Origin of the sequence: Aliihoeflea aestuarii (genome assembly GCF_024105665.1) — a bacterium.
GTDB classification, from domain to species: Bacteria; Pseudomonadota; Alphaproteobacteria; order Rhizobiales; family Rhizobiaceae; genus Aliihoeflea; species Aliihoeflea aestuarii.
Genome location: NZ_JAAAMK010000002.1, coordinates 388,585 through 502,435 on the forward strand (window position 1 = coordinate 388,585; position 113,851 = coordinate 502,435).

Annotated in this window: 110 protein-coding genes, 3 tRNA genes and 1 riboswitch (2 of these 114 running past the window's edge); of the genes, 36 read left to right on the top strand and 77 right to left on the bottom strand. The window is 62.5% G+C overall.

Translation table 11 applies throughout. From position 1 onward, the window contains the following. Positions 1–381 carry the 5' portion of a phosphonate C-P lyase system protein PhnG gene (gene phnG, locus GTW25_RS06275; protein ID WP_372493067.1) on the bottom strand. It extends 93 nt beyond the left edge of the window, so only the first 381 of its 474 coding nucleotides appear in the window; the start codon lies at positions 379–381; its stop codon lies off the left edge, out of view. A gap of 91 nt (positions 382–472) precedes the next feature. On the opposite strand from phnG, the gene phnF reads away from it, so the two are divergent. Further along, positions 473–1,210, top strand: coding sequence for a phosphonate metabolism transcriptional regulator PhnF (phnF, locus tag GTW25_RS06280; protein WP_252911100.1), 738 nt, complete (start codon positions 473–475; stop codon positions 1,208–1,210). Between the two features lie 19 nt (positions 1,211–1,229). Here the strand turns inward: phnF and GTW25_RS06285 are convergent, their stop codons facing one another. Next, positions 1,230–2,165 (bottom strand): sugar-binding transcriptional regulator, encoded by a 936-nt coding sequence (locus GTW25_RS06285; RefSeq protein ID WP_290127939.1) that lies wholly within the window; start codon positions 2,163–2,165, stop codon positions 1,230–1,232. Between the two features lie 142 nt (positions 2,166–2,307). Here GTW25_RS06285 and GTW25_RS06290 point away from each other — a divergent pair, with 142 nt between their 5' ends. From GTW25_RS06290 to GTW25_RS06335, 10 genes are all read left to right on the top strand, one after another. Beyond that, on the top strand, positions 2,308–3,033 hold the full coding sequence (locus tag GTW25_RS06290) for an HAD family hydrolase (protein WP_252911102.1): 726 nt from the start codon (positions 2,308–2,310) through the stop codon (positions 3,031–3,033). A 123-nt stretch (positions 3,034–3,156) separates the two neighbouring features. Further along, positions 3,157–4,791 carry an ABC transporter substrate-binding protein gene (locus GTW25_RS06295; RefSeq protein ID WP_252911431.1) on the top strand — a complete coding sequence of 545 codons (1,635 nt, stop codon included), beginning with the start codon at positions 3,157–3,159 and terminating at the stop codon, positions 4,789–4,791. Positions 4,792–4,867: 76 nt separating this feature from the next. Continuing rightward, positions 4,868–5,869 carry an ABC transporter ATP-binding protein gene (locus GTW25_RS06300; protein WP_252911103.1) on the top strand — a complete coding sequence of 334 codons (1,002 nt, stop codon included), beginning with the start codon at positions 4,868–4,870 and terminating at the stop codon, positions 5,867–5,869. Continuing rightward, positions 5,866–6,852: an ABC transporter ATP-binding protein gene (locus GTW25_RS06305; protein ID WP_252911104.1), complete on the top strand. Its 987-nt coding sequence runs from the start codon at positions 5,866–5,868 to the stop codon at positions 6,850–6,852. Before GTW25_RS06300 ends, GTW25_RS06305 begins: the two co-directional genes overlap by 4 nt. Positions 6,853–6,861: 9 nt before the next feature. Continuing rightward, a complete protein-coding gene (locus GTW25_RS06310) occupies positions 6,862–7,788 on the top strand; it encodes an ABC transporter permease (RefSeq protein ID WP_252911105.1) in 927 nt (308 codons plus the stop codon). A gap of 10 nt (positions 7,789–7,798) precedes the next feature. Further along, entirely contained in the window at positions 7,799–8,677 is an 879-nt protein-coding gene (locus GTW25_RS06315) for an ABC transporter permease (RefSeq protein ID WP_252911106.1), read from the top strand. A gap of 18 nt (positions 8,678–8,695) precedes the next feature. Further along, positions 8,696–9,445, top strand: coding sequence for a glycerophosphodiester phosphodiesterase family protein (locus GTW25_RS06320; protein ID WP_252911107.1), 750 nt, complete (start codon positions 8,696–8,698; stop codon positions 9,443–9,445). 23 nt (positions 9,446–9,468) lie between these two features. Further along, positions 9,469–10,377, top strand: a complete 909-nt coding sequence (locus GTW25_RS06325) for a TIM barrel protein (protein WP_252911108.1) — start codon at positions 9,469–9,471, stop codon at positions 10,375–10,377. A 168-nt stretch (positions 10,378–10,545) separates the two neighbouring features. After that, complete coding sequence (locus tag GTW25_RS06330; RefSeq protein WP_252911109.1) at positions 10,546–11,466, top strand: DMT family transporter; 921 nt, start codon at positions 10,546–10,548, stop codon at positions 11,464–11,466. A gap of 107 nt (positions 11,467–11,573) precedes the next feature. After that, the gene (locus GTW25_RS06335) at positions 11,574–12,338 is read left to right on the top strand and encodes a transporter substrate-binding domain-containing protein (protein ID WP_252911110.1); all 765 of its coding nucleotides are present in this window, start codon (positions 11,574–11,576) and stop codon (positions 12,336–12,338) included. A 124-nt stretch (positions 12,339–12,462) separates the two neighbouring features. Here the strand turns inward: GTW25_RS06335 and GTW25_RS06340 are convergent, their stop codons facing one another. After that, on the bottom strand, positions 12,463–12,711 hold the full coding sequence (locus GTW25_RS06340) for a ParB N-terminal domain-containing protein (RefSeq protein WP_252911111.1): 249 nt from the start codon (positions 12,709–12,711) through the stop codon (positions 12,463–12,465). Between the two features lie 106 nt (positions 12,712–12,817). On the opposite strand from GTW25_RS06340, the gene GTW25_RS06345 reads away from it, so the two are divergent. Beyond that, positions 12,818–13,702, top strand: a complete 885-nt coding sequence (locus GTW25_RS06345; protein WP_252911112.1) for an MBL fold metallo-hydrolase — start codon at positions 12,818–12,820, stop codon at positions 13,700–13,702. Positions 13,703–13,729: 27 nt separating this feature from the next. Here GTW25_RS06345 and cckA read toward each other — a convergent pair whose 3' ends face one another. After that, positions 13,730–16,306 carry a cell cycle histidine kinase CckA gene (cckA, locus tag GTW25_RS06350; RefSeq protein ID WP_252911113.1) on the bottom strand — a complete coding sequence of 859 codons (2,577 nt, stop codon included), beginning with the start codon at positions 16,304–16,306 and terminating at the stop codon, positions 13,730–13,732. Positions 16,307–16,494: 188 nt separating this feature from the next. Here cckA and GTW25_RS06355 point away from each other — a divergent pair, with 188 nt between their 5' ends. Continuing rightward, a complete protein-coding gene (locus GTW25_RS06355; RefSeq protein WP_252911114.1) occupies positions 16,495–17,247 on the top strand; it encodes a flagellar biosynthetic protein FliO in 753 nt (250 codons plus the stop codon). 3 nt (positions 17,248–17,250) lie between these two features. On the opposite strand, the gene dksA is transcribed toward GTW25_RS06355, so the two are convergent. Next, positions 17,251–17,667, bottom strand: coding sequence for an RNA polymerase-binding protein DksA (dksA, locus tag GTW25_RS06360; RefSeq protein ID WP_252911115.1), 417 nt, complete (start codon positions 17,665–17,667; stop codon positions 17,251–17,253). Between the two features lie 165 nt (positions 17,668–17,832). Between dksA and GTW25_RS06365 the strand changes: the two genes are divergently transcribed. The 4 genes from GTW25_RS06365 to GTW25_RS06380 all read left to right on the top strand — a co-directional run bounded on the left by GTW25_RS06365 (position 17,833) and on the right by GTW25_RS06380 (position 21,583). After that, on the top strand, positions 17,833–18,327 hold the full coding sequence (locus tag GTW25_RS06365) for a SixA phosphatase family protein (protein WP_252911116.1): 495 nt from the start codon (positions 17,833–17,835) through the stop codon (positions 18,325–18,327). 70 nt (positions 18,328–18,397) lie between these two features. Further along, positions 18,398–19,855 carry a YcjX family GTP-binding protein gene (locus GTW25_RS06370; protein ID WP_252911117.1) on the top strand — a complete coding sequence of 486 codons (1,458 nt, stop codon included), beginning with the start codon at positions 18,398–18,400 and terminating at the stop codon, positions 19,853–19,855. Further along, positions 19,852–20,916 carry a YcjF family protein gene (locus tag GTW25_RS06375; RefSeq protein WP_252911118.1) on the top strand — a complete coding sequence of 355 codons (1,065 nt, stop codon included), beginning with the start codon at positions 19,852–19,854 and terminating at the stop codon, positions 20,914–20,916. Before GTW25_RS06370 ends, GTW25_RS06375 begins: the two co-directional genes overlap by 4 nt. A 118-nt stretch (positions 20,917–21,034) precedes the next feature. Continuing rightward, on the top strand, positions 21,035–21,583 hold the full coding sequence (locus tag GTW25_RS06380; protein WP_252911119.1) for a hypothetical protein: 549 nt from the start codon (positions 21,035–21,037) through the stop codon (positions 21,581–21,583). Here GTW25_RS06380 and folK read toward each other — a convergent pair. The 3 genes from folK to folP are packed head-to-tail and all read right to left on the bottom strand — an operon-like array spanning position 21,580 to position 23,319. After that, positions 21,580–22,098, bottom strand: a complete 519-nt coding sequence (gene folK / locus GTW25_RS06385) for a 2-amino-4-hydroxy-6-hydroxymethyldihydropteridine diphosphokinase (RefSeq protein WP_252911120.1) — start codon at positions 22,096–22,098, stop codon at positions 21,580–21,582. The two genes, GTW25_RS06380 and folK, sit on opposite strands and share 4 nt — an antisense overlap. Beyond that, the gene (gene folB / locus GTW25_RS06390) at positions 22,082–22,441 is read right to left on the bottom strand and encodes a dihydroneopterin aldolase (protein ID WP_252911121.1); all 360 of its coding nucleotides are present in this window, start codon (positions 22,439–22,441) and stop codon (positions 22,082–22,084) included. The genes folK and folB overlap by 17 nt, the downstream gene beginning before the upstream one ends. 17 nt (positions 22,442–22,458) lie before the next feature. Then, entirely contained in the window at positions 22,459–23,319 is an 861-nt protein-coding gene (folP, locus tag GTW25_RS06395; RefSeq protein ID WP_252911122.1) for a dihydropteroate synthase, read from the bottom strand. 117 nt (positions 23,320–23,436) lie between these two features. On the opposite strand from folP, the gene GTW25_RS06400 reads away from it, so the two are divergent. Beyond that, a complete protein-coding gene (locus GTW25_RS06400; protein ID WP_252911123.1) occupies positions 23,437–24,051 on the top strand; it encodes a DUF922 domain-containing Zn-dependent protease in 615 nt (204 codons plus the stop codon). Here GTW25_RS06400 and GTW25_RS06405 read toward each other — a convergent pair. Further along, the gene (locus tag GTW25_RS06405) at positions 24,042–24,362 is read right to left on the bottom strand and encodes a 2Fe-2S iron-sulfur cluster-binding protein (protein WP_252911124.1); all 321 of its coding nucleotides are present in this window, start codon (positions 24,360–24,362) and stop codon (positions 24,042–24,044) included. The two genes, GTW25_RS06400 and GTW25_RS06405, sit on opposite strands and share 10 nt — an antisense overlap. A 72-nt stretch (positions 24,363–24,434) precedes the next feature. Further along, positions 24,435–24,773 (bottom strand): histidine kinase, encoded by a 339-nt coding sequence (locus GTW25_RS06410; RefSeq protein WP_252911125.1) that lies wholly within the window; start codon positions 24,771–24,773, stop codon positions 24,435–24,437. Positions 24,774–25,027: 254 nt separating this feature from the next. On the opposite strand from GTW25_RS06410, the gene GTW25_RS06415 reads away from it, so the two are divergent. Together GTW25_RS06415 and mazG are read left to right on the top strand one after the other, a co-directional pair. Then, on the top strand, positions 25,028–30,514 hold the full coding sequence (locus GTW25_RS06415; RefSeq protein WP_252911126.1) for a kinesin: 5,487 nt from the start codon (positions 25,028–25,030) through the stop codon (positions 30,512–30,514). A gap of 115 nt (positions 30,515–30,629) precedes the next feature. Continuing rightward, entirely contained in the window at positions 30,630–31,445 is an 816-nt protein-coding gene (gene mazG / locus GTW25_RS06420) for a nucleoside triphosphate pyrophosphohydrolase (protein ID WP_252911127.1), read from the top strand. A gap of 55 nt (positions 31,446–31,500) precedes the next feature. Here the strand turns inward: mazG and hflX are convergent, their stop codons facing one another. From hflX to dusB, 9 genes are all read right to left on the bottom strand, one after another. Beyond that, on the bottom strand, positions 31,501–32,820 hold the full coding sequence (gene hflX, locus GTW25_RS06425; protein ID WP_252911432.1) for a GTPase HflX: 1,320 nt from the start codon (positions 32,818–32,820) through the stop codon (positions 31,501–31,503). A 63-nt stretch (positions 32,821–32,883) separates the two neighbouring features. Then, on the bottom strand, positions 32,884–33,132 hold the full coding sequence (gene hfq, locus GTW25_RS06430) for an RNA chaperone Hfq (protein WP_024585735.1): 249 nt from the start codon (positions 33,130–33,132) through the stop codon (positions 32,884–32,886). 191 nt (positions 33,133–33,323) lie between these two features. Beyond that, positions 33,324–34,187, bottom strand: coding sequence for a D-amino-acid transaminase (locus tag GTW25_RS06435; protein ID WP_252911128.1), 864 nt, complete (start codon positions 34,185–34,187; stop codon positions 33,324–33,326). 8 nt (positions 34,188–34,195) lie between these two features. Further along, positions 34,196–35,572, bottom strand: a complete 1,377-nt coding sequence (gene trkA, locus GTW25_RS06440; RefSeq protein ID WP_252911129.1) for a Trk system potassium transporter TrkA — start codon at positions 35,570–35,572, stop codon at positions 34,196–34,198. Positions 35,573–35,600: 28 nt separating this feature from the next. After that, entirely contained in the window at positions 35,601–36,962 is a 1,362-nt protein-coding gene (gene ntrX, locus GTW25_RS06445; RefSeq protein ID WP_252911130.1) for a nitrogen assimilation response regulator NtrX, read from the bottom strand. Further along, positions 36,952–39,228 carry a sensor histidine kinase NtrY-like gene (locus GTW25_RS06450; RefSeq protein ID WP_252911131.1) on the bottom strand — a complete coding sequence of 759 codons (2,277 nt, stop codon included), beginning with the start codon at positions 39,226–39,228 and terminating at the stop codon, positions 36,952–36,954. Before GTW25_RS06450 ends, ntrX begins: the two co-directional genes overlap by 11 nt. A 93-nt stretch (positions 39,229–39,321) precedes the next feature. Further along, positions 39,322–40,779, bottom strand: a complete 1,458-nt coding sequence (gene ntrC / locus GTW25_RS06455; RefSeq protein ID WP_252911132.1) for a nitrogen regulation protein NR(I) — start codon at positions 40,777–40,779, stop codon at positions 39,322–39,324. Beyond that, positions 40,776–41,900, bottom strand: coding sequence for a two-component system sensor histidine kinase NtrB (locus tag GTW25_RS06460; protein ID WP_252911133.1), 1,125 nt, complete (start codon positions 41,898–41,900; stop codon positions 40,776–40,778). The genes ntrC and GTW25_RS06460 overlap by 4 nt, the downstream gene beginning before the upstream one ends. Continuing rightward, a complete protein-coding gene (gene dusB / locus GTW25_RS06465; protein ID WP_252911134.1) occupies positions 41,897–42,910 on the bottom strand; it encodes a tRNA dihydrouridine synthase DusB in 1,014 nt (337 codons plus the stop codon). The genes GTW25_RS06460 and dusB overlap by 4 nt, the downstream gene beginning before the upstream one ends. 133 nt (positions 42,911–43,043) lie before the next feature. Between dusB and GTW25_RS06470 the strand changes: the two genes are divergently transcribed. Continuing rightward, the gene (locus GTW25_RS06470) at positions 43,044–44,246 is read left to right on the top strand and encodes a bifunctional 2-C-methyl-D-erythritol 4-phosphate cytidylyltransferase/2-C-methyl-D-erythritol 2,4-cyclodiphosphate synthase (RefSeq protein ID WP_252911135.1); all 1,203 of its coding nucleotides are present in this window, start codon (positions 43,044–43,046) and stop codon (positions 44,244–44,246) included. A gap of 2 nt (positions 44,247–44,248) precedes the next feature. Then, a complete protein-coding gene (locus tag GTW25_RS06475) occupies positions 44,249–44,734 on the top strand; it encodes a CinA family protein (protein WP_252911434.1) in 486 nt (161 codons plus the stop codon). Here the strand turns inward: GTW25_RS06475 and GTW25_RS06480 are convergent. The 20 genes from GTW25_RS06480 to GTW25_RS06575 all read right to left on the bottom strand — a co-directional run bounded on the left by GTW25_RS06480 (position 44,726) and on the right by GTW25_RS06575 (position 62,649). After that, positions 44,726–45,184, bottom strand: a complete 459-nt coding sequence (locus GTW25_RS06480; RefSeq protein ID WP_252911136.1) for a type II toxin-antitoxin system RatA family toxin — start codon at positions 45,182–45,184, stop codon at positions 44,726–44,728. The two genes, GTW25_RS06475 and GTW25_RS06480, sit on opposite strands and share 9 nt — an antisense overlap. A gap of 10 nt (positions 45,185–45,194) precedes the next feature. Beyond that, complete coding sequence (locus GTW25_RS06485; protein WP_252911137.1) at positions 45,195–45,737, bottom strand: AAA family ATPase; 543 nt, start codon at positions 45,735–45,737, stop codon at positions 45,195–45,197. Positions 45,738–45,756: 19 nt separating this feature from the next. Further along, a complete protein-coding gene (gene lipA, locus GTW25_RS06490) occupies positions 45,757–46,719 on the bottom strand; it encodes a lipoyl synthase (RefSeq protein WP_252911138.1) in 963 nt (320 codons plus the stop codon). Positions 46,720–46,840: 121 nt separating this feature from the next. Next, positions 46,841–47,095, bottom strand: a complete 255-nt coding sequence (locus tag GTW25_RS06495; protein WP_252911139.1) for a GlsB/YeaQ/YmgE family stress response membrane protein — start codon at positions 47,093–47,095, stop codon at positions 46,841–46,843. A gap of 89 nt (positions 47,096–47,184) precedes the next feature. Next, entirely contained in the window at positions 47,185–48,633 is a 1,449-nt protein-coding gene (lpdA, locus tag GTW25_RS06500) for a dihydrolipoyl dehydrogenase (protein ID WP_252911140.1), read from the bottom strand. A gap of 9 nt (positions 48,634–48,642) precedes the next feature. Then, positions 48,643–49,284 carry an SGNH/GDSL hydrolase family protein gene (locus GTW25_RS06505; RefSeq protein ID WP_252911141.1) on the bottom strand — a complete coding sequence of 214 codons (642 nt, stop codon included), beginning with the start codon at positions 49,282–49,284 and terminating at the stop codon, positions 48,643–48,645. Then, complete coding sequence (locus GTW25_RS06510; protein ID WP_252911142.1) at positions 49,281–49,847, bottom strand: HdeD family acid-resistance protein; 567 nt, start codon at positions 49,845–49,847, stop codon at positions 49,281–49,283. Before GTW25_RS06510 ends, GTW25_RS06505 begins: the two co-directional genes overlap by 4 nt. A 64-nt stretch (positions 49,848–49,911) precedes the next feature. After that, positions 49,912–51,264 carry a pyruvate dehydrogenase complex dihydrolipoamide acetyltransferase gene (locus GTW25_RS06515; RefSeq protein ID WP_252911143.1) on the bottom strand — a complete coding sequence of 451 codons (1,353 nt, stop codon included), beginning with the start codon at positions 51,262–51,264 and terminating at the stop codon, positions 49,912–49,914. A gap of 13 nt (positions 51,265–51,277) precedes the next feature. Then, on the bottom strand, positions 51,278–52,702 hold the full coding sequence (locus GTW25_RS06520) for a pyruvate dehydrogenase complex E1 component subunit beta (protein WP_252911144.1): 1,425 nt from the start codon (positions 52,700–52,702) through the stop codon (positions 51,278–51,280). A gap of 12 nt (positions 52,703–52,714) precedes the next feature. Beyond that, positions 52,715–53,755: a pyruvate dehydrogenase (acetyl-transferring) E1 component subunit alpha gene (pdhA, locus tag GTW25_RS06525; protein ID WP_252911145.1), complete on the bottom strand. Its 1,041-nt coding sequence runs from the start codon at positions 53,753–53,755 to the stop codon at positions 52,715–52,717. A 175-nt stretch (positions 53,756–53,930) separates the two neighbouring features. Beyond that, complete coding sequence (locus tag GTW25_RS06530; protein ID WP_372493070.1) at positions 53,931–54,251, bottom strand: FtsB family cell division protein; 321 nt, start codon at positions 54,249–54,251, stop codon at positions 53,931–53,933. 53 nt (positions 54,252–54,304) lie between these two features. Beyond that, positions 54,305–55,591 (bottom strand): phosphopyruvate hydratase, encoded by a 1,287-nt coding sequence (gene eno, locus GTW25_RS06535; protein ID WP_252911146.1) that lies wholly within the window; start codon positions 55,589–55,591, stop codon positions 54,305–54,307. 123 nt (positions 55,592–55,714) lie between these two features. After that, a complete protein-coding gene (locus tag GTW25_RS06540) occupies positions 55,715–56,080 on the bottom strand; it encodes a PRC-barrel domain-containing protein (protein ID WP_252911147.1) in 366 nt (121 codons plus the stop codon). Positions 56,081–56,124: 44 nt separating this feature from the next. After that, positions 56,125–56,973, bottom strand: a complete 849-nt coding sequence (kdsA, locus tag GTW25_RS06545; RefSeq protein WP_252911148.1) for a 3-deoxy-8-phosphooctulonate synthase — start codon at positions 56,971–56,973, stop codon at positions 56,125–56,127. Further along, positions 56,970–57,809, bottom strand: a complete 840-nt coding sequence (locus GTW25_RS06550; protein WP_252911149.1) for a VOC family protein — start codon at positions 57,807–57,809, stop codon at positions 56,970–56,972. Before GTW25_RS06550 ends, kdsA begins: the two co-directional genes overlap by 4 nt. Continuing rightward, complete coding sequence (pyrG, locus tag GTW25_RS06555; RefSeq protein ID WP_252911150.1) at positions 57,806–59,434, bottom strand: CTP synthase; 1,629 nt, start codon at positions 59,432–59,434, stop codon at positions 57,806–57,808. The genes GTW25_RS06550 and pyrG overlap by 4 nt, the downstream gene beginning before the upstream one ends. Before the next feature lie 92 nt (positions 59,435–59,526). Then, positions 59,527–60,276, bottom strand: coding sequence for a L,D-transpeptidase (locus tag GTW25_RS06560; protein WP_308206230.1), 750 nt, complete (start codon positions 60,274–60,276; stop codon positions 59,527–59,529). A gap of 175 nt (positions 60,277–60,451) precedes the next feature. Next, on the bottom strand, positions 60,452–60,892 hold the full coding sequence (gene secG, locus GTW25_RS06565) for a preprotein translocase subunit SecG (protein WP_252911151.1): 441 nt from the start codon (positions 60,890–60,892) through the stop codon (positions 60,452–60,454). Between the two features lie 117 nt (positions 60,893–61,009). Continuing rightward, positions 61,010–61,810, bottom strand: a complete 801-nt coding sequence (gene murI / locus GTW25_RS06570) for a glutamate racemase (protein WP_252911152.1) — start codon at positions 61,808–61,810, stop codon at positions 61,010–61,012. Continuing rightward, entirely contained in the window at positions 61,807–62,649 is an 843-nt protein-coding gene (locus GTW25_RS06575) for an RNA methyltransferase (RefSeq protein ID WP_252911153.1), read from the bottom strand. The genes murI and GTW25_RS06575 overlap by 4 nt, the downstream gene beginning before the upstream one ends. A gap of 108 nt (positions 62,650–62,757) precedes the next feature. Further along, positions 62,758–62,921: riboswitch (FMN riboswitch) on the top strand. 101 nt (positions 62,922–63,022) lie between these two features. On the opposite strand from GTW25_RS06575, the gene GTW25_RS06580 reads away from it, so the two are divergent. After that, positions 63,023–63,898: a DMT family transporter gene (locus GTW25_RS06580; RefSeq protein WP_252911154.1), complete on the top strand. Its 876-nt coding sequence runs from the start codon at positions 63,023–63,025 to the stop codon at positions 63,896–63,898. On the opposite strand, the gene GTW25_RS06585 is transcribed toward GTW25_RS06580, so the two are convergent. Next, positions 63,895–64,794 (bottom strand): alpha/beta fold hydrolase, encoded by a 900-nt coding sequence (locus GTW25_RS06585; RefSeq protein ID WP_252911155.1) that lies wholly within the window; start codon positions 64,792–64,794, stop codon positions 63,895–63,897. The two genes, GTW25_RS06580 and GTW25_RS06585, sit on opposite strands and share 4 nt — an antisense overlap. A gap of 137 nt (positions 64,795–64,931) precedes the next feature. Between GTW25_RS06585 and GTW25_RS06590 the strand changes: the two genes are divergently transcribed. Together GTW25_RS06590 and GTW25_RS06595 are read left to right on the top strand one after the other, a co-directional pair. Beyond that, complete coding sequence (locus GTW25_RS06590; protein WP_252911156.1) at positions 64,932–66,146, top strand: NADP-dependent isocitrate dehydrogenase; 1,215 nt, start codon at positions 64,932–64,934, stop codon at positions 66,144–66,146. Positions 66,147–66,262: 116 nt separating this feature from the next. Further along, positions 66,263–66,628: a PRC-barrel domain-containing protein gene (locus tag GTW25_RS06595; protein ID WP_252911157.1), complete on the top strand. Its 366-nt coding sequence runs from the start codon at positions 66,263–66,265 to the stop codon at positions 66,626–66,628. Between the two features lie 69 nt (positions 66,629–66,697). Here GTW25_RS06595 and alaS read toward each other — a convergent pair whose 3' ends face one another. Together alaS and recA are read right to left on the bottom strand one after the other, a co-directional pair. Then, on the bottom strand, positions 66,698–69,358 hold the full coding sequence (gene alaS, locus GTW25_RS06600) for an alanine--tRNA ligase (RefSeq protein ID WP_252911158.1): 2,661 nt from the start codon (positions 69,356–69,358) through the stop codon (positions 66,698–66,700). A gap of 168 nt (positions 69,359–69,526) precedes the next feature. After that, the gene (gene recA, locus GTW25_RS06605) at positions 69,527–70,621 is read right to left on the bottom strand and encodes a recombinase RecA (protein WP_252911159.1); all 1,095 of its coding nucleotides are present in this window, start codon (positions 70,619–70,621) and stop codon (positions 69,527–69,529) included. 201 nt (positions 70,622–70,822) lie between these two features. Between recA and GTW25_RS06610 the strand changes: the two genes are divergently transcribed. Both GTW25_RS06610 and GTW25_RS06615 read left to right on the top strand, forming a co-directional pair. Beyond that, positions 70,823–71,770, top strand: coding sequence for a carbohydrate kinase family protein (locus tag GTW25_RS06610; protein ID WP_252911160.1), 948 nt, complete (start codon positions 70,823–70,825; stop codon positions 71,768–71,770). A gap of 4 nt (positions 71,771–71,774) precedes the next feature. Continuing rightward, positions 71,775–72,689: a pseudouridine-5'-phosphate glycosidase gene (locus tag GTW25_RS06615; RefSeq protein WP_252911437.1), complete on the top strand. Its 915-nt coding sequence runs from the start codon at positions 71,775–71,777 to the stop codon at positions 72,687–72,689. A 56-nt stretch (positions 72,690–72,745) separates the two neighbouring features. Here the strand turns inward: GTW25_RS06615 and GTW25_RS06620 are convergent, their stop codons facing one another. Further along, positions 72,746–73,396, bottom strand: a complete 651-nt coding sequence (locus tag GTW25_RS06620) for a YiaD family glycine zipper/OmpA-like lipoprotein (RefSeq protein ID WP_252911439.1) — start codon at positions 73,394–73,396, stop codon at positions 72,746–72,748. Between the two features lie 171 nt (positions 73,397–73,567). On the opposite strand from GTW25_RS06620, the gene GTW25_RS06625 reads away from it, so the two are divergent. Next, positions 73,568–73,903 carry a hypothetical protein gene (locus tag GTW25_RS06625; RefSeq protein WP_252911161.1) on the top strand — a complete coding sequence of 112 codons (336 nt, stop codon included), beginning with the start codon at positions 73,568–73,570 and terminating at the stop codon, positions 73,901–73,903. Here GTW25_RS06625 and GTW25_RS06630 read toward each other — a convergent pair. The 10 genes from GTW25_RS06630 to GTW25_RS06675 form a co-directional block, all read right to left on the bottom strand. Continuing rightward, positions 73,900–74,691, bottom strand: coding sequence for an ATP12 family chaperone protein (locus GTW25_RS06630; protein ID WP_252911162.1), 792 nt, complete (start codon positions 74,689–74,691; stop codon positions 73,900–73,902). The genes GTW25_RS06625 and GTW25_RS06630 overlap by 4 nt on opposite strands. Positions 74,692–74,708: 17 nt before the next feature. Next, on the bottom strand, positions 74,709–75,632 hold the full coding sequence (locus GTW25_RS06635) for a DMT family transporter (RefSeq protein WP_252911163.1): 924 nt from the start codon (positions 75,630–75,632) through the stop codon (positions 74,709–74,711). Further along, positions 75,629–76,609: an RluA family pseudouridine synthase gene (locus GTW25_RS06640; protein WP_252911164.1), complete on the bottom strand. Its 981-nt coding sequence runs from the start codon at positions 76,607–76,609 to the stop codon at positions 75,629–75,631. The genes GTW25_RS06635 and GTW25_RS06640 overlap by 4 nt, the downstream gene beginning before the upstream one ends. A gap of 38 nt (positions 76,610–76,647) precedes the next feature. Beyond that, entirely contained in the window at positions 76,648–77,025 is a 378-nt protein-coding gene (crcB, locus tag GTW25_RS06645; RefSeq protein ID WP_252911165.1) for a fluoride efflux transporter CrcB, read from the bottom strand. Positions 77,026–77,041: 16 nt separating this feature from the next. After that, positions 77,042–78,358, bottom strand: a complete 1,317-nt coding sequence (locus GTW25_RS06650) for a replication-associated recombination protein A (protein ID WP_252911166.1) — start codon at positions 78,356–78,358, stop codon at positions 77,042–77,044. Between the two features lie 12 nt (positions 78,359–78,370). Further along, the gene (locus tag GTW25_RS06655) at positions 78,371–79,843 is read right to left on the bottom strand and encodes a DegQ family serine endoprotease (RefSeq protein ID WP_252911167.1); all 1,473 of its coding nucleotides are present in this window, start codon (positions 79,841–79,843) and stop codon (positions 78,371–78,373) included. 130 nt (positions 79,844–79,973) lie between these two features. Next, the gene (gene tig, locus GTW25_RS06660; RefSeq protein ID WP_252911168.1) at positions 79,974–81,461 is read right to left on the bottom strand and encodes a trigger factor; all 1,488 of its coding nucleotides are present in this window, start codon (positions 81,459–81,461) and stop codon (positions 79,974–79,976) included. Between the two features lie 141 nt (positions 81,462–81,602). Beyond that, positions 81,603–81,687 (bottom strand) — tRNA-Leu (locus GTW25_RS06665). A 108-nt stretch (positions 81,688–81,795) separates the two neighbouring features. Beyond that, positions 81,796–82,353, bottom strand: coding sequence for a GDYXXLXY domain-containing protein (locus tag GTW25_RS06670; protein ID WP_252911169.1), 558 nt, complete (start codon positions 82,351–82,353; stop codon positions 81,796–81,798). Then, on the bottom strand, positions 82,350–83,450 hold the full coding sequence (locus GTW25_RS06675; protein WP_252911170.1) for a DUF2157 domain-containing protein: 1,101 nt from the start codon (positions 83,448–83,450) through the stop codon (positions 82,350–82,352). Before GTW25_RS06675 ends, GTW25_RS06670 begins: the two co-directional genes overlap by 4 nt. Before the next feature lie 220 nt (positions 83,451–83,670). Between GTW25_RS06675 and GTW25_RS06680 the strand changes: the two genes are divergently transcribed. Further along, complete coding sequence (locus GTW25_RS06680; protein ID WP_252911441.1) at positions 83,671–83,811, top strand: DUF1127 domain-containing protein; 141 nt, start codon at positions 83,671–83,673, stop codon at positions 83,809–83,811. A 214-nt stretch (positions 83,812–84,025) separates the two neighbouring features. Next, positions 84,026–85,450: a methylenetetrahydrofolate--tRNA-(uracil(54)-C(5))-methyltransferase (FADH(2)-oxidizing) TrmFO gene (gene trmFO / locus GTW25_RS06685; protein ID WP_252911171.1), complete on the top strand. Its 1,425-nt coding sequence runs from the start codon at positions 84,026–84,028 to the stop codon at positions 85,448–85,450. A 7-nt stretch (positions 85,451–85,457) separates the two neighbouring features. Here the strand turns inward: trmFO and GTW25_RS06690 are convergent, their stop codons facing one another. From GTW25_RS06690 to yajC, 4 genes are all read right to left on the bottom strand, one after another. Continuing rightward, positions 85,458–86,231: a phytoene/squalene synthase family protein gene (locus GTW25_RS06690; RefSeq protein ID WP_252911172.1), complete on the bottom strand. Its 774-nt coding sequence runs from the start codon at positions 86,229–86,231 to the stop codon at positions 85,458–85,460. Continuing rightward, positions 86,231–86,620 carry an Mth938-like domain-containing protein gene (locus GTW25_RS06695; protein WP_252911173.1) on the bottom strand — a complete coding sequence of 130 codons (390 nt, stop codon included), beginning with the start codon at positions 86,618–86,620 and terminating at the stop codon, positions 86,231–86,233. The genes GTW25_RS06690 and GTW25_RS06695 overlap by 1 nt, the downstream gene beginning before the upstream one ends. Continuing rightward, complete coding sequence (gene secDF / locus GTW25_RS06700; RefSeq protein WP_252911174.1) at positions 86,620–89,208, bottom strand: protein translocase subunit SecDF; 2,589 nt, start codon at positions 89,206–89,208, stop codon at positions 86,620–86,622. The genes GTW25_RS06695 and secDF overlap by 1 nt, the downstream gene beginning before the upstream one ends. Positions 89,209–89,454: 246 nt before the next feature. Continuing rightward, positions 89,455–89,796 (bottom strand): preprotein translocase subunit YajC, encoded by a 342-nt coding sequence (gene yajC / locus GTW25_RS06705; RefSeq protein ID WP_252911175.1) that lies wholly within the window; start codon positions 89,794–89,796, stop codon positions 89,455–89,457. Positions 89,797–90,030: 234 nt separating this feature from the next. On the opposite strand from yajC, the gene GTW25_RS06710 reads away from it, so the two are divergent. Then, positions 90,031–90,843 carry an ATP-binding protein gene (locus tag GTW25_RS06710; protein ID WP_372493085.1) on the top strand — a complete coding sequence of 271 codons (813 nt, stop codon included), beginning with the start codon at positions 90,031–90,033 and terminating at the stop codon, positions 90,841–90,843. A 134-nt stretch (positions 90,844–90,977) separates the two neighbouring features. Here GTW25_RS06710 and GTW25_RS06715 read toward each other — a convergent pair whose 3' ends face one another. From GTW25_RS06715 to GTW25_RS06780, 14 genes are all read right to left on the bottom strand, one after another. Continuing rightward, positions 90,978–92,210: a peptidoglycan DD-metalloendopeptidase family protein gene (locus GTW25_RS06715; protein ID WP_308206231.1), complete on the bottom strand. Its 1,233-nt coding sequence runs from the start codon at positions 92,208–92,210 to the stop codon at positions 90,978–90,980. A 156-nt stretch (positions 92,211–92,366) separates the two neighbouring features. Continuing rightward, positions 92,367–93,017 (bottom strand): protein-L-isoaspartate(D-aspartate) O-methyltransferase, encoded by a 651-nt coding sequence (locus tag GTW25_RS06720; RefSeq protein ID WP_252911177.1) that lies wholly within the window; start codon positions 93,015–93,017, stop codon positions 92,367–92,369. Further along, positions 93,017–93,775, bottom strand: coding sequence for a 5'/3'-nucleotidase SurE (gene surE / locus GTW25_RS06725; RefSeq protein WP_252911178.1), 759 nt, complete (start codon positions 93,773–93,775; stop codon positions 93,017–93,019). Before surE ends, GTW25_RS06720 begins: the two co-directional genes overlap by 1 nt. Before the next feature lie 11 nt (positions 93,776–93,786). After that, positions 93,787–95,091, bottom strand: coding sequence for a serine--tRNA ligase (serS, locus tag GTW25_RS06730; protein ID WP_252911179.1), 1,305 nt, complete (start codon positions 95,089–95,091; stop codon positions 93,787–93,789). 57 nt (positions 95,092–95,148) lie between these two features. Beyond that, positions 95,149–95,976, bottom strand: a complete 828-nt coding sequence (gene tatC, locus GTW25_RS06735) for a twin-arginine translocase subunit TatC (RefSeq protein ID WP_252911180.1) — start codon at positions 95,974–95,976, stop codon at positions 95,149–95,151. Continuing rightward, a complete protein-coding gene (gene tatB / locus GTW25_RS06740) occupies positions 95,973–96,578 on the bottom strand; it encodes a Sec-independent protein translocase protein TatB (protein WP_252911181.1) in 606 nt (201 codons plus the stop codon). The genes tatC and tatB overlap by 4 nt, the downstream gene beginning before the upstream one ends. Positions 96,579–96,708: 130 nt before the next feature. Beyond that, a complete protein-coding gene (locus tag GTW25_RS06745) occupies positions 96,709–96,936 on the bottom strand; it encodes a twin-arginine translocase TatA/TatE family subunit (protein ID WP_252911182.1) in 228 nt (75 codons plus the stop codon). Positions 96,937–96,971: 35 nt separating this feature from the next. After that, positions 96,972–98,069: an ABC transporter ATP-binding protein gene (locus tag GTW25_RS06750; RefSeq protein ID WP_252911444.1), complete on the bottom strand. Its 1,098-nt coding sequence runs from the start codon at positions 98,067–98,069 to the stop codon at positions 96,972–96,974. A gap of 47 nt (positions 98,070–98,116) precedes the next feature. After that, positions 98,117–98,833, bottom strand: coding sequence for an SMC-Scp complex subunit ScpB (scpB, locus tag GTW25_RS06755; RefSeq protein ID WP_252911183.1), 717 nt, complete (start codon positions 98,831–98,833; stop codon positions 98,117–98,119). Between the two features lies 1 nt (position 98,834). Further along, positions 98,835–99,608, bottom strand: a complete 774-nt coding sequence (locus tag GTW25_RS06760) for a segregation and condensation protein A (protein WP_372493086.1) — start codon at positions 99,606–99,608, stop codon at positions 98,835–98,837. Positions 99,609–99,652: 44 nt separating this feature from the next. Further along, a complete protein-coding gene (nagZ, locus tag GTW25_RS06765) occupies positions 99,653–100,666 on the bottom strand; it encodes a beta-N-acetylhexosaminidase (protein WP_252911184.1) in 1,014 nt (337 codons plus the stop codon). Between the two features lie 83 nt (positions 100,667–100,749). Then, a complete protein-coding gene (locus GTW25_RS06770; protein WP_252911185.1) occupies positions 100,750–103,956 on the bottom strand; it encodes an SPOR domain-containing protein in 3,207 nt (1,068 codons plus the stop codon). A 104-nt stretch (positions 103,957–104,060) separates the two neighbouring features. Beyond that, positions 104,061–105,815 (bottom strand): arginine--tRNA ligase, encoded by a 1,755-nt coding sequence (gene argS / locus GTW25_RS06775; protein WP_252911186.1) that lies wholly within the window; start codon positions 105,813–105,815, stop codon positions 104,061–104,063. A 64-nt stretch (positions 105,816–105,879) separates the two neighbouring features. Then, a complete protein-coding gene (locus tag GTW25_RS06780) occupies positions 105,880–107,079 on the bottom strand; it encodes a deoxyguanosinetriphosphate triphosphohydrolase (protein WP_372493073.1) in 1,200 nt (399 codons plus the stop codon). Between the two features lie 69 nt (positions 107,080–107,148). On the opposite strand from GTW25_RS06780, the gene GTW25_RS06785 reads away from it, so the two are divergent. After that, positions 107,149–107,499, top strand: a complete 351-nt coding sequence (locus tag GTW25_RS06785) for a HesB/IscA family protein (protein WP_252911187.1) — start codon at positions 107,149–107,151, stop codon at positions 107,497–107,499. Further along, positions 107,500–108,300 carry an exodeoxyribonuclease III gene (xth, locus tag GTW25_RS06790; RefSeq protein WP_252911188.1) on the top strand — a complete coding sequence of 267 codons (801 nt, stop codon included), beginning with the start codon at positions 107,500–107,502 and terminating at the stop codon, positions 108,298–108,300. A 52-nt stretch (positions 108,301–108,352) separates the two neighbouring features. Here the strand turns inward: xth and GTW25_RS06795 are convergent, their stop codons facing one another. Continuing rightward, positions 108,353–109,300, bottom strand: a complete 948-nt coding sequence (locus tag GTW25_RS06795; RefSeq protein WP_252911189.1) for a bile acid:sodium symporter family protein — start codon at positions 109,298–109,300, stop codon at positions 108,353–108,355. A gap of 155 nt (positions 109,301–109,455) precedes the next feature. Between GTW25_RS06795 and GTW25_RS06800 the strand changes: the two genes are divergently transcribed. Further along, positions 109,456–109,719: a hypothetical protein gene (locus GTW25_RS06800; RefSeq protein WP_252911190.1), complete on the top strand. Its 264-nt coding sequence runs from the start codon at positions 109,456–109,458 to the stop codon at positions 109,717–109,719. Positions 109,720–109,856: 137 nt separating this feature from the next. Here GTW25_RS06800 and GTW25_RS06805 read toward each other — a convergent pair whose 3' ends face one another. From GTW25_RS06805 to GTW25_RS06815, 3 genes are all read right to left on the bottom strand, one after another. Further along, positions 109,857–110,087 (bottom strand): hypothetical protein, encoded by a 231-nt coding sequence (locus GTW25_RS06805; RefSeq protein ID WP_252911191.1) that lies wholly within the window; start codon positions 110,085–110,087, stop codon positions 109,857–109,859. 98 nt (positions 110,088–110,185) lie between these two features. Then, positions 110,186–110,259: transfer RNA gene (locus tag GTW25_RS06810), tRNA-Gly, on the bottom strand. Positions 110,260–110,294: 35 nt separating this feature from the next. Further along, positions 110,295–110,379 (bottom strand) — tRNA-Tyr (locus tag GTW25_RS06815). Between the two features lie 197 nt (positions 110,380–110,576). Between GTW25_RS06815 and GTW25_RS06820 the strand changes: the two genes are divergently transcribed. Continuing rightward, complete coding sequence (locus tag GTW25_RS06820) at positions 110,577–111,443, top strand: TrmH family RNA methyltransferase (RefSeq protein WP_252911192.1); 867 nt, start codon at positions 110,577–110,579, stop codon at positions 111,441–111,443. 78 nt (positions 111,444–111,521) lie between these two features. Continuing rightward, positions 111,522–112,826: a nicotinate phosphoribosyltransferase gene (pncB, locus tag GTW25_RS06825; protein ID WP_252911193.1), complete on the top strand. Its 1,305-nt coding sequence runs from the start codon at positions 111,522–111,524 to the stop codon at positions 112,824–112,826. Positions 112,827–112,886: 60 nt separating this feature from the next. Here the strand turns inward: pncB and GTW25_RS06830 are convergent, their stop codons facing one another. Then, positions 112,887–113,720, bottom strand: coding sequence for a sulfite exporter TauE/SafE family protein (locus GTW25_RS06830; protein WP_252911194.1), 834 nt, complete (start codon positions 113,718–113,720; stop codon positions 112,887–112,889). A gap of 64 nt (positions 113,721–113,784) precedes the next feature. Then, positions 113,785–113,851: the 3' end of a tRNA dihydrouridine(20/20a) synthase DusA gene (gene dusA, locus GTW25_RS06835; RefSeq protein WP_290127921.1), read on the bottom strand. It continues 935 nt past the right edge of the window; 67 of the gene's 1,002 nt are visible here — the last part of the coding sequence; its start codon lies off the right edge, out of view; its stop codon occupies positions 113,785–113,787.

Genomic DNA, 113,851 nt, shown 5'->3' on the forward strand with positions numbered 1-113,851 from the left:
CAGCGGCCCCAAAATGACGGCCTCGACGGCCTCCGCTTCGCCGGGGCGCTGCAAAAGCGCATCGATGACGGCGCAGATGCGCGCCTTCTCGCCGTCGCGGCCGAGCGCATAGGCATGGCCAACCTCGCCGCTGGCAAGGCGTACGCTCGCGCGCGTTACCGTCGCTTCGCCGACATTGAACGGCGCACCGCCGCCGCCGATGCGGCCGCGCACAGTGACGAGTCCCGTTTCCGGGCGACGCAGCATCCGCGCATCGCCATCGAAATCCGCATTCGAGAACAGTCGTGCAATCTCCTGGGCTGGCGCCGAGGCCAGAACCTGCATCGCGTCGCGGCGGACCGCCGAGGCGCTCGCCGTGCTTTTCGTTTGAGGCATGATCATTCCTATTTGTCTATTCATCTAGACAATTAAACAACTTCATATTACATCTATCGCCTACAAATGACAGCCTGATGACACAAGGAACGAGCCGTTGAACACACGCGCAGCAAGTCTGGATCGCGGCGGAGGCATCGCTTTATGGCGGCAGATCGCCGACGAACTGCGTCGCGACATCGTGGAGGGCTTACTTGTCGAAGGCGCGAAACTGCCGCCCGAACTGGCGCTCGCCGAACGCTTTGCCGTCAATCGCCATACCGTGCGCGCGGCCATTGCGGCGCTGACCGCCGAAGGCGTTCTGCATGCCGAACAAGGTCGCGGCACCTTCATCAGGCGTGCGCCGCGCATATCCTATGCGCTGGGGCGGCGCACCCGGTTTTCGACCAATCTGGAAGGACAGGCGCGTCAAACGCGGCGCCGCCTGCTTGACCATGCGGTCGAGGCGGCCGATCGGCAAACCGCCGAGACGCTCGGGATCAAGCCGGGCGCGTCGATCGTGCGCCTCGAACTGATCGCGGAGGCCGACGGCATACCAATCTCGCGCAGCACGGCATGGTTCGACGCAGAGCGCTTCCCGGACATGGCCAGAACGTTTCGAAAGACCGGCTCCATCACGGCCGCCTTCGCCGCGCAAGGCGTGAGCGACTACACCCGTCGTTCGACGATGGTGTCCGCCCGACATGCCGACCCGAAGACCGTCGAAGAACTCGGCCTGTCACCCGGTGCGATCGTGCTTGCGACTGAGGCGATCGACGAGGATGTCGACGGGCGGGCAATCGAACTGGCGCGCACGCTCTTTGCCGCTGACCGCGTCGAACTGACTGTCGGATGACTGAACGCCGCGTCCGGCTTCACACATGCTCCTTGCCACTCAACAACCAACGCGCCGTATCGGCATCCGTAACGATCGCAGTCGCCAGCCCGGCCTTCAACACGGCGCGCAGGATCGCCCGTTTGTGCCGCCCGCCCGAAACGACGATGCGATGCGCGATCCCGCGATAGCGGGACAGATCGAGCGAGATCGCCTGCCGGTTCAAGGGATGGTCGACGGGCTGGCCATTCGCATCGAGATAATAGCCGAGCAGATCGCCGACCCCGCCTGCCGAAACGATCGTGCGCACATCCGTATCCGCGGGCAGGCCATACCGGACCTGCAACGAATGTCCGGTCACGTCGCCGACGCTGAGAAAGGAAAGGTCGACCCCGGCAGCCTCGTCCAGAAGCTCGCGGAAAACGGGTTGCCCGGCGATGAGATCGCGAGACGCGGCGCTGTCGGCATAGATCGGGGCCGCGAAGTAATGGCACTGCGCATCGAGCGCTTCGGCAAAACTGTGGACAATCTCGAACGTGTTGATTTCGGCCCCGCGCGTCAGTCCGCCCATCATGGAGCAGACCGTCATGCGCGGATCGGCCAATGGGGCGCGGCTCATATGGCGCACGGTTTCGCGCAAGGTGGAGCCCCAACCGAGACCGAGCGATGCAGGCCGCAGCGTCGCGATCATCCGGTCGAGAAGACCCGCCGCCACCCGGCCCATGACGCCGTACATCAGATCGGGATTTTCGGGCGTCGGCGCGATGGAGGCTTCGGCCAGGCCGTAACGCTCCCGAAGCTGCGATTCCAGTTCGACGTTTTCCGCTAACGACGAGGAAAAGCTGATCCGCACGATGCCGCTGTCGAGCGCATCGGCAAGAAGCTCGTTGACCCGCCTGCGCGTCAAACTCATCCGCTCGCCGATCTGCGCCTGCGTCAAGCCTTCGACATGGTAGAGCCATGCCGCCTTTACCATCACTTCATGTATCGGCACATCCCCTCCGCCCAAATGTCACACAGACGTAACATTTGTAACCTAACCCTTGCCGCGGGCCGGTTGCAAGCTGTCCCACAGATCGAAACGGAAGTCGACATTTTGACCGGGGACATTTCTGGCAATGGCCGTCAACCCACCTGAACTGATCATTTTCGACTGCGACGGCGTGCTGATCGACAGCGAGCCGGTAGCCAGCCGGGTTTTGTGGCAGGCATTGACGCGCGCCGGAATATCGATCTCGCTCAAGGACGTGCATCTTCGCTTCGTCGGTTATTCGCAAGCCGATGTGCGCCGTATCTGCATCGAGGAACTCGGCGCGAGCGACCCTGATCGGATTTTCGCCGAAGCGCGCGACGATCTGTATGCCGAGTTTTCCAGATCGCTCGCGCCTATGGCCGGTATGAGCGAATTGATCCATGATCTCGACACGCTCAAATGCGTTGCCTCGAACAGCGGCATGGAGCGGCTGGAACGCAGCCTTGGTTTTTTCGACCTTTGGACCGCCTTCGCGCCGAACATCTTCAGCGCGGACATGGTGGCACGCGCCAAGCCCGCACCGGACCTTTTCTATCTATGTGCGGCCAAGCTCGGCGTCGCGCCGGCGGGCTGCATGGTCATTGATGACAACCCCCACGGCATTGCGGGGGCGGTCGCAGCAGGAATGACAGCGATCGGTTTCGTCGATCCGACAGACATGCGGCCCGGCCGTGCCGAAGTGCTTATCGCCGCCGGCGCGCATGGCGTTGCAACGGGAGCGGACGAATTGGCCGCCCTCTTGAACAGAAATCCGGCAGGCGCGTCCGCGCGCCCGTCGGGCCGGTCCCGCGCGGAGCCGGCCATAGCGTAATCGTTTCCCGCAAAAGGCGGGCAACGGCAGAATTCGACAGACTAGAGCAGGACGCAACAAACCGCCCGCACGCGGAACCCTTTCGCGCGCGCCGGGCATCCTTTGGATCAGGAGCAGATGACCATGTTGAAACTCAACCGCCGCCACGCCCTCGGCCTGATGGGCGCAGCCACCGGCAGCCTTATCCTGCCACGCCTTTCCTTCGCACAAGGGTCGCGCCCTTCGGTGACGATCGCCGTTCAAAAGATCACCAACAACAACACGCTCGATATCTGGGCCGAACAGTCCAATGTCGGCGAACGGGTGTTTTTCCCAAATCTGTGGGAAGGGCTGATCCTGCGCGACTGGATGGGCAATCAGGGGCCGGTACCCGGTCTGGCCACCGAATGGCGCCGTCTTGACGACAAGACATTGGAATTGACTCTTCGCGAAGGCGTGAAGTTCCACAATGGCGACGAACTGACGGCCGAGGATGTCGCGTTCTCCTTTTCTGCCGAACGCGTTTTCGGCGACACGCAGCCAGCCGGCGGCGAAACCATTTTCGCTGAGCAGCACCAGCCGGCCACCGCCCGCGAACTTCCGGCCGCCGTGCCGGGTGTCGGTCGCCGCCTCTGGCCCGCGCTTGCCGGCGTCGAGATCGTCGACACGCACACGGTGCGCTTCCACAACGCTACGCCGGACGTCACGCTTGAAGGCCGCCTCTACGCATATGGCAGCCAGATCGCCAGCCGCCGCGCCTGGGACGAAGCGGAAAGCTATGCCGCGTGGACACGCAAGCCGGTCACGACCGGGCCGTACATGGTCGATGAATATCGCCCCGACGTTTCGCTGACGCTCGTCGCCTTCGACGAATACTGGGGCGGTCGTCCCCCACTCGAGCGCATCACTTTCGTGGAAGTTCCCGAAGTGGCCTCGCGCGTCAACGGCCTCTTGTCCGGCCAGTACGATTTTGCATGCGACCTGCCGCCGGACCAGATCGAGGCGGTCAACAATACGCCCGGCTTCGAGGTTCAGGGCTCGACGATCCAGAACCATCGAGTGTCCGTGTTCGACATGCACCATCCGGTGCTGGAAAACCCGCTCGTGCGCCGCGCGCTCACGCATTCGATCGACCGTCAGGCGATCGTGGAAGCGCTGTGGGGCGGACAGACCGTCATTCCGGCCGGCCTGCAATTCGAGTCCTTCAAGTCCGGCGACATGTTCATCGACGGCTGGACGGTTCCCGAGTTCGACCTCGAACTGGCCCGCGATCTGCTGAGGCAGGCCAATTACAATGGCGATCCGATCCCCTATCGCCTCCTCAACAATTACTACACCAACCAGACGCCGACGGGTCAGATTCTGGTGGAAATGTGGAAGCAGGCCGGCCTCAACGTCGAGATCCAGATGGTGGAGAACTGGGGGCAGGTCATGGATGCCGGCTCGCAGCGCGGCATCCGCGACTGGTCAGCCTCCGCCAACATCAACGATCCCGTCACGCCGATGGTCGCCCAGTTCGGGCCGAACGGCCAGGTGCAGCAGGCACGCGAATGGTCGAACGACGAGGTCAACAAACTCTCGGTCGTGCTTGAAACGAGCACAGACGGGGCCGAGCGAAAGAAGGCCTTCTCCCGGATGCTTGAAATCTGCGAGCGCGAGGACCCGGTCTATCAGGTTCTGCATCAGAACGCCGTATTCACCGGCATGAAGTCGTCGCTCAACTGGAAGGCGGCGCCTGCCTTCGCGATGGATTTCCGCTCGGACAACTGGAGTTCCTGAGCCCGTTCGGGCGGCGGCGATCTTCGCCGCCGCCACCCCTTTTTCACACTTGCATGAATCGGGAGAGGAAGGCGCTATGCGACCCAATCTCGTGGAACTGCGCGGCCTGACGGTCGCATTCGACGGCACACCGGTCCTGCACGGCATAGACCTCGACGTCGCGCCGGGCGAAGCCCTCGGCCTCGTTGGGGAATCCGGCTGCGGCAAGTCCGTCACCTGGCTCGCCGCGCTTGGACTGCTGCCCGGCAAGGCGACCGTGACGGGTTCGGTCAAGGTGGTAGGACGCGAGATGCTCGGCCGCCCTCGCCCGGTCCTCGAAGGCATTCGCGGCGGCCGTATCGCGATGATCTTTCAGGATCCGTCGAGTTCGCTCAATCCGGTCCTCAAGGTCGGTCGGCAAATCGTCGAGGCGCTCAGGCTGCATCGCGGGCTTGTCGGTCAAGCGGCCAAAGCCGAGGCTATACGTCTGCTCGACCTCGTCGGCATTCCCGATGCGAGCCGTCGCTTCGATATTTTTCCGCACGAATTTTCCGGCGGCCAGTCCCAGCGCGTAATGATAGCCATGGCACTTGCCGGCCAGCCCGACCTGCTCATTGCCGACGAGCCAACAACCGCGCTCGACGCCACCATTCAGGCGCAAATCCTCGACCTTCTGGCAGCATTACGCGCTGAAACGGGCATGGCGACGGTCTTCATCAGTCACGATCTGGGCGCGGTTTCGCAGGTCTGTGAGCGCGTCTGCGTCATGTATTCGGGACGCATCGTCGAAGCCGGCCCCATCGACACGCTTTTCGAAGCCCCGCGCCACCCCTATACGCGCGGCCTCTTCGACGCCATTCCGCGCCTCGATGGCCCCCGCGCGCGCCTGATCCCCATCCCCGGCACGGTGCCGAACCCGAAGGACATGCCGTCCGGCTGCGCATTTTCGCCGCGCTGCGCACGTTCGAGCGATGCCTGCAACGAAAGCGTGCCCGCGCTGGTCGCGCAGGCAGAGGGACGGTCGCTCGCCTGCCGCAACCCCGTTCCCGGACAGCCGGTGAAACCCACTCGCCAAAAACTCCTGGAGGCCGTGCTTTGACCCAGCCTCTCATCAAAGCCACGAATCTCGTCAGAACCTACGCGGTGCGCCGCGGCCTTTTCGGCAAGATAACGCCGGTCCGTGCGGTCGACGGCGTCTCGCTTTCGGTCATGCCGGGCGAAACGCTGGGGATTGTCGGCGAATCCGGCTCCGGCAAGTCCACCCTCGGCCGCATGCTGCTTGGTATCGACCCCGCGCAGGGCGGCAGCGTCTCCTTCGAAGGCTCAGCCATGCCGCGTCTCGGCACCGCCGAATGGCGGGCACTACGAGCGCGAATGCAACTCGTCTACCAAGATCCGCTCGCGGCACTGGACAAGCGTCTTCCTATATCCGTGCAGATCGGCGAACCGCTCGAAATCCACCGGCTTTTGCCGAAGAACGAACGCCGCGCGCGGGTCGAGGAACTGATGGCCGCAGTTGGCCTGCGACGCGATCAGGCGGAGCGTTTTCCGCATGAGCTGTCCGGTGGTCAACGGCAGCGCGCGGTCATCGCGCGGGCGCTGGCCTCGCGGCCGGACCTGCTCGTATGCGACGAACCGGTCGCCGCGCTCGACGTGTCGATCCAGGCGCAGGTCGTCAACATGCTGCGCGATTTGCAGGAAAGCCAGCGCATCGCCATGGTTTTCATCAGCCACGACCTCAAGGTCGTACGCAACGTCGCCGATCGCGTGGCCGTCATGTATCTCGGCCATATCGTCGAGGAAGCCTCGTCCGACGTCATATTCGCCAGTCCGCGCCACCCCTACACGAAGGCGTTGGCCTCGAGTGTGCCGGTGCCGGGCAAGAAGCTCGAAGGCCGCCTCATCTTGCAGGGCGAACCGCCCAACCCAGCCGACCGCCCGTCCGGTTGTCCTTTCCATCCACGCTGCCCGATCGCTGCCGACATTTGCCGGACCGCGCGACCCGCGCTGCAAACCGTTGCGCCTCAGCGCAACGTCGCCTGTCACATGGTCACGCCGCACACCGTGGCGATCGCCGCCTAGGAGGCCGAAATGATAGGATTTGCGCTTTCAAAGCTTCTGCGTGCAGTCGTCACGGTCTTCGCGGTCATGACCTTCGCCTTCGTCGTTCTTCGTTTGTCGGGCGATCCGGCGCAGGTCATGCTCGGCCCGGACGTGCCGACCAGCGCGGTCGATGCTTTCCGCAGCCAGTGGGGGCTCGACCAGCCCATATGGGTGCAATATCTCGCCTATATCCAGTCGATCCTGACCGGTGATTTCGGCGTGTCGATGCGCGATCGCGCACCGGCGATAGACCTCGTCATGGAGCGCATTCCCGCCACGCTGCAACTGACGATCCCGGCACTGTTCCTGAAGCTGGCACTCGGAATTCCCGCGGGCGTCTATGCGGCGCTGCATCACCAAAGCGCGACGGATCGCGGCGTCATCGTGCTTTCCATTCTCGGCTTCACGATACCCTCCTTCGTCCTCGGCCTGCTTCTCGTCCTGATCTTCTCCGTCACGTTCGGGCTGTTGCCGTCCGGCGGTTACGGCTCGTGGCAGCATTCCGTTTTGCCCGTCATCGCGATGAGCATCGGCGGTATCGGCATTCTGGCCCGCTTTTCCCGCAGCGCCATGATCGAGGTGATGGGCCAGCCTTACGTACGCACAGCCTCCGCCAAGGGCGTTAGATGGTCGGACGTCATCTGGCGCCATGCCCTGCCCAACGCAGCGGTGCCGATCGTGACCATCGTCGGCTTCATGGTCGGCTCGCTGATCGCCGGCGCCGTGATCGTCGAGACGATCTTCTCGTGGCCGGGCATCGGCCGGTTGCTCGTCGTCTCGGTGACCAATCGCGACCTACCCGTCGTCCAGTGCATCCTTTTGATGATCGCCGCGACGATGGTCGTCTCCAACCTGATCGTCGACCTGCTTTATGGCTGGCTCGACCCGCGCCTGCGTATGCAGGCAGCGCATTGAGGATCGCGTCATGACCGCACTCGACATCGCTCCCATCGGCGAACGCGGCTTTCTCGCACGCAGGGTCAACCGGCTGCGCCGCGCCGTTCCCTTCAGCGTCGGCTTCGGCATCTTCTGGCTTGCCGCGATGGTGTTCGTCGCCGCCTTCGCCGACTGGCTGCGTCCCTACGGCATTACGGCGATGGACCTGTCCAGCCGCCTGGTCGGCCCCGGCGATCCGCAACACCTGCTCGGCACGGACGAGCTTGGTCGCGACGTTCTCTCCCGGTTGATCCAGTCGATCCGCATTTCGCTCGTCATCGCCTTCGGCGCGACGATCCTGTCGGGCATGGTCGGCACCGCGCTCGGCTTCGCGGCGGCAAAGTTTCGCGGCGTCGTGGAGCATCTGGTGCTGGCACTGGCCGATTTTCAGGCGGCGCTGCCGTTCCTCATCATGGCACTCGCCGTACTCGCCTTCTTCGGCTCTTCCATGTGGCTGCTGATCTGCCTGATGGGCTTTTACGGGTGGGAGCGATATGCGCGCATCGCACGCGGCCTTGCCATCTCGGCCAGCGCGCAAGGCTACTCCTCAGCGGTGGTGCAACTCGGCGCAAAACCGAGCCGGGTCTATCTGAAGCACATTTTGCCGAACATCGCCTCCACGCTGATCGTGTCGATGACGCTGACCTTTCCCGAGATCATCCTGATGGAAAGCAGCCTGTCCTTTCTCGGCCTCGGCGTCCAGCCGCCCGAATCCAGCCTCGGCAACATGGTCGGTTTCGGACGCGAATATCTGACGACGGCGCCCTGGATCATGCTCGCGCCAGCCGTCGTCATCATGCTCACCACGCTGTCCATCTCCCTTGTCGGCGACTGGCTGCGCGACAAGCTCGATCCGACCATCCGCTGAAACACGGGGAGACTCCTCATGACCTTCATCACCAGCCATCGCGGCGCACGCGACCTCTGGCCGGAAAATTCGCTCGGCGGTTTCCGCAAGGTTCTTGCGCTCGATGTGGATGCGGTCGAATTCGACGTTCATCTGACGGATGCCGGCGAACTCCTCGTCATCCACGACGCCACGCTCGATCGGACGAGCGACGGGGCCGGCCCGGCCCGCGCCCTTACGCCCGAAAAGCGCGCAACGGTGCGGCTGAGGGACTGCGACGAGACGATCCCCACGCTCGCCGACGTGCTCGAAGCGCTCGCCCCGGCAGCGGACAAGCGCCTCCATGTGGAGATCAAGTCCGACCCGGACGGCCGAGCCTATGACGGCATCGTCGAGCGTGTCGTCGCCGAGATCGACCGGCACGACCTTCGCGCACGCTGCCACCTGACCTCGTTCGACGTCTCCGTGCTGGAGGAATGCCGGCGCGTCGCGGCCGACATTCCCCGTCTCGTTTCGCTCAATGCGGCATGGGCCAACCGGCAAGGCGGCATCGAGGCTTTCCTCACCCGCGTCGACGCTCTGGTCGACATCGTAGCTGTCCACCACGAACTGATGGGTTCGAAGTGGGATGAGATCGCCACCATCGTCCCGGCCGAAAATCTTTGCGTCTGGACGCTCAATGACGAGGCGCTGATCCGCAAATGGCTCGATCACGGCATCGGCCATCTGACCACCGACCGCCCCGACCTTGCTCTTTCCCTGCGCGCCCAGCGCCGTGCCGCCGCCTGATCTTTCAAAAAGGAGATACCGACATGACCAACATCATCGGCACCGGCTTCAACGCCGGTTCGATCGACGGCGAGTTCCACAGCCTCGAAACCGATCTTCGCAGCCTCGCTGAGATCGGCGTCGACACGGTCGAGCTTGGACTGACCAGTCTTGACCTCATCGCCGGCGGACGGATCATTCCCGAGCGCGCCGAACGTCTCGTCGCGCTCACGAGCCAGTTCGATTTTCGCTACACCGTGCACGGCCTCGTTTCGTCGAACTTCATGGATCCTGTGACGTGCCGCTATCAGCTCGATGCCGCCAAAGCTCTGGCCGAGCTTTGCGACCGCGTCGGCTCGCGTATCCTGGTGCAGCACAGCGGCTGCCTGCGTCCCGATCAACTCCAGGAGCGCGCCGACGCCGATGCCCGCGAACGCGATGCGCTGTTCGAGCTGGCCGAGTTCTGCAAGCCCTATGGCGTGAAGATCGCGCTTGAAAACATCTTCACCACGGAACCGGGTCAATACCGCCAAACGCCGAGCGAAGTCGCCGCCACCGTGAAGGCTTTGAACCACCCGAACCTCGTCGCGCTGATCGATTTCAGTCACGCCTATATCGAATCCACCTATCGCGGCCTCGATTTCCGAAACGAACTGCGCGAGATGGCTCCCGTCGCGGGCCATCTCCACGTCCATGATTCATTCGGACGTCCACAGGGCTTCTACCGCCCCTACCACCTTCAGGAAAACACCGCGCTTGGCATCGGCGATCTGCATATGCCGCTCGGGTGGGGCGATATCGATTGGACCGACATCTTCGCCGAGCTCGAGTTTCTGCCCGATACGGTCCTGATGATGGAAATCAACCGGCGCTATCGCAGCGAACAGCCTGAAAGCCTGCAACTGGCGAAAAAGCTTATCGCCGGCAATGGGATCGTGGCCAAGGTGGCCTGATAGGGCCATTGATCATCGAGACGGCACGTCGTGCCGTCTCCGCTGGCCCAAGCACCGCCGCTGGATAGAGGCTCGCTTTGCTGCTAGGCGTTTCGGCGATCGCGGTTCCCTCCCGAACAGCGCGCCAAATTCCCCGCCGACAAACGGCCTTCTATCCGGACAGCCCCATTGAGCCAGTCGTCGTCCCCCGCATCTGATCCGCGCGCCGGCATGCTCTACATGATCGCCACCTGCGCCGTCTTCGCGGTTCAGGACGGCGTGTCGCGCCATGTCGCCGAAAGCGTCAGCGTCTACATGGTCGTCATGCTGCGCTTCTGGTTCTTCGCGCTTCTGGCGATCATGTGGGCCGCGCGTTCGAGCGGCGGTCTGCGCGCGGCGACACGCACCGCCTTTCCCAAGCTCCAGGCATTGCGCGCGGTTCTGCTGATCAGCGAAATCTGCCTGATCATGTTTTCGTTCGTCAGCATCGGGCTGATCGCGACGCATGCGGTCTTCATCTGCTACCCGCTCATCGTCGCGGCGCTGTCGGTGCCGTTTTTGGGCGAGAAGGTCGGCTGGCGGCGCTGGTCGGCGATTATCGTCGGCTTCGTCGGCGTGCTGGTCATCATCAATCCCGGCGCATCGGTCCTGAGCGTATGGACCCTGGTTCCGCTCGCCTGTGCGACGCTCTTTGCAGCCTACAGCCTCCTGACGCGTTACGTCGCGCGCAAGGATGCCGCCAATGTCAGCTTTTTCTGGACGGGCGTCTTCGGCGCGATCCTCATCACGCCGCTCGGCCTGTGGCACTGGCAGACGGTCGCGCCCGGCGATGCCGGCTGGATCGCAGCGCTCTGCCTTCTGGCGATCACGGGCAACTGGATGCTGATCAAGGCGTACGAGGTCGCGGACGCATCCAGCGTTCAGCCCTTCACCTATTTCCAGTTTCCATTCGTATCGCTCGTCGGGCTTCTGATTTTCGGCGAGGCGCTGAACATCAATCTCGTCGTCGGTGCGGCGATCGTCATGGGCGCGGGCCTCTTCACCCTATGGCGCGAGCGGGTGAAACGCGTCGCGGTTGCGGAACCGGCCGTGCCCGCCGACCGACCTTAGATGCGTTTGGGAAAACACGGCGTCGATGGTACTTCGAATACCGTGACTGATCGGCATGGCGCGGTCATGGGCAATGCTCCGTGCCAAAAGAAAAGGGGAATTTCTGCATGAAGCGACTGATCTGCCTTACGCTTGGCCTTCTTTTGACGACGGGCGCATTCGCCCGTGATCTGGACGAAATCATCGAGTCGGGAACGCTGCGGGTCGGCACGACGGGCGACTACAAGCCCTTCTCGTTTCGCGACGGCGACGATTATGAAGGCTTCGACGTCGAAATGGCCGAACGCATCGCAATGGCGCTGGGTGTCGAACTCGAGCTGGTGGAGACGAGCTGGCCGACATTGATGGAAGACCTTGCCGCCGATCGCTACGACATCGGCATGAGCGGCATCAGCCGGACCGTCGCCCGGCAGCTTAATGCGCGGTTCTCACAGCCTTACCTGACATACGGCAAGACACCGCTCGTCCATGTCGACCAGTCGGATCGTTTCGGCTCTCTTGAGGATATCGATCAGGAAGGGGTGAAGATCGGCGTCAATCCCGGCGGGACCAACTACGCCTTCGTTCAGGACAACATCGAAAACGCCGAAATCATCGTCATCGAAAGCAATCTGGCAATCCCGGTCGCGGTCGCCGAAAAAGAAGTCGATGTGATGCTCACCGACAGCCCGGAAGCCATCTTCTATTCCGGCTCCGACGAACGGCTTGCAGCGCCACTCGCCGCCGAACCCTTCACGCGCAGCCAGCTTGCCTATCTCATGGCGCCGGACGCCGCGCGATTGCAGGACACCGTCGATTTCATTCTTCATGACATGGAACTGACCGGCGCTCTCGCAACGCTGCAGGAAACACACAGCCTGATAGCGCGCTGATCGTGAAGCGCGCGCGGGAGCTAGAGCATTTTGCAGTCAGACGGAATCGTCTGGCGTCGCATGAATGCGGCCAGGAATAATAAGCTGGAGCAGCGGGATTGCGTTCGTTAGAACGCCCGCTGCTCTAGTGCCTGCGCGCCTGCACGAGATAAGCCTCGATCGTCGTCTCACCGAGAAATTTCATCGCTTCCAGCCTGTGCAGCCCTTCGACCAGCACATAGCGCGCGCCGTCCTCTCGTACCTGAATCGGCGTTTGCAGTCCGTTCTCCAGAATGTCCTCCGCCAGAACGCGGGACGTGTCGGGATGCAGCGTCTTGCGGCGCGCGGTGGGCACGTAGACGGCATCGATCGGAACAGGTTTGGAGCGCAGCATGGATTTCTCCCTCGCATCATCCGGCAAGAAGACCTGCAAGCGCTTGCCATTGCAATGATGCGTGCGGACTATGTATCGAACGGCATGAAGAATGTGGGGGATTTCGATGGATTCGGCCAGGCCGCTCGTAAAGGGCATCTTCGACAAGCGCACCTTTTCCATCCAGTATGTCGTGTCCGATCCGGCGACCGGCAAATGCGCGATCATCGATCCCGTGCTCGATTTCGATGAAAAATCGGGCGCGACGGCCACGAAGAACGCCGACGCCATCCTCGCTTATGTCGAGAATGAACGGTTGACGGTCGAATGGATTCTCGACACGCATCCTCATGCCGACCACTTTTCCGCCGCGCCCTATCTCAAGGAAAAGACCGGTGCGCCGACCGCTATCGGCTCGCGGATCGTCGAGGTGCAGGAAATCTGGAAAGGCATCTACGGCTGGCCTGATTTTCCCGCCGACGGCTCCCAATGGGACCGCCTCTTCGCCGAGGGTGAAACCTTCTCGATCGGCTCGATCCCCGTGCAGGTGCTCTTTTCGCCCGGCCACACGCTGGCCTCCATCACCTATGTCGCCGGCGATGCGGCATTCGTCCACGACACGCTCTTCATGCCGGATTCAGGCACGGCGCGGTGTGATTTTCCCGGCGGCAGCGCGGCGCGGCTTTGGACGTCGATTGGCGACATTCTGGCACTGCCTGACGAGACCCGCATCTTCGTCGGCCACGACTATCAGCCGGGCGGGCGTGAACCGTTGTGGGAATCGACGGTCGCCGAACAGAAGGCGACGAACACGCATATCTCGAAATGCCGCACCGAGGCGGAATTCGTGGCCCTGCGCGAGGGTCGGGACAAGACCCTGCCCATGCCAAAGCTCATTCTTCACGCGCTGCAAATCAACATGAATGGCGGCCACCTGCCCGCCCCTGATGCGAACGGCGGGCGCCACCTAAAGTTTCCGCTCAACGCCCTCAAGCACGCCGTCTGGGAGTGAAAGACAGCTCTGCCCGGCACAGGCAGGCTATTTTTCGTCCAGCATGTCCTTCACGACCGTCGCAAGCTGCTTGAGCGAGAACGGCTTTGGCAGGAAACCGAACCTGGCCTCCGCGGGAAGATTTTTCGCGAACGCGTCTTCGGCATAGCCCGAAACGAAGACGAACTTGATGTCGGGCGCGATCTTCCGCAACTCGCCCAAGAGCGTCGGCCCGTCCATTTCCGGCATGACCACGTCGGAGACGACGATGTCGACCTGGCCATCGAGTTCGTTGAAGATTTCCAGCGCTTCCACGCCGGACGAAGCTTCATGGACCGTGTACCCACGCGATGCGAGCGCGCGCACGCCGCCCATGCGCACGGCGTCCTCGTCCTCGACCAGAAGGACCGTCGCCGTTCCGGACAGATCCTTGGCGGCCTCGCTTAGCTTTTGTGCGGGGGGGTGATCGACGGAAGCGGGCGCGCCTTCCGCATCGATCACCGCCATGTGACGCGGCAGGAAGATGCGGAACGTCGTCCCGGTCCCCTCCTGCGAATCGCAGAAGATGTAGCCGCCGGTCTGCTTGATGATGCCGTAAACCATCGATAGCCCGAGGCCGGTGCCCTTGCCGACTTCCTTGGTGGTGAAGAAAGGTTCGAAAATCTTCGAGATGACTTCATGCGGAATGCCCGTTCCTGAATCCTCGACCTCGATCATCACATAGTCGGCCGGCGCCAGTTCGCGGTAGCCGAAGGCCGCGCAGTCGCCGCTCGCGACATTGCGCGTGCGCACGGCCAACGCTCCACCTTCAGGCATCGCGTCGCGTGCATTGACCGCCAGATTGACGACCACCTGCTCGAACTGTCCGATATCGGCCTTGACGGCCCACAGATCACGCCCATGCTCGACCGAAAGCTGGATATCCGTGCCGACGAGGCGCACCAGAAGCATGCGCAAATCGGCAAGCACATCGGTCAGGTTGAGAACCTCCGGGCGCAGCGTCTGCTTGCGCGAGAAGGCGAGAAGCTGGCGCACCAGCGAGGCGGCGCGGTTGGCGTTCTGCTTGATGTTCATGATGTCGGCGAAGGACGGGTCCGACGGGCGATGGCTGGTCAGGAGCAGGTCCGAAGCCATGATGATGGCCGTCAGCACATTGTTGAAATCATGCGCGATGCCACCGGCAAGCTGCCCGACCGCCTGCATCTTCTGGCTCTGCGCCATCTGCGCTTCGAGCGCCTTCAGTTCGGTCGTCTCGACGGCGTAGACGATGGCGGCCTCCTCCGCTCCATCCTCGCCGCCGGCATCGGTCACCGCATTCACGTAAAAGCGCAAATGGCGCTCTTCGTTGTCGGGCAGAACGGTGTCGATCGGCGCGATATCCGCCTGCCCCGACTTGGCGGCATCGAGCGCCATGCGGAACGCCTCGCGATTCCGGTCATGGATAACGCGGTCGAGCGGCGCGTGGCCGTCGATCGCGTTACGGTCGATGACCGACGAGAACAGGGACAGGAACGGCGCGTTGGTGCGCAGGATCCGGCCGTCGCCGTCGATGCCGGCAATGGCCATGGGCGTCGAGTTGAAAAAGCGCGTGAACCTGATTTCGGAGGCGCGCAGATCGGCGGAACTGTCCGTTCCTTCGACGCGATTGAGAACGATCGTACGGCTGGGACCGGCGACCCCGTCTCGGCTCGTCGCCACGCGGTGCATGATACGCACGGGAATAGCCGCTCCCGACACGGCCATCAGATCGAGATCGACCACGGCGTCGCGAACGCCGCCGGGCTCGGCCTTCACGGCCGAGAGAAGCGCCATGCCGTCGCCTGCGATGATCTGAGACAGACGCAGCGAACCGGGAGAAAAACCAGCCAGATCCACCCCGAGCCAATCGGCGAGCGTGGCGTTCAGATAGGTCAGCCTTCCGCCCGCATCCGAGGCGAAAAAACCGGCCGGCGCGTGGTCCAGATGGTCGATCGCCTTTTGCAGATCGAGGAAGAAGCGCTCCTGTTCCGCACGTTCGTCGGAAATATCGACCAATGTCCACAACGCTGCCGGCTGACGCAAATCCGGCGAACGGAAGGTTCTTGCGGCGGCCCGATACCACCGTGCCCCCGCCTCGCCGCCTGCGCGCAGTGGACGCGGCAAACGGAACTCACCATCGGCGTCACGACCGTCGCGAACGGCGGTCGACAGCTTGTGGACAATCTGCGCCGCCTCGGCGCTGTCGGACAGCAGCGCCTCGATCGTGCGGATATCATCCGCCGACACTGCGCCGGTCATGTCCGCATAGGCCTGATTCGCATAAAGAATGCGCCCCTTGACGTCGGTGACGACGAAGCCCTGGGACGCGCTGTCCACGAGCGAACGGGCAAGACTGTCGGAAGAGGATCGTCCCGATATCTGGATGAAGCCGATCGCAAGGGCGAACAGGAAACCCACGCCGATCATGGCCAGCAGGCCCAGAAGGCCCAGCAAAGTGTTGTGGCTCAGGACATCGTTGAAGACGATTAACGCGATGGCACAGATGACGAACGCGATGATAAAGCCAATCAATCGCGAAAGCGTCGACAAGCGCGTATTCTGGTCGACGATCGGCGTCAGGTCGGGCTCGCCATTCTTTTGCGCCATGAAGGCGGCCTCCCAGCCGGGTTCATCAAGAGGGTTCGTTTCCGCATACATCATCGCCATACGCAGTCGCAAGAACGGGACATGCATGAAGAAAGCCTGACGTCAGCCTCGACGCAACCGGGTGGACGCCTTATGCGTTGCGGGGTTTAGCATTTGCTCATACAGGATTCGAAAAGGCGGAAACGAACATGCCGACATGGTTTGAGGATATCGCGGGACCGGGCTATGCCAACGCGGTCATGTGGACGCTGATCGCGCTCGTCGCCCTCGGCGTCGTGATGCTGATCGTCAGGATTTTCCGGAAGGTGTCGTCGGGAACCTACGGGTCGGCCGGAAATTACCGGGCCCGGCTTGCCGTCATGGACGCCGCCGAGGTGGATGCGCAGCGCCGCCTCGTGCTCGTACGACGCGACGAGGTCGAGCATCTGATCATGATCGGCGGCCCGACCGACATCGTCATCGAGCAGAACATCATCGGCCCCGGTCGCTCCGTTCCGTACCAGCCGGCGCAGCCCCACGAAGCACCGCGCCGCCGCCATGAAGCGACATCCGCTCCTGCACCGGAACGGGCAAAGGTGGAACCGGTCGCCGCGACCGTCGAACGGGAGCCTCGAGTCGTCGCCGCACGCCAGCCTGTTACGCCACCCGTGCCCGAACGCCGCGAGCCGCTGGATGAAGCGCCCGCGATGCACACTACGCAAACGCCTGCCGTTCAGGCCGTGGACGCGCCGGTCGTCAAGCCGGATACGCCACGCGTGGAGCCTGCCATCGCCCAGCGCGTCGCCGCGACCGAGCCGAATGTGGACGAAGTCATGGTATCGGAGTTCGAACGTGATTTTCGCAAGACCGACGAACCCGCACCGGCAACGCAGCGCCGTGAACCGTCGATCGAGGACGAGATGGATCGCCTCCTGAACGAAGCGCCGCAGGAGCGGCGCTGATCGTCATTCGTCGCGATAGACCTTTTCGCGGCGTTCGTGGCGTTCCTGCGCCTCGATGGAGAGCGTCGCGATCGGCCTGGCATCGAGGCGCTTGAGCGAGATCGGCTCGCCGGTCTCCTCGCAATAGCCGTAAGTCCCTTCGTCGATACGCTGCAGTGCCGCGTCGATCTTGGAGATCAGCTTGCGCTGCCGGTCACGCGCCCGCAATTCAATCGCGCGGTCGGTTTCGGAAGATGCGCGATCCGCGAGATCGGGATGATTGGCATTCTCGCGCTGCAGGATATCCAGCGTTTCGCGCGCTTCCCGCAGGATGTCGTTCTTCCAGGAAACAAGCTTTCCGCGAAAGTATGACTTTTGCCGTTCATTCATGAACGGCTCGTCTTCGGATGGCATATAGTCAGACTCGACAGCCTTGCTCATAAGACTCACCCCACATAAGCAACCGGGCGCCTGTATATTCGGGGCGCATGCACCACACAAGCGTTAAGAACCGGGCTTTCACGCATTTGTCACCTTGCGCGCACATGTGCGATCACCCAACGGTGCGGTGCATGCCAACTCATGCGAAGCGAACGAGGGACCCGAATGCCGCGACTTTACCTTCTGCGCCACGCGAAAGCCGGCTGGGCATGTCCCGGCCAGCGCGATTTCGACCGCCCGCTGGAAGGGATCGGCATCGACGATGCCACACGCCTCGGCAGCGAATTGCGCTCACGCAAATCGCTGCCCGGCAAGGTCGTCTCGTCATCGTCGGTGCGCACCCGGCAGACCGTGGAGGCCCTGACGCTGGGTAATCTTACAGTCGAGTATCTGGACGCACTTTACGAGGCTACGCCGGTTCAGACGCTGGAGATTATCCAGGCCCAGAAAACGGATTCCGATCTGATGATCGTCGGCCACAACCCGGTCATGGAAGATCTGGCGACGGCTCTGGTGAAAAATGCCGGCAGCCATCCTGAGCTTCAGGGCGGCTTCCCGACATGCGGCCTGGCCATAATCGCCTTTGAAGAACCGCTGGAGCGGATCGAGCCGGGCTCGGGAACGCTCGAACTCTTCCTGCGACCTTCTGATACGAAATAGCGCGCGTTTTGTTGCAGGAAGGCCATTAAAACCTATCTCCTTGGCAACCGACCGCTTGGGGACCCGGCATTTGGCATCACAGACCACATTGGGCGACGAAGCCCGGCTGGCGCTCGACACCTTCACCGGTCGTGCGAGCGGGCTCTTCTCGCCTTCGCTGCGCTTGGGCGTGACCGGGCTGTCCCGTGCCGGCAAGACGGTCTTCATCACCTCCCTCGTCCACAACATGCTGCATGGCGGCCGCCTGCCGATGTTCGATGCGATGAAATCGGGACGGATCGCGAAAAGCTATCTGGAGCACCAGCCCGACGATGCCGTGCCGCGCTTTCAGTATGAAGACCATGTCGCCGCGCTGGTGGGCGAGCGCGTCTGGCCCGACTCGACCCGGGCCATTTCGGAATTGCGCCTGACCATCGAGTATGAATCGGCATCCGGCTGGGGACGCATGTTTTCGCCGGGCCGCCTGTCGCTCGACATCGTCGACTATCCCGGCGAATGGCTGCTCGACCTTCCGCTTATGGGAAAGACCTACGAAGAATTCTCCCGCGACGCGGCGGCCCTTGCCGAACTGCCGGCGCGGGCCGACCTCGCGCGCGAATGGCGAGAGACGGCCACCGCAACCGATCCTGCCGCCGACGCCGACGAAATGACCGCCCGCCGGCTTGCCGAGGCGTTCACGGGCTATCTGAAGGCCGGCAAGGATGATAGCCGCGCGCTTTCCACCCTTCCGCCCGGCCGCTTCCTGATGCCGGGCGATCTCGACGGGTCGCCCGCCCTCACCTTCGCGCCCCTGCCCGGCCTTGCCGTCGATGCCCGGCCCCGCGCCGGATCGCTCCACGCAATGATGGCGCGACGCTACGAAGCATACAAATCGCATGTGGTCCGCCCCTTCTTCCGCGATCACGTCGCGCGCCTCGACCGCCAGATCGTGCTGATCGACGCCTTGCAGGCGCTGAATGCGGGTTCCGAGGCCGTTGCCGACCTCGAACGCGCGCTGACGGAAATCCTCTCCTGCTTCCGGCCGGGCGCGCGCAGCATATTCACCGACCTTTTCCTGCGCCGGATCGATAAGATCCTGATTGCGGCGACCAAAGCCGACCATCTGCATCACGAAAGCCATGACCGGCTGGAAGCGATCGTGCGGCGGCTGGCCGAACGGGCGATCACGCGGGCGAGCGCGACAGGCGCCGACATCGAAGTGCTCGCCATGGCGGCAGTGCGTGCCACGCGTGAGGGAACCGTGCGCGAAAACGGCGACACGCTGCCGGTCATCATCGGAACGCCGCTGGCCGGCGAAACGATCGGCCGCGACCGCTTCGACGGCGAGACGGAAACGGCGATCTTTCCCGGTGATTTGCCGCGCGATCCCAAGGTTGCGCTGGAGGAAGGCGGCCTGCGCGCGCCGATCCGCTTCGTGCGATTCCGTCCGCCGCGTCTGGAGAAAACGGCCGAAGGCATGACGCTTTCGCTCCCCCATATCCGGCTCGACCGTGCGTTCCAGTTCCTCATAGGAGACCGGCTGGCATGAGCCGCGAGCGCGAACCGCAATCCTTTTCCGTTCCCGGCCAAAGGTCGGCCGTCGAAGCCGAGCCGCCGCTGCGTGAACCGCGCGCATTGTCGGGCGGCGAACTTGGCCGTGTCGAGGAAGCCGAGATCGACGTCTTCGACGTGATCGATGCCGATGCGCCACCGCCGCTTGCGCCCCGTCGCCGACGTGGCCTGCGCCTCGGCCGCATCTTCGCCGGCGCATTCGGTCTGCTCGTCAGCCTCGCAGTCGGGTTATGGGCCGATCGCGTGATCGCTGATCTGTTCGCTCGCTCGGAGGCGCTGGGCTTCATCGGGCTGGCGCTCGCGGCCGTCGCCGTGCTCGCCCTGCTCGCCATCCTGACGCGGGAAACGCTTGCGCTGATGCGCCTTCAATCGGTCGAAAACCTGCGTATCGATGCGGATCGCGTATTGCGGGACGGCAGATTATCGGAGGCGCGATCCTTCGTGGGCAGGCTCAAGAGCTTTCTGGCGACGCGGCCAGAGACGGCTGCCGGCCGCGCCGCGCTCGACGCGCTCGCCGACGACGTGATGGACGCGGGCGATCTGGTCGGGCTCGCCGAAACGGAACTCGTCGCGCCGCTCGACGCCGAGGCGCGCCGCCTCATTCTCGACGCAGCCAAGCGCGTCAGCGTCGTGACGGCCGTCAGCCCCCGCGCGCTCGTCGATATCGCCTACATTCTGTTCGAATCAGGCCGGCTCATCCGCAGGCTGGCCGAACTTTACGGCGCACGCCCCGGCACGCTCGGTTATTTCAAGCTTCTCCGGAACGTGCTCGCTCACCTTGCCGTGACTGGCGTCATGGCTGTCGGCGACGAATTCGTCCATCAGGTCGTCGGACAAGGCCTGGCTGCCCGGCTTTCGGCAAAGCTCGGCGAAGGCGTCGTTAACGGCGTGATGACCGTGCGCGTCGGGCTGGCGGCGATGGAAGTCGTGCGTCCGCTGCGGTTTCGGATCGTCAAACGGCCGACCGTCGCCGATTTCATCGGCAGTCTTGCGACTTTTGCGACACGCCGCGAGCGAGAAAATCCCTCGCGTGCATAATGGGCTTGCGTCAGCCCGAAAGCTGACTCATTCTCCAAATCACTGCTTCGCCGGAAACATCCTTAACCATTTGCGGCCAGCCTTTCGACCAGCTCGCTCGCTCATAGGTGTCGATTCGATGACTGCCCTTCGCCTCGCCTCTTCCTTTCTCGCGGCCACGACCGCAACGGTGATCGGCCTTGCCGCGCCCGCTCTGGCGTCGGACAAGGATCGCAAGTTCTTCTCTTCGGTGGAAGGTTCGTGGTCCGGACCGGGTGAAATCGTCGCCGGCAAGTACAAGGGCACGAAGTTCGTCTGCAATTTCACAGGCGCGACGCCCAGCAGCAAGCTTGGCATGTCGCTCGACGGCGGTTGCCGGATGGGCCTCTTCACCCAGCGCATGCAGGCAAGCGTCGAGCATCAGGGACGCGCGGGCTATCGCGGCAGCTTCATGGACGGGTCGGACGGAACCGGCCTCGATGTCATCGCCGGCAAGGTCGCCAATGATCGCGTGACGTTCACGCTCAACCGCAACCAGTTGAACGGCGCCATGCTCGCCCGCATGGCTGACCCGGAAACGATGACGGTCACCGTATCCGTACTCGTCGACGACCAGATGGTGCCGGTCATCGGGATGAATCTGAAGCGCGTCGACAAGGGCTCGGTCGGCTCGATCGCCAACCGTTAATCGTCAAGCCACCAGTCGGGTCCGACAGTCAGCCGCTTGATGCCGCTTGCATCCAGCGCATGCAGCGTATCCGCCATTGGTCGCCCGTCGATCGTAAGGTCCGGCGCGATCTCCAGCAGCGGAACCAGCACGAAAGCGCGTTCGCTGATGCGTGGATGCGGAACCGAAAGCCCCTCCTCGTCGATATGGCTGTCCCCGAAGGTCAAAATGTCGAGATCAATGGCGCGCGGTCCCCAGCGCTCGTCGCGCACCCTTTTCAACCGACGCTCGGCATCGAGGCAGGCATCCAGAAATTGGCGCGGTGAAAGCGTCGTTTCGACTTCGGCGACCGCATTGAGAAAGTCGGGCTGGGCAGTCACGCCCCAGGGCGGTGTGCGGTAGAGCGACGAAACCTGCATAACCGCGAGATCGGGCCGGGCATCGAGAATGCGCAAGGCAGCCGCCATCGCAGCCTGCGGGTCGCCGAGATTGCCGCCAAGTCCCAGATAAGCCCTCGTCTTACTGCGGCCAGACAACGTTGACCTCAACGGAATCCAGAACGCCGGGAACCGGTGCGCCCGGTTTGCGCACGGTTATCGACGCCGTCCTGATCTGCGGAAAACGGGAGCAAAGCGCCTTGGCGACATCGACCGCGAGTTTTTCGATAAGGAACCGCCGCGTGCCCGTCACCACCTTCTCAATCTCCACGAAGGCCGCACCGTAATCGACTGTTCCTTCTATCGAATCGCTCTCCAAAGATCCCGTCGGCTCGACGGTCAGTTCTGCGTCGATATAGAAGCGCTGCCCAAGTGTTTCCTCTTCGACATAGACACCATGGCGGGCGAAGAACGCGCAGTTCTTCAGGCGGATCGTATACATGGTACGAAAATCTCCCGTCAGGTCTGGCGACCGAGGATTGCATCTGCAACCTTGAGCGCATCGGCATTGACCGCAACGTCATGAACACGAAAAATCGCCGCCCCTGCAAGCCGCAAAGCGACGCTGGTTGCCGCAGTACCGACGTCGCGGTCAAGTGGTTCGCGTCCCGTGATTTCGCCGAGAAACCGCTTGCGTGACGTACCGACGAGCAGCGGATACCCAAGCTCATGCAATCTGAAAAAATATGCGATCAAATCAATGTTTTCATCTGCATTTTTTGCAAAACCGAAACCCGGATCAAGCGTAATCCGATCGTCACTTATGCCCGTCTTTGCCGCGATCTTCAGCGAATGATTGAGGAAAGTGAACTGGTCTTCTATCGGATCGACGAGTTTTTCGCGTTCGCGGCCTGTATGCATGATGACAAGGCCGGCCCCGGTCGAAGCCGCCACCTCGGCAAGCGCGCCATCCTTGTGCAGTCCCCACACGTCATTGACGATGTGCGCGCCCGCCTCGACCGCAAGCCGCGCCGTTTCTGCGCGATAGGTATCGACCGACAGAAGCACACCCCCGCTTCGCGCCAGCGCTTCGATGACGGGCAGGACGCGATCCTGCTCTTGCGCGGCGCTGACGGGCGTCGCACCCGGCCGGGTCGATTCGCCGCCGATATCGACGATCGCCGCGCCCTCCGCTTCCATTCGCTCTGCCTGTCGCAGCGCATGTTCGACCGTGGCGAACTGGCCGCCATCGGAAAAGCTGTCCGGCGTGACGTTCAAGATGCCCATTATCACCGCGCGCGGCCCCAGCGTCAGCGTGCGTCCATGCGCCAGACGCCACACACGCTCGTCTTTTTGCAAAAGGGAAAAGGAACTCGACATTCACGGGCTATTGGACTGCCGACGACGCCAAATCAACGAATTTTCGTGAAAGGCAGCAATTGTTCAGCTTTAGGTGCAAGGTTGCGTGTCGTGGATGCAAGAGCGAGGAAACGGATCATGAAGAAGCCGATGATGACGGCCGTCGCGATTCTCTTTTCCGCGATGGTCACCGCGGATGCCGCCTCCGTGTCGCGATCCTACAGCTATTTCACGATCGGCGGTCGTACGCTCGGCGAGATCGAGACGGAGCTGCAAAAGCGCGGGCCTGAACTGGGCACCACCGGCAGCCGCCATCCGGGCGCCACGCGAATGGCGTTCACCACCCGCATCGGCTATCAGGAGGAAGGCGGCCTGTGCAGCGTCTCACAGGCGAGCGTCGACATCGCGGCCGAGGTGTTCCTGCCGCGCTGGCGCAACAGAGACGGCGCGGAGATGGATACGACACTGATGTGGGATACTCTGTCCGCCGATATAAGGCGGCACGAGGAAGGCCACATCGTCATCGCGCGCCGGTATGCCCTCGATATCGAACGGGCTCTTCTCGATATCCGCAATGCCGCCAGTTGCGAGGATGCCGCCAGCACGGCGGAAGGCATCAGCCGGCGAATGCTCGCCGAGCACGACGCCGAGCAGGCGCGCTACGACAATATCGAGAGCATCAATTTCGAAAGCCGCATGCTGCGCCTTCTGGACTACCGGCTACAGCAGATCGAGGCCGGCCGTCAGCCCTGACGCTCCGGCACCTGCACGATTAGCCCGTCGAGCTCATCCGACACGCGGATCTGGCAAGAAAGGCGCGATGTCGGGCGAACATCATAGGCGAAATCGAGCATGTCTTCCTCCATCGTCTCCGGAGCGCCCACCTGCGCAGACCATTCCTCGTCGACATAGACATGGCACGTAGCGCAGGCACATGCCCCGCCGCATTCGGCCTCGATCCCCGGAACGCCCGCCTTGATGGCATTTTCCATAACGGTCGAGCCATTGTCGGCCTCCACGTCGAAACGCGTGCCGTCGAAGGCAACGAAAGTGAGCTTGGTCATGGGAAAAATGCCTGTCGGAGAAGGTTTCGTACTGAGGATCGCCGCGATGACATAATGGCTGCGAAAATGCTGTCAACCCGACCGGCTCTGGCGGGCATCCACTTCGCGGCGAAGGGCGACGGCCAGCGCGCCAAGGCGCGTTGCGGCACCATCGGGCGTTGGCGATACTTCGAGATCGGCAGCGCATGCCGCGACCTCTTCGATGCCAAGCGACCGCGCCGTCCCCTTCAGCGCATGCCCGAGCGCGGCACGGCGCTCAGACGGACAGGTCGCCATCTCGAGGGACGCGGCGTCGAGTTGCGCAACGAACATGGCCAGGAGTTCGGCCGCAAGGCGATGGTCGCCCATCGTCTGCCGGTCAAGGATCTCTTCGTCGATCAATCGGGAATAGGTGCCGTTCACCTGTGCCATTCCGGGATCGTGCGTGCCGCCCATGGAGGCCGCGTTAACATGCCGCTTGGCATTTTCAAGGGCCGCTCAGCACTTCTTTCATATAGGTTGAGACGCATTAACCTTATGTTTAAAGTTTTACACATGAGCCGAATTGCGAGTTCCCATCCGGGTCTTGTGCCGATACGATACGAAATAGGCGAATTGGGCCTCAACTGGCGGGTGGTTTCAAGCCGAACACGGTGACCCGCTGCGATAGTATAGGGTAGAGCGGCATGGCGACCAAACCGGCGACCAACACGGAACTCGACACCGATATCGAAAAGGAGCTGGAAGACGCCCTCGATATCGAACTCGTCATGGACGAGGACGACGTGCAGGATGCAGACGAGCCGAGCCTCGATATCGCCGCCTCCATGGAGGACTTCGAAGCGCAGATTTCGCAGGCAGCCGAGGAACTCGCCTTCGAAAACCGCGATTCCGCGACCGTCGAATCCGTCGATATCGCCGCCGCCCCTCTGGCAGCGGCAGCCGTCGCACCCGCCCTCGCCAAACCGGCCGATGAAGGCCCGACACGCATTGCCGACCTGAAGCCGGTCGAGGCGCAGGCCCCTGCCCGGCCTTCCGCATTCGCCGCCGCCAATGACGATACCCAGAAGGACTACAAGAGCTTCGTCCAGAGCATATCGAAGCCCGTTCCGACCACCATTTATTGGGCGGTCGCGCTTTTGTCTGTTGCGTGGGCGGCCGGCGGCCTTCTCATGGGCCACCTCCTGTTTTCGCCGCAAATCTGGCAGATCGGCTCGCTCGCCGAACTGATCGCGGCGCCCTACGCGGTCGGGCTGATTCTCGCCGTCCTCGTGCCTGTCATCCTGTTCTGGGGCTTCGCGGTGATGATCCGCCGTGCGCAGGAAATGCGCTACGCGGCCCAGTCGATGACTGAGGTTGCCTTCCGCCTCGCAGAGCCGGAGCACATCGCCACCGACCGCGTGATGATGGTCGGCCAGGCCGTGCGCCGCGAGGTGCAGTCGATGGGCGAAGGCATCGAGCGGACACTCGCACGCGCCGTCGAACTGGAAACGCTGGTCCACACCGAGGTCAATGAACTCGAGCGCGCCTATTCCGAGAACGAGACGCGCATCCGTTCGCTGGTTGACGGCCTCGGCAGCGAGCGCGAGGCGGTCGTCAGCCACGCCGAGCGCGTGCGCGCCTCGATTGCCGGTGCGCATGAAACGCTAAAGGACGAATTGTCCGCCGCAAGCGACGTGATCCGCCAGAACATCGTCGACGTGTCCGGCCAGCTTTCCGGCACGATCGCCGACAGCGGCACATCGTTGATCGAGCGCATGAACGAGAACGGCGCGCTGTTGAGCGAAGCGCTGGACACGCGCATCGATACGATATCCGAGCGCATTTCCACCTCCGGCGATGGCGTCGCCAACCTGCTCGACACGCGCATCGCCTCGCTGACGGAAGCCACCGACACAGCCTCCCGCGCGCTCAACCAGATGCTGGACGACCGCACCAGCGGCATGATCTCGCTGCTCGGCAGCGCGTCGCGTTCGCTGTCCGACGAATTCGACACGCGCCTTCGCGATATCGAGCGCACGCTGGCCGAACGCGGTCAGTCGCTCCTGTCCGAATTCGAGACCCGCGCCCACGCGCTCGACAGCGGCACGCAAAAGCTCAACGCCGCCCTCGAGGCGCGCGCCAAGCAGATCAACGACACGCTCATCGACCGCACCAGGGAAATCGCGGCGACCTTCACGGAAGGCAAGAGCCAGCTCAACGTCCTTCTCGATGAGACCAAGGGCAAGATCGGCGCCGACTTCGCAGACCTCGTCATGTCGACATCGACGATGCTGGAAGCTCGCGCGAGCGACTTCGCCGGCAAGATCGGCGAAGGCCGTGGCCTGATCAGCGCTGCGCTCGACGAAGACCTCGAGCGTTTGGCCGAGACGCGCCAGGCTATGGACAATGCGATCACCAGCCATGTCGAGCGTATGGCCGAAGGCCGCTCGCTACTGACCGGAGCGCTCAACGACGACATCGCACTGATCGACAGCACGCGCCGTGGATTGGACGAAGCCGTTTCGCAGCATGTCCAGACCATCGCGGAGCGTCAGTCGGATCTGACCTCGGTTCTCGCGTCGGGCACGGCACGCGTCGAGGATGCCTTCGCCGGTCAGCTCGACCGCATGGCCGAGCGTCAGAACGAACTGTCGGCTGCGATGTCCGCCGACGCCGACAAGATCGACGAAGCCATTTTGCGCGGCATCGAAACGCTGGGCTCGCGTCGGGGCGAGTTGCAGGCGGCGATAAGCGCCGACCTGTCGCGCATCGACGACGCATTCGATCGTCAGATCGAGCGTCTGTCCGAGCGCCAGTCGGGCCTCGCCGCTGCCGTCGATGCCGATATGGAGCGTTTTTCCGGCGCATTCGACCGCCAGTTCGACGCGCTCACCACGCGTCAGGGTGAGCTTGGCGCGCGCATCGATACGGACGTGGCGCGGATCGACGAGGCGTTCGCCCGCCACGTCGACGCGCTGTCGGTTCGCCAGAACGAGATGGAGAATGCCGTGCACCGCGGCGCCGAGCGTTTTGCCGAACTCTTCGGCCAGCTTGCGGGCCAGATCGGCGACCGTCAGTCCGAACTGTCTACGGCTATCGCCGGCGATGCCCGCCAGATCGAGGAGATCTTTGCCGGTCACCTCGCGACGCTGGCAGCACGCCAGGATGAGCTATCCTCGGCGATTGGCGCCGATATGGGCCGCATCGACGAGACCTTTGCCCGCCAGATCGAGCTGTTTGCCGAAAAGCAGACCGACCTCGCCTCCGCGATCAACATTGACATGGACAAGGTCGAGGAAGCCTTCGCCCGCCACATCGAAGCGCTGGGCGAGCGCCGCGCATTGATCACCGATGCCGTCGGCGCCGATATCGGCCGCATTGGCGAGGCGTTCGACCGCCAGTCCGGCGTGATCGAAGAGCGTACCCATACAATGGAGCGCGCCCTCAAGGCAGGCGTGGAGAATGTCCGCGCCGCGCTCGAAGGCAGCGCCGTCGTGGTCGCCGGATCGCTGCGCGACAAGGTCCTCCAAGCGACCGCCGCGATGGGCGAGCAGGCCGGTCAGGCATTCGTCGATGTCGACAAACGCATCGCCGAACGCATGGAACAGACGGCGGCGGCCCTTGGCGCGAAGGCCGAGGAAATCGCCGGACAGCTCGAAAGCACGGATCGCCAGTTGGCCGAGCGGATCGAAGATCGCGCGACGCTGATGACGAACCGCGCGGAAGACGTGGCCTCCCGCTTCGAGAACGCCGGGCGTTCGCTCGCGGATGGCTTCGAGGAGCGTACGCAGTCGCTGTTCTCGCGTGCGGCGGAAATGGTCGAGCGCTTCGCGGAAGCTGACGAGACGCTTGCAAGCCGTGCCGAAGAACGTGCCGTCTCTCTTGCCGGCAAGTCCGGCGAGGTGGTCGCTGCCTTCGAGGCGGCCGAACGCAACCTGACCATTCGCGTTGAAGATGCGGCAGGCGCGTTGTCGACACGCGCCGGCGAATTCGCCCAGATCGTCGAGGAGGCCGACCGCAATCTCGCCGGCAAGGCGGACGAAATCCGCGTCAGCCTCCTGTCGCGCGCCGACGAAGTCGTCTCGCGCTTCGACGAGGCCGGCAATGCGCTGGTCGTACGCACCGAAGACGCCGCCAGCGCTCTTTCCAGCCGCGCCGACGAACTTCGCGGCGTGTTCGCCGATGCCGATCGCCAGATCGTATCGCGCCTTGACGAAACAGCGACCGTTCTCGCTGCACGGTCGAGCGATATCGCATCGGTTCTCGACGGTTCGAACGAAAGGCTGCAGGAGCGTGCGAACGAACTCGCCCGCACCTTCGACACAGCCGAACAGCGCATCATGGCGCGCACGCACCAGACTTCAGCCGAACTCGACGCCCGTGCGGCCGCGATTGCCGAAGCGCTCGGCGCGGCCGAAGGCAAGCTTGCCGACCGCACGACTTTGTTCGCCTCGCGCATCGAAAACCAGATCGTATCGGCCGAAGAACGCCTGACGAACGGCGCGGCGAATATCGGTGGCCGTCTTCAGGAGCAGGTCGCGCGCGTCGAAACCGAACTGGTGGAACGGGCGAACGCGATTGCCGAAACCTTTGCGGCCATGAACCGCCACCTCGACGAAAGCACCGAAGGCGCGTCCGACAAGCTCGACGAAAAGACGCGTCAGCTTAACGCCATGCTTTCGGCGCGCTCGTCGGAAATTTCGCGCATTCTGGACGAAACGGCACGACCCCTGGTCGATCGTTTCGCAGAGAGCGGCAGCGAATTGCAGCGCAATCTCGAGGATATCACGCAGGCCGCGACCGAGCGCCTGCAATCGGGCAACACGGCCCTGATGTCGGCACTCGAAGCACGGACCAGCGAGACCGTTTCGGCTGTCGAACGCGTCCAGATCGACCTTGCTCGCGGCGTCGACGGCCTCATCGGTCGCCTGTCCAGCTCCAACGCGAAGCTGGCCGAACTGGTGGAAACCGCGTCGGCCAATCTCGGCGGCGTCGACGAGAAACTCGCCGGCACCACCGAGCAGTTCGCCGAGACGACCGAAAAGGCCGCACGCTCCTTCGCCTCGTCGGCCCGCATCATCGAGGCCCATGCTGGCAAGCTGTCCGAACTGTCTTCGTCCACGCTGCACGAGGTTGCAGGCATCGCATCGCGTTTCGAGGATCACGGAAAGATGCTCGCCGGCGCGCGTGACCTTCTGAACTCCGCGCAGGAAACGCTGGCGACGACCCTCGACGATCGTCAGACGGCGCTCGAGACGCTCGCATCGGGCCTTTTGAAGAAGTCGGAAGAGATCGGGCGCGTCATGCGCTCGTTCGAAAACGTCGTCGGCAAAGCGTTGGAAGGTGCGGAAGGACGCACGAAGACCTCGACGGAGCAGATCCGCTCGGCGATCACCGAGGTGGTCGAAAGCGCGACCAAGCGCTTCGCCGACGCGACGGACGAAATCCGCAAGACTGCGGGCTCCATCCGCTCCGAACTTGACCAGACGCGCGCCGAACTGAAAAAGGGTGTGATGCAACTGCCGGACGAGACGAAGGAATCGACCAGCGCGATGCGCAAGGCCGTTTCCGAGCAGATCAAGGCCCTGAAGGAACTGTCGGACATCGTCGCCAAGTCCGGCCGCACCTTCGATGTGGCGCCGGCCCGTGCCGAGCGTCAGCCCCAGCCCGCGCGCCGCCCGGTGGCTCCCGTCGCATCCGCACCGCCGGCCCCGGCTCTGCGCGGTTCGCTTGCGGAGGTTGCGCCGCAGCCTGCCTCGGGAAGCTGGGTCGGCGCGCTCCTGCGGGGTGCTTCGAAGGAAGACGCGCCCGCTCAGGCCCCCTCGCAGCCGCAGCGTTCGCCGCTTCATCTGGTCGAATCGCTGAACTCGCTGTCGGTCGACATCGCCCGCGCGATCGACCACGACGCCTCGATCGAGTTGTGGGACCGTTACCGCAAGGGCGAGCGCAACGTCTTCACGCGCCGGCTCTACACGCTGAAGGGCCAGCAGACGTTCGACGACATTCGCCGCAAATACCAGAACGAAGGCGAATTCCGCAGCGCTGTCGACCGCTATTGCCAGGACTTCGAGAAGCTCCTTGCCGACGTCGCCAAGAACGACCGCGACAACATGATGTCGCAGACCTATCTGACCTCCGATACGGGCAAGGTCTACACGATGCTCGCTCATGCGAGCGGCCGCTTGAAGTAACAGGGTCAGCCGTCCGGATCGGGCCGCGATTGCGCAAGCGATCGCGGCCTTTTTCGTTGGCGAGCAAGCGCCGGGGCTTGTATCAAGAGCCTGAAATCGCAATGCAGGACATAAGATGCAGCCCTCCCGCGACATATCCCGCCTCCTGGAAATCATGGCAGCGCTTCGCGATCCGCAGACCGGCTGTCCGTGGGACGTCGAACAGGATTTCGCGTCCATCGCCCCCTACACGATCGAGGAAGCCTACGAGGTTTCCGACGCGATCGAGCGCGGCGACCTCACCGATCTGCGCGACGAGCTCGGCGACCTGCTGCTTCAGGTGGTCTTTCATGCGCGCATGGCGGAAGAACGAAAAGCGTTCGCTTTCGCCGACGTGGTCGAGGCGATCACGACGAAAATGATCCGCCGTCATCCGCATGTCTTCGGGCCTGAAGAGGCGCGCGGCGCCAAAATGGCGAAAGGCATGTGGGAGACGATCAAGGCCGAGGAACGCGCGGAAAAGAAGGCCGAGCGCGAAGCGCGCGGCATCATGACGGCAGAGCATGGCTATCTGGACGACGTGCCGGTCGGCCATGCCGCGCTGACGCGGGCGCTGAAATTGCAGGAGCGCGCCGCGCGCGTCGGCTTCGACTGGAAGGAGCCCGGCCCGATCCTCGACAAGATTTCCGAAGAGGTGGACGAATTGCGCGCCGCGCTCGACGCCGGCGAAACGGCCGCGATCAAGGATGAATTCGGTGACGTGCTCTTCGCGCTCGTCAATCTCGGCCGGCATCTGGGCATCGACGCCGAGGCGGCCTTGCGCGGGACGAACGACAAGTTCCGCCAGCGCTTCCACCACGTCGAAAAAGCCGTCACCGAGATCGGCTCGAGCCTCGAAGACGCGACGCTGGACCAGATGGAAACGCATTGGCAAGCGGCAAAGCGTCTTTGAGCATTTTGTCGCCAGCCGAAATCGGCTGGCGTCGCACGAATGCGGCCATAGAACGCTATTCGTCTGCTGACGGCCGGCGCTGGCCGATTTCGCTGATGATGGCGGCGGGTGCGCGGACGGTCAGCGCGACCGAGCCATCCTCCCGATCCTCGCGCGCGATGACGGAGCCGTTGCGGTAGACCCAGTCGATCCGTGTTCCTTCATGCGGGCCGAAGACGAACTCTTTCTCATCGAGCGCGCCAGAGATGCGTGCCTCGACCACGGCGAGCAGGTGATCGACACCCTCGCCCGAGATGGCCGAAATCAGCACCGGACCTTCATCGGCCTGCTCGCGCGGAAAATTGCCTCGTGCCTGCTCGTTCAGGAGGTCAATCTTATTCCACACTTCCAGAACGTGATGGCTGTCGCCCGCCTCGACGCCGAGGTCCGAAAGAATGCGCACGACATCAGCAGCCTGCGCCGCCGTATCGGGGTCGGAAATGTCGCGCACATGAAGGACGAGATCGGCTTCGACCACTTCCTCGAGCGTCGCGCGGAAGGCAGCGACGAGATGTGTCGGCAGGTCTGAAATGAACCCGACCGTATCGGACAGGATGACGACGGTGCCATGCGGCAACCGCACGCGCCGCAAGGTCGGGTCCAGGGTGGCGAAGAGCATGTCTTCGGCCAGAACCTCGGACCCTGTCAGCCGGTTGAAAAGCGTCGACTTGCCGGCATTGGTGTAGCCGACGATCGCGACGACCGGATACGGAACCTTGCGCCTTTTGGCGCGGTGAAGGTCGCGCGTGCGCCGTACCGTTTCAAGTTCGCGCTTCAGCCGCGTGATCTTTTCCTGAAGCATGCGCCGGTCGGCTTCGATCTGCGTTTCACCGGGGCCGCCGAGAAAACCCGCTCCGCCGCGCTGGCGCTCAAGGTGCGTCCAGGAGCGCACGAGACGGCCGCGCTGATAGTTGAGGTGGGCAAGATCGACCTGCAGCACGCCTTCCTTGGTGCGCGCGCGCCGCCCGAAGATTTCGAGGATGATGCCGGTACGGTCGAGAACCTTCGCGTTCCACGCCTTTTCCAGATTGCGCTGCTGAACGGGCGTCAGCGGATGATCGACGACGACGAGGTCCGCTTCGCTCGCCTTGATGCGTTCGCCGATTTCCTCGACCTTGCCGGTACCGATCAGCGTTGCCGGACGCGGGTCCGCGACGGTGACGATTTCGCGGTCGGCGATGTCGAGATCGATGGCAAGCGCGAGACCGACGGCCTCTTCGAGGCGGGCTTCGGGGCTGCGCTGGATCGCCGATGCGCCGGCATTGTCGTCCGCTGCGCGTTGCGCTTTCGTCAAGACGGGCACGATGACGACCGCGCGCGTGGGAACGGCGCGCAAATCCTCGTCCGCCGCAGTGCCGCTGCGGCGTGGTTTACGTCCTTCGGAGTCCGATGCGCTCAATCAGCCGTCCCGGCCGTTCTCTTCGCCTTCGAACATCTGCACGGGCTGGCTCGGCATGATGGTCGAAATCGCATGCTTGTAGACAAGCTGCGAATGACCGTCCCGGCGCAACAGCACGCAGAAATTGTCGAAGGACGTCACGACGCCGGTCAATTTGACGCCGTTGATCAGAAAAATCGTGAGAGGATTCTTGCTCTTGCGTACGGAGTTAAGAAACAGATCCTGAAGGTTTTGCGTACGTTCCGCCATTGTTTTATTTCTTTCGCAGATCCGCCGAGGCGTTTCGTTGTTATGGCCACACCGTTCGCCATCCAGGTTCGCCCACCCGGAAGCTGAAGTGCCGAAGCGCCAAGATAATGGGCTCTTTCCGAACGCACAACCGGCCTGAAAAGCCTGTCGAAACTGAAAAGAGAACGCCCCGGCCCCCGTGGGATTGGTTATCAGCCGGCAGTTTTCTCTGCAACGTCAAAAAAGGCCTTGCGAAGCGAAAGCGCAGTGGAGCCGGGATGACTATTGGCGACCGAATGGCCGTCGATCGCCACGACCGGCATGACAATCGTGGACGCAGCCGTAATGAACGCTTCGCGCGCGCTGCGCGCTTCCTCCACCGAAAAGCCGCGTTCCTCGACATCGAGACCGAGCTTTTGCGCGACCTTCATCACGGTCGCGCGCGTAATCCCCTTCAAGATGCCGCTTTCGGCGGGACGCGTCACGAGCTTCCCGTCCTTCGTAACGATCCAGGCATTGGTCGCCGCCCCTTCCTTGACCGTGCCGTCCGGGTCGACGAACCAGGCTTCCTGTGCTCCGGCCTCGCGCGCCTGCTGGCGTGCCAATACGTTGGGAAGGAGGCCGACCGATTTGATGTCCACGCGTTCCCACCGGTTTTCCGGCACGGTGATGACGTTGATACCCGCCTCGGCACGCTTGTCGGCCGCCGCCGGATTGCCCTTCTTGGCGGTGACGACCAGTGCCGATTTGACCGGAACCGTCGGAAAGAAATGATCGCGCGGGGCGACGCCGCGCGTCACCTGGATATAGACCAGTCCGTTCGCGACCCCATTGCGTGCGATCACTTCGCGCATGACAGTCTGGAGCGCTGCACGCGACATCGGCCACGATATGCGAAGTTCGCGCAGCGACCGGTCGAGCCGGTCGAGATGCGGCTCCATGTCGATGATGAACCCGCGCGAGATCTCGCACACCTCGTAGACGCCGTCGGCGAACTGGTAGCCACGATCTTCCACATGGACCACTGCGTTGCGATGCGGGAGATAACGGCCATTGACGTAAGCGATCTTGGGCATGGATGGTCCTAGAAGAATTCGAGACTGACGCGAAAGAGATGTTCGACCTGTTTGACCGCCTTGGCCATGACGAACATGACGATCCGATCCTTGGGTTTGATGCGAAGCGAACCGCTCGGCGACAGCACCTTTCCGTCGCGATAGATCGCGCCGATCCGGATGCCGTCAGGCAAATCGAGTTCACGCAATTCGTGGCCGACAAGCGTCGAGGTTTCAAGAGCTTCTGCCTCGATGACTTCTGCCGTATCTTTTTCGATCGAATGGACGGCACGGATGCGTCCGCGCCGCACATGCTGGAGTATCCGCGAGATCGTCGCCGTGCGCGGGTTCACATGCGCATCGATCCCCAGCATGTCGGTGAAGTCGTGATAGGTCGGATTGTTGATCAGAACCAGATTCGACTTGCAGCCGAGACGCTTGGCCAGCACAGAGGAAAGAATATTGACCTGATCGTCATTGGTGAGCGCGACCATCAGGTCCGCATCGGCGATGTCGGTCTCCATCAGCAGCTTTTGATCGAGCGCGCTGCCGTTGAGCACGATCGTGCGTCGCAGATTTTCCGCAACCTCGACGGCGCGCTCCCTCGACGCCTCGATGATGCGCACGCGTGTACGGTTCTGACGCTCCTCGATCCGCCGCGCCACATAGAGCCCGACATTGCCGCCTCCGGCGATGACGATGCGCGTTGCCTCCTGCTCCTCATGCCCGAACAGGCTGAGCGTCCGGCGCACCTGTTCTTTCGTGGACACGACATAGGCGAGATCGCCCGCAAGGAGTTGGTCGGCCGAGCGAGGAATGAACAATCGCCCCTGCCTCGAAACCCCGACAACGGTCGACATCAGGTCAGGAAAAAGATCGGTCAGTTGCAACAGCGGCGTGTTGATGATCGGGCAATCGTCAAGGCACTCGATCGCCACCATGACGATCCGGTCATCGGCGAAGCGGACGATTTCGGTGGCGCCGGGAATCTCGATTCGGCGCAGAACCGTCTCGGCAACCTCGCGTTCGGGAGAGATGACGACATCGATGGGAAGATGCTCGCGCGCGAAAAGATCGCGATAATGCGGTTGCAGATAGGACTGGGAGCGGATGCGCGCGATCTTGGTGGGCACGTTGAAGAGTGCGTGCGCAACCTCGCACGCGACCATGTTGACCTCGTCGTGGAGCGTCACGGCGATCAACATGTCGGCATCCTGCGCACCGGCTGCCGCCAGCACTTCCGGATGCGAACCCTGCCCGACAAAACCGCGCGCATCCAGATTGTCGCGTACGTTCTGGATACGAACGGCCGATGTATCGATGAGCGATACGTCGTTATGTTCGGCCACCAGGCGCTCGGCGATGCCATAGCCCACCTGCCCCGCCCCGCAGATGATCACCCGCATGCGATCTTTCCCCCGCTCGCGCCAGCCATCAAACGCCGAGTGACTTCAGCTTGCGATGCAGCGCGGAACGCTCCATGCCGATGAACTCGGCCGTGCGCGAGATATTGCCGCCGAAACGGTTGATCTGCGCCAGAAGATATTCCTTTTCGAAAAGCTCGCGCGCCTCGCGCAGCGGCAGCGCCATGATGTGCTGGTCCGACTGCGTCGGCGTGCGTGGCATCACGTCGCCGATCTCCGATGGCAGAAGGTCGGCTGTGATCGGCTTGTCCTCTTCCCCGTCGCGCGACAGGATCATCAATCGTTCGATGTTGTTTTTCAGTTGGCGCAGGTTCCCGGGCCAGTTATGCGCCTGCAAAACCGCCATGGCGTCATTTCCGATCCGGCGAATGCGGATACCCGCATGCTGGGCCGTCTGGCGCATGAAGTGATCGACCAGAAGCGGGATGTCATCGCGGCGCTCGGCCAGCGGCGGCACGATCACCGGCACGACCGCAAGCCGGTGGTAGAGATCCTGCCGGAAACGCCCCTGCGCGATCTGGTCCTCCAGATTGTAGGCCGTGGACGAGATGATCCGCACATCCACCTTCACGCGCTTGGTGCCGCCGACACGCTCGAATTGCTGCTCGACGAGAACGCGCAAGATCTTGGCCTGCGTCTCGCGCGGCATGTCCGCCACCTCGTCGAGATAGAGAATGCCGCCATGCGCCTGTTCGAGCGCGCCCACCTTGCGCTCCGAACCGTTCGCCTCGGTGCCGAAAAGCTCGATCTCCATGCGCTCGGGCGTGATCGCAGCGGAATTGACGGCCACGAATGGACCGCCCTTGCGCGATGAGGACGAGTGGATCGCGCGAGCCACCAGTTCCTTGCCCGATCCGGACGGGCCGATGATCATGATACGGCTGTTCGTCGGTGCGACGCGCTCGATCGTCTGGCGAAGCTGGGCCATCGCACTCGACATGCCGATCAGGTCGAAACTGTCGCCCGACCGCTTCTTGAGGTCGGAGACCTCGCGCCTGAGCTTCGACGTTTCCAGCGCACGCTCGGCGATAAGCACGAGCCTGTCGGCCTTGAACGGCTTTTCGATAAAGTCGTAGGCACCCTTGCGGATCGCGGAGACGGCCGTTTCGATCGTTCCGTGACCCGATATCATGACGACCGGCAGGTCGGGATAAAGGGTCTTGATCGCATCGAGCAGTTCCAGCCCGTCCAGCTTCGATCCCTGCAACCAGATATCGAGGAAAACCAGCCGCGGCACACGATCCGCAATCGCAGCGAGCGCGCTGTCGCTGTCGAAGGCCGTGCGGGTTTCGTGGCCTTCATCCGAAAGAATGCCCGAGACGATCTCACGGATATCCTCTTCGTCATCGACAATCAGAATATCAGACGCCATCTGCCACCTTTTCAGTCTCGGGCCCGGTCTGTGCCATGGCCTCTTGCTTGTCCCCCAGGGGGAATATCATGCGCACCCGCGCACCGACGCCGTCGTGAAACGAAGCCGGCGCGTCCAGAAGTTCGAGCGTACCGCCATGGTCCTCGACAATCTTCTTGACGATGGCAAGGCCAAGGCCCGTGCCTTTCTCGCGCGTCGTCATATAGGGCTCGAGAAGCCGTTGACGATTCTCCTTCGGCAATCCTTTGCCATTGTCGATGACCTCGACGACGACATTGTCGCCCGAACGCGCGCAGCGAACGAGAATTTCCCCTGGACGGCCGGTATCGGCCTGCGCCTGTTCGATGGCCTCGGATGCGTTCTTGACGATGTTGCCGAACGCCTGCGCCAAAAGCCGGCTGTCGAACCGGCCCATGAGCGGCTCGCTGCCGAATTCGCGCCGGAACGCGATATCCGAGCGGCTGACCTCGACCAGAAACGATGCCTCGCGCAGGGGCTCGCGAATGTCGACCATCTGCATGTCGGGCTTGGGCATCCGCGCGAAGGCGGAGAATTCGTCCACCATGCGCCCGATATCGCCGACCTGCCGGATGATCGTTTCGGTGCACTGGTCGAAGACTTCGCGATCTTCCGTGATGACCTTGCCATAGCGCCGGCGAATGCGTTCGGCCGAGAGCTGGATCGGGGTCAGCGGATTCTTGATCTCGTGCGCGATCCGGCGCGCGACATCGGCCCATGCTGAGGAGCGCTGCGCCTGGACGAGATCGGTGATGTCGTCGACGGTCACCACATAGGAGCGGCCGCCCTTGCGCACCGAACTCTGCTCCGTGGTGATCTGGACGTTGAACGTTCGTTCCGCTCCGGCCCGCACGGCGACGACCTGCTCGCGATAGACGGGACGGCCAAGCTCGCGCCCCTTTTCGAAGACGCTGCCGATCTGCGGCAATGCCTGTGCGAGGCTTTTACCCACCAGCGCCTTCGCCGGTAGGGACAGCATCTTCTCCGCCGAGCGGTTGACAATGGCCACGTCGCCTTTGGGATCGACACCGATGACGCCGGCGGACACGCCTGACAGCACGGCCTCGGAGAAACGACGGCGTTCGTCCATGACGTTTCTGGCGCGCACGAGCTGGTTGCGCTGCGTTTTCAACTGCTGGATCATCTTGTTGAACGTGTCGCCCAGCGATCCGACATCGCCGTCGGTGCGCTTTACCGGCACCGACACATCCAGATTGCCGGTCGCAACCTCGTCGGCCGCACCGATCAATTGACGGATCGGCCGAACGATGCGATCCGCCACCGCGATGCCGGTCCAAATCGCCGCAAGCACAACGATCAGCGTCACGCCGAGATAAAGAATCGCGAAGGCAAGCTGCGTCGTGACGCGGTTCTGCTCCAGCCCGCGGTATTCTTCCGTATTGGCGCGCACGATCTGGCGCGCGCGGATCACCTGCGGATCGAGCTCGCGTATGGTGAAGAGATAGGCATCGTCGATTTCCTGCAGCCTGATGATGGCGCCGACGATGTTGCGTACGCGCGGCTCGATCAAAAGCGGCTCGCCCTGCGAAGCCAGTTCGACCCACTCTGCAGGAACTTCCGGCAAGGAGATGCCCGAAGGCGAATCGGCCTGGAGAATCACGGAGCCGTCGGGCCGGATCAACGCCGCCTGCGCCAGCGCGCGACCGCGCACATGATTCGTCATCAATTGACGAAAGCCAGTCCTGTCCAGTTGGTAGAGCGTGCGGGCCTGGTCGAGATCGAACGCCATCGACAAGGTCGTTCCCTGCAGGCTGCGCCCGTTCTCCTGCACATAGGCTTCCGCGATCGACAGCGAGGAAGAAACGATCGCGCGGGTTCGCAGCTCGAACCAGCGATCGAGCCCGATATCGAGCGTTACCGACGCGACGATGGCAACGAGTATTGCGGGGATCGCGGCGACCAACGAAAACATCGCCACGATGCGCACATGCAGCCGCGAGGCGGCCTTTCCCCGACGCCGCGCCTGATAGATGCGGTTGATTTCGACGCCGATCAGGGCAAGCAGAAGGAGCGTGAACCCCATATTGATCGCGATGAGGACAAGCGTATTGGCCGCGTCGGGCGCGATCGGCGTAAGGCCGAGAAGGATGGCGAATGAAACCGCGGCAGAGACGAGCGCGCATACCACGCCGACGATGCCGAAGATCAGGCCCAGTCGCCGCCCGTCGAAGGCGCGGCTGGAAGTCCCCGTCAATGCGTCGTCAGATGCGGTGGTCTGTATCGTCATCGTGCCCAAAGGTGCCCGTCAGCGATGAGTCTATGCATCGCATTGTGGCCATTGTGCAACATTTTTGACGATGGCAGAAGTATTGGCTTCTTTTCAGCCTTTTGCGCCGCGATAGACGTTCACGCCAAGCTCGCGAATTTTCTTGCGCAAGGTGTTGCGGTTGAGCCCGAGAAGCTCGGCCGCCTTGATCTGGTTTCCGCGCGTCGCCGTCATCGAGGCCAGCACCAGCGGATACTCCACCTCGGTCAAAATGCGGTGGTAGAGGCCGGGCGGCGGAAGTTCGGTACCGAAACTGGAGAAATAGCGCTGCAAATGCATCTCGACGGCCTGCGAGATCGTAAGCTCTTCGCCATGCGCTGCCCCACCCCCGATGCCTTCGGCCGCCTGCGCCGTCTGCAACTCGCTTTCGATGATATCCGCGCCGATGTCGTCCTGTGGATAAAGCGCGGCCAGCCGGCGCACCAGATTTTCAAGCTCGCGCACATTGCCGGGCCAGGGGTAGCGCTTCATCAGGTCGATGCCGGCGGGAGCGATGCGCTTGGTCTGAAGCCCTTCCGCTTCACCCTGCTTGAAGAAATGACGCACCAGATCAGGGACATCCTCGGCGCGCTCGCGCAATGCGGGCAGGCGCAGGGGAACGACGTTAAGGCGATAAAAGAGGTCCTCGCGGAAAAGGCCCTGATTGATGAGCGTGCGCAGATCCTTGTTGGTCGCAGCCACGATCCGAACATCCGTGCGGATCGGCGTCCGCCCGCCGACGGTCGTGTACTCGCCCTGCTGAAGCACGCGCAAAAGGCGCGTCTGCGCTTCCATCGGCATGTCGCCGATCTCGTCGAGGAAGAGCGTGCCGCCCTCCGCCTGCTCGAATCGACCGGACGAACGGTTCTGCGCGCCGGTGAAGGCGCCCTTCTCGTGGCCGAAAAGCTCCGATTCGATCAGGTCGCGCGGGATGGCGGCCATATTGATCGCGACGAACGGGCCGTTGCGGCGGCGGCCATATTCATGAAGCGCCCGTGCGACGAGTTCCTTGCCGGTGCCCGATTCGCCCGAGATCATAACCGTCAGATCGGTCTGCATCATGCGCGCCAGCATCCGGTAGATGTCCTGCATGGCGGCGGAACGGCCGACGAGCGGCATGGATTCCGGCTGATCGTCGGCATGCACGCTGCTTTTCATGCGCTTCGGCTCCGACAGCGCGCGCGTGACGATCTGCAAAAGCTCGGTCAGGTCGAACGGCTTCGGCAGATATTCGTACGCGCCCGTCTCCGATGCCCGTATCGCGGTCATGAACGTGTTCTGCGCACTCATGACCACCACGGGCAGGTCGGGCCGCGCCTTCTTGATGCGCGGCAGCATGTCGAAGGCGTTCTCGTCCGGCATCACGACATCGGTGATGACGAGATCGCCCTCGCCCGCCGCGATCCAGCGCCACAGCGTCGAGGCATTGGACGTCACGCGTACTTCATGGCCGACGCGCGACAGCGCCTGGTTGAGAACGGTGCGGATCGCCGCGTCGTCGTCGGCGACGAGAATATTACCGCGCACGGTCATGCTGAGTGCTCCTCGTCATCGATGGTCTTGCCGCCGATGGGTTTCTTCCAGGTTGGCATGAGAATGCGGAACGTGGTGCCGCGGGACGATGAATCGCATTCGATGACGCCGCCGTGCTCGCCGACGATCTTGGCGACGAGCGCAAGGCCGAGGCCCGAGCCGTTCTGCTTGGTCGTGATGAACGGATCGAACAGGATCGACTTGATGTCGTCGGAAACACCCGGCCCGTTGTCATGCACGCAAAATTCCAGCGGCAGCGAGATCCGATCCCGCGTGCCCGGCATGCCGATACGCATTCCCGGCCGGAAGGCAGTCGACAAAGTGATCTCGCCGGATGGTTCGTTTCCAATGGCTTCAGCGGAGTTCTTCACCAGATTGAGGAAGACCTGGATCAATTGATCGCGATTGCCGAACACAGGCGGCAGCGACGGATCGTAGTCCTCGATGATCCTGACACGGCTGGCAAAACCGTTGCGCGCGATCGCCTTGACGTGATCGAGGACCACATGGATGTTGACGGGCTGGCGCTCGATCGGTCGTTCGTCGGAAAATATCTCCATGCGATCGACAAGCGAGACGATACGATCGGTTTCGTCGGTGATCAGGCGGGTCAGCGCCCGGTCCTCATCGCCGACCGCCGTTTCCAGAAGCTGCGCAGCGCCGCGAATTCCCGACAGCGGATTCTTGATCTCGTGCGCCAGCATCGCCGCCAGACCCGTCACCGACCGCGCGGCGCCGCGATGCGTCATCTGGCGATCGATCTTGTCGGCCATCGAACGTTCCTGGAACATGACGACGACGGCGCCGGGCAGTTCGGCAATCGGCGAAGCGTGAAGATCGACAAGCCGGTCCGTGCCGAGGCGCGGCGAGGAAATGTCGACGCGATATTCGTTGAAGGGCGCGCGGCGCTCGCGAACCTGCTCGATCAGCGTAACGAGCGGGCTGCCGAAGGGGACGAAACGCTCGATCGGGTCGCGGGCCAGCATCGCGGCGCTGGAACGGAAGAAATCCTCGGCCTCGGCATTGGCGAACGCGATGTGCCCCGCCTCATCGACCAGGATGACCGGGTGGCGGATTGCATTCAGGATCATGATCGACGAGTTGATGGCAGCCTGGCTCATGCCGCCACCGCCAGCGGCTGCGCCGCGAACGCTTCGCCCAGATGGACGATCACCTCGGCCGGGTCGAGCCCGGTCATGATCACTCTGCGCATCTCCGGATCGGTATGCGGAACATGCCGGTCGAGATACCAGCCGAGATGCTTGCGCGCATGGCGCAGGCCCTGCCCGACGCCGTAAAGCGACAGCATGTCCTCGTAATGCGCAATGACGTAGGGCGAAAAATCGTTGCCGACCGGCACGCCCCGCGCGGGTGCTCCGCCCGCGGCAGCGACGATCAAGGCGGCGGTCCATGGTGCGCCGTAATGTCCGCGCCCGACCATGACCGCGTCCGCGCCCGAAAGCGCCAACGCACGCGCGGCGACCCTGGCATCCACGATATCGCCGTTGACGACGACGGGTACGGACACCGTCTCTTTCACGGCCCGGATTGCGGCCCAGTCCGCCTCGCCCTTGTAGAATTGCTCGCGCGTGCGGCCATGGACCGTGATCATGGCCACGCCAGCAGCATCCGCGCGGCGCGCGATCTCAGGCGCGTTGATGCAATCCGCATCCCAACCCAGCCGCATCTTGACCGTCACCGGCACGTCAACGGCATCGACGACGGCTTCGATCAGGGACAGCGCATGATCCGGCTCGCGCATCAGCGCCGAGCCGCAATAACCGCCCGTCACCTTCTTGGCCGGACAGCCCATATTGATGTCGATGATGTCCGCACCCTGGCCCGCAGCGATCCGCGCGCCCTCCGCCATCCAGTGCGCATCGCGACCTGCAAGCTGGACCACATGGGTCGCCACATCAGGGCGGCGGATGCGCCGTTCCGATTCTGCACGGCCGCGTGCGAGTTCACCGCTTGCGACCATTTCGGAAACCACCATGCCCGCGCCATGCCGAAGCGCACGACGGCGCATCGGCTCGTCTGTCACGCCTGAAAGCGGCGCGAGGAAAACGCGGTTGGGCACGACGACGCCCCCGATGGACAGGGGCTTCGAGAGGTCGCTGAATTCGGCCATGCTTAAAAACCCGGCACAATTTTATTCTTGCTTATCCAATAGCCATTTTGGCTGATGGCCGCAACAACTATGCTCATAATATCTGGCATTTCAGCCATGCACTGATAGATGTGCTCTTGTTCAGGGAGCGCGCATGAAAAAGATGAAAATCGCCGCGATCATCGTCGCGGCAGGCCGGGGCGAGCGGGCCGGAGATCCGGCGGATGGGCCGAAGCAATACAGGCATATCGGCGGCGAAGCCGTCCTGCGGCACACGCTGCGCACCTTCCTCCATCACCCGGATATCGACGTCGTCGCAATTGCCATCCACCCCGACGACGAGCAGCTTTTCCGTGAAGCGGCGGGAGAATTCGCCGACCGCGTCCTCGTGGTCGTCGGCGGCGCGACACGCCAGGCTTCGACATGGAACGCCCTGCAGGAACTGGCCGCCCACGCGCCGGATGCCGTGCTCGTCCATGATGGCGTCCGGCCCTTTGCCGACGCCGCGCTGATCGCGCGCGTCGTCACCGGCATCGATGCGCGTACGGGCAGCCTTCCCGCGCTCGCCGTTTCGGACACGCTCAAGGAAGCATCGCCGGAGGGTCTCGTCGCCCGGACAGTTCCCCGCGCCGGGCTCTTCGGCGCACAGACGCCACAGGGTTTTCCCTTTGCGCTTTTGCATCTGGCACATGCGCGTGCCGCCGGCGAAGGCCGCGACGATTTCACCGACGATGCGTCGATCGCCGAATGGGCGGGCATTCCAGTCCGGCTCGTGGAAGGATCGCCCGACAACATCAAGCTGACCTGGGCGCGCGACATCGCCAGTGCCGACGAGAAGATGAGGAAAACGGTGGCCATGTTCCCAGATATCCGCACCGGAAACGGCTATGACGTTCACTCGTTCGAGCCCGGCGACGCGGTTATCCTGTGCGGCGTCGCCATCCCGTATGACCGCAAGCTTTCGGGCCACTCGGACGCGGATGTCGGCCTCCACGCCTTGACCGACGCACTTCTGGCAACGTGCGGCGCGGGCGACATCGGCACCCATTTTCCGCCCTCCGATCTGCAATGGAAGGGTGCCGCATCGCATATCTTCGTGGAAGAAGCCGTTCGCATCGTGCGTGCGAAAAAGGGCCGCATCGCCAATGCCGACATCACGCTTATCTGTGAATCGCCCCGGATCGGCCCATATAGGGATGCTATGACGAAAAAACTCGTCGCCATGCTCGGCATCTCGGCCGACCGGGTTTCGGTGAAGGCGACGACGAACGAGAAACTCGGCTTCGTTGGGCGCGGCGAAGGCATTGCCGCGATCGCCACCGCCACCGTCGCCTATCCAGGAGGTTTGCCCGAATGATGATGAGTGTAGTGCCCGAACTCGCCCAGGATTTCCTAGACGCCTGCAAGCGCAAGGGTATACTCGCCACGACAGCCGAATCGTGCACCGGCGGCCAGATCATCGCGCTCCTGACCGATATTCCCGGCGCCTCCAAAATGGTCGATTGCGGCTTCGTTACCTATTCGAACGACGCCAAGCAGACCATGCTGGGCGTGAGCCCGGCAACGCTCGACGCGCATGGCGCCGTTTCGGCACAAACGGCCCGCGAGATGGCCGAAGGCGCGCTGGCGAACTCGAAAGCGAATATCGCGCTGGCAGTGACCGGCATCGCCGGCCCCGATGGCGGCACGGAGGAGAAGCCAGTGGGTCTCGTCTTTTTCGCGGTCGCGGTAAAAGGCCAGCCGACGCGCGTCGAAAAGCGCGAATTCGAAGACAATGGCCGCGATCATATCCGCAACGAGACGGTCCGCACCGCGCTCGTCATGGGAATTTCGGCGCTAGGCTGACGCTTCCGAATAGACTTTATCGGCACGCTTTTCGAACGCTTCGGCAAACATGCGAAACGCCCGGTCGAACATCGTGCCCATCATGGCGCCGAGAATGCGGCTCTTGAACTCGTAATCGATGAAGAAGTTGATTGTCGTTCCGCCATCGGGCAGCGCCTCAAAGCGCCACTGATTATCGAGATAACGGAACGGCCCGTCGACATAGGAAACGTCGATCGCGTTTTCCTTCGGCTTCAGAACGACATTGCTGGTAAAGGTCTCGCGCAGCGCCTTGTAGCCGACAGTCATGTCCGCGACGAGCAGCGTCATGTCCCCCCGCTCTTTGCGCGAGCGCACGGAAAGCGCTTCGCACATCGGCAGGAATTCGGGATATCGCTCGACATCGGCCACCAGCGCGAACATCTGCTCGGGCGAATGCTTGACGACTCGTTTTGTCTCGAACTGAGGCATGGAAAAAGCGCTACACTTCCGTTTCGATGCGAGCAAGAAGCGCTCGGACTTCCGATGGATTTCGCAACACGACGATGGGCAAATCGACCCCATACTTGTTGAGCCCGTCTATAATTTCCGGTTTTTCCGTGCGCTCGAAATTCCAGATGTAGCGCAGGAATTCCAGATCGATCTTCTCGGGGCAGCCGTCGGTCATCTCAGGCCGGCTTTTACCTGCATAGAGGATGCGCCGCTTGACGATCCGCCAAAGACACATGAGGCGCGATATGCGCAGCCAGATCACCATGTCGGCCCGTGGAAGCCTGACATGCAGCGTGCCGGGACTGGTTCCGTCCATGATCCACCGATCGTGTGCTACGGCATCGGTAATCATGCGCTTTATCTTGGTGCGGTCGCGCAGCTTCCAGCCGGGAAGCCAGAAGAATTCACGGTCCATGGAGATGTAAGGCAGCCCAAGCCGCGTCGACAGCGAGCGTGAAAGCGTCGATTTGCCCGCTCCTGCGCAACCGATCACCAATATCCGCCGCGCATTTCGGATCAGCGTGTCATCCATGCCGTTGGATCGGGACGGCTCAGGCGGCAGCTAACTTGGCGGCGCGGGCATCGCGAAGCCGCGCGAAGTCATCGCCTGCATGGTGCGAGGAGCGCGTCAGCGGGCTCGACGCGACCATCAGGAAGCCCTTGGAATAGGCGACCTTCTCGAACGATTTGAACTCGTCGGGCGTGACGAACTTCTTGACGGCGTGGTGCTTTTTCGACGGTGCCAGATACTGGCCGATCGTGATGAAATCGACATCGGCCGAGCGAAGATCGTCCATCAGTTGCAGGACTTCGTTCCGCTCTTCGCCGAGGCCGACCATGATGCCCGACTTGGTGAAGATCTCGGGATCGATCTCCTTGACCTGCTGCAAGAGCCGGATCGAGTGGAAATAGCGCGCACCGGGGCGAACCGTCAGGTAGTTCGACGGGACGGTTTCCAGATTGTGATTGAAGACGTCGGGCTTCGCCGCGACCACGATTTCCAGAGCGCCCTTCTTGCGCAGGAAGTCGGGCGTGAGGATTTCAATCGTCGTGCCGGGTGCGGATTCGCGAATGGCATAAATGACTTCTGCGAAATGCTGCGCGCCGCCATCGGAAAGATCGTCACGATCAACGGATGTGATGACAACGTGGTTCAGGCCCATTTGCGCGACCGCGCGGCCGACGCTTGCCGGCTCGTTTGGATCGAGCGGCATCGGAATGCCTGTGGCGACGTTGCAGAATGCACAGGCACGCGTGCAGATTTCGCCCATGATCATGAACGTCGCGTGCTTCTTGTCCCAGCATTCACCGATATTCGGGCAGCCGGCTTCCTCGCACACGGTCACGAGCTTGTTCGACTTTACGATCTCGCGCGTTTCGAGGTAGCCCTTGGAAACCGGGGCCTTCACCCTGATCCATTCAGGCTTGCGCAACACCTCCTGATCCGGCTTGTGTGCCTTCTCGGGGTGGCGCGGACGCGGGCGACTGAGTGTGTTGTCGAGAACGGTGACCATGAATGCTCCGGTGCGAATTTCCGCCGGTTTCGTCACCTTATTCTATAGGCACTTGCGCACAAAAATGTAAGGCCGCCATGGAACATGGCGGCCTTGCAAATATGCTTGCTTGATAGACTGACTACCGTCGTATCGCCCTTGCGATCGCGATGAGCAGACACGCACCGATGAAACCGACGATCAGATAGATCAGGATGCCGGTACCGGTATAGATGCCGAGAACGCTCAAAAGGAAGTTGAGGAAGGCGGCGCCGATGATGCCGAGAATGATGTTCATGAAGATGCCCATATTGGACTTCATGAACTGCTCGGCGAGCCAGCCTGCTATGCCGCCCACGATGATTGCCCCTAGCAGGCCCATTCCATTGAGATCCATTCCGCCGTCTCCTGATGATTTGCGGTAAATTCACCAGAAGAACGCGAAATGTCGCACCCGGTTCCAGACCAGCTTCCGAAATCGCTAAATTAGGCGTTGAGCGCGCGTCCGTAGGCGTCGAGTACGCTTTCCTTCATCATCTCCGACAAGGTCGGGTGCGGGAAGACGGTATGCATCAACTCTTCCTCGGTGGTCTCGAGGTTCATCGCGACGACGAAGCCCTGGATCAGTTCGGTCACTTCCGCGCCCACCATGTGCGCGCCAAGGAGTTCGCCGGTCTTCTTGTCGAAGATGGTCTTGATCAGGCCCTGATCCTCCCCGAGCGCAATGGCCTTGCCGTTGGCGGCGAAGGAGAAGCGGCCGACGCGGATGTCGCGCCCTGCTTCCTTGGCTTTCGCCTCGGTCAGGCCGACGGATGCAACCTGCGGATGGCAATAGGTGCAGCCGGGAATCTTGCCCTTGTCGAGCGCGTGAACGCCTTTGACGCCGGCGATCTTCTCGATGCAGATGACGCCTTCGTGCTCCGCCTTGTGAGCAAGCATCGGCGCGCCGGCAACGTCGCCGATCGCGTAGATCCCCTCGACATTCGTCTTCCCGTAGCCGTCCACGACCACGGTGCCGCGCTCGACCTTGACGCCGACATCCTCGATGCCGAGATTCTCGACATTGCCCTGCACGCCAACTGCCGAAATCAGCCGGTCGGCGGTGATTTTCTGGGTCTTGCCATCTTTCGTCTCGACATGCGCCGTGACGGAATTTCCCGATTTTTCGACCTTCGACACCTTGGCTTCGAGCAGGAATTTCATGCCCTGCTTTTCAAGCTGCTTTTGCGCGAGCTTCGAAATCTCGGCATCCTCGACCGGCATGATCTGCGGCAGAAGTTCGACGACGGTCACGTCCGCGCCCATCGAACGGTAGAAAGACGCGAATTCGATGCCGATCGCTCCCGACCCCATGACGATCAGGGATTTCGGCATTTCTTGCGGCACCATGGCCTCGAAATAGGTCCAGATCAGTTTGCCATCCGGCTCGATGCCCGGCAGCACGCGCGGGCGCGCGCCAGTCGCGACGATGATATGCTTGGCCGAATAGGTACCCTCGCCCTTGGTGCCCTTGGGCGCAGGGTGCTGCGGCTCCATCGGCTTCTTGGACGTCTTCGACACGACGACCTTGCCGCCCTTGGCGAGCTTCGCCTCGCCCCAGATCACGTCGACCTTGTTCTTCTTCATCAGGAAGCCAACGCCGCCATTCAGCCGGGCCGACACGCCGCGCGAGCGCTCGACGACCGCCTTCACATCCGCTTTGACCTCGCCGGAAATCGACAGGCCGTAATCCTTCGCATGCTCGGCATAGTGCTTGATTTCCGCCGAGCGCAGCAGCGCCTTGGTCGGAATGCACCCCCAGTTGAGGCAGATACCGCCGAGATGCTCGCGCTCCACGATCGCCGTTTTGAGGCCAAGCTGCGCCGAACGAACGGCGGTCACGTAGCCCCCTGGGCCCGATCCGATGATGATGACGTCGTAGTCGGTCTCGGCCATTTCAGTCTCCTAAAGTCCCAGCATCATGCGCACGGCGGGTTCGATTCCGCGCCCGATGGCACGCGTGTTCGCGGCGTCGAGATGGACGCCATCTGTGGGCGATGTCTCCGCCACCGAGCCGGCATCGAAGAAACCGCAGCCCCACTCGTCCGCAAGGTCGGCATAAAAGCTCGCCAGCATCTTCGACTGTTCTACGCCGCCTGCGAACATTGCGCTGTATTCGACGTTCGCTGTCTCGCAAAGCGGCGGCGGCGCGACGATCAGCACTTCCGGCGGCGTCGCCGCGCCATCGCGAAATGCGTTGATGCGCAGCATTTCTACCAGCCGGCGCATGCCCTGCATGGCGGCGAGCGCGGTTCCCGCGATCGCCGGCTTCATGTCGTTGGAGCCGAGAAGGAGGATGACGAGATCGATCGGCGCGTGCGTATAGGCGATGGTGGGAAGCAACCGCGCGCCGTTGCGGTCGCAATCGGCCAGATGCTCGTCGAACGCCGTCGTGCGTCCGCGAAGTCCTTCCACGATCACCTGAACATCCGGCCCGAGCGCCTTTTGCAGCACGGTCGGCCAGCGGTCCTCATAGGCGTGGCGTCCGCCGGTTTCGGCGTCCGAGCCCCATGTCAGCGAATCGCCGTAGCAAAGAACAGTCTTCAAAGCGTGCGGCCTCCATTTGCCGCAAAACCTTTGAGACCCAACGCAACGACGCCGAAGAAGACACCATTGGAGATGAGTTCGACGGCAAGCAGGATGCCGAGAACCGACGTCGCGGCCCACTGAAAGTCCGAAAAGATCAGGATGCCGAGGACGATCGACAAAAGGCCAGAAACAAGCGCCCAGGCCCAGCCCGCGACGGGCCGTAGCGAGGCTGCGTACATCGCCTTAACACCGCCGAGAACGATGAGCAGAACCCCGACCAGCGTGGTCAGCGAGACCAGCCCGGCGGCCGGGTTATAAAGGAGCGAGAAACCGACGACGCAGGCAAGCGCGCCGACCAGCAAAGACCAGGTGAAGCCTCCCCAACCTTCGAACTGGAAGGAGTGGGCAAGCTTGAGCACGCCGAACAGGATGAACGTCCAGCCGGCGATGAAGACGGCCGCAATGCTCGCCTCAAGCGGATTGAGCAAAGCGAATACGCCGCCGGCCAGGGAAACGATGGCGAGAACCGCCATCCATATCCACGAATTGCGCAGGCGTTTGCGATAAACAGTTTCCGACATGACGCATTCCCCTCTCAAGGAGCAATTTCAAGAGATTATCGTCCTGAAATTGCGTCGACAAAAACTACACAAGCATTCCCATGGGATTTTCGATCAGTCTCTTGAACGCTGCAAGAAGTTCGGCGCCCAGCGCACCGTCGACGGCGCGATGGTCGGTCGACAGCGTTACTGACATGACGTTGGCGACCTTGATCTCGCCGTTCTTCACCACGGCCCGCTCTTCCCCGGCGCCGACCGCGAGAATCGTCGCGTGCGGCGGATTGATCACCGCGGCGAAGTCCTTGATGCCGAACATGCCAAGATTGGACACAGCCGTCGTGCCGCCCTGATATTCCTCGGGCTTCAGCTTGCGTGAACGCGCGCGGCCGGCGAGATCCTTCATCTCGTTCGCGATTTTCGACAGCGTCTTTTCGTCCGCCTTGCGCACGATCGGCGTGATCAGCCCGCCGGGGATCGATACCGCAACGCCGACATCCGCATGCGCGTGCTTGACCATGGCCCCCTCAGTCCACGAGACGTTGGCGTCCGGCACCTGCTTGAGCGCCATGGCCATCGCCTTGATGACCATGTCGTTGACGGAAACCTTGTAGGCCGGTTCCTCGCCCTTCTCCGTCTTCACCTTGGGCGCGGCGTCGTTGATCTGCTTGCGCAGGGACAGCAGCGCATCGATCTCGCAGTCGAGCGTCAGGTAGAAATGCGGGACGGTCGATTTCGCCTCGACGAGGCGGCGCGCAATGGTCTTGCGCATGTTGTCATGCGGGATGAGTTCGTACGAACCTTCCTCGAAGAGCTTGAGAACGGCTTCGTCCGACATGCCCTTGACCGGTGCGGCGGTAGGCGCGGTGCCCTTGTCGGCAGGCGCGGACTTGGCCGCGCCACCCTTGGAAGCCGCTTCCACATCGGCCTTTACGACGCGGCCATACGGCCCCGAACCGTTGATCGACGACAGCTCGATGCCGGAATCCTTGGCGATCCGACGCGCGAGCGGCGAAGCGAAAGTGCGCTCGCCGCTGGTCGACTTCGGCGCAGCCGGCGCATCCGCCTTGGCTTCCTGCTGCTTCGGCTTTTCAGGCGCGGCAGCTTCCTGCGGCTTCGGCGCAGCTTCGGCCTTGTCCTGCTTGGCCTCGGCCTTGGGTGCCTCTCCCTCGGACTTGGCCGCAGCGCTTGCATCCTCGCCTTCTTCTGCAAGGACGGCGATCAGCGCGTTGACCTTCACACCCTCGGTGCCGGCCGGAACGACGATCTTCGCGACCGTGCCCTCGTCGACCGCTTCGACTTCCATCGTCGCCTTGTCGGTCTCGATCTCGGCGATCACGTCGCCGGGCCCGACCTTGTCGCCTTCCTTGACCAGCCACTTGGCCAGATTGCCTTCTTCCATCGTCGGAGACAGCGCGGGCATCGTGATGTTGATCGGCATGGTCCGCCCTCCCTCAGGCCCTGTAAGTGACGGCTTTCACCGCCTCGACGACCTCGGAGACGCTCGGCAGCGCCAGCTTTTCGAGGTTGGCCGCGTAAGGCATCGGCACATCCTTGCCGGCGATCGTCAGGATCGGCGCGTCGAGATGGTCGAACGCGCGCTGCATGACCTGGGTCGCGATGTGCTGGCCGACCGAAGATTGCGGATAGCCTTCCTCGACCGTCACCAGACGATTGGTCTTCTTCACGCTCTCGATGATCGTATCGAGATCCATCGGGCGGATTGTACGCAGGTCGATGATCTCGACATCGATCCCCTCGCCCGCCAGTTCCTCGGCCGCCTTGACCGCATAGGTCATGCCGATCCCGAAGGAGACGATGGTCGCGTCCTTGCCGGTCTTGTGGATACGGGCCTTGCCGATCGGCAACACGAAATCATCGAGCTTCGGCACGTCGAAGGTCTGGCCGTAGAGAATTTCGTTCTCGAGGAAGACGACCGGGTTCGGATCGCGGATTGCGGCCTTGAGCAGTCCCTTCGCGTCCGCCGCCGTGTAAGGCATGACGACCTTAAGACCCGGAATATGGCTGTACCAGGCCGCATAGCACTGCGAGTGCTGCGCCGCCACGCGCGCTGCTGCGCCGTTCGGTCCACGGAACACCATCGGCGCGCCCATCTGGCCGCCGGCCATGTAGAGCGTCTTGGCCGCCGAATTGACGATCTGGTCGATCGCCTGCATCGAGAAGTTGAACGTCATGAACTCGACGATCGGCTTGAGACCGGCCATTGCGGCGCCGACGCCGACGCCGGCAAAACCGTGTTCGGTGATCGGCGTGTCGACGACGCGTTTGGCGCCGAATTCCTGCAGAAGGTTCTGCGTGATCTTGTAGGCGCCCTGATATTCGGCGACTTCCTCGCCCATGACGAAGACATTTTCGTCGCGGCGCATTTCCTCGGCCATCGCGTCGCGAAGCGCTTCGCGCACCGTGGTCGGAACCATTTCGGTGCCTTCGGGAATGTCCGGATCAGCCGCGATCTCGACCTTTGGCGCGGCGGGCACGGACGCGCCGTCCTTCTTCGCGGTTGGCTCCTCGGTCGCCTGCTTGTCCTTGCCGCCGGCAGCATCCGCCGTCTGTTCCGGCTCGTCGGAGGACTTCGCAGCGGATTTCCCCGCCTTGCCGACATCGTCGGCACTTTCGCCTTCCTCAAGCAGAACGGCGATCGGCGTGTTGACCTTCACGCCTTCGGTGCCGGCCTCGATCAGGATCTTAGCCAGCGTGCCTTCGTCAACGGCTTCGACTTCCATCGTCGCCTTGTCGGTCTCGATCTCGGCGATCACATCGCCTGCGGCAACGCTGTCGCCTTCCTTTTTCAGCCATTTGGCCAGATTGCCCTCTTCCATCGTCGGCGAGAGCGCGGGCATCAGAATTTCAATCGGCATGGGGCGCGCTCCTCAAAGCAGGATGTCGGTGTAAAGCTCGGACACATCCGGCTCTGGATCGTTCTGCGCGAACTCCGCCGAATCGGCGACGATCTCGCGAACCTCCTTGTCGATGGCCTTCAGCTCGTCCTCGCTCGCCCACTTCTTGTCCAGAAGCCGCGCTTTCACCTGCTCGATCGGATCGTGCTCGGAGCGCATCTTCTGCACTTCGTCCTTGGTGCGGTACTTCGCCGGGTCGGACATGGAATGCCCGCGATAGCGATAGGTCTGCATTTCGAGAATGACCGGCCCATTGCCGGCGCGGCCCCATTCGACCGCCATTTCACCGGCAGCCTTCACCGCGCGGACATCCATGCCGTCCACCTGAATTCCGGGGATGTTGAACGACGCGCCACGCTGCGAGAAATCGGTCTGCGCCGAGGCGCGGGCGACCGAGGTGCCCATGGCGTAGCGGTTGTTCTCGATGATGTAGATGGCCGGCAGCTTCCACAGCGCCGCCATGTTGAAGCTCTCGTAGACCTGGCCCTGATTGGCCGCGCCGTCGCCGAAATAGATCAGCGAGACATTGTCGTTCTCGCGGTAGCGATTGGCGAAGGCGAGACCGGTGCCGAGCGAGACCTGCGCGCCGACGATGCCGTGACCGCCATAGAAATTCTTCTCCTTGGAGAACATGTGCATCGAGCCGCCCTTGCCGCGCGAATAGCCTCCGCGCCGCCCGGTCAGTTCAGCCATCACGCCGCGCGCTGACATGCCGGTGGCAAGCATGTGGCCGTGATCGCGATAGCCGGTGATGACCTGATCGCCGTCCTTCAAGGCCATCTGCATGCCGATGACGACGGCTTCCTGACCGATGTAAAGATGGCAAAAACCGCCGATGAAGCCCATACCGTAAAGCTGACCGGCCTTCTCCTCGAAGCGGCGGATCAAGAGCATTTCACGATAAGCCTCGAGTTCGTCTTCCTTCGAGAACTCTAGCGGCGGCGGTGTTTTGATTGCAGAAGCGGATTTGACGTCGGCTTTTGTGCGCGACGCCTTCTTGGCGGCTGTTGCCATGCCTTCTGGTCTCCCAAGGTGTCTCTTTGCGGACGGTCGGGGACCTTAACGCCCCGACATTGCCGCTAGGCTAGCACGGGACCCAGGCTCCTGCTACGGCGAAATCGCATAGCCGATATTCGCTGAAGCAACTGAAAAAACAGTGGAATTATACAATTAACTTGATTTGAGTTAATCAACGATCGAGATAGATAACCACCTCGTCGTCGCGCACCAGGTTGAGCGCACGGCGCGCCTGCTCGTCCAGCATGTCGCGCTCGATCGTTCCATCGTTGATCAAAATGAGTTTCGCTTCAAGGGCTTCGCGCTCTTCGACAAGACCGTCGAGCTCTGCCTTAAGAACGGCGACGCGTTCCTCAAGTCGCTTCTTGGCTTCGAGCCCGTAGGCGCCATGGAACGCGTGGTAGCCGAAATAGGCCAGGAACGCAGCCGTGATGACGGGCACGATCAGCCGACCGGTATTTCGCTGTTTGTGATGACGGGTCCACATGGGCATTTTGGGAGAATCCTTGGATTCCCCCATGTGACCCGATCTTGCTTAATGGAGGGTTACGAACGCAAGCCGGAACGCAGGATCGAGCGTCCCGCGTAGCGTGCCGAACGACCCAGTTCCTCCTCGATGCGCAGGAGCTGATTGTATTTCGCAAGCCGGTCGGACCGTGCCAGCGAGCCGGTCTTGATCTGCCCGCAATTGGTCGCGACGGCGAGATCGGCGATGGTCGTGTCCTCAGTCTCTCCCGAACGATGCGACATGACGGCGGTGTAGGCCGCCTTGTGCGCGGTTTCCACGGCGTCGAGCGTTTCGGACAGCGAGCCGATCTGGTTGACCTTGACGAGGATGGAATTGGCGACACCCATGCGGATACCGTCGTTGAGACGTGCCGAATTGGTGACGAAGAGATCGTCGCCGACGAGTTGGACCTTGGCCCCGACCTTCTCCGTCAGCGCCTTCCAGCCGTCCCAATCGTCCTCGCCCATGCCGTCCTCGATCGAGATGATCGGATATGCATCGCAAAGCTTGGCGAGATAATCGGCCTGCGCCTGACCGTCGCGCGTCTGCCCCTCGCCTTCATAATCGTAGACGCCGTTCTTGAAGAATTCGGTCGCCGCGCAATCGAGCGCGAGCGCGACATCTTGACCCGGCTTGAATCCTGCCTTCTCGATGGACTTCGTGACGAATTCCAACGCGTCTTCGGCGCTTTTGAGGTTCGGCGCAAAACCGCCCTCGTCGCCGACATTCGTGTTGTGCCCGGCCTGCTTGAGGTCCTTCTTCAGCGTGTGGAAGATTTCCGCACCCCAGCGCAGCCCCTCGCGGAACGTCTCCGCGCCAAGCGGCATGATCATGAATTCTTGGAAATCGATCGGGTTGTCGGCATGCGCGCCGCCATTGATGATGTTCATCATCGGAACCGGAAGGACGTGCGCGCCCGCGCCGCCGACATAGCGATAAAGCGGCAGGTCGGCCGACTGGGCAGCCGCCTTGGCGACCGCGAGCGATACGCCGAGAATGGCGTTCGCGCCGAGTCGGGCCTTGTTCGGCGTGCCGTCGAGATCGATCATGGTGCGGTCGATGTGAAGCTGGTCCTGCGCCTCCATGCCGCCGATCGCCTCGAAGATTTCGCCGTTCACGGCCTCGACCGCGCCTTCGACGCCCTTGCCGAGATAGCGGCTGCCGCCATCGCGCAGTTCGACCGCTTCATGCGCGCCTGTCGATGCTCCCGAAGGCACCGCGGCGCGACCGAACGCACCATCTTCGAGCCGCACATCGACCTCGACGGTCGGATTGCCGCGGCTGTCGAGAATTTCGCGGGCCGTGATGTCGATGATGGCGGTCATTGGCGGGCACCTTTGTCTGGGAATGGTGCGCGCTTCTTAGCGAATGGGTGTAAAAAGGCAATGACACAACGAAAAGGCCCCGCGCGAAGCGGGGCCTTGGCTCGTTCCATGCGACGACGCGGATCAGATCCAGTAAGGCGGAACTTTATAGTATTCGTAGGAAGCGTCACGCGCCGCCTTGCCGTCACCGCTGGTCAGATCGTTGATGTCATGAACCGGCGCGGCCTCGAGCTGTTCACGCGAGAAGGGCACGACATAGCCGCCCTGATCTTTCTCATAGTCGAGCGACGACCACGGAATGGCGTGATATTTCTCGCCGATACCCAGAAATCCGCCGAACCCGATCACGGCATACATGATGTTGTTGGACGTCTTCTCCAGCATGACGTCTTCGATCGAGCCGATGTGCTGGCCTTCGGTATTGTAGACGTTCGTGCCGATGACGCGGGAAGCCTGAATGGCTTCGGTATGTCCTGCTGCAGTGGTCATTGTCGATGCTCCTTGGGTTTGTTTCCCGTTGAGCATCAAACCGTTCAGACGGGCGAATGTTCCGCCGATTTGGCGATACGGTCGAAGGCGATCAGACGTTCAAGAAGAGCTTCCAGCTTGTCAATCGGCACCATGTTGGGGCCATCGGACGGGGCGTTGTCCGGGTCTTGATGCGTTTCGATGAAAACGCCGGCGACACCGACCGCGACCGCCGCGCGCGCCAGCGTTTCGACGAAGCGACGTTCACCACCCGACGACCCGCCCTGCCCGCCCGGCTGCTGCACGGAATGCGTGGCGTCGAAGATGACCGGCGCGCCGGTCTCGGCCATGATCGGCAGCGAGCGCATGTCGGATACGAGCGTGTTGTAGCCGAAAGACGCGCCGCGCTCGGTCAGAAGCACGTTTGCGTTGCCGGACTCCGTCACCTTGGCGACGGCGTTCTTCATGTCCCATGGAGCCAGAAACTGGCCCTTTTTGACGTTGACGACCTTGCCTGTGCGTGCTGCCGCAATCAGAAGATCGGTCTGCCGGGACAGGAAGGCGGGAATCTGGAGGATGTCCACCACCTCGCCGACGACGGCGCACTGTTCCTCGGTATGAACATCCGTCAGCACCGGAAAGCCGAATTCTTGTCTGAGATCGGCAAAGACCGGCAGCGCAGCTTCAAGCCCTGCCCCACGCGTGCCTTTCAGCGACGTGCGGTTCGCCTTGTCGAACGAGCTCTTGTACACGAGGCCGAGGCCCAAGCGGTCCGTCATCTCCTTCAGCCTGCCGGCCATGTCGAACGCGTGGTCGCGGTTTTCGAGTTGGCACGGACCGGCGATCAGAACGAACGGCGCATTGTTGGAAAAGCTCACATTGCCGACGGTCACGGTCGAATTCGGGCTGGTCATGCGTTTTCCTCGAAAATAAACGTCGCGCCTTGGCCGGACGTCGGCCAAACCGTCAGTTGGCGATCGGTCCGTTCGAACGCAACCCCGCCTGTTTCGAACAGATCGGCGGTCGAGCCGAGATCGGAAGCGGAAAAACGGATCGCATCGAGGCGCAACGCGCAATCCATCGCGACGATTTCGACCGTTCCCGTGGGCAGCGATGCGCAAAGCCCTTCGTCCGTCCTGGTGACAGAGGCTCCAGTCAGGCTCACCAGAAAATCCTCGTAGGCGGCAGGTTCAGCCGCGCAAAGCCTCACCCCGACAATGCCGCGAACGCCGTTTGCGTGTTGTTCGAGCACGGCGCGACCGGCGCTCGACGGCGCGTTGATGCGTTCGCATGTGAAGAAGTAGCAGGCGTCGCTTTGCGGATGCGCGGCGAAGGCGAGGCGAAAGGAAACGGTTCCGGACTTGCCCGCGGGATCGACGAAGGGGCGCGAGAAATCGAGCAGCAAACCCGCCGAAATGCCAGCACTCAAGAAAGCCGCGTCATCCGCTTTCGCGTCGTCGGTCTTGAAAACGAGAGCGGAGAACCCGTTCTCGCCGACTGTTCGCCGGTAAAGCGCATCGCGGCCGACGAATACATTGCCAGCGCGCACGGCCTCGCTCACCTGCCCGGCATCACCGATCGCCAACGGCTCCAGAAAGGTGTCGTCGGCGAAGTAGATGCAGGCGTTTGTCGTGCCGAACGGGTGCGTGCCCTGCGGCGCGACCGTGAACCCGAGCGCCGCGTACCGTTCCCGCGCGGCAGCCAGATCGGCTACCGGCAGGACGCAGTGATCGAGCGCGCGCGGGCTCACACCAGACGGCTTTGCTCGACGGCGGCCTCAATGAACGAGGCGAAGAGCGGATGCGGCTCGAACGGGCGCGACTTGTATTCGGGGTGATATTGAACGCCGATGAACCAGGGATGGTCCGCATATTCGATCGTTTCCGGGAGCACGCCGTCCGGGGACATGCCGGAAAACACAAGGCCGCTATCTTCCAGCCGTTCCTTGTAATCGACATTGACCTCGTAGCGGTGGCGATGGCGTTCCGAAATCTCGGTCGAGCCGTAGATGTCCGCGATCTTCGTGCCCTGCTTGAGCGCCGCCTTGTAGGCGCCGAGCCGCATCGTGCCGCCCAGATCGCCAGCCGCCTGGCGCTTTTGCAGCATGTTGCCCTTGAGCCATTCGGTCATCAGGCCGACGACCGGCTCCTTCGCGGGGCCGAACTCGGTAGATGAGGCATTGTCGATATGCGCCAGCGAACGGGCAGCTTCCAGACATGCCATCTGCATGCCGAAGCAGATGCCGAAATACGGCACCTTTCGCTCGCGCGCGAATTTGGCAGCAAGAATCTTGCCTTCCGAACCGCGCTCTCCGAAACCGCCGGGCACCAGAATGCCGTGAACCTTTTCGAGGAACGGTGCGGGGTCTTCCTTTTCGAAGACTTCCGATTCGATCCAGTCGAGCTTGACGTTGACGCGGTTCGCCAGGCCGCCATGCGACAGCGCCTCGATCAGCGACTTATACGCGTCCTTGAGACCGGTATATTTGCCGACGACGGCGATGGTGACTTCGCCCTCGGGGTTGTGGAGGCGGGTCGAGACTTCCTGCCAGCGCTCCATGCGCGGCTTGGGCGCCGGGTCGATGCCGAACGCAGCGAGCACTTCCGAATCGAGCCCTTCGCCGTGATAGGCCATCGGCACGTCGTAGATATGCGCGACGTCCAGCGCCTGGATGACGGCCGTTTCGCGCACATTGCAGAACAGCGATAGCTTGCGGCGCTCCTCGGCCGGGATCGGCCGGTCGGCGCGCACGAGCAGGATGTCGGGCGCGATGCCGATCGAGCGCAATTCCTTGACCGAATGCTGCGTCGGCTTGGTCTTCAGCTCGCCGGCGGCTGGAATCCACGGCATCAGCGTCAGGTGGACATAGACGGCCTGCCCGCGCGGCAGATCGTTGCCGAGCTGGCGGATCGCTTCCAGGAACGGCATCGCCTCGATATCGCCGACCGTGCCGCCGATCTCGCACAGGACGAAATCATAGTCGTCATTGCCTTCGAGGATAAAGTTCTTGATCTCGTCAGTGACGTGCGGAATGACCTGCACCGTCGCACCGAGATAATCGCCGCGCCGTTCGCGCTCGATGATGTTCTTGTAGATGCGACCGGTAGTGATGTTGTCCTGCTGGTTCGCAGACCGCCCGGTGAAGCGTTCGTAGTGGCCGAGATCGAGATCGGTCTCCGCGCCATCGTCTGTTACGAACACCTCGCCGTGCTGATAGGGCGACATCGTGCCCGGATCGACATTGAGATAGGGGTCGAGCTTGCGAAGTCTCACACGATAGCCACGGGCCTGCAAAAGGGCTGCCAGAGCCGCTGCTGCAATGCCTTTGCCGAGTGAGGAGACCACGCCGCCGGTGATGAATACATATCGCGCCATGGGAGTCGGTGATTATCGCCCCGAACGCAAATGCGCCAGCCCCAAAATGGATGGCCGGCGCATTTTCAACTGAACGATGCGGAAGGCAGCCGCTAAAGAACGACCACTTCGGCTCCCACCCGCACGCGATTGTAGAGATCCATGACGTGTTCGTTGATCATGCGGAAGCAGCCGTTGGAGGACGCGCTGCCGATCGTCTCGGGCTGGTTCGTGCCGTGGATGCGGATATGCGTGTCCACCTTGTTCTGGTGCAGATAGATGGCACGCGCGCCGAGCGGGTTGTCCGGTCCGCCATTCATGCCGTCCTTGTAGCGGCCGTATTTGGCCGGCTCGCGCTCCTGCATGGCTTTGGTCGGAAACCAGCGCGGCCATTCCTGCTTGTCGGCAACCTTCGCCGTGCCCTTGAATTCCAGCCCGTCGCGGCCAACGGCAATCGCGTATCGACGCGCCGAGCGGCGGTTCTCGACGAGATAGAGAACACGCGCCTGGGGATCGATGACGATCGTGCCCGGCTCGTAGCCGGAGAACGGAACGACCGTCGGCATCTGCTCCGGCTTCGGCGTGAATTTGCGGCGCACCTCTCGCTCGGCCAGCACCTCGTCCAACGCCTGAGTCTCGGCCAGAAACGCCGTTTGCACCGGCTGCATGAAGCCTGCCGCGACGGTCCGGGTCGAGCGCAATTCGCCGGTGTTGCCCTGCCTGCGCAACGCCGCAAGATCGGCTGTCGGCGCTTCCACCCTCGCCGGCGCATTCGTCGCGGCGACTTCCTGATTCGGCGTCTGCGTGCAGGATTGCAAGAAAAACCCGGCAACCAGAATTGCCGGAACCATCCACTTGATCATTTGAAACGCCCCTACGGCGCAAGCGCCGGCCCATCCGATAGTTTCGGACGATCACAGCGTATCAAAGCTTGAAACCTCTTCAAGTAGCGCGCGTGTCTGCATGATACAGCACAAAAGAAAAAAGCCCGCTGTGTTCGCCAAAACACAGCGGGCTTTGTTGGTTAAGCGACGTCTATCAGTTGTTCGGAGGCGTCGGTGCCGCAGGCTCAGCAGGAGCCTCGGGCGCGGCCGGCTGCTGCGCCGGCGCGCTGTCGTCAGCCGAAGGCGCTGCCGGATCGGCGGGTGCGCTCGGCACATTGTCGCCGCCGAGCTGGTCGAGAACGCCGCCGCTGCCCGAAGGCGCCTGCGTGCCCTGCTCGGTCGGAATGCGGTCTAGGAAGTCCGTCGGACGCTCGCCGTATCGCGCAAGAAGCGACAGGCCGAGCGATGTCGCAAAGAAGATCGCCGCCAGGATCGCCGTGGCGCGTGTCAGTGGATTTCCCGAACCGCGGGCGGCCATCGCATTGTTGCCGCCGCCGCCGATACCGAGGCCACCGCCTTCCGAACGCTGCAGGAGCACCACGGCCACGAGCGCCATGACGACGAGCAAATGGATGACGATGAGGATGGTTTGCATAAGAAAATCCGGGTGATCTGTTCTCTCCCGCGCACAAGAAAACGCGGGACGCCGCGGCTCAATACACGTCTTGAGCCGCCATTCCAAGTCCTATATGGCGCGTGCCGCAGCGTGGTTTCAAGGGCGTTGGGCTAGTTGAAGGCCGAAACCTTGCATCAGCCGCGCTACAGTGAAATGCGCCTTTCCGGACGTGAAGATCGCACTGTCGGGCACATCCCGTCTGCCCGAAACGGCAGGGGCGCCGTCAAGGACGGTCAGCAGCCGTCGCGCAATGGCTTCGGCCGGATCGAGCCAGTCGACCGGCCACGGCGCGGTCTTGCGCATCCGATTGACGAGAAACGGATAGTGCGTGCAGGCAAGAACGACGATGTCGGTTCGAAGACCGTCCCGCTCTACGAAGCATGGCGCGATCTCCGCCCGCACCGCCTCCTCGTCGACGAAGCCGTCGCGCATGTAGGTTTCGGCCAGGGGGGCCAGCCGGTCGCTCCCGACCAGTCGAACATGACATTTGGAAGCCCATTCGCCGATCAGGTCGCGCGTATATTGACGCTTCACCGTGCCCGGCGTCGCCAGCACGGATACGAGGCCGGAGCGTGTCCGTTCGGCAGCAGGCTTGATGGCCGGAACGGTGCCGACAAACGGCGTCTTCGGAAAAGCCGCCCTCAAATCCGCCAGAACCGCGGTCGAGGCCGTATTGCACGCGATCACGGCAGCGGCCGGTCGGTGGGCCTCAATCAACTCGCCGAATAGCCCGACGATATGTGCGGCAAGCGCACGCTCCTCCCACGCACCGACCGGAAAAGCCGCGTCGTCGGCGATATACACGAAGCGGCGCGCGGGCATCAGCACGCGCGCCTCTCGCAAAACGGTCAGACCGCCGACGCCCGAATCATAGATCAGTACCGGCGCGTCCATCAATCTTCCGTCTCCCGATGCGCAGCGGCTTCGCCGTCGGCCTGCGCCTTGCGCTCGGGATAGCCCGAACCGCGCGGCTCCTTCGGCGAGTAATAGTCGAGCGCGTTGACGACGCCGCGCAGGAGACTGAGTTCCGACGCATCGAAGCCGGGCCGCGTCAGCACCGCGCGCAGATTGTCCACCATCTTCGCCTTCTTCTGCGGTGGACGGAAATAGCCGCGCGCTTCCAAAGCGGCTTCGAGGTGGTCGAAAAGCCCCGTCAGGACGAATTTCGGCGCGGGCGTGAATTCGGGACCGGCAAAAGGCAGTTCCTCGCCCTCGTCCATGCCGCTCTTCAGCCATTCGTAGGACATGAGAAGCACGGCCTGTGCGATGTTCAGCGAAGCGAACGCAGGATTGACGGGGAAGGTCACGATTTCATCGGCAAGCGCGACTTCTTCATTATTGAGGCCAAAGCGTTCGCGCCCGAACAGGACGCCGACGCCCTCGCCCGCCGAAAAACGCCCGCGCAACTCGCGCGCTGCCGAAACGGGTCCACGCACAGGCTTGAAGCCGTATCGTTCGCGCGCCGTTGTGGCAAAGACGTAGTTCAGATCCGCGATCGCTTCCTCGAGCGTGGCGAACACCTGCACCTTGTCGATGACGTGGTCGGCTTTCGAGGCGGCGGCACTGGCCTTCTCGTTCGGCCAGCCGTCGCGCGGATTGACGAGGCGCAGTTCGGACAGGCCGAAATTGGCCATCGCCCGCGCGACCATGCCGATATTCTCGCCCAGTTGCGGCTCGACGAGAATGATCGCGGGTCCCTCTGCGATCAGCCGCTTTTCGCGCGCCGTTCCGGCCATCTCGATACGTCCTTCCTTGTCCTTAAGGAGCGCTTATTCGCATAGCCGGACGGGCGCTTGCAACGCAAATGCGGCCAACATAGATTAGCCGTGGCGCTCGAGCGAGCGCCACGTTCTCGGGGCGGGGTGAAACTCCCCACCGGCGGTAATGTGAAGGCGGATGGCCCGCATCACGAAGCCCGCGAGCGCCTGAGGGAGACATTCCTTCAGGGTCAGCAGATTCGGTGTGATTCCGAAGCCGACGGTCATAGTCCGGATGAGAGAGAACGGGATGACAGAAACGAAGACGCCGCAGGTGAAAACCCTGTCGGCCGCCGTTCCGGTCGCTGCCCGCCTGCCCTCACCGAACGCTGAATGACGGTCGAGGGAAGTGATGAGAAGCGAGCTAGCCGAATCCAGATTGAACACCGCCATGCGCGGCGCACTGGTGATGACTTCTGCAGGTCTTGCCTTCGCCGGGCTCAACGTCGCGCTCCAGCATGCGACGATGATCGGCGGTGCGTCGGCCCCGGCAGCCGCCTTCGTGCAATATGCGCTGGCGCTTCTGCTCGTGATGCCGCTCGTCTGGCGAAACCTCGGTGCGATGCGGACCAGTCGACCGGGCCTGCATTTCCTGCGCGTGGTGCTGGCTGCCGGCGGCGTTCAGATCTGGGTCATGGCGCTGTCGGTCGTGCCGATCTGGCAGGCGGTTGCGCTTTCGATGACATCGCCCTTCTTCGTGGTCGCGGGGGCGTATCTGTTTTTGGGCGAGCGCGTTACGAAAAGTCGCGTCGCGGCGACATGCGTCGGCTTCGCTGGTGCGATGGTTATCCTCGCGCCATGGTCGGAGACCTTCACGCCACATGCGCTGCTGCCGGTCGTGTCGGCCGCACTGTGGGCCGGAACGTCGCTCATCACCAAAAAGCTGATGACGTTCGAGCCGACAGCGGGCATCACGGTCTACATGCTACTCTTGCTCTTGCCCTTCAACGCGCTCACCTGGGGTGGCTCGGGTTTTGCGCTGCCGCCGGCCGAGGCGTGGGCGGCGCTGCTCGTCGCGGGCGCGCTGACGGCTCTCGCGCAATATCTTCTGACGGCCGCCTACGCCAATGCCGACGCGTCCTATCTCCAGCCTTTCGACGATTTGAAACTGCCGTTCAACATCCTGCTCGGATGGCTCGTCTTCGCACAGATGCCGAGCCCGACTTTCTGGCCGGGCGCGCTGATGATCGCCGCCGCCTCGCTCTACCTGATGCGTCGGGAGAGCTAACGCATCACGAAATCGCGGATCGCCGTTGCGATTTCGCTTGGCTTTTCATGCAAGATCCAGTGGCCGCTTTCAGGAAAGCGCTCGACCGTCAGATCGGGCGCGTATCGTTCAAGGTCGGCAATGCTCGACGGGCGCAGCGCCCCGTCCGCCTCGCCCCAAAGCAGAAGATGCGGCACGACAATCGTAACCGCCTCGTCGGGAATGTCTTCTATGGGCGAGTACCGCGCCGACTCGTCGATCCCCGGAACGACGATCGGTGAGGCGCGGTACCAATTGAGCATGCCCGTCATCGCACCGGGCCGGCTCCAAGCCTCCAGATAGGCCGCGCGTTCCGGCTCTCCCATCCAGTTCGTCTTCGAGAAGGCCGACAACATGCTGAAAAGCCTTCGATAACCGTCTTCTGACATCAATTGCTCGGCCGCGTCGTCGCGCAGACGATTGATATACTGGCTCGCGCGCCGCTGTTCAGGGTCGTTCGAGATCGCATCCTGAAGGAGCTTCGGATGGACGCCGTTGGCGATAACGAGATGAGACAGACGCTCGGGATGGGCGAACGCGTAGGCATAGGCAACCGATGCACCCCAGTCGTGTCCGGCCAGAACGAACGGGCGATCCGGCGACAGATGATCAGCGAGCGCCGCAATATCGGCGACAAGATTCCTGGCGCGATAGGCCTCGACACCGGCAGGCTTGCCGGACAGGTTGAATCCGCGCTGGTCGGGCGCGACGACATGAAAGTCGGACGCCAATGCACGCATCACGCCTTTCCACGCTGCCCAGTATTCGGGAAAGCCGTGCAGGCAGATGACGAGCGATCTGGATGCGTCGCCGATCGCCGAGACATGGAGCGTCGCCGCGCCGGTATCGACGCTGGAAAAGCGAAAATCGGCGGTCATCGAAATTCCTTCACTTAATGCCCAAAGCCTTGTCCGCCTTGGCCTTTGCCTTCCCGGCACACAATGCTATAGGGGCCGCGACTTCACGCCCGCCCGTCCGGGCCGGGCCGTTCCCAACTAGCAGCGAGGCATTTCCTATGGCGAAGATCAAGGTGGCAAATCCGGTCGTCGAACTCGACGGCGACGAGATGACCCGCATCATCTGGCAGTTCATCAAGGACAAGCTGATCCACCCCTACCTTGATATCGACCTGAAATATTACGACCTCGGCATGGAAAGCCGCGACGCCACCGACGATCAGATCACGATCGACGCGGCCGAAGCGATCAAGAAATATGGCGTCGGCGTGAAGTGCGCCACGATTACGCCCGATGAAGGCCGCGTCGAGGAATTCGGCCTCAAGAAGATGTGGCGCTCGCCCAACGGCACGATCCGCAACATCCTCGGCGGCACGATCTTCCGCGAGCCGATCATCATGAAGAATGTTCCGCGCCTCGTGCCGGGCTGGACGCAGCCGATCATCGTCGGCCGCCACGCTTTCGGCGACCAGTACCGCGCGACCGATTTCAAGTTCCCCGGCGCAGGCAAGCTGACGATCAAGTTCGTCGGCGAGGACGGTCAGACGATCGAGCATGAAGTATTCGACGCGCCCGGCTCCGGCGTAGCAATGGCGATGTACAACCTTGACGATTCGATCCGCGAATTCGCACGCGCCTCGCTGAACTACGGACTTCTGCGCGGCTATCCGGTCTATCTGTCGACCAAGAACACGATCCTCAAGGCTTATGACGGCCGTTTCAAGGACATCTTCCAGGAGGTCTACGAGGCCGAGTTCGAGGCGAAGTTCAAGGAAGCCAAGATCTGGTACGAGCACCGGCTGATCGACGACATGGTCGCCGCAAGCCTGAAGTGGTCGGGTGGTTATGTCTGGGCATGCAAGAACTATGATGGCGACGTCCAGTCCGACACCGTCGCGCAGGGCTTCGGCTCCCTCGGCCTGATGACGTCGGTTCTGATGACGCCGGATGGCAAGACCGTTGAGGCTGAGGCGGCCCACGGCACGGTGACGCGCCACTTCCGCCAGCACGAGAAGGGTCAGGAGACCTCGACCAACTCGATCGCGTCGATCTTCGCCTGGACGCGTGGCCTCGCGCACCGCGCCAAGCTGGACGACAACGCCGAATTGAAGAACTTCGCCGAAACGCTGGAGCGCGTGTGCATCCAGACCGTCGAATCCGGCCATATGACCAAGGACCTCGCGCTTCTCATCGGCGCGGACCAGCCCTGGCTCTCGACGACCGGCTTCCTCGACAAGATCGACGAGAACCTTCAGAAGGCGATGGCCGCATAATTCCGGTTACCGGACGTGTCAAGGGGCGGCCTCGTGCCGCCCTTTTTCGTCTGAGTAGCCGAACCTTTCCCTGTCTGGCGCATTGAAGGCGTGTCTGAAATCAAGGAAACACATTCATGTTTGCCAAGAAGCTTTCGATCGCCCTCGTCGCATCCGGTCTTCTCGCCGGCACAGCGATCGCCCAGACCGCCTGGGTCGAGATCGAGAATGACAATGTTCAGGTCACCGAATTCGGCGCCAGCGTCGATCAGGTCGAGGACTGGGACGTTTTCGCCGGCGGCGCCAAGATCGGCGAAGTCGAGGAAGTCGTCGGTACGGATGCCGCAACGCCAACCGCGCTGGTGGTGGATTTCGACGGTTCCGGTGGCTTTGCCGATCAGGATCTGGTGATCCCGCTCGATCAGTTCGCATGGGAGAACAACCAGCTCGTTCTCAACGCGGACGCGGCGACAGTCGGCAGCTTCGAAGTCTGGGACGACTAATCGATTTTACATCGAAAACGAGAAAAGCCGCGGCATGCCGCGGCTTTTCTTTATGCAGATTTCTGACGGTCAGGCTGTCAGCGCTTGCCGAACAGCGTCGATCGCCGCATTCGCGTTCGCCGCGTCCGGTCCGCCCGCCTGCGCCATGTCCGGCCGTCCGCCGCCGCCCTTGCCGCCGATCGCGGCGGATGCCGCACGCACGAGGTCGACGGCGCTGAAGCGCCCGATGAGATCGTCGGTGACGCCGACGACGACGCTGGCCTTGTCCGCATCCGTCCCAACGAAGACGACGATCCCAGAGCCCACGGACGCCTTGCCTTCGTCGGCAAGCGGCTTCAGTTCCTTGGCCGAAACACCTTCGACCACGCGGCCAAGGAAGCCGACGCCTGCGACCTTTTCCGCCTCGTTCGATCCGCCAGCAGTCCCACCGCCACCAAGCGCCAGTTTTTTCTTGACGTCCGCAAGCTCGCGCTCAAGCTTCTTGCGCTCATCCAGCACCGCTTCGATGCGGGACACCACATCGGCAGGCGAAACCTTGAGCGCAGCAGCCGCGGCCTTGAGGCGACGATCCTGCTCATCGAGATGCGCGCGGGCGGCATCCCCCGTCAGGGCCTCGATGCGCCGCACGCCGGCTGCCACCGCGCCTTCGCTGACGAGGCGCACGAGGCCGATATCCCCCGTGGCAGCGACATGCGTGCCGCCGCACAATTCGGTGGAATAGCTCTTGCCTTCCTTCTCGCCATGCAAGGCGGTGCCCATCGACACGACCCGTACTTCGTCGCCGTACTTCTCGCCGAACAGTGCCATCGCGCCTTCCGCGATGGCATCGTCGACGGCCATCAGGCGCGTCGTGACCGGCGCGTTTTGAAGAATGATCTCGTTGGCGAAATCCTCGATCTGCGCGAGTTCGCCCGCAGCAATGGGTTTCGGATGCGAGAAGTCGAAGCGCAGCCTATCCGGCGCGACAAGCGAACCTTTCTGGGCGACATGCGTTCCAAGCACCTCGCGCAGCGCCTCATGGACAAGATGCGTCGCGGAGTGATTGCGCCTGATCCGGGCACGGCGAGCGGCGTCGACCTTCAACTCGACGACATCGCCAACTTTCGGCGAACCGCTCACAACACGGCCCGAATGAACGAAGAGGCCGTCGGCCTTTTTCTGAGTGCCGGTGATTTCGATCGAGAAGCCCTCGCCGGCGATGATGCCGGTATCGCCGACCTGACCGCCCGACTCTCCATAGAACGGCGTCTGGTTGACGACGATTGCGATTTCATCGCCGGCTGCCGCCTGCCCGGTTTCGACGCCGCCCTTGACGAGCGCGGAAATAACACCTTCGGCCGCCTCCGTGTCGTAGCCGAGGAATTCGGTTGCGCCCACCTTGTCGCGCAAGCCGAACCAGACCGTCTCGGTCGCGGCCTCGCCGGAACCAGCCCAGTGCGCGCGCGCCTCGGCTTTCTGCCGTTCCATGGCCGCCGAAAAACCGTCCGTATCGACCGAAATCCCGCGCTGGCGCAGCGCATCCTGCGTCAGGTCGAGCGGAAAGCCATAGGTGTCATAAAGCTTGAATGCCGTTTCCCCGTCGAGCCGATCGCCCGCGTTCAGACTGTCGGACGCGTCGGCCAAAAGGCCGAGCCCTCGCGCCAGCGTCTTGCGAAACCGCTTTTCCTCAAGCTTGAGCGTTTCGGTAATAAGCGCCTGTCCGCGTACGAGCTCCGGATAGGCCTGCCCCATCTCGCGCACGAGCGCCGGCACGAGACGCCACATCAGCGGCTCGCCCGCGCCCAAAAGCTGCGCGTGGCGCATGGCGCGCCGCATGATCCGGCGCAGCACATAGCCTCGACCTTCGTTCGACGGCAGCACGCCGTCCGCGATCAGAAAGCTCGACGCGCGCAAATGGTCCGCAATCACGCGGTGGCTCGCGCGGTTCTTGCCTTCCGCCTTCACGCCCGTCGCTTCCTCCGAAGCCCGGATCAGCGCCTTGAAGAGATCAATATCGTAATTGTCGTGAACGCCTTGGAGAACAGCCGCGATGCGCTCCAGCCCCATACCGGTATCGATGGAAGGCCGCGGCAGATCGATGCGCTGATCTTTCGAAATCTGCTCGTACTGCATGAAGACGAGGTTCCAGATTTCGATGAAGCGGTCGCCGTCCTCGTCCGGGCTGCCGGGAGGCCCGCCGGGAATGTCGTTGCCATGGTCGTAAAAAATTTCCGAGCATGGACCGCATGGACCGGTATCGCCCATCGCCCAGAAATTGTCGCTGGTCGCGATACGGATGATCCGGTCGTCCGAAAGCCCGGCGATCTTCTTCCAGTATCCGGCCGCCTCGTCGTCCGTGTGATAGATGGTGACGAGCAGACGTTGCGCGTCGATACCCAGTTCCTTCGTGATCAGGTTCCAGGCAAACGCGATCGCGTCCTCTTTGAAATAATCGCCGAAGGAGAAATTGCCGAGCATCTCGAAAAAAGTGTGATGACGTGCCGTGTAGCCGACATTGTCGAGATCGTTGTGCTTGCCTCCGGCGCGAACGCATTTCTGTGAGGTCGCGGCGCGCGAATAGGGCCGTGTCTCAAGCCCGGTGAACACGTTCTTGAACTGAACCATGCCCGCATTGGTGAACATCAGCGTCGGATCGTTGCGCGGAACGAGCGGGCTCGAAGCCACCGCCTCGTGACCGTTCTTCCGGAAATAGTCGAGGAAGGTCGATCGGATTTCGTTGACGCCACTCATCTGGTGAACCTTTACGTACTGGCTGATCCGCTTCGCGGGAAGGAAGGGCCTTTTACCGTCAGGCCTCCACACTGTCCAGAAAGCAGGCAGCCACGACGAAATCTTCGGCGTTAAAAACAAAAAGGCCGCCGGAAAACCGGCGGCCTTTTCACGAACTGGACTTGTATCTTACATGCCCGAAGCGTCGTCGAAATCGCCGTCGCCGTCCTCGGGCTTGCCCTCGTCGAGGAACTTCTCCGCGATCAGCCCCGCGTTCTGGCGCAGTGCAAGCTCGATCTCGCGCGCGGCGGCCGGGTTGTCGCGCAGAAACTGCTTGGCGTTTTCGCGGCCCTGGCCGAGCCGCTGCGAATTATAGGAGAACCAGGCGCCAGACTTCTCGACCACACCGGCCTTTACGCCGAGATCGACAAGTTCGCCCGTCTTCGAAACGCCTTCGCCATACATGATGTCGAATTCGACCTGCTTGAAAGGTGGCGCAAGCTTGTTCTTGACCACTTTGACGCGCGTCTGGTTGCCGACGACCTCGTCGCGATCCTTGACCGAACCGATGCGACGGATGTCGAGACGGACCGATGCGTAGAACTTGAGTGCGTTGCCGCCCGTCGTCGTCTCGGGCGAGCCGAACATGACGCCGATCTTCATGCGGATCTGATTGATGAAGATGACCATGGTGTTGGAACGCGAGATGGACGCGGTGAGCTTGCGCAGCGCCTGGCTCATCAGGCGCGCCTGAAGGCCGGGCAGCGAATCGCCCATCTCGCCCTCGATTTCCGCGCGGGGCGTCAGCGCCGCGACGGAATCGACGACGAGAACGTCGATCGCGCCAGAGCGCACCAGCGTATCGCAAATCTCCAGTGCCTGCTCACCGGTATCAGGCTGCGAGATCAGAAGGTTTTCCAGATCCACGCCGAGCTTGCGGGCATAGACCGGGTCGAGCGCGTGTTCGGCATCGACGAAGGCGCAGATGCCGCCCTTCTTCTGCGCTTCGGCGACCGTGTGCAGCGCAAGCGTCGTCTTGCCCGAACTTTCAGGCCCGTAAATCTCGATGATCCGCCCCTTGGGCAATCCGCCGACCCCAAGCGCGATGTCCAACCCCAGCGAGCCGGTCGGTATCGTTTCGATCTCGACGACCTGCTCGTTCGCGCCGAGCCGCATGATCGAGCCCTTGCCGAATGCACGCTCGATCTGCGAAAGCGCAGCGTCGAGTGCCTTTGTCTTGTCCACAGTTCTGTCCTCTACAAGCCGCAATGAATTCTGAGCCATGATACATATCCCATGCTGGTCAGCGAAAGTGGACAGTTCTGTGTCCCTAGGATTTTTGTACCTTTTTTGTTCTATTTTCGCAAGAGGGACTAAATAATTGATAACAAATAATATTGCCGGATACGTTCGAAATATGTTCTCCGCGTACCGATCGGAAACCCTCTCATATCGGGCGGATCGCCGCCATACGGGCGGCGCTTTGTGAGCGCGAATCCCAAGCCCGCGATTCTCGCCGTCGGCGGCGCTCACATCGACCGGCGCGGAACCGTCGCGGGCGCCTATGTCGACGGCGCTTCCAACCCCGGCACGATGCGTGAGGAGGTCGGTGGCGGTGCCTTCAATGCGTTGCGAAATGCGTGCCGCCTCGGCGCTGCTGGCGCGATCCTGTCGGTGCGCGGGGGCGATCTCACGGGCCAGTTGGTGGCAGAAGCGATATCCGGGGCGGGCATCACCGATCTGTCGGCGACTTTTCTCGATCGTACGACGCCGAGCTATACAGCGATCCTGCGGGCCGATGGCGAACTCATCTGCGGCTTTGCCGATATGGCGCTTTATGAAACGGCTTTCGAAAAGCAGTTGCGCCGCCATCCGTTCCGCAACACGCTGCCCGGTGCCGATGCCGTTCTGACGGACGCGAATCTCAGCCAGGGCGCGCTTGAACGATTGGCGGCAAGCGTGGATCAAAAGCCGCTTTTCGCCATCGCCATATCGCCTGCCAAAGTCGTGCGGCTGAAGCCGGTTCTCGCCGCCCTGTCTGTCCTGTTCATGAACCGCAACGAGGCGCGCGCACTGACTGGCGCAGAGGCTGGTGCACCGAACGAGCAACTGGCGCAAAAGCTTGCACAAGCGGGGCTGAAACGCGCCGTCATTACCTCGGGAAGCGCGCCACTGCTCATTCTGGAACACGGCCATGTCACGACATCGGCGCCTATTGTGTCATCCAACGTGCGCGACGTAACCGGCGCGGGCGATGCGCTTGCGGGTGTGACGATATCGCGCCTCATCGGGGGGCTGGACTTGGCCGAAGCGGTGCGCCATGGGATTGCGGCAGCCTCGCTGACCGTCGAAAGCGATAACGTCGTCGCCGATTTCTCTCGTGCGGATTTCGAACGGCGTTTGGCCGAAATCCAGCAAACTACCGGAGCCTGACATGATGTCGTCCCAGACAGCGCAGTATCTCGAACTGTCGCCCGAAGTCAGTGCTGCACGCGATGCGGGTCGCCCCCTGGTCGCGCTCGAAAGCACCATCATCACTCACGGAATGCCCTATCCGCAAAATGCGCAGATGGCAGCCCGTGTTGAGGACATCATCCGCGAGGAAGGCTCGGTGCCGGCCACCATCGCCGTCATCGACGGCCGAATCCGGATCGGCCTTTCGGAAGCCGAACGCGATTCATTGGCGCAAACGACGGGTGCGATGAAGCTGTCGCGCGCCGACCTTGCCTTCGCTGTTTCGCAAGGGCGCACAGGCGGCACGACCGTAGCCGCCACAATGATCGCGGCAGAACTGGCAGGCATTCAGGTTTTCGCGACCGGCGGCATCGGCGGCGTCCACAAGGGCGCGGAAACGAGCTTTGACATCTCCGCCGATCTGGACGAACTGGCGCGCACGCCCGTCATCGTCGTCTCGGCCGGGCCGAAGGCGATTCTCGACGTCGAAAAGACGCTGGAAGTGCTGGAAACGCGCGGCGTGCCGGTGGTCGGCTACCGAACCGATGTCATGCCCGCCTTCTGGTCGTCACGCTCCCCCCTGCCCGCGCCGCTTCGGCTCGACGGAGCGGTGGAGATCGCGCGTTTCCATAAAACGCGGCAGGAGCTTGGAATTGGTGGCGGCATGCTGATCGCAAACCCGGTACCGCAGGCAGACGAAATCGCCGCCGAAATCATGGCGGAACATATCGCAATCGCCCAGGACGAACTTGCACCGAAGGGCATATCGGGCAAGGCGGTCACGCCTTATCTGCTCGGCCGCATCCTCGAACTGACGGAGGGCGCAAGCCTGAAGACGAACATCGCGCTGGTCGAGAACAATGCGCGGCTCGCGGCCAAAATCGCCAAAGCGCTTTGAATTTCAGGCAAAAAGCCCCGGCATGACCGGGGCCTTTCGTTTCGGTTGCGCCGCGATCAGGTGATCGGCGAGAGGTGGATTTCCACCCGGCGATTCTGCTGACGTCCCTCCGGTGTCGCGTTGGATGCGACGGGCTGCGTATCGGCAAAGCCGTTGACCGCAAAGCGGCGACCGTCAGTGCCCTGCGAATTGAGATAATTGGCGACCGAAAGCGCGCGGCGCTCCGACAGGCCCTGATTGTGCTGGCGGCTGCCGGTCGAATCGGTATGGCCATTCACGTCGACGATGGTCTGCGGGAAACGGCGCAGAACGAGGCCGACCGAATTCAGCGTGCTGTAGAACTCCGAACGCACCTGATCCTGATCGGTATCGAAAGTGACGTTGGACGGCATGTTGAGGATGATCTGGTCGCCGACGCGCGTCACCGAAACACCAGTGCCCTGCAACTGCTGGCGCAATTCGTCTTCCTGACGATCCATGTAATTGCCGACTGCACCGCCCGCGAGTGCGCCGACGCCCGCGCCGATCAGAACGGCATTGCGCTGCGCGCGTGGGCTGCCGCCGACCGCCAGACCTGCCAGCGCGCCGAGACCCGCGCCGATGCCGACACCACCGGCCGTGCTCGAAAGGCGCTGCTCGCCCGTGAACGGATCGGTCGTGCAACCGGCAACGAAAATAAGCGCCGTCGCTGCGGCGGCGAGCTTCATCGAAGACATGCATCCCTCCAGAATTTCAGTTCGTACGGAAACACCCCGAATCCGCATCACGACCGCTTGTAACATCGAATAAGGCGGAATCGCGATGCCGGGATGAAAGCTGCTGGAACACGCTTTGAATCCGTGCATTATGCCGCCGACTTCATCAGGCATGGCAAATCGATGCGTAAGACCCTTCCCCTCGTCCTTTTCCTCTCGGTCTTTTCGGGCTGCACGACGCTGGACGAAGGCCGCGAGGCGGAAGTCATCAATTCGATTCGCTACGACGATACGCCCTGTCCGCAGTTGATCTCGGAGCGCAACGCATTGGCGGCGCGTCACGGCCTGTCGCCCGCGGTCCAGAGAACACCCGCCACCGAATCGCGCTTCATGGGCGTCGGACCGCTCATCCCCGATCTGCGTGGCCAGGAAACACGCGAGCAGGGCCTTGCCATCGGCCAGATCGACGCGATGAACCGGTCGATCACGCGCCGCGCCTGCGAAAGCCAGCAGTCCTAGTTTAAAGCCGCGAGCAATCTTGCGGCAGCCAGCATGTCGCGCTTCTTCGCCGCGCGCATCTTCGCCGCGTCCGCGTCCTCGCCCCATTGGGCAATGTTCCAGTCCTCGTCGACATGGGCGGCCGCCCAACCTTCTTCGGCCGTTAGCTCGCCAGCATCCACGGCCAATGCGATCAGGGCCGAACCGGTCAGCGTCGTCATGACATGCAGCGCGGATAGCCGAAACGGCTCGTCACGCATTTTCAGATGAATGCCGATCGCGCCGATCGCCTCCCGCGGCTGATCGACATGCACGATGCCTTCGGCGAGTACGAAACGAGCACCCAGCGACGCGCGCGCCCAGTCGACGATGCGGTCCCATGCCTCGTTCTGACGCTCGACGAGGCTTTCGGGGCCATCGGCGCGATAGCAGACGAGATCGGACGACGAATAGCGCAATATGTCTTCCAGAACGGCCTGCGTGTCCGTCGCGACCCCGTCGATCGCGGTATTGGCGATGCGCAGAACCGGCATGTCGAAGGGATTGATCTCCTCTTTTTGCGCCTCGAACTCGTCGGCGACCAGACGGGCGGCGGCCTCGCTCGGCAGCGCCAGAAGCGCGCGGCCGGGCGTGCGCACCGGCTTGCCGTCAAGCTGGACTGCGAAGGTGTCGGTGGCGATATCGCGCTCGACATGGGCCGTCTTGTAGAACCGCTTGGGCAGCGGCGTGCGCATCTGCTTTTGCGCGCGCTTCATCGGGTTTTCATCGGAAACGAACGGCGTATCGAGATCGCTCAAAATGTCACGCATGTCTCAAACCTTGTCTGTCAGCCCGGCGGAATACGCCGGCGCACCGGGCGGTTCACCACGAAAAGCCCAAGCGCGATCAGCGTCAATGCCGCGAATATGTTGAACGAAAGCGGCTCATTCAACAAAAAGCCGCCGCACAGGACGCCGAACGCCGGCGTTAAAAAGGCGAAGCTCGACAATCCCGACGCCGGATACGTCCGGATCATCCAGAACCAGAGGACGTAGGTGAAGGCAACGACGAAAACCGCCTGAAAAAGCAAAGCCCCCGTTGCCAGAGCCGAAACGTCACGGAGAAGCGGGCCGGCAAGCGGCAGGAACGGGATCGAGATCAGCACCGAGACCACGAGCTGATACATGAGCGTCTTTTCGGCATTCACCTCGGACAGCTTCGATTTCTTGATCGTCAGGGTCGTTACGGCCCAAAGCATGCCTGCCGCAAGGCACATCAAATCGCCGATGAGCGCGCGCTGGTCGGGCAGGCTCAACTGGTCGACAAAGACGAGCGTCACGCCAATGAAGGCGAGGGCGAGCCCAAGCGCCTTTTTCATCGTGATGCGTTCGCCAAGAAAGATATGTGCGCCGATCAGCACCCAAAACGGCATGGTGTTGATCATCAGCGCGCCACGGGCAACGGTCGTCTGATCGAGACCGAGGAAGACCAGCACGAATTCCAGACCGAACAACACGCCGACAAGAATGCCCGCGCGCAGGGTGCCGTCGCTTTGAAACAGCCGGATTCCCCGGTAGACGCACCACCCATAAACGAGCAGGCCCGCGATCGCCGAACGGGCGATCGTCAGAAAAATAGGGCTATAGCCAGTGGTCGCAACCTTGATGGCGACCTGGTTCAGCCCCCATGAAAAGGTGAGCAGCAGCATCACAATGATCGCGAAACCGTCGATCGCGTCGCGCCGCTCGATCACTTGCTGCGCGGCGCTCATTGCTCGGCGCTGTTCTCGTCGAATCCGAGCAGGTTCCAGCTTTGCTTCATATGCGGCGAAAGGGGTGCAGTCACATCGATCTTGCCGCCATCGGGATGCGGGATGACGATGCGCCGCGCATGAAGATGCAATCGCTTTTGCATGCCGCCGGGAAAATCCCAGTTCTGGTCGGATTCGAAATATTTCGGATCGCCGAGAATCGGGCAGCCTATATGGGCTGCGTGGACCCGAAGCTGGTGCGTGCGGCCCGTATAGGGCTCCATCTCCAGCCATGACAGCGTCTGCGCCGCCTGCTCGACAATGCGATAGAAGGAGACGGCATGATCCGCGCCTTTTTCGCCATGTTCGGCGACGCGCATCCGGTCCCCGTCGATCGTCTGCTCCTTCACGAGCCAGGTCGATATGCGATCCTCGCGTTTCGGCGGTACGCCCTTGACCAAGGCCCAATAGGTCTTCTTCGTCTCCCGGTGACGGAATGCTTCCGCCAGCTTCATGGCGGCAAGGCGCGTGCGCGCGACGACGAGAACGCCGGACGTATCCCGGTCCAGCCGGTGGACGAGACGCGGCTTTTCGCCTTTCTGGCTGCGCAGCGCTTCCAGCATGGAATCGACGCTGCGCGTGATGCCCGAACCGCCCTGCACGGCAAGACCGGCCGGCTTGTCGAAAACGATGACCTTTTTGTCCTCGTAGAGCATCATTTTGGCGAGCACATCGCCATCGTCCTGATTGCGCATCGTGCGCGCGGTAACGGGACCTCCATCGGTACGGTCGACGCCGATCGGCGGAATGCGGACCTGCTGGCCGGGCTGAAGACGCGTGTCGGATTTCACACGTCCGCCATCGACGCGGATCTGGCCCGACCGCAAGAGCTTTTGCAACGGGCCGAAGCCAAGGCCGGGATAATGCGCCTTGAACCAGCGGTCGAGGCGCATTCCGCCTTCGTCCTTTTCCACCACGATTTGTTCGACGCCTGCCATTTGATACGCGTTTCCTTCTTTGCGAAGGGCAGATAGCATCAGGCGAGAGTTCTTGCGAGCCACATTCCGGTAAAGACAGCCGCGATCGACAAACCCACGCTGCCGGCGACATAGATTCCGGCCTGCAATAAGGCCCCACGCTCGTAAAGAAGGGCGAAATCGAGCGAGAAGGCGGAAAAGGTGGTGAAGCCGCCGAGAAAGCCGGTGGCGATGAACAGGCGCAATTCGGCCGATGCGCCGAAGCGCCGGGCCAGCATCTCGACGAAGACCCCCATCGCAAGACAGCCTGCGATGTTCACGAACAATGTGCCCCACGGAAAGCCGGGACCGAACCAGCGCAGGGCGGCAAGGTTGACGAGATGGCGAAGGCCCGCGCCGAGCGCCCCGCCGGCCGCCACGATGAGAAGATGCGTCATCCCCGGCTCCCTGCCCCTATCTTTCCTGCCGCTCGCGCCTCAACCTGTCCCAATAATCGAGGCGCTTGCGTATTTCCCGCTCGAAACCGCGATCGGGCGGATCGTAGAATTGCTGACGGCCGAGCGCTTCTGGAAAATAATCCTGGCCGGAAAAGGCGTCCGGCGCGTCGTGATCGTATTCGTATCCGCCCCCATAGCCTTCCGACTTCATCAGCTTGGTCGGGGCGTTGAGAATGTGCTTGGGCGGCAGCAGAGAGCCATGCTCCTTCGCCGCGCGCATCGCAGCCTTGTAGGCCACATAGACGCCGTTCGATTTCGGCGCTGTCGCGAGATAGACGCAGGCTTCCGCCAATGCCAGTTCGCCCTCCGGCGAACCGAGATAGTCATAGGCGTCCTTCGCGGCGAGCGTGATGGCGAGCGCCTGCGGATCGGCAAGCCCGATATCCTCAGATGCCATACGCACCAGCCGGCGGCCGAGATAAAGCGGGTCCTCGCCCGCGTCGAGCATGCGCGCCAGATAGTAGAGCGCCGCATCGGGGTCCGAGCCGCGCACGGATTTGTGCAGCGCCGAGATCAGATTGTAGTGCCCGTCCTGGCTCTTGTCGTAGACTGGCGCACGTCGCTGCACGATGCGTTGCAGCCCTTCCGCGTCGAACACTTCGTCGCCGGATGCCGCGCGCCAGATTTCCTCGGCAAGCGTCAAAGCCGCGCGCCCGTCGCCGTCGGCCATGCGCAGGAGAACGGCTCGCGCCTCCTCGTCCAGCGGCAGCTTGCGGGCCTCCGTTTCTTCCGCCCGGTCGAGCAGCAACGAGATCGCGCCTGCGTCGAGCGAATGGAACGTCAGCACCCGCGCGCGGGACAAAAGCGCCGCGTTGAGTTCGAAGGACGGATTTTCGGTCGTCGCGCCGACCAGAATGACGGTTCCGTCCTCCATCACCGGCAGGAACGAGTCCTGCTGCGCGCGGTTGAAGCGGTGGATTTCGTCAACGAACAGAAGCGTCTGGCGGCCTTGGCTGCGCCGAAGACGCGCAGCCTCGAACACCTTCTTCAAGTCTGCGACGCCAGAGAAGATCGCCGAAATCTGCTCGAACGCGAGTCCGGTTTCGCCCGCAAGAAGCCGTGCGACGGTCGTCTTGCCGGTGCCGGGCGGTCCCCAGAAGATCATCGAGCCGAGCGTGCCGGAGCGCAGCATGCGGGTCAGCGACCCGCCCTCGCCCGTCAGGTGCTCCTGCCCGACCACATCGGAAAGCTGTTGAGGACGCAGCCGATCGGCCAGCGGCCTGCCGACCGGTTCACCGTCCGGCCTGTCGTCACGGTTGAAGAGATCGGCCACGTCGCGCGCCTGTCAATATCGCATCGCCTGCCGCAACAGACGCCCATCGCGCTCCAGTGTAAAGCGCCACCAGCGCGTCTGCTCCGAAGCCACGCGTTCCAGAACGGCGGTCGAATCGATCTGCTCGCCATTGACCTCGTGAACGATGTCGCCGGGGCGAAGGCCGAGGCCCGCAGCAGGCGAGTTGCGATCGATCGAGGTGACGACCACGCCGCGCGCCTGCTCGGGCAGGCGCAGACGCTGCGCAAGACGCGGCGACAGGCTGGCGACGGTCGTTCCGGCAAACGGGCTGCTGCCGTCGATCTGGATTTCCGCTCCGTCCACACCCTCCGGCGCGCGGATCAACTCGATTTGCAATGTCGTCTCGCGCGACTGGCTGAGCACGCCGAGTTCGGCCGTCGAGCCGACCGCCAGCGTCGCCAGCCGGTAACCCAGCGCATCCGGATGCTCGATCGCACGGCCGTCCAGCGACAGCACAACGTCGCCGGGACGCAGTCCCGCTGCTGCCGCGGGGCTGTCCGGCGTCACGCTGGAGACAAGTGCCCCGCGCGGGCGCGCCATGCCGAGCGCATCGGCGATCTGCGCCGTCACAGGCTCGAACCCTGCTCCGATATAGGGCCGCTCGAAATAGTCCGCGCCCGTCCGGGCGGCATCGACGACCGCGCGCACCATGTTGGAAGGGATCGCGAAGCCGATGCCGATCGATCCGCCCGTCTGGCTGAAGATCGCCGTGTTGATGCCGATCACCTCCCCGCCCATATTGACGAGCGCGCCGCCCGAATTGCCCGGATTGATGGCGGCATCCGTCTGGATGAAGAACCCGAAATCCGAAATGCCGATATGCGTGCGCGCCAGCGCCGACACGATACCGCTCGTCGTCGTCTGGCCGACGCCGAACGGATTGCCGATCGCAAGCACGAGATCGCCCACTGCCAACGCGTCGGAATCGCCGAGCGCTATGGAGGCGAACTCCTCGCTGCCTTCGATCTTCAGGACAGCCAGATCGAGCGACTCGTCGCGCAGAAGGATTTCGCTCTGGAACTCACGACCGTCCGGCAGCGCGACGCGCACTTCGTCGGCATCGCGAATGACATGGTTGTTGGTGACGACATAACCGGACGCATCGACCATCACGCCGGAGCCCAGAGAGGACTGGACGCGCGGCGGCATCTGCCGGTTGAAAAACTGCTCGAAAAACGGGTCACCCCTGAAAGGCGAGCGCGCCTGCACCTGCTGCGAAGCATAGACATTGACGACGGCAGGCCCCGCCTCCGCGACCAGCGGCGCATAGGAAAGCTGGATCTCGTCGCGGCTGAAGGGCAGCCGCCGCTGCGCTTCGCCCGCCTGCGGCTCCTGGCTTTCCTGCTGCCCGTTGCGCAGGCCGAACAGATCCAGAAAGCCGCGCCCGGCGTCATCCTGCGCATGTACCAGCCCGGCCGTCAGCGCCATGCCCGCAACAGTCAAACCCAAGATCAGTCGACGCATCCGCGAATCCCCTTGTCCGTCAGGTAGCGCAATGTCGTGCGCGATTGTGCAAAATGGAAGGCCAAGCCCTACCCGAAATGCAGAAGGGGCCCGCGAGGACCCCTTCTGTTCATTTATTCGAAACGACGGATTACTCCGCGTCCTTGTCCTTGGCGGCAGCCTTCTTCTTCGGCGCAGCCTTTTTCTCGGCCTTCTCGCCGTCGTCAGCCTTTTCCTTGGCGGCGGCCTTCTTCTTCGGCGCGGCTTTCTTCTCGGAAGCCGGCTTTTCGCCTGCCTCTTCCTCGTCGTCGGCCAGAAGTTCTTCGCGCGTCACCTTGACGTCATCGACCTTCACCTCGTTCAGGAGATGGTCGACCACCTTCTCTTCGAAGAGCGGCGCGCGGATATTGGCCAGAGCACTCGGATTGTTGCGGTAGAAGTCGTAGACTTCCTGCTGTTGGTGCTGCGGAACGCGGCGGATCTGCTCGAAGAGAGCGCGCTGAAGTTCGTCGTCCGACACCTGAACGCCGGCCTTCTCGCCGATCTCGGCAAGAACGAGACCAAGGCGCACGCGGCGCTCGGCAAGACGCTGATATTCAGTGCGCGCCTCGTCTTCCGTCGTCTCTTCGTCTTCGAAGGAGCGTCCGGCCTGTTCGAGATCGCGCGTGACCTGCGTCCAGATATTGTTGAACTCGGCTTCGACCAGCTTCGAGGGTGCCTCGAACTTGTATTCCTCGTCGAGTGCGTCGAGCAGCTGGCGCTTGGCCTTCTGGCGGGTGATCGAGCCGAACTGGCTCTCGATCTGGCCCTTCACGACTTCGCGAAGCTTCTCGGCCGATTCGAGGCCGAGCTGCTGAGCGACTTCGTCGTTGATCTCAAGATCGCCCGGCTTGGCGACTTCCTTGACGGTGACGTCGAAGGTCGCTTCCTTGCCGGCAAGGTTCTGCGCACCGTAGTCGGTGGGGAACGTTACCGTAATGGTCTTCTCGTCGCCGGCCTTGAGGCCCACGACCTGATCCTCGAAGCCGGGGATGAACTGGTTGGAGCCGAGCACGAGGTTGGCATCCTCAGCCGAGCCGCCGTCGAAAGCCTCGCCGTCGATCTTGCCTACGAAATCGATGGTGACGCGGTCGCCGTCGGCAGCCTTGCCCTTCTTGGTCTCGTAGGTGCGCGCGGAGGCGGCGACCTGCTTGACCTGATCTTCGATCTCGCTTTCCGGCACATCATAGACCTGACGGGTGATCTTGATGCCGGAAAGGTCTTTCGTCTCGATCGCCGGGATGACTTCGTAATCGATCGAGAATTCGAAATCCTGGCCGCCGTTGAGAATCTTCTCGGCTTCCTTTTCGTCCTCGGTCATCGTGATCTCGGGCTGCATGGCAGCCTTTTCGCCACGCTCGGCCAGAATGTTGCGCGGCGAGGACGAGACGATCTCGTTGACGACCTCTGCCATGAAGGAGCGGCCGTACATCTTCCGCAGGTGCTGGACCGGGACCTTGCCGGCGCGGAAGCCGTTCAGGCGAACCTTCCCCTTGGCGTCGGACAGCCGCTCCATGAGCTTGGCTTCCATGTCCTTGGCCGGCACGGACACCTTGATCTGGCGCTTCAGCCCGGAATTAAGCGTTTCGGTAACCTGCATCTCTCAACCTTTTTTAGCGCATGCTGCTGTCGCGACGGCGCGCTGCCCAGCCTGCTGAAATTCTTGTGTCTTGAGCGTCCGACCGCATATCCACCCGGTTCGGGCCATTCCGACGCTCAATTTCATTCTCCGGGTGTCCGTTGGTGCGGGTGGAGGGACTTGAACCCCCACGCTTTTCAGCGCTTGGACCTAAACCAAGTGCGTCTGCCAATTCCGCCACACCCGCTTCACCAGCAGTCAGCCCTTGAAACCGGGTGGTCTATATCATCGGCATCCCATCGATCAAAGGAAATTTGCCGTCAAAACGGGCTTTTTTCTGACGGTTGCCCTGCTCTCAGAAGATCGGATCGCTATAGACCGGACGTCCTTCATGCAAAAGCGATCTGATCTGAGCCGATCCATCCTTGCCCACTGCAAGGACGACCTCGAACCGATCCTGCCGCATATCCTCCTCGATCCCGCGCCCGGCACCCTCGGGCACATAGAAGCGCTCGATGCCGAAGTTGGAGTGTACGGAGCCGAATTCGGAACGGCGCACTGTGCCTCGAATATCGATTTCGCCATCTCCGAGCGCCGCTTCCGGCGGAGAACCGAGCCTTGCTGCGACCGGCTGAAACGTACCGTTCTCGCCCGGTCCGACGCGCACATAGATCGTGTCCCCGCCGCTGGCGCCTCGCGGAGCGAGATCTCCGCGCAATTGCGATATCGGATAGGAAAGCACGACGTAGTCGCCGCGCAGGAGGTCGCGCGGATCGATCGGTTCCACGGCCAGTGTGACATCCGTTCCATCGCGCAGAAGAGCAGCACGGCCGGCGACCATCCATCCGATGAAGGCGATCTGCAGCAAGGAGATGGCAACAGCGACAAGGACGAAGCGCGGAAGCTTTGTCATGTGGCTGCCTCCACGGCAAACCGGCGCTCGAAGCGCGACACGACGAAAGCGAATGCCGCGAAGGCGAGCGCGGCGACGAGCAGAAAGCCGGCCGTCGACAGCATCGATCCAACCATCTTGACATAGACGAAGGACAATTCGGCGGCGAAGGCCGTATAGACCAGCCCTCGAACCGCCCGGCTCTCTCGTCCGCCGACCAGCAGAACCCCGACGAGCAGCGCCAAGAGAACGGCGGCCAAAGCGGCGAGTTCGACGCCTTCATACCATTCGGAATGCAACATCGCCGCAGCGAGAATCGCGTAAAGGAGAAGGTGGACCGGCAGGCCGCCGTTCAGGCGCACGATGCGATCCAGCGGGTCGGGCATGCGAATGGCCACGACGAACAAGCCTATGGAGACGATCAACAGCCCGACGGCGAACAGAACACCCCAATCGTCGAAAAGCCAGATGAAATAGAAGACCAGCGCCACCAGTGCCGCATGACGGGCAAGTACGCTTCCCGTGCGGAACGAGACGAGATAGGCCCCGACAAGCAAAAGCGGATAGAGGTGGTTCGCCTTGGCATAGGTGGAGAAGATCGAAAACGTCTGGCTCGCCTCAGCGGCCAGCCAGGAAACCGCAAGCCCGACGCAGACCGCGCTCAAAGCCCTCGACGAAAACGCGAGCGCCGACGCAGCAGTCGCGACATACCATATAAGGAATGCACCGGCCGCGTCGCCGGACAGATGATACATCTGCCCGACGAGTGCGATCGACGCACCGAAACCCGCAGCGCCCACGATCCAGAGCCCTTCGGCGACGTGGCGGTTGCCGCGTACCATCTGAGAGGCGCCGCCGATATTGGCGGCAAGAATGACGATCGCGAGCATCGCGCAGCGGGCGAGCCGGGGAATGGCCTCCCAGTTCGCCGCGACGAAGATAAGGATCGCAGCAGCAAAAAGCATTGCGGACATGACGACGAGCGTTTCGACAACGCGCACATTGCCGCCCCTCCCCTCCAGATCGGACCGCAACCGATCGGCGGTTGAGCGGTCGATCAGTCCATTATCCTGCCAGTGATCTATCTCGCGCTGCACAACGCGCTGACGAAGCAACATTCTTCCCCTCTTCAGGCCGCATTTCCAACCGTTCAAGCGCCCGGCGAATACGACGAAACCAAGGCTGCCTCAAATTTGTGCCACATCCGTTGAGGCAAATTAATGCTGCAATGCACAATTGCATCGGAGACATGCAGAAACTGCACTTCAATTGGGCAACCTGCTCGATTATCTGCACGTCATACAGCAAGAACAACTGCAAACGAAACGAGCCAAGAAAATGAACCTGATCCGCAACTACCGCAACTGGCGCCGTTACCGCGACACCGTCAGCGAATTGAGCCGCCTGTCCAACCGCGAACTGAACGACCTCGGCATCGCCCGCGGCGACATTCCGTTCGTCGCCCGCAAGGCCGTCTAAGACATTCAGTAGCTCCGCTCGCCCCTCTCCTCCTCCCAAGGGGCTCGAGCGTGACGACCGGCGTGTATCCCTCCTCCCACGCGTCGGTCCCCTACAGCGACACCCGCCGGTTCCTCCCACCGGCGGGTGTCGTGCGTTTGAAGACGGTTTTCGTTCATGCGCCTTGCGAAGCTTTGATTTGCAAAGCATCCGCGTTCGGATTATCTCGCGCCTCATGAGCAAAGAACCCGTACACGTCATCGGCGGCGGCCTCGCCGGCTCCGAAGCCTCCTGGCAGCTTGCACAAGCAGGCGTGCCCGTCATTTTGCATGAAATGCGCCCCGTTCGCGGGACGGATGCACACAAGACGCAAGGGCTGGCCGAACTGGTCTGCTCCAATTCTTTCCGGTCGGATGACGCGGAGACGAATGCGGTCGGCGTCCTCCACGCCGAAATGCGGCTGGCGAATTCGCTCATCATGGCGTCCGGCGACGCGCATCAGGTCCCCGCCGGCAGCGCGCTCGCGGTCGACCGTGACGGGTTTTCCGATGCGGTGACGGCGAAGCTCGAAGCGCACCCGCTGATCACCATCCGCCGCGAGGAGATCGAGGGCCTGCCGCCGGCAGACTGGGACCAGACGATCATCGCGACCGGCCCGCTCACCGCGCCCTCGCTTGCCGATGCGATCGCAACGGCGACCGGCACCGACGCCCTCGCCTTTTTCGACGCCATCGCGCCGATCGTCTATTTCGATTCGCTCGACATGGATGTCTGCTGGTTCCAGTCGCGCTACGACAAGGTGGGACCGGGCGGAACGGGAAAGGACTACATCAACTGCCCGATGGACAAGGAGCAGTACCTCGCCTTTGTCCAGGAGTTGATCGACGGTGGTAAGACCGAATTCAAGGAGTGGGAAGGCACGCCCTATTTCGACGGCTGCCTGCCCATCGAGATCATGGCCGAGCGCGGCGTCGAGACCTTGCGCCACGGCCCGATGAAGCCGATGGGCCTAACCAACGCGCACAATCCCGACGTGAAAGCCTATGCCGTCGTCCAGCTTCGCCAGGACAATGCGCTCGGCACGCTCTACAACATGGTCGGCTTCCAGACGAAGCTGAAATATGCCGAGCAGACCCGCATCTTCAAGATGATCCCCGGCATGGAAAATGCCGAATTCGCACGGCTCGGCGGGCTGCACCGCAACACCTATCTCAATTCGCCGACATTGCTCGACGGCTCGCTGCAACTGAAGTCGCGGCCGGGCCTGCGTTTCGCCGGCCAGATCACAGGCTGCGAAGGCTATGTCGAAAGCGCCGCCATCGGGCTTCTTGCCGGACGTTTCGCCGCTGCCGAGCGCCTCGGCAGGCCGTTGGCCCTGCCGCCTGTCACGACAGCCTTCGGCGCGCTTTTGAACCACATCACCGGTGGCCACATCACATCGGACGACGAGCCGGGCAAGCGTTCGTTCCAGCCGATGAACGTAAATTTCGGCCTGTTCCCGCCGCTGGAACCGGGCACGAAGCTTAAACCGGACGACTTCGAGGGACGGTTTCGCGGCAAGGACAAGTCGATCGCGAAAAAGAAGGCCACGAGCGCCCGCGCCCTTGCGGATGCCCGCGCGTGGCTCGGCATCGAGCAGGCGGCGCAGGCCGCCGAATAGTCATTCGCTATATCCGTTGCGGCCAGCCGCGCGTTGCCACTTTGAGCATCGACCACTGCCGACGCAAACGTCCGGGGTGCGCGCCTGGCGCAAGGCGCGGCGCGAGATGAACGAAGGCCGCCCGGACTTCGGCAGGCGCGGCATCGGCGGCCTTGAGAAATGCGCCGGCATGTTCGAGCGCCAATGCACGCATGGCGCCGGCGAGAGCCGCTGGAAGATCGTCGTCACCCATATCGGCGCGACCAACGCCGACCGCTGCGAGAATATCGTCTGGCAGCAATGAATGTGGGCGAAGTCGCGCGCGAAGAAGATGATCCAGAACCGACAGGCATCCGCCGTGGCCGCACGCATCGGCAGCCCGATGCGCGTTGCCTTGTGAAAGGATCAGGCAGGCAAGCTGCATGATCAGCCCGGCCGTTTGGCCGGCATAGGCTTCCAGATCGGTGCGGGTGGCGAAGGGATCGTCGTACAGATCGGCGATCCGCGCATCGAGATAGGTATTGAAAGCCTCACGCGGCAAGTGATGGCGTTCGATCGTCTCTTTGAGCGCATCGGCAAGAGGATTGCCGGACCGCTCCGTAGCCGGAGCCGAAAGAGCATCGGACCACCAGCGCAGCCGTATTTCGCCGGCCATGCCTTCGCGCACCTTGCGCCGAAGCGACGCGATCTCGGCATCGAAGGCATAAAGCGACAAGAGGGCGTCACGGCGGTCGGCCGGCGCGAAGAGCGTCGCGAAGTAGCGGTCGGGATCGACCTCCCGTACCGTTGACGCCCAGTCCATCAATCGACCGCGATCAGCGCAGCGGCGACCGCACGTTCCTCCGCGAGAAGAACATTGAAGGTGCGCACCGCCGCACCGGTCGACATCGGGTCGGCCCCGATACCGGCCTCGCGCAGGCGCTGGCGCAAGCCGACCGGCAGCGGCTTGAGATCAGGCCCCATGCCGACCAGCAGGATTTCGATGTCGCCCGCCTCATCGATGACACGCGCGAAATCTTCCGCCGTCAGCACATCCCGGTCGGCAGGCTCCCAGCCGTGTATGCCGGACGGCAGGCACAGGATCGATCCGCGATGCGACATGTCGGCAAAGCGGAATCCCCCATTGCCATAGGCGTCGATCGGCGCACGGCCGGGAAAATGCGCATCCCGGATGATCAGTCCGCTGGACATCATTCGCCAACCGGAAGCTGACGTCCTTCGGTCTGCTGAGCCTGTGCTTTCGCGGCCTTCTCTTTTTCATCGGCCGTATCGAAAATGTCCGGCCGCAGCTTGAAGATGACGAGCATCGGCCCAGCAATGAAGACAGACGAGTATGTACCGATAAAGATACCGATGATGATCGGGAACACGAATACCGCCAGCACCTCACCACCAAACAAATAAAGCGCGGTGAGTGCGAGCAGCGTCGTCACCCCCGTCAACAAGGTGCGGGAAAGTGTCTGGTTGAGCGAAAGGTTGATCAATTCATCGAGCGGCATCTTCTTGTAACGCCGCAGATTTTCACGAATTCTATCGTAGATAACGACCGTATCGTTGATCGAATAGCCGATGACCGTCAAAATCGCGGCTATGGCTATAAGGTTCATCTCCAGACCCAGCAGGAGATAGACACCGATGATCATGATGACGTCGTGCAGTGTCGAAACGATTGCGCCCACGCCGAACTGCCACTCGAACCGCGCCCAGATATAGATGAGCATACCTATCATGGACAGGATGATGCCGATCGTGCTCGTGCGCGCCAGTTCGCTGGAAATGGTGGGTCCGACGATCTCGACACGACGGAATTCGTATTCGTTCTCCAAAGCAGATCGCACCTGCTGGACGGCAGCCTGCTCGGCCGTATCGCTTTCCGCGTCCTGACTGCCGATACGGATCAGGAGTTCGTTCGGGCTGCCGAATTCCTGCACCTGAACCTCGCCAATGTCGAGATCGAGAAGGCGGCTGCGCACGTCGCCGACATCGGCTTCACCGGTGCGCGCCTGCACCTCGATGCTCGATCCACCCCGGAAATCGATTCCGTAATTGAACGGCACGAGGAAGAAGATCGCGACAACGGCAAGCGAAAGCGCCGCAGAAAGCCCGAAAGCGAGATTGCGAAACTTCATGAATGGGATCTTGGCTTCCAGCGGCAGGTAATGGACGAGCCCGGCCGGCAATTGTGTCGGCTTGAACTTCTTCAGCCAGTAGATCGCGATCAGGAAGCGCGTGAAGGTATAGGCCGTGAAGACCGTCGTAATGATGCCGATGGCAAGCGTCACAGCAAAGCCGCGTACCGGACCGGTTCCCATATAGAACAGGATGCCCGCAACGATGAGCGATGTCAGGTTGGCGTCGACGACCGTGTTGAGCGCCCGCTGGAATCCCTGATCGAGAGCCTGAACCAACGACCTCCCTCGCGCGACTTCCTCACGAACGCGCTCGAAAATGATAACGTTGGAATCGACGGCGACGCCTACCGTCAAAACGATACCCGCGATGCCCGGAAGTGTCAGCGTAGCGCCGAGCATGGTCAGCGTGGCCACGAGAAGCGCCAAATTCGCAGCAAGCGCGATGTTGGCGATGAGACCCAGCCGCCCGTAGATCAGGAACATCGCCGCAACGACGAGCAGTCCGCCGACGATCGTCGCCATAAGTCCGGCCTCGATCGAATCCTGGCCAAGGCTCGGACCGACCGTGCGCTCCTCGATGATGTCGAGATCGGCCGGCAGCGCGCCTGCGCGCAACAGCACGGCAAGGTCGTTGGCGCCCTGAACGGTGAAGCTGCCTGAAATCTGGCCCGTGCCGCCGAGGATCGGCTCGTTGATGCGCGGTGCGGAAATCACCTCGTTGTCGAGGACGATGGCGAAGGGCCGCCCGACATTTTGCTGGGTCGCCTGACCGAAACGTGTCGCGCCCTGATTGTCGAAGCGGAACGACACGACCGGTTCGTTGGTGCGCTGGTCGAAGGACGCCTGCGCGTCGATCAGGTTTTCGCCCGAGACGATCACCCGGTTTTCGATCAGATAGGGAACGCGCGGCTCATCGGAGGAATAGAGAATGCGCGTGCCGGCCGGCGGACGCGTGTTCAATGCGTCCTGAACGTCATTGGTAACGTCGACCATCTGAAAGGTGAGCTGTGCCGTCTGGCCGAGAATTTCCTTGAGGCGCTCCGGGTCCTGAAGACCGGGCACCTGTACGAGGATGCGATCCGCTCCCTGACGCTGGATGATCGGTTCGGTCGTACCGAGTTCGTTGACACGCCGGCCGACCACCTCGATCGACTGGTTGAGCGCGTTGTTCAGCCGGTAGGCGATGCCCTCGTCGCTCAGCGAGAGGCGGAAAAGGCCCGGCTCGGACTCGGTCAGATTGACTTCGGTGACGACGCCGGTGCCGAAAAGCCCCGATGAAACGGGCTCGGCAAGCGCTTGGAGCGCCGCGCGCGCGGCTGCGACCTGATCCGCATCGCGCACCCGCACCTGAACCGTGCTGCCGCTGTCGGAAAGGCCCGTATAGCCGACATTTGCACTGCGCAACGTCGTGCGAACGTCGTCGCGAAGCGTTTCGAGCCTGTCATTGACCATGCCCTGCCGGTCGATCTGAAGCAGCATATGCGAGCCACCCTGCAGGTCGAGACCCAGCGTCATCTGACGCTTCGGCAGCCAGTCCGGCAGTGCGTTCAGCGTCGATTGCGGGAACATGTTCGGCGCAGCCAGGACGACGCCGACGGCAATGGTCAGCCAGATCAGGATCGACTTCCAGCGGGGAAAGTAAAGCATCGGGTCTCGTTCCAGGCACAGGCCACACCGGTTGCGGGGCTCATATGCGGTTAGGGCATCCGGGCGAACGGGCCTTTATGGCTCCGGCCGTTCCGATGCGGCCTCAATGGTTCAAGGCGCCAACGCGAAACGCGGCGGCGCCTTCATCGAAAAAGCATGACCCCGACCGACAAACGGTTCCCACCTCGCGGGTTATGCCATCTTCGCCTTCGGGGATCCGAAACAAGTCGTGCCCCCCAATTGCGACTACTTCTTGGCGTTCTGGTTCGCGACCGGCTCGCCCTTGACGCGCACGTCGGCGATCATCGAACGCAGGGAGACGACCTTCACGCCATTGCCGAGATCAACCTCGAGTTCGTTGTCGTCGGTCACCTTCGTGACCTTGCCGATCAGACCGCCGCCGGTGACGACGGTGTCGCCGCGCCGAATCGCGCCCAGCATTTCCTGCCGCTTCTTCATCTGCGTCCGCTGCGGGCGGATGATGAGGAAATACATGATCACGAAGATCAGGAGGAAGGGCAGAACGCTGATGAAAATGTCTGGGGCTCCGCCACCTGCTGCCTGCGCATATGCGGGGGTCACGAACATTGGGTGCTCCTGGTCAAAATATGCGAAGGACCGCGATGCGCGGCCCCATGAAATCGGCGCGAATATAGTCGCTGGGCCGATCAATGCAACTCTTGTTGCCGCTCGTTACACCGCTTTGCGCATCTGCCCCTGCGTGATAGAGCCGCAGCGAACGAGAATGCGACCGGAGAAGCCGAATTGGAACGTGATGATGTCGCCGCACTGGTGGCCAGGCTGGACCGCCTGGCGAACGCCATGGAAAAGATCGTGCCGCCCACCCCGCAAGCACCGGAGTTCGGAGCCGCCGATTGCTTCGTGTGGAATGCCGATAGCCTCGCGCTCGATCCGGTAACCCGCGTCAGCCGCATCGGGATCGACCTGATCCGGGGCGTCGACCGGGTCCGCGACATCCTTCTCGACAACACGCTGCGCTTCGCATCGGGCGCAGCCGCCAACAACGTGCTTCTATGGGGCGCGCGCGGCATGGGGAAATCGTCGCTCGTCAAGGCAGCCCATGCCGACGCCGCCGGCCGGGTCGGCGATGACACGCTCAAGCTGATCGAAATCCATCGCGAGGACATCGATACGCTGCCCAGGCTGCTCGGCCTTTTGAAGGATACGCCATTCCGCTTCATCCTGTTTTGTGACGACCTGTCCTTCGACCATGACGACACGTCCTACAAGTCACTCAAGGCCGCACTCGAAGGCGGCGTCGAGGGACGTCCGGAAAACGTGGTTTTCTATGCCACCTCCAACAGGCGCCACCTCCTGCCGCGCGACATGATCGAGAACGAGCGGTCGACCGCGATCAATCCGTCGGAAGCGGTGGAGGAAAAGGTGTCCCTGTCCGATCGTTTCGGCCTGTGGCTCGGCTTCCACAAATGTTCGCAGGACGACTACCTCGCCATGGTCGACGGCTATGCCGCCCATTTCGACCTTGCGGTCGAGCGCGACAAACTGCATCGCGACGCGCTCGAATGGGCGACCACGCGCGGCGCACGGTCCGGCCGCGTGGCGTGGCAGTTCATTCAGGATGTCGCTGGACGCCTTGGTCGCAGGCTGGGCTGACGCCTGTCTCCGGAAAGTGGAACCGGTTTCGGGCCAAACACATGCGTAAAAACAGATAAATGCCCGCCCCGCAAGCGGGACGGGCAGACGCAATCTGGACTGGAGAACATTAGACCGCGTCGTATGCGGTCTTGTTATTCGAGATAGCCGGCCGGGTTCACGGGGCTCGAGTCCTTGCGAACTTCAAAACGCAGCTTCGGCGCATCCGCATTGCCGCTCATGCCGGACGTTGCGATCTGCTGACCGCGCGTGACCTTTTCGCCGCGTGCGACTTTCAGGTCGCTGGCATGGCCGTAGACCGTGACCAGCCCGTCATCGTGGCGCACGAGTACGGTATTGCCGAATTCCTTCAGGCCGTCGCCGGCATAGATGACGACGCCGTTTTCGGCGGCCATGACCGGCGTGCCCTGCGGCACGGAGATATCGATGCCGTCACCACTGGCTCCGGAGCCGAAATTGGAGATGACGCGGCCGCGGACCGGCCAGCGCATCTTTGCGACGCCGGTGGCGTTCGGCGCCGCGGCGGCCGCGGTGTCGCGCGCTGCCGATTCGATCGATGGAGCTGCCGCCGATGGCGCGTAAGCCGCTTCCTGCGCTTGTTCAGTCGTCGTCGACGGCTGCTGCGGAGCGGGCATGGACGCTGTCTGAACGGGATCCGTGCGCTGCGGCGGCGTGCTTGCTACCTGCGTGGTCGCCGACTGCGAACCGCCCGCCGGAATGGTCAGGGACTGTCCGATGCGGATCAGGCCGCTGTCGAGATTGTTGGCACGCTTGATCGCGTCGGCGCTGACGCCGGTGCGCCGTGAAATGGCGGACAATGTGTCACCCGAAACCACCGTATAGGACGAACCGCTCCCCGATGCACCCGGCGCGGGCGACGCCTGCGGCTGCTGGAGCGTATTTGCCTGATTCACGTTCGGCGTCTGCGGCAGCACCGCGACCTGGCTTTGGCCGGGCTGCGTCGGCGCCGGCAACCCGTTAGATGCCGGCTGCATCGGCGCGGGCTGGTTCACCTGCGGAGCGGCGACGTTCTGCTGGCCGGACGGAGGCGCAAGCGTCGAGCGGGCAACCTGCGAATCACCTGCCGGCTGGCCCGAATACATCGGCTGCTGCTGATAGACCGGCTGCTGAGGCTGCTGAGCGGCATAGACGGGCTGGCCACCTTGAACGTTGGCCTGGGGCACCGGAGCGGCACGGCCGCCATTCTGCGCAACCGAACCGGTATAGGTCTGGTCGACATTGCCCGGATAGGGCTGGGAGACCGGGGCGACTGCCGCCGTCTGCGGCGATGAACTGGTAAACAGCGAATCCTGAAACCGCTGGACATTGGAACTGCAGCCTGCGGCAACCCCGCCGATTGCAGCCACTGCGGCGCTGCGCAGAAGTATCCGTCGCGTCTGATGAGAAAGGCCGAAGCACATGGCAGAACCCGCAATTACCCAATACCAACTGTCTGGATTAAAGCGCGTTAATCTTACTGCCGGGTTAAATTCCGCGGCTTATTTGCGGCGATTTGCAGGAAATCAGATAGAGGCGGCAACGCCCTTCACGATCGGCTGAAAACGAACACGTCCGATATCCTCGCGCTCGAAACGGCTTCCGACCTTGGTCAGCCGCGCCAATGCCTGTTCATCTTCCGCCGGGCCGATTGCGGCCACCATCACGCCGTTCGAGGACAATTGATCCACGAAATGACGCGGCAGCGCATCGAACGAACACCAGGCGATGATTCGATCGAACGGGCCTTCGATCGCGACATCAGCCAGCCCGTCCGCATGCCGCACGATGCCGTTGTGCAGGCCCAGCGTTTCCAGCCGGCCCAGCGCCTGCTCGGCGAGTGTCTTGTAGCGCTCGAGCGAAAACACCCTGCCAGCGATTCGCGCCATGACGGCGGCCGTATAGCCTGACCCGGTTCCGATTTCGCAGACCCGCTGCCCCGACTGGAGACCGAGCGCCGAGAGGCACTGCGCCTGGAGATCGATGCCCTCGATCGTCTCGCCGCATTCGATCGGCACCATCCGGCGTGACCAGGCATCATCGCGCCATTGGTCCGGTACGAAATTCTGGCGCGGCGTCGCCTCTATGGCGGCGATCAATTCGCGACCGGTGATGCCGAGCGCGCGTGCGCGCAGGAGGAAAGCGGCGAAACCCTCGCGCTCGGTCGAATCGTTCATTACGCGAGCGCCTTCTTCAACTGGTCCTTCACCTCGTTCGCGGTGAGATCGAGATGGAGCGGCGTGACCGAGATGTGCTGATCGCGAAGCGCGGCCAGATCGGTTCCTTCACGGATTTCCGAAGGCTCGCGGCCGAACCGCAGCCAATAATAGGGAAAGCCGCGTCCGTCCCGGCGCTTGTCGAGCCACAGCCCATGAACGCGCTTGCCCTGATTGGTCACGAGCGTTCCCTTGACCTCATCGGGCGGGCAGTTCGGGAAATTGATGTTGAGGAAAATACCGGGCTGAATGCCTGCGTCGAGCACCCGTTTCAGGATTGCAGGCGCATGCCTTTCCGCCGTCTCCCAGTAAAGCGTGCGCCCCTCTTCGGTGACGTTGTAGCCCTGGCTGAGCGCGATCGAGGGGATGCCGAGCAGCGTTCCCTCCATCGCGCCGGCGACGGTGCCCGAATAGGTCACGTCATCCGCGACATTCGCCCCGGAATTGACGCCCGACAAGACGAGGTCCGGCGGCTCGGGCAGAATCTCGCGCACGCCCATGATGACGCAGTCCGTCGGCGTTCCCCGCACGGCGAAATGCCGGTCGGAAATCTTGCGCATACGCAAGGGCTCCGACAGGGACAGCGAATGCGCGAACCCCGATTGGTCGGTCTCGGGCGCGACGGTCCACACATCGTCGGAAAGTTGCCCCGCGATCCGCTCCAGAACCTTCAACCCTTCGGCGTGTATGCCGTCGTCATTGGTGAGCAGAATACGCAAGGCAGTCTCCTTTATCGATTTCCGATCTTTTCCAGCCCGCCCATATAAGGACGCAAAGCTTGCGGGACCGTGACGGTGCCGTCCTCGTTCTGATAATTTTCGATCACGGCGATCAGCGCGCGCCCGACGGCCGTGCCCGAACCGTTCAGCGTGTGGACGAAACCGACGCCCTTGCCATCCGCCTTGCGGTAGCGCGCATTCATGCGCCGCGCCTGGAAATCGCCGCAGACCGAGCAGGACGAAATCTCGCGATAGGTGTCCTGTCCCGGCAGCCAGACCTCGATGTCGTAGGTCTTGCGCGCGCCGAACCCCATGTCGCCCGTGCAAAGCGTCACGGTGCGGAACGGCAGTTCCAGGCGCTTCAGCACCATTTCGGCGCATTCCGTCATGCGCTCGTGCTCGGCAATGGATGCGTCAGGTGCAGTGATCGAAACCAGTTCGACCTTGTAGAACTGGTGCTGGCGCAGCATGCCGCGCGTGTCGCGGCCTGCCGATCCGGCCTCGGAGCGGAAGCACGGCGTCAGCGCGGTGTAGCGCAGCGGCAGCCTGTCATTGGCGAGGATTTCCTCACGCACGAGATTGGTGAGCGAAACTTCGGCGGTTGGAATGAGGCCGAGCCTGCCCTCGCCATGCGGCGTGAAAAACAGATCATCGCCAAACTTCGGTAACTGGCCTGTCCCGAACAGCACCTCGTCGCGCACGAGAAGCGGCGGCAGGACCTCGGTATAGCCATGCTCGGTCGTGTGCAGGTCGAGCATGAACTGGCCGAGCGCCCGGTCGAGCCGGGCGATCTCGCCGGACAGCACGGTGAAACGTGAGCCGGAAAGCTTCGCGGCACGCTCGAAATCCATCTGGCCCCAAGCCTCGCCAATCTCGAAATGCTCGCGCGTCCAGTTGGATTTGCGCTTGCCCTCGCCGACGCGGCGGACCTCGACGTTGTCGGCCTCGTCCTTGCCGAGCGGCACGTCGTCCAGCGGGATATTGGGCAGCACGGCCAGCGCGTCATGCAGCTTGGCGTCGAGATCGCGTTCGGTCGCCTCGCCGTTCTGCACGAAACTCTTGATGTCGGCGACTTCGGCCTTGAGCCTGTCCGCAAGCACCATGTCGCCCGAGCGCATCGCATTGCCGATCTCTTTCGAGGCGGCGTTGCGACGCTCCTGCTTTTCCTGAAGGGTGACGAGATGGGCGCGGCGCGCCTCGTCATGTGCGATGATCCCGTCGACCGTGCGGTCGGCCTCGTCCTTCGTCCAGTTGCGCTTGACGAGCGCTGCGGCGAGCGCTTCCGGCTTCTCGCGAATCCATTTGATATCGAGCATTTCAGGTCGTCCCGGTGGTCGGTTTGGGACTGGCCGCGACAGGCTGCGCCAACTGCGTCAGGCCTCGGAGGATGCGGCCTCCGCCGCTTCGCGGGCGATGCGTTCCTGTTCGCGCGTGCGCTCGATCCGGCGGACAATCCAGATGGAGACCTCGTAGAGAAGGATGGTCGGCAGTGCAAGACCGATCTGGCTGATCGGATCGGGCGGCGTGATCACGGCCGCGACGACGAAGGCAGCGACGATCATCAGCTTGCGTTTGTCCACCAGCGCCTGCGCCGAAAGAAGCCCGACGCGGGCCATCAGCGTCGTCACGACGGGCAACTGGAACACCAGCCCGAATGCGAAGATCAGCGTCATGATGAGGCTGAGATATTCCGACACGCGCGGCAGGAGCGAAATCTGGATCTCCTGCCCCGGCCCGACCTGCTGCATCGACAGGAAGAACCACATGACCATGGGCGTGAAGAAGAAATATACCAGTGCCGCCCCCATCAGAAACAGGATGGGCGATGCAACAAGAAACGGCAGAAAGGCCGAACGCTCGTTCTTGTAGAGACCGGGAGCAACGAATTTGTAGAGCTGCGTCGCGATCAGCGGAAAGGCGAGAACCATGCCGCCGAACATGCCGATCTTGATCTGCGTGAAGAAGAATTCCTGCGGCGCGGTGTAGATCAAATCCACCTGATCGGGATTGAACCCGGCCCATTCCGTCGCCCACTGAAACGGGACGACGAGCAGGATGAACAGTTCGCGCGCGAAGAAGAAGCAGACGAGAAAGGCGATGAAGAAGCCGATGAGAGCGCGGATAAGACGCGAACGCAGCTCGATGAGATGATCGAGCAAAGGAGCGGAGCTTTCCTCCAAATCGGTGTCCGGCTTGCTCACTTGTCCGCCTTCGCCTTTGCGGCGGCGGACTTTGTCGCCGTCGCCTTTACAGTTGTCGTCTTTTTCGCCGCAGGCGCGGCCTTCGGCTTCGCGCTGGCCGCATGCTTGGCGGCTACGCCATTTGCCTTGGCCGGTGCTTTGCGGGGCGGCTTGGCCGCCTTCACCGGTTCACCAGTAGCTTTCGCGGGAATGTCGGGTTTCGAGGCCAGACCTTCGGGGAGCGCGGCGGCACCTGCCTTTTGCGGCTCGGCCGGCTGCGGTGTCGATGCGGGCTTTTCCGCCGAGATCGGGGTGGCCGGCTTCATCGCCTTGTCGACGCCGGCGCGCACGTCTTTGGCGGCCTGCTCCATCGGGTTCAGCGCCTTGCGGATTTCGGACGCCGGATTGAGCTTGCGTGCGTCATCGGCCAGCGACTTCAAATCGTCGAGCTCGGCTTCCTTGAGCGCCTCGTCGAACTGCTTTCGGAAATCGCCCGCCATGGAGCGGACCTTCGACATCGTCTTGCCGAAGCTGCGAAGGACGCGCGGCAAATCCTTCGGGCCGACGACCACGATCAGAACGATCGCGATGATCAGGATTTCGGACCAGCTCAAATCGAACATCACTCATTTCCGTGTCAGGGACACAGCCCTTCGATCGCCTTGCGCCGGCCTGGGCGCAAGGAGGCAAGCAGCTTCGCTCGGGCATAGGACGGAAAGGCTGCTGCCCGTTCCGAACGTCGCCCGCCGGCGATCAGGACGAGGTCTTGCCGACCTTGTCCTTCGCGACAGGCTCAACCGGCTCGTCGGCGCGATGATCGAGCGTCTTGGTGCCGACCGGTTCGTCGTCCGCCATGCCCTTCTTGAAGCTCTTGATGCCCTTGGCCATGTCGCCCATCAGTTCGGGAATCTTGCCGCGTCCGAAAAGAAGAAGGACGACGACAAGCACGATGAGCCAGTGCCAAACGGAAAAACTACCCATGTTCACTCTCTTTCGAACATTCGTTCGTTATCGACTTATGCGTTTTCGGAGCGGCTTTCAAACACCAGAACGTCCGATACCCTGACATCGAGCCTGACATCCCGGCTACCCCGCGCCAATGCGCCGCAGCGAATTCGTGCGCGAACGGTCCGCTCGGCCCCCTGCACGGCCAGTTCAAGCAATTCCACCCCACCCAGGAACCGGCGTGATAGCACCCGAGCGGGCACTTCGCCAACGGTTTCCGACACGTCAAATGCAGAAAGACGTGTTGCCACGGACACTCTGGCACCATCCTGAAAGCCGTTTGCGTCAAAAATACCGATGGGCGTTTCGACCCTGCCGGACAGTGCGCGACTTTCAAAAATATTCAACTCGGAGAAAAAGCCGGCGGCGAACAGATTGACCGGCGTGTCGAACAATTCCTCTCCGGTTCCCGTCTGGACGAGTTCGCCATCCTTCAAGAGCGCGATGCGGTCGCCCATGCGCATCGCCTCCTCCGCATCGTGAGTGACCACGACGGCCGTGGAGCGGCTTTGACGCAAAATGGCAAGCGTTTCGGCCCGCACGGAATCCTTCAAACGCGAGTCGAGCCCCGAAAACGGTTCGTCCATCAACAAAACGCCCGGTCGCGGCGCGATTGCGCGGGCAAGCGCGACGCGCTGCTGCTCGCCGCCCGACAATGCGTGCGGATAGGAGGCCGCATAGGTTTCGAGCCCGACGCGCTCCAGCGCGATCAGGGCTTCGCGACGCGCCTCTTCCCGAGACAGTGCCGTCAGGCCGAACTTCACATTGTCGAGAATGGTCAGATGCGGAAACAGGGCGAAGTCCTGAAAGACCAGTCCGATCGATCGCTTCTCCGGGGGCACGAAGACGCCCGGCCCGCAGATGATGCGATCGTTGAGAAGCAGGCGGCCGCCGGTCGGTGTCTCAAGGCCCGCCGCGATGCGCAAAAGCGTCGTCTTGCCGGAACCGGACGGGCCGAGCAGGCACAGAACTTCCCCGGCTTCCGCCGCCAGAGAAACATTGCGCAGAACGGGTGCCGTCGGCGTGAAGTCATGCGATACGTTCTCGAAGGCAAGCCGTGCCGCAAAGGTCACGCCAGCCGTCACATGCCCGTTATGCTTGCGTTCCATCGTTTCAGACACCGGACCTCCGAAGCCGCGTTTCGCGGCGCTTCGGGTCAATCATCCTCGACCTTGGGTGTCAACAGGCCGAGTTCCTCAAGGTCGATATCGGTCAGCGGCTCTTCGTCCTCGCCGTAAAGGCCGGGGTCGGCCGGCGGTGTGGGAACCTGCAGACCTGCGGGCGGACGGGCCGACAGCAGCCCCGCCCCGCGCAATTCGTCCACCCCCGGAAGATCCCGGATTTCCGCCAATCCGAAATGGTCCAGAAATGCTTCGGTCGTGCCGTAGGTCACCGGTCGGCCCGGCGTCTTGCGACGCCCGCGCATACGCACCCACCCCGTTTCCAAAAGCGTATCGAGTGTGCCCTTGGCCGTCTCGACGCCGCGAATGTCTTCCATCTCTGCCCGCGTGACCGGCTGGTGATAGGCGACGATCGCCAGAACCTCGAGCGCGGCGCGCGACAATTTCCGCTCCCGCACCTCATCGCGTGCCAGAAGGAAGGACAGGTCGGCTGCCGTCCGGAACACCCATCCCTCGCCCACCCGCACGAGATTGACGCCGCGCATGGCATAAAGCTTCTGCAACTCTGAGAGCACGAGCGCGACATCCGTTTCCGGCGGAAGCTTTTCCGTCAGACGACGCATCGGCACGGGTTCGCTCGACGCGAAAATGAGCGCCTCGGCCATCCGAACGACCTGGAACAGATCCGGATCGGCGGCATTTCCGCCCGGCTGGGCCGAAAAGGCGATTACCTTGCCGGAGTTTCGATCCATCTCAGTTCGCCTTCGTCTTGAGATAGAGCGGAGCGAACGCGCCGTCCTGGCGCATCTGAAATGTGCCTTCCCGAACGAGTTCGAGCGTGGCGGCAAACGAACTGGCGATCGCTGTCCGGCGCTCCTGCGGCGCAATGGCATGTTCGATCAGAAAGCTATCGAGCGCGATCCAGTCGTCGAAACCGCCGATCAACCGAATCAGGATATCGCGCGCCTCCTTGAGCGACCAGACGCCCCGCTTTGCGACACGCACATTGGTCACTGCGGTCCGCTGGCGCTGCGAGGCGTATGCCGTCAAGAGATCGTAGAGTGACGCGGAATAGGTGCTTTCGCGGCGGATCGTGGTTCGCTCGGGCATGCCGCGCGCAAAAACGTCGCGCCCGAGGCGGTCGCGGTTCATGAGCCTTGCCGCCGCGCCCCGCATCGCTTCGAGGCGGCTCAGGCGGAACTGGAGAATGGCGGCGAGTTCGTCGCCGCTCTGGCCGTCGTCCGTTTTTTTGTGGGGAATGAGAAGCTTTGATTTCAGGAAGGCAAGCCAGGCGGCCATCACCAGATAGTCGGCCGCCAGCTCGATTCGCAGATGACGAGCGTGCGCGATGAACACCAGATATTGCTCGGCAAGCGCCAGAACGGAGATGCGCGCCAGATCGACTTTTTGCCCGCGCGCCAGATGAAGAAGAAGGTCGAGCGGACCTTCGAACCCGTCGACATCGACGACCAGAGCCGGTTCGGAAAGGGCACGACCACCCTCTTCCCAGAATTCCTCCAGGGGCAGTGGCGAGCCTGTTGCGGTCTTTTCCTTGACCAAATCCGTTCTTTCTAGACGGCGATCAGTCCCTCAAATTCCTGACGCAGATTTGCGTATTCCGCCCCTGCCTGTCTGTCGAGCGATTCGATGGCCCGAACCGCGCGCGCCTTTGCCAGACCGGCCAATACCGGAGCGGCCTGTGCGATCGGCTTCATCTCCGCCATGTCGCCATTGCAGTGAAGGACCATATCGCAGCCTGCCGCAAGCGACGAGCGGGTACGTGTGGCGAAATCCCCGGAAAGCGCCTTCATCGACAGATCGTCGCTCATCAAAAGCCCGTCGAAACCGATCTCTCCGCGAATGAATTCGCTGATGACGCGCGGCGACGTGGTCGCCGGATTACCGGCGTCGATGGCGGTATAGACGACATGGGCGGTCATGGCGGCGGGTGCGTCGCAAAGCGCCTTGAACGGCACGAAATCATGCCGGCGCAATTCGTCCAGCCCGGCGTCGACCACAGGAAGCGCATGGTGGCTGTCGGAAAAGGCGCGACCGTGGCCGGGTATGTGCTTGATCACGGGCATCACCCCGCCGGCAAGCAAACCTTCGGCGGCGGCCTTGCCGAGAATCGCGACGATTTCGGGATCGTGCGCATAGGCCCGGTCGCCGATCACGTCATGCGCACCCTCGACCGGTACATCGAGCACCGGAAGACAATCGGCGTTGATGCCGTACTGGATCAGGTCGAGCGCATGAAGACGCGACATCAGCCAGCTTGCACGGACGGCGGCTTCCCGATCCTGCGTGTAGATGCGTCCGAGCGTATCGGCCGGCGGATAATATCCGGCCAGCGGCGGCCGCAGGCGCTGAACGCGCCCGCCTTCCTGATCGATGAAGACCGGCGCATCGGGCCGCCCGACGCTCTCGCGCATCGACGCCACGAGATCGCGAATCTGATCCGGCTCCGACAGGTTTCGGGCGAACAGGATGAAACCCCAGGGTGCTTCATTGGCAAAGAACACCTGCTCATCACGCGACAAGACGGTGCCCGAGGCACCCAGAATCAGGGCTTTCGAATCGCTCATTGATCAACCATGACATGCAGATGCGGGGCGTCAATCATCGCCCCGCGTGAGAGACAGCCGGGCACGAAGCCCGGCTTGAGGGATTAGCGGGAAACGAAGCAGCTACCGCCCGCCGCCTTGTATTGCGTGCAAAGCTGCACGGCTTCGTCGCGCGTATTCGCCTGAATGCGCACCCGGTAGAAGGTGCCCATGCCATCGATCTCCGCGCGGACGATGTTTACGCCCCTGCCCTCCAGCACCGAAGCGTAGCGGCGCGCCAGATCCTGATAGGCTGTCTGCGCGCCTTCCGCCGAAGGCTGGGATGCGATCTGCATCGACCATTCGCCGGTATTCGTGGCGGCCGCTTCCGATTGCGCGACCGGTGCCGTCGTGGCGGGCTGTGCCGATGCGAGTTGCACCGGCGCCTGCGCCGCGCCGGACGCTTCCGGGCGCGCCTGCGGGCGGCTCGGCACGACTCCGACCGTGTCCGGCATAACCGGATCGTCCGGCAGGATTTCGCCCTGCAACGGCGCGATGGAACCGACCGGCTGCGCGTCCTCGACGCGCGGCAAACCGGGCGTCTGGCTTTGCGCCGAAAGCGCGGCATTGGCTTCGAGCTGTTCGAGCGTCGGCGCCGCGGGCACATCCTCGCGCGCCACCAGCGTACCGTCAGGGCGCACCACCATCGTACGGACGCGGCGCGGCGCGATCGATATGCCTTCGTCCTCCAGGGTTTCCGCCGCGCCGCCAAGGCGCTCGTCATTCTTCACTGAGGCCAGCATCGCATCGGCACCCGCATCATCCAGCATGGGAATTTCTTCCATGCCCACCATGGGAAAATCGTTCCCGACAGGCGGCGCGACGGCGGAGCGGACATCGAGCGGCTCCTCCGCCGACGTCATGAGTTCTTCCTGTCCGGCGCCGGGCGTGCCGGTCGCTCCGGTGGCACGCTGATAAGCCCGGCTGTCCTGGTTCGGAACCACCGCACCGCCGCGATTTTCAGGCCGCACGCGGACAGGATCGGAATCCGCCCGAACGATTACCGGAAGGCCATCGCTGGTCGGGCTGCCGGCCATGAAGTAGCCGAGACCACCCAGAAGCGCGACAGCCCCAACGCCGCCGAGGATGAAGTATTTGCGCCGCATGCCATCCTTCGGAGTCGGCGCATCGAGTGGTTCGGTGTCGGGATCGTAGTCGAAATCGACATCACCGAAATCATTGTCCGCCTGAGCCGACTGGGGCTCGTGGACATAGCCGTAATCGCCATCCGTGTACGATCCTTGCAGGGGGATCGTATCGGCTGACGACGCCGCCGGCGCGGACGCGGATACAGTATTCGCACTCTCTTCCTCGGGAGCGAGGCTGCCGAATGCCACGTCGAGTTCCGCCTCCAGATCGTCCGGCGAAAAGAGCGGCGCGACCTCCTCGGGCTGGGCGAGCTCGGGGATGTCGAGGTCGTCGACGATAGCCGTCGGCTGTTCATCGACCTCGACCGTCTCGATCTCCGGTGCGACCGGACGATCCGTCCGCGCCATGCCGAACAGCGGCGTTGCGGGCTGAACCGGCTCCGCCGTTCTGGCCGCCGAACCGCGCTCACCGCCGCCGAAACGGGCCATCGCGGCCGGCGCAAGGGCCGCAAGCATGGCAAGCGGACCCGTCTTCTTCGGGGCTACGGGTTCTTCGACGCGATCGCCATGCAAGGCATCCGGCGATTGCGTGTCGAAATCGTTCCACGAGTTTGATTCAGCCTTAACGGTCTCCCGATCGTTCGATTCGGGCAAATATTCTTCGGCCGAATCGAAGGCGACGTCGTCCAGATCAAGATCGAAGTCCAGATCGTCGGCAACCGGTTCATCTATGGGCTGAGAGGCCACCGGTTCCAGCGGAGCTTCGAACGATGCAGCGGAAAAGCTGTCGTCGTCCCCAAGAAGGGCGCCGAGTTCGTCTTCGAGGCTAAGCGGCTGCGGGGCCGGCTTCTGCTCCACCGCAGGTGCAGCGAAAACCTCTTCGTGCCGGATCGTCTCGACACTGGCAAATGTCTCAGGCGCGGCCGCCGGATAGACCGGCGCGGGGTCGGCATTGAGCCAGTTTTCGATGTCGCCGAGAATGTCGTCGTCGTCCGACACATCCCGGCGCAATTCAGGTTCACGCCATGCGGCAACGTCCTCACGCGGGGGGGCGACCGATTCTACGGGTCCCTCGACCTGCAGATCCGCCGCACTCCATGCGCCGCCGATCGCCGCATTACGATCGCTGGCGACGAAATCGTCCAGCCGATCGTCAGCGGGACCGGCCTGGAGCACGTCGTCATGCGCGAACGTATCCAGAGGCACGGCAGATTCCGGCGCACCCGTCTCGTTCAGATCGTCGGCAAAGGCGAAATCGAGATCGAAATCTTCGGCCGCCACAGCCTCGGCAGGCACCTCCGCGGCGAAGACCTCCGGCTGATCGTGCTCGCCTGTTTGAAGATCGAATTCAAATCGCTCGATGTCACTCGTCTGATCGTTCGGGTAGGAAGAATCCGCGAAAACAGTCTCTTCCGGTCGATCGAATTCGAACGCCGCAACCGGTTCTACAGGTTGTGCAAAGGCCGAATCTTCATCCGCGGCAAGAGGCTGCGTGTGGTCACCATCATCGAAGTCTTCAAACGCGAGGTCGAAATCATCGACCGCCGGTTCGGCAACGGAAACGCCTTCGTCGATCTCCGGCACCGCTGCGAAAAGCGCATGCGACCTAACGTCAAAATCGTCCGGCACGTCATCAACTTCGGCTTCGAAGGCTATTGGTGGCGCGACGAGGTCGTTCTGCGAACTATCAGCCGGCGAAAGCGGCAAATGCGGACCGTCATCATCCAGTTCCAGGTCGAAAGCCAGATCGAGATCGTCGGACAAATCATCACCTTGGCCCTCGAAGTCGATGGCCGGTGCGACCAGATCGTCCTGCGGCTCATTCGTGGCCGAAAGCGGCAGATCGTGTCCGTTGTCCTCGAGTTCGAGATCGAGCGACAGGTCGAGATCGCCGAACGCGTCGTCGTCGAAAGGCTCGTCATGAGCGGCCGGCTCGGGCGCTGCGTATTGCGGCTCCTGCGTCCAGTGATCGGCGACGGACGACTGAACCGGCACCACCGCATCGGCCTCATCGAGATCACCGAGCATCTCACGCTCGAGGTCGATGTCGAAATTCTCGTTTGCCGCAAGATCCGGTTCCGACTTCGAGGCGCGTGGAGCGTCCGCCATCCGCATCAGTTCGGCGAACGGATCATTGTCCAGAAAACCGGATTCGTCGGGTCGCTTGAAAGGATTGTCTGCCATGCCTTTTCCCGTACTCGCACTCGGTCGGACGCCGGCGACGTCTCAATGATCTTGGCCGCTACCAGCGCAATGTGGGCAAAAGGTGACGCCTTACGTTAAGGCAACTAGCGCATTTCCGCCGGCGCATCCGCGCCGACAAGCGCAAGTCCGGACGAAAGAACGTTGGACACCGCCTGCACCATTCCGAGCCTGGCACGCGTCAATTCTGGATCGTTAACCTTAACAAAGCGTAAGTCGTTATTATCGGTGCCCCGGTTCCAGTGTCCGTGGAACGCGCTCGCGAGGTCGTAGAGGTAAAAGGCGAGGCGATGCGGCTCCTGCGCCTGCGCGGCCTGCTCGACCACGCGCGGATATTCGACCAGCTTGCGGATCAGCGCCAGTTCGCCCTCGTCGGTCAGTCGGAAGCTTGCATCCTTCATCGCCTGCGGTTCGATCCAGTCCGTACCGAGCTGGTCCTGCGCCTGCCGGAAGACTGAATGGCAACGTGCCGAGGCGTATTGAACGTAGAAAACCGGATTGTCCTTCGATTTCTCCGTCACCTTGGCGAAGTCGAAATCAAGCGGCTCGGAACTCTTGCGATAAAGCATCATGAAACGGATGGCATCGCGCCCGACCTCGTCGACAACCTCGCGCAAGGTCACGAATTCCCCTGCCCGCTTCGACATGCGAACGGGCTCGCCGTCGCGCAGCAGCTTGACGAGCTGGCACAGAAGAACGGTCACTTCGAGTTCGTCCCCGGCGAGCGCCTTGGCAAGCGCTTCGAGCCGCTTCACATAGCCGCCATGGTCGGCGCCCAGAACGAAAACAAGCTCCTCGAATCCGCGCTGATACTTGTCCTTCATATAGGCGACGTCGGCCGCAAAATATGTGAACGCGCCGTCCGACTTGATCAGCGGCCGGTCGATGTCGTCGCCCACCGCTGTGGACTTGAACAGCGTCTGCTCGCGGTCTTCCCAGTCGTCGGGAAGCTGGCCCTTGGGCGGCGGCAGCTTGCCCTTGTAGACGTGGCCCTTGAGCGTCAAATCATTGATGGCCGACAGGATCGCCCCGCCGTTGCCGCCATGCAGGCTGCGCTCGGAAAAGAACACGTCGTGATGGACGTTGAGAGCAGCAAGATCGTCGCGGATCATCGCCATCATGGCGTTGATAGTCCGGTCCTTGACGATGCCAAGCGCATCCCCGCTCGGCATTTCGAGAAGCTTCGAGCCGAACTCAGCCGCGAGCGCCTGCCCGACCGGAACCAGATAGTCGCCCGGATAAAGCCCTGCCGGTATCTCGCCGATCTTCTCGCCGAGCGCTTCGCGGTAGCGCAGCATGACCGATTGCGCCACCACGTCGATCTGCGCGCCGGCATCGTTGATGTAATATTCCTTGGTCACGTCATAACCGGCAAAAGCCAGCATATTGGCCAGCGCATCGCCGACGACCGCACCGCGGCAATGGCCGACATGCATCGGCCCGGTCGGGTTCGCCGAGACATACTCGACATTGACCTTGCGCTTCGCCCCGATCGTCGAACGGCCGTAATCGCCGCCGCCGTCGAGAATCTCGCCGAGGCGCTTTTGCCAGAACTCGTCATCGAGGCGCAGATTGACGAAGCCGGGACCGGCGACGTCCACCGCCGCAACGTCCGGCTCGCCGCCCAGCGCCTCCGCCAAGCGTTCGGCCAGCGCGCGCGGGTTCGTCTTCGCCTGCTTGGCAAGCACCATCGCGGCGTTCGTCGCCAGATCGCCGTGGCTCGGATCGCGCGGCGGCTCGACGGTCACGCGCGAAAGATCGATGGCGCCGCCCTCGCCCTCAAGGTCGAAACCCTTCAGAATCTTCTCGATACGTGCGTTGAATTCGGCGAAAATGTTCATCGAAGGCAAATCTCGTGACGGGGAATGACAGGCCGCATCAGCGGCGGCGCGCTTGGCGGCGGCCCTAACGCAAATCGGGTGTACGGTCAAACAGGCGGCGGTGTTCACGCTGCGCATATGTGTCGGTCATGCCGGCGAGAAAATCGCCCACACGGCGCGCGCGCCCGGCCTCGTCGGTCGCGATATGATCGTTTCGCCAGTCCTCGGGCAGCGCCGCATCGTCTTCCATGTACCGGTCGAAGAGATCGCGCACGATCCGGTCGGCGTCAGCTCGCACATCCATGACGTCAGGATGCCGGTATAGGCATTTGTAAAGAAAGGACTTCAGCTCCGTTTCCGCCTTGCGCATAGCGGGCGAGAAGGTAACGAGCGTCTCGCCCGCTTCGTGCACGTCCAAGACGGATTGCGGCGCGATCCGCGCAAGATTGGCGCCGGCAGTCTCGATCACGTCCTCGACCATGAGCGTGATCTGCCGGCGCATCAGTTCATGCGCCGTGCGAACCGGGTCGAGCGTCGGATACTGATCACGCACGCCGTGCAATATATCCGCGCACAGCGGCACATCTTCCAGCATGTCGAGCGAGATCAGCCCGGCGCGAAGGCCGTCGTCGATATCGTGCGTGTCATAGGCGATGTCGTCCGCGATCGCCGCCGCCTGCGCCTCAAGCCCGGCATGACGGTCGAGTTCGAGATCGTGAAGGGCATTGTATTCGGCAATCGCAGGCGGGATGTCGCCGGTCAGTGGTCCGTTGTGCTTCACGAGGCCTTCGAGCGTCTCCCACGACAGGTTCAGTCCGTCGAATTGCGCATAGCGCCGCTCAAGTTCCGTGACGATCCGCAGGGACTGGGCATTGTGGTCGAAACCGCCCCAGGGTTTCATCTTGGCGTCGAGCGCATCCTCGCCCGTGTGTCCGAACGGCGTATGGCCGAAATCGTGGACGAGCGCGACCGCTTCGGCCAAGTCTTCGTCAAGACGCAGCGCACGCGCCAGTGCACGCGCGATCTGCGACACTTCGATCGTATGCGTCAGGCGCGTGCGGTAGTGGTCGCCCTCATGCGCGATAAAGACCTGCGTCTTGTGCTTCAGGCGGCGAAAGGCGGTCGAATGGATGATCCGGTCGCGGTCGCGCTGGAACGGTGTGCGTGTCGCGCTTTCGGGCTCTGGCACCAGCCGTCCGCGCGTGGCGGCCGGATCGGTGGCGTAGGAGGCGCGCGGCCGATAGCCGAAGCCGATCTCGCCGGCGTTCAATCGTTCGTCGCTCATGGCCGCTTTCGTTGACTTGTTCCCGCGCGCTTCATACCTATGGTGTGAATGCGAACGCAAGGTGACGCCATGGGCATCGACGCCGGAACGAACATGAAATCCGTGGAAGTGAGCGACGCCGCGATCAGGCGCGTGGCGGCGATTCTGGCCAAGGAGCCGGGAAAGTCGGCTCTGCGCGTCGCGGTCGAGGGCGGCGGCTGTTCGGGATTCTCCTATACATTCGATCTGGTCGAGGGGCAGAACGACGATGACGTCGTCATTGAGCGCGACGGTGGGCGGGTACTCATCGACGAGATTTCACTCGTCTATATGGGTGGTTCGGTCATCGATTTCGTCGATGATCTGATGGGCCAGTCCTTCCAGATCCGCAACCCGAACGCGGTTGCCTCCTGCGGCTGCGGCACGAGCTTCGCCATCTGAATGAAAATCGCGACCTGGAACATCAACGGCGTCAAGGCGCGCATCGACAACCTTTTGCATTGGCTAAGTGAAAGCCAGCCGGACATTGCCTGCCTGCAGGAAATCAAGTCGGTCGACGAGAACTTTCCCCGCCTGGAAATCGAGGCGCTGGGCTATCACGTCGAAACGCATGGCCAAAAGGGCTTCAACGGCGTTGCCATCCTCTCCAAGCTGCGATTCGACGAGGTCAATCGCGGCCTTGCCGGCGACGATGAGGATGTGCAGGCCCGCTTCATCGAAGGTGTCTTCTCGACCGAACGCGGCGCGCTGCGCGTCGTCTCGCTCTATCTGCCGAACGGAAATCCGGTCGATACACCCAAATTTCCCTATAAGCTCGGCTGGATGGAAAGACTGGAACGCTGGGCGCAGGCGCGGCTCGCGCTGGAGGAGCCGCTGGTGCTCGCCGGCGACTACAACGTCATCCCCGAGCCGCACGACGCACACCACCCCGAGCAATGGGTGAACGACGCGCTGTTCCAGCCGCAGACGCGGCAGTCCTTCCGACGCCTCGAAAATCTCGGCTTCACAGAAGCGTTCCGGGCCGTCAGCGACGACAAGGGCGCCTATTCCTTCTGGGACTACCAGGCCGGCGCGTGGCAGAAGAACAACGGCATCCGCATCGACCACCTGATGCTGTCGCCGGAAGCTGCCGGCCGCCTCGTCTCCTGCGATATCGAAAAGCACACCCGCGCATGGGAAAAGCCATCGGATCATGTGCCGGTGATGATCGATCTTGACATGGCACTGGCAAAAGCCGCCTGATCGATCTGAAATAACAAGAAGAACCCGCCTCGAAGGCGGGTTCTTCTTTTCCTCACTGCACTCGATCTTGCGGATCGTTCGGCACTTTCGACAGATAGTTCGCAAGCACCGCGCCGGAGATATTGTGCCAGACGCTGAAGATCGCGCTTGGCACGGCCGCAAGCGGCGAGAAATGCGCGCTGGCTAGTGCCGCGCCCAGTCCGCTGTTCTGCATTCCGACTTCAATGCTGATCGCTTTGCGCTTGGCCATCGACATACCGACGGATCGGCCCGCAAAGAAGCCGAGCAGATAGCCGATTCCGTTGTGAAGAACGACGACAGCGAAGATCATCAGGCCGGACGTTGCGATCGACGCCTGATTGACGGCAACGACAGCCGCAACGATCAGCACGATGCCGGCGACACTCACGAGCGGCAGGGCCGGAAGCGCGGCGCGCACGAGGCCCGGCGCGACTTTCTGGAGCGCGAAGCCCAGCGCAAGCGGGACGAGCACAACCTGAACGATGCTCAAGAACATGCTAGCCGCATTGACCGGCAGATACTGGCTCGCCAGCAGCCATACCAGGAAAGGCGTGACGACCGGCGCCATCAGCGTCGTGACGCTCGTACACGCAACGCTCAGCGCGATATCGCCGCGGCTGAGATAGGTCATCACATTGCTCGACGTACCGCCCGGGCAGCAGCCGACGAGGATCACGCCTGCCGCGACTTCCGGCGGCATGGGAATGATCATCGTCAGAACCAGTGCGATGAGCGGCATGATGAGGAATTGCGAGGCGACGCCGACGCCGACATCCAGCGGACGGCGCGCGACTTCGCGGAAATCGTCCAGCGACAATGTCAGGCCCATGCCGAACATGATGATACCGAGCAAGACGACGATATAGGGCGCTATGGGTGTGAAAATTGCCGGCAGGAAGAAGCCGAGAATGGCGAACAGGATGACCCACGCAGCAAATGTGCGACCGACAAAGGCCGAGAACGAGGCGACGATATTCATGAGAACTCCAATTGTCTGCGCGCGCAGTACCAATTGGTACGCAGTTCGACAAGCGAGTTTGCCTCATATTATTTCAGCGGAATACGGCCTCGGTGTAATGATCCGTCGCCATTCCGACATCTTACGCAACGTCACGATACATGGTATAATGAGCTATGATCGAAATGCTGGTCATCGCGGCAATGTCGACCGCTCCGATCGAGAGCGGCCAGCTTGATGGCGACTATACGCAGCGTCGCTACATCTGCCAGGCAAACGGCGAATTCTTCGATGAGGGCGAGAGCGCCTGCCTCGACATTCCCGGTGCGCCACGGCCTGCTCTGTGCAGCACCGTCCTCAACAATTCGGCATGGAGACCGCTAGAAGGCACATGCCGTCCCGGCGAGCCCGTACGGGCAACCACGGAACGCAACAACTGACCGGGCGCGTATGCAGCTAAAATCACCCATCGGCGAACCCGGCCCGCGGGACGACATTCCGCCGACCTGCCCGACAAAGACCATGGCCGCGGAAGCAGTGCAGCGATATCCTTCGGGAACAAAATTCGGCTGACTTTCTATGCTGAAAACGTAACGCTCACGCCGCGTTTGCGAAAATAAGACTGCATCATCTTGCGGCCCGAACGGTTGTTTTGTGCCAACCTGGCGGGGTCGAAAACGGCTTCCTTGGCACCTTCGCGAGCCAGCGCGCTCTTGAGAGCCGCTATATGTGCGTCGATATCGGCGTTGTCAGCTTGAAGCGACGCATAGATGTTGTCGGTTGCCTCAGCCACGGTCAGTTCGCTCAAGGTTTGTTCTCCTTCGATTCCTAAAAAGCCGGCTATCATAAAATGACCGGCCGACTTCCACGTCGACGAATAACTGTAAAGCGATCAAGATAAAAACTTGGAGCGGGTAGCGGGAATCGAACCCGCATATTCAGCTTGGAAGGCTGCTGCTCTACCATTGAGCTATACCCGCCTCTGGTGCAGGTTCGGCAGTTCGATGTGGGCCGGTGGTGGAGGGGGCTGGATTCGAACCAGCGTACGCATAGCGAACGGATTTACAGTCCGTCTCCTTTAACCACTCGGACACCCCTCCGTCAGACCACATCGGAGCCGTGCAACGAGGCTTGGCTGCGAACCGAATAGAACAGACAATCCCATCCAAATCCGCGAGGGGCCTTATGGCGGGACGCGCAAAACCTGTCAACCGCGCGCCGTCGCTTTGTCTGGAAATTCGAAGGTGACCATGCGTCGCCCCATGTCAAACGTTCCGCGAGCCGTCTATAGAGGGCCATGAGCACGAAAAAGACCGGCCCGCAGGGCACTCCCAAGGACAGTCACTACGCAACGTTGAGGCGCAAGTTCCGCGACGAAAAGGCGGGTGGCCCTGTCCGGCGCGAACGCCCTGCGATCGAGGCGAGCGTCCAGCCTGACGACGGCTCGGTGCGGCTCTACGGGCTTCACACCGTGCGTGCCGCGCTCGACAATCCGCGCCGCAAGATCAGGCGTCTTCTGGTGACGCGCAACGCGCTCGCCCGCCTCGGCCTTTCCGAGCCGCTCGACATGCCCTACCTGGCCGAAATCGTCGAGCCGCGCGAGATCGACAAGCTCGTGGGTTCCGATGCTGTCCATCAGGGCGTATTGATCGAAGCGATGCCACTGAAACCCAAACGCCTCGCCGACCTGAAGGAAACACGGCTCCTGCTGGTGCTCGATCAGGTGACCGACCCGCACAATGTCGGCGCGATCATGCGCTCGGCGGTCGCATTTTCGGCCGGCGCGCTGATCACGACCGGGCGTCACAGCCCTCAGGAATCGGGCGTGCTGGCGAAGTCGGCGTCCGGCGCGCTGGAGCACATCGATCATATCGAGGTCCGCAATCTGGCCGAAGCGCTGGAGGAACTGGCGATACTCGGCTTCCAGACGGTCGGCCTCGATTCGGAAGGTTCAGCTATTTTGGAAAAGACCTTTGCCGGCGAACGCCTCGCGCTTGTGCTGGGCGCCGAAGGCAAGGGCCTGCGCCAGAAGACGCGAGAGACGGTCACCGCCCTCGCCCGCCTCGACATGCCGGGCGCCATCCGTTCGCTCAACGTGTCGAATGCCGCGGCGATCTCGCTCTATGCCGCGCATCGCCATCTGGCCCAAGCGGCTCCATCTTGAGTTAAGCCGGTTTTCGTGCAGGTTTGAGACGGCGGCCGGACGGCCGGGAGTGAGCGACAAGCCGAAAAGACGCTTATTATGATCAAGACCGATATCGCGCGCCGGGTTTACAACCATACCTGGAAGCTCGATCCAATCATCCGCAGCCTGCTGGATACCGACTTCTACAAGCTCCTGATGTTGCAGATGATCCGCGGCGTCTATCCCGATGTCGACGCGACCTTCACGCTGATCAACCGCACAAAATCGGTGCGGCTCGCCGACGAGATCGACGAGGGCGAATTGCGCGCACAGCTCGACCATGCCCGCACGCTGCGCTTCACCAAGAAGGAGATGATCTGGCTCGGCGGCAACACCTTCTATGGCCGCAACCAGATCTTTCGTCATGATTTCCTTCGTTGGCTCGCCGATTTCCGCCTGCCTGAATATGAACTGACCCGCCGCGACGGCCAGTTCGAGCTGACCTTCCACGGTCGCTGGCACGACACGACGATGTGGGAGATTCCCGCGCTTGCCATCATCAACGAATTGCGTTCGCGCGCCGCGCTGAAATCGATGGGCCGCTTCGCGCTCGACGTCACCTATGCGCGCGCCAAGGCGCGGGTGTGGGAAAAGGTCGAACGGCTGCGCGAATATCCGGACTTGAGGATTTCGGATTTCGGCACGCGCCGGCGCCATTCGCACCTATGGCAGCGCTGGTGCGTGGAGGCCCTGAAGGAAGGCATCGGTTCCTCCTTCACCGGCACGTCGAACGTGCTTCTGGCCATGGACACCGACCTCGAGGCGCTCGGTACCAACGCGCACGAACTGCCTATGGTGCTGGCAGCCATGGCCAATTCCGATGAAGAACTGAAAACCGCGCCCTACCGCGTTCTTCAGGACTGGCAAAGCCACTATGGCGGCAATCTTCTGATCGTCTTGCCGGACGCCTTCGGCACCGACGCCTTTTTGCGCGACGCGCCCGATTGGGTCGGCGAATGGACCGGCTTTCGCCCGGACAGCGCGCCGCCCATCGAAGGCGGCGAACGGATACTCGCCTGGTGGCGCAAGCATGGCATCGATCCGCGCGAGCGGTTGATCATCTTTTCCGACGCGCTCGACGTCGAGACGATCGAGAAGACCTATGTGCATTTCCGCGGCAAGGTGCGGATGACGTTCGGCTGGGGCACGAACCTGACCAACGATTTCCACGACTGCGCGCCCGAACGCAACGAGGCGCTGAAGGCCATCTCGCTCGTCTGCAAGGTGACGTCGGTGAACGGCCGCCCGGCCGTGAAGCTGTCCGACAACCCCGAAAAGGCAACCGGCGACCCCGCCGAGATCGAGCGCTATCTGCGTGTCTTCGGCGACAAGGAGCGCGTGCGCCACCCCGTCACGGTGTAACCGGAGCATCGGGCCGAAAAGTGGAGGCCGGTTTTCGGGATAATCCGATGCTCGACCAGATTAGTCGATCAGGCTCCAGAAGAAGCGGGCCGACACGAAGATGCAGAACAGGCCGAACGCGATTTCGAGCTGACGCTTCTTCAGCGCGTGCGCGATGCGCACGCCATAGGGCGTCACGATCAGCGCGATCGGTATGATGAGCGCCACCGCGATCCAGTTGATATAGCCCGTCGAGGCGATCGGCAGATCGGGATTGTTCCAGCCTGCCCAGATATAGCCGAGCGTTCCGGGGATGGCGATCAGGACGCCGACGCCGGACGACGTGGCGACCGCCTGATGCATGGACCGGCCATACATCGTCATGAAGGTGTTGTTCATCACACCGCCGCCGATACCCATCAGCGTCGAGAAATAGCCGATGATGACGCCCGCAACGCTGCGACCGGCAGTACCAGGCAGATCCGGCGAAAGACGCCAGGACTCGCGGTTGAACAGAAGACGGACGGCGACGAGCAGCATCAGGACGGCGAAGACGACCCTCAGCCCCTCGCTCGTAATGAATGCGGCGGTGATAGATGCCAGAATGACTCCGATCGGCACCGGAACGAGAAAGCTTTTCAAAAGGTCCATGTCGACCGCGCCGCGCGCCTTATGCGCCGTGAAGGAGCGAAGCGAGGTCGGAATGATGATGGCGAGCGACGACCCGACGGCAAGGTGCATGCGCACCGACTCGTCGACGCCGAGTATCTCGAACACCTGATAGAAAACCGGCACCAGAACCGCGCCGCCGCCAATGCCGAAAATGCCCGCCATCAAGCCGGAGACGATACCGGATATGGCGATCACGCCCGCAAAGACGGCAAGTTCGTTCCACGGCAGATCGAGACCGGACATGGTGTTTCCTCAAAGGAGTGTCGTGAAGACCCGCTATCGCGATGCCGGGGCAATGTAAACCGGATCAGGCCGCGTCGCGGTCCTGGCCCAGCCGAATCTCAGCAAAGGCCGCATGAAGCACTTCAGGCCCC

Excerpts from the sequence above, each read along its gene's own strand:
- GTW25_RS06770 (WP_252911185.1), bottom strand. The coding sequence starts at position 103,956 with ATGGCAGACAATCCTTTCAAGCGACCCGACGAATCCGGTTTTCTGGAC.
- GTW25_RS06690 (WP_252911172.1), bottom strand. The coding sequence starts at position 86,231 with ATGGACTGGGCGTCAACGGTACGGGAGGTCGATCCCGACCGCTACTTC.
- pncB (WP_252911193.1), top strand. The coding sequence starts at position 111,522 with ATGATCAAGACCGATATCGCGCGCCGGGTTTACAACCATACCTGGAAG.
- GTW25_RS06800 (WP_252911190.1), top strand. The coding sequence starts at position 109,456 with ATGATCGAAATGCTGGTCATCGCGGCAATGTCGACCGCTCCGATCGAG.
- crcB (WP_252911165.1), bottom strand. The coding sequence starts at position 77,025 with ATGACGCATCTTCTCATCGTGGCGGCCGGCGGGGCGCTCGGCGCGGGC.
- GTW25_RS06615 (WP_252911437.1), top strand. The coding sequence starts at position 71,775 with ATGTCGTCCCAGACAGCGCAGTATCTCGAACTGTCGCCCGAAGTCAGT.
- kdsA (WP_252911148.1), bottom strand. The coding sequence starts at position 56,973 with ATGACCAGCCCGAATTCGACCGTGACCGTCGGCAATGTGAGCTTTTCC.
- GTW25_RS06340 (WP_252911111.1), bottom strand. The coding sequence starts at position 12,711 with ATGCTGCGCTCCAAACCTGTTCCGATCGATGCCGTCTACGTGCCCACC.
- folP (WP_252911122.1), bottom strand. The coding sequence starts at position 23,319 with ATGTCGAGTTCCTTTTCCCTTTTGCAAAAAGACGAGCGTGTGTGGCGT.
- GTW25_RS06510 (WP_252911142.1), bottom strand. The coding sequence starts at position 49,847 with ATGTCGGAAACTGTTTATCGCAAACGCCTGCGCAATTCGTGGATATGG.
- GTW25_RS06595 (WP_252911157.1), top strand. The coding sequence starts at position 66,263 with ATGTTTGCCAAGAAGCTTTCGATCGCCCTCGTCGCATCCGGTCTTCTC.
- GTW25_RS06335 (WP_252911110.1), top strand. The coding sequence starts at position 11,574 with ATGAAGCGACTGATCTGCCTTACGCTTGGCCTTCTTTTGACGACGGGC.
- GTW25_RS06575 (WP_252911153.1), bottom strand. The coding sequence starts at position 62,649 with ATGGCCGGAACGGCGCGCGAAAAGCGGCTGATCGCAGAGGGACCCGCG.
- tatB (WP_252911181.1), bottom strand. The coding sequence starts at position 96,578 with ATGTTCGATTTGAGCTGGTCCGAAATCCTGATCATCGCGATCGTTCTG.
- GTW25_RS06830 (WP_252911194.1), bottom strand. The coding sequence starts at position 113,720 with ATGTCCGGTCTCGATCTGCCGTGGAACGAACTTGCCGTCTTTGCGGGC.
- GTW25_RS06625 (WP_252911161.1), top strand. The coding sequence starts at position 73,568 with ATGCGTAAGACCCTTCCCCTCGTCCTTTTCCTCTCGGTCTTTTCGGGC.
- serS (WP_252911179.1), bottom strand. The coding sequence starts at position 95,091 with ATGCTCGATATCAAATGGATTCGCGAGAAGCCGGAAGCGCTCGCCGCA.
- trkA (WP_252911129.1), bottom strand. The coding sequence starts at position 35,572 with ATGCGGGTGATCATCTGCGGGGCGGGGCAGGTGGGCTATGGCATCGCC.
- GTW25_RS06365 (WP_252911116.1), top strand. The coding sequence starts at position 17,833 with ATGCCGCGACTTTACCTTCTGCGCCACGCGAAAGCCGGCTGGGCATGT.
- GTW25_RS06590 (WP_252911156.1), top strand. The coding sequence starts at position 64,932 with ATGGCGAAGATCAAGGTGGCAAATCCGGTCGTCGAACTCGACGGCGAC.
- GTW25_RS06345 (WP_252911112.1), top strand. The coding sequence starts at position 12,818 with ATGGATTCGGCCAGGCCGCTCGTAAAGGGCATCTTCGACAAGCGCACC.
- GTW25_RS06435 (WP_252911128.1), bottom strand. The coding sequence starts at position 34,187 with ATGCCCAAGATCGCTTACGTCAATGGCCGTTATCTCCCGCATCGCAAC.
- GTW25_RS06695 (WP_252911173.1), bottom strand. The coding sequence starts at position 86,620 with ATGTCCAGCGGACTGATCATCCGGGATGCGCATTTTCCCGGCCGTGCG.
- GTW25_RS06710 (WP_372493085.1), top strand. The coding sequence starts at position 90,031 with ATGGAAAAGATCGTGCCGCCCACCCCGCAAGCACCGGAGTTCGGAGCC.
- trmFO (WP_252911171.1), top strand. The coding sequence starts at position 84,026 with ATGAGCAAAGAACCCGTACACGTCATCGGCGGCGGCCTCGCCGGCTCC.
- GTW25_RS06530 (WP_372493070.1), bottom strand. The coding sequence starts at position 54,251 with ATGCCCATGTGGACCCGTCATCACAAACAGCGAAATACCGGTCGGCTG.
- GTW25_RS06495 (WP_252911139.1), bottom strand. The coding sequence starts at position 47,095 with ATGGATCTCAATGGAATGGGCCTGCTAGGGGCAATCATCGTGGGCGGC.
- GTW25_RS06780 (WP_372493073.1), bottom strand. The coding sequence starts at position 107,079 with ATGAGCGACGAACGATTGAACGCCGGCGAGATCGGCTTCGGCTATCGG.
- cckA (WP_252911113.1), bottom strand. The coding sequence starts at position 16,306 with ATGGCGCAAAAGAATGGCGAGCCCGACCTGACGCCGATCGTCGACCAG.
- GTW25_RS06325 (WP_252911108.1), top strand. The coding sequence starts at position 9,469 with ATGACCAACATCATCGGCACCGGCTTCAACGCCGGTTCGATCGACGGC.
- GTW25_RS06820 (WP_252911192.1), top strand. The coding sequence starts at position 110,577 with ATGAGCACGAAAAAGACCGGCCCGCAGGGCACTCCCAAGGACAGTCAC.
- GTW25_RS06405 (WP_252911124.1), bottom strand. The coding sequence starts at position 24,362 with ATGACCAAGCTCACTTTCGTTGCCTTCGACGGCACGCGTTTCGACGTG.
- GTW25_RS06410 (WP_252911125.1), bottom strand. The coding sequence starts at position 24,773 with ATGGCACAGGTGAACGGCACCTATTCCCGATTGATCGACGAAGAGATC.
- GTW25_RS06675 (WP_252911170.1), bottom strand. The coding sequence starts at position 83,450 with ATGTTGCTTCGTCAGCGCGTTGTGCAGCGCGAGATAGATCACTGGCAG.
- GTW25_RS06480 (WP_252911136.1), bottom strand. The coding sequence starts at position 45,184 with ATGCCTCAGTTCGAGACAAAACGAGTCGTCAAGCATTCGCCCGAGCAG.
- pyrG (WP_252911150.1), bottom strand. The coding sequence starts at position 59,434 with ATGGCGCGATATGTATTCATCACCGGCGGCGTGGTCTCCTCACTCGGC.
- scpB (WP_252911183.1), bottom strand. The coding sequence starts at position 98,833 with ATGGATCGAAACTCCGGCAAGGTAATCGCCTTTTCGGCCCAGCCGGGC.
- GTW25_RS06785 (WP_252911187.1), top strand. The coding sequence starts at position 107,149 with ATGGGCATCGACGCCGGAACGAACATGAAATCCGTGGAAGTGAGCGAC.
- yajC (WP_252911175.1), bottom strand. The coding sequence starts at position 89,796 with ATGTTCGTGACCCCCGCATATGCGCAGGCAGCAGGTGGCGGAGCCCCA.
- GTW25_RS06540 (WP_252911147.1), bottom strand. The coding sequence starts at position 56,080 with ATGACCACTGCAGCAGGACATACCGAAGCCATTCAGGCTTCCCGCGTC.
- tig (WP_252911168.1), bottom strand. The coding sequence starts at position 81,461 with ATGCAGGTTACCGAAACGCTTAATTCCGGGCTGAAGCGCCAGATCAAG.
- GTW25_RS06515 (WP_252911143.1), bottom strand. The coding sequence starts at position 51,264 with ATGCCGATCAACATCACGATGCCCGCGCTGTCTCCGACGATGGAAGAA.
- nagZ (WP_252911184.1), bottom strand. The coding sequence starts at position 100,666 with ATGAGCGATTCGAAAGCCCTGATTCTGGGTGCCTCGGGCACCGTCTTG.
- GTW25_RS06415 (WP_252911126.1), top strand. The coding sequence starts at position 25,028 with ATGGCGACCAAACCGGCGACCAACACGGAACTCGACACCGATATCGAA.
- lpdA (WP_252911140.1), bottom strand. The coding sequence starts at position 48,633 with ATGGCCGAGACCGACTACGACGTCATCATCATCGGATCGGGCCCAGGG.
- GTW25_RS06375 (WP_252911118.1), top strand. The coding sequence starts at position 19,852 with ATGAGCCGCGAGCGCGAACCGCAATCCTTTTCCGTTCCCGGCCAAAGG.
- GTW25_RS06720 (WP_252911177.1), bottom strand. The coding sequence starts at position 93,017 with ATGAACGATTCGACCGAGCGCGAGGGTTTCGCCGCTTTCCTCCTGCGC.
- GTW25_RS06295 (WP_252911431.1), top strand. The coding sequence starts at position 3,157 with ATGTTGAAACTCAACCGCCGCCACGCCCTCGGCCTGATGGGCGCAGCC.
- GTW25_RS06745 (WP_252911182.1), bottom strand. The coding sequence starts at position 96,936 with ATGGGTAGTTTTTCCGTTTGGCACTGGCTCATCGTGCTTGTCGTCGTC.
- GTW25_RS06475 (WP_252911434.1), top strand. The coding sequence starts at position 44,249 with ATGAGTGTAGTGCCCGAACTCGCCCAGGATTTCCTAGACGCCTGCAAG.
- hfq (WP_024585735.1), bottom strand. The coding sequence starts at position 33,132 with ATGGCGGAACGTACGCAAAACCTTCAGGATCTGTTTCTTAACTCCGTA.
- GTW25_RS06310 (WP_252911105.1), top strand. The coding sequence starts at position 6,862 with ATGATAGGATTTGCGCTTTCAAAGCTTCTGCGTGCAGTCGTCACGGTC.
- GTW25_RS06300 (WP_252911103.1), top strand. The coding sequence starts at position 4,868 with ATGCGACCCAATCTCGTGGAACTGCGCGGCCTGACGGTCGCATTCGAC.
- GTW25_RS06640 (WP_252911164.1), bottom strand. The coding sequence starts at position 76,609 with ATGGCAGGCGTCGAACAAATCGTGGTGGAAAAGGACGAAGGCGGAATG.
- argS (WP_252911186.1), bottom strand. The coding sequence starts at position 105,815 with ATGAACATTTTCGCCGAATTCAACGCACGTATCGAGAAGATTCTGAAG.
- GTW25_RS06635 (WP_252911163.1), bottom strand. The coding sequence starts at position 75,632 with ATGAGCGCCGCGCAGCAAGTGATCGAGCGGCGCGACGCGATCGACGGT.
- mazG (WP_252911127.1), top strand. The coding sequence starts at position 30,630 with ATGCAGCCCTCCCGCGACATATCCCGCCTCCTGGAAATCATGGCAGCG.
- folB (WP_252911121.1), bottom strand. The coding sequence starts at position 22,441 with ATGTATACGATCCGCCTGAAGAACTGCGCGTTCTTCGCCCGCCATGGT.
- secG (WP_252911151.1), bottom strand. The coding sequence starts at position 60,892 with ATGCAAACCATCCTCATCGTCATCCATTTGCTCGTCGTCATGGCGCTC.
- GTW25_RS06355 (WP_252911114.1), top strand. The coding sequence starts at position 16,495 with ATGCCGACATGGTTTGAGGATATCGCGGGACCGGGCTATGCCAACGCG.
- GTW25_RS06315 (WP_252911106.1), top strand. The coding sequence starts at position 7,799 with ATGACCGCACTCGACATCGCTCCCATCGGCGAACGCGGCTTTCTCGCA.
- GTW25_RS06655 (WP_252911167.1), bottom strand. The coding sequence starts at position 79,843 with ATGCGTCGACTGATCTTGGGTTTGACTGTTGCGGGCATGGCGCTGACG.
- GTW25_RS06400 (WP_252911123.1), top strand. The coding sequence starts at position 23,437 with ATGAAGAAGCCGATGATGACGGCCGTCGCGATTCTCTTTTCCGCGATG.
- GTW25_RS06620 (WP_252911439.1), bottom strand. The coding sequence starts at position 73,396 with ATGAAGCTCGCCGCCGCAGCGACGGCGCTTATTTTCGTTGCCGGTTGC.
- xth (WP_252911188.1), top strand. The coding sequence starts at position 107,500 with ATGAAAATCGCGACCTGGAACATCAACGGCGTCAAGGCGCGCATCGAC.
- GTW25_RS06460 (WP_252911133.1), bottom strand. The coding sequence starts at position 41,900 with ATGAGCCAGGCTGCCATCAACTCGTCGATCATGATCCTGAATGCAATC.
- pdhA (WP_252911145.1), bottom strand. The coding sequence starts at position 53,755 with ATGGCAACAGCCGCCAAGAAGGCGTCGCGCACAAAAGCCGACGTCAAA.
- GTW25_RS06560 (WP_308206230.1), bottom strand. The coding sequence starts at position 60,276 with ATGATCAAGTGGATGGTTCCGGCAATTCTGGTTGCCGGGTTTTTCTTG.
- GTW25_RS06380 (WP_252911119.1), top strand. The coding sequence starts at position 21,035 with ATGACTGCCCTTCGCCTCGCCTCTTCCTTTCTCGCGGCCACGACCGCA.
- GTW25_RS06320 (WP_252911107.1), top strand. The coding sequence starts at position 8,696 with ATGACCTTCATCACCAGCCATCGCGGCGCACGCGACCTCTGGCCGGAA.
- GTW25_RS06285 (WP_290127939.1), bottom strand. The coding sequence starts at position 2,165 with ATGGTAAAGGCGGCATGGCTCTACCATGTCGAAGGCTTGACGCAGGCG.
- dksA (WP_252911115.1), bottom strand. The coding sequence starts at position 17,667 with ATGAGCAAGGCTGTCGAGTCTGACTATATGCCATCCGAAGACGAGCCG.
- GTW25_RS06290 (WP_252911102.1), top strand. The coding sequence starts at position 2,308 with ATGGCCGTCAACCCACCTGAACTGATCATTTTCGACTGCGACGGCGTG.
- GTW25_RS06450 (WP_252911131.1), bottom strand. The coding sequence starts at position 39,228 with ATGACGATACAGACCACCGCATCTGACGACGCATTGACGGGGACTTCC.
- GTW25_RS06795 (WP_252911189.1), bottom strand. The coding sequence starts at position 109,300 with ATGAATATCGTCGCCTCGTTCTCGGCCTTTGTCGGTCGCACATTTGCT.
- alaS (WP_252911158.1), bottom strand. The coding sequence starts at position 69,358 with ATGAGTGGCGTCAACGAAATCCGATCGACCTTCCTCGACTATTTCCGG.
- GTW25_RS06470 (WP_252911135.1), top strand. The coding sequence starts at position 43,044 with ATGAAAAAGATGAAAATCGCCGCGATCATCGTCGCGGCAGGCCGGGGC.
- GTW25_RS06520 (WP_252911144.1), bottom strand. The coding sequence starts at position 52,702 with ATGCCGATTGAAATTCTGATGCCCGCGCTCTCGCCGACGATGGAAGAG.
- GTW25_RS06670 (WP_252911169.1), bottom strand. The coding sequence starts at position 82,353 with ATGACAAAGCTTCCGCGCTTCGTCCTTGTCGCTGTTGCCATCTCCTTG.
- ntrC (WP_252911132.1), bottom strand. The coding sequence starts at position 40,779 with ATGACCGTGCGCGGTAATATTCTCGTCGCCGACGACGACGCGGCGATC.
- GTW25_RS06680 (WP_252911441.1), top strand. The coding sequence starts at position 83,671 with ATGAACCTGATCCGCAACTACCGCAACTGGCGCCGTTACCGCGACACC.
- ntrX (WP_252911130.1), bottom strand. The coding sequence starts at position 36,962 with ATGGCGTCTGATATTCTGATTGTCGATGACGAAGAGGATATCCGTGAG.
- GTW25_RS06630 (WP_252911162.1), bottom strand. The coding sequence starts at position 74,691 with ATGCGTGACATTTTGAGCGATCTCGATACGCCGTTCGTTTCCGATGAA.
- recA (WP_252911159.1), bottom strand. The coding sequence starts at position 70,621 with ATGGCTCAGAATTCATTGCGGCTTGTAGAGGACAGAACTGTGGACAAG.
- lipA (WP_252911138.1), bottom strand. The coding sequence starts at position 46,719 with ATGGTCACCGTTCTCGACAACACACTCAGTCGCCCGCGTCCGCGCCAC.
- GTW25_RS06585 (WP_252911155.1), bottom strand. The coding sequence starts at position 64,794 with ATGACCGCCGATTTTCGCTTTTCCAGCGTCGATACCGGCGCGGCGACG.
- dusB (WP_252911134.1), bottom strand. The coding sequence starts at position 42,910 with ATGGCCGAATTCAGCGACCTCTCGAAGCCCCTGTCCATCGGGGGCGTC.
- GTW25_RS06580 (WP_252911154.1), top strand. The coding sequence starts at position 63,023 with ATGAGAAGCGAGCTAGCCGAATCCAGATTGAACACCGCCATGCGCGGC.
- GTW25_RS06750 (WP_252911444.1), bottom strand. The coding sequence starts at position 98,069 with ATGGAACGCAAGCATAACGGGCATGTGACGGCTGGCGTGACCTTTGCG.
- secDF (WP_252911174.1), bottom strand. The coding sequence starts at position 89,208 with ATGCTTTACTTTCCCCGCTGGAAGTCGATCCTGATCTGGCTGACCATT.
- GTW25_RS06485 (WP_252911137.1), bottom strand. The coding sequence starts at position 45,737 with ATGGATGACACGCTGATCCGAAATGCGCGGCGGATATTGGTGATCGGT.
- eno (WP_252911146.1), bottom strand. The coding sequence starts at position 55,591 with ATGACCGCCATCATCGACATCACGGCCCGCGAAATTCTCGACAGCCGC.